The 115343-nt window shown below is 61.6% G+C and carries 106 protein-coding genes, 3 tRNA genes and 1 pseudogene (1 of these 110 running past the window's edge); 59 read left to right on the top strand and 51 right to left on the bottom strand.

All coding sequences use genetic code 11. The features are described 5' to 3' along the window. Positions 1 to 406 carry the 5' portion of a pyridoxamine 5'-phosphate oxidase family protein gene (locus HG250_RS02840; RefSeq protein ID WP_170002617.1) on the bottom strand. 80 nt of this gene lie to the left of the window's left edge, so the window shows 406 of its 486 coding nt (coding positions 1-406); the start codon lies at positions 404 to 406; the stop codon falls past the left edge of the window. Between the two features lie 191 nt (positions 407 to 597). On the opposite strand from HG250_RS02840, the gene HG250_RS02835 reads away from it, so the two are divergent. The 6 genes from HG250_RS02835 (at position 598) to HG250_RS02810 (ending at position 10006) form a co-directional block, all read left to right on the top strand. Further along, a complete protein-coding gene (locus HG250_RS02835) occupies positions 598 to 1440 on the top strand; it encodes a hypothetical protein (RefSeq protein ID WP_170002615.1) in 843 nt (280 codons plus the stop codon). After that, a complete protein-coding gene (locus HG250_RS02830; RefSeq protein ID WP_240956872.1) occupies positions 1331 to 2956 on the top strand; it encodes a DNA polymerase Y family protein in 1626 nt (541 codons plus the stop codon). Before HG250_RS02835 ends, HG250_RS02830 begins: the two co-directional genes overlap by 110 nt. 71 nt (positions 2957 to 3027) lie before the next feature. Further along, the gene (locus HG250_RS02825) at positions 3028 to 4272 is read left to right on the top strand and encodes a putative DNA modification/repair radical SAM protein (RefSeq protein ID WP_170002613.1); all 1245 of its coding nucleotides are present in this window, start codon (positions 3028 to 3030) and stop codon (positions 4270 to 4272) included. Beyond that, entirely contained in the window at positions 4269 to 5717 is a 1449-nt protein-coding gene (locus HG250_RS02820) for a UdgX family uracil-DNA binding protein (RefSeq protein ID WP_170002612.1), read from the top strand. Before HG250_RS02825 ends, HG250_RS02820 begins: the two co-directional genes overlap by 4 nt. A gap of 15 nt (positions 5718 to 5732) precedes the next feature. Beyond that, entirely contained in the window at positions 5733 to 9269 is a 3537-nt protein-coding gene (locus HG250_RS02815) for an error-prone DNA polymerase (RefSeq protein ID WP_170002610.1), read from the top strand. After that, positions 9269 to 10006, top strand: a complete 738-nt coding sequence (locus tag HG250_RS02810; RefSeq protein ID WP_170002608.1) for an extensin-like domain-containing protein — start codon at positions 9269 to 9271, stop codon at positions 10004 to 10006. The genes HG250_RS02815 and HG250_RS02810 overlap by 1 nt, the downstream gene beginning before the upstream one ends. On the opposite strand, the gene phoB is transcribed toward HG250_RS02810, so the two are convergent. From phoB to recJ, 8 genes are all read right to left on the bottom strand, one after another. After that, positions 10003 to 10689 (bottom strand): phosphate regulon transcriptional regulator PhoB, encoded by a 687-nt coding sequence (phoB, locus tag HG250_RS02805; RefSeq protein WP_170002606.1) that lies wholly within the window; start codon positions 10687 to 10689, stop codon positions 10003 to 10005. The two genes, HG250_RS02810 and phoB, sit on opposite strands and share 4 nt — an antisense overlap. A 79-nt stretch (positions 10690 to 10768) precedes the next feature. Next, entirely contained in the window at positions 10769 to 11437 is a 669-nt protein-coding gene (phoU, locus tag HG250_RS02800) for a phosphate signaling complex protein PhoU (protein WP_170002604.1), read from the bottom strand. Next, entirely contained in the window at positions 11437 to 12183 is a 747-nt protein-coding gene (gene pstB, locus HG250_RS02795) for a phosphate ABC transporter ATP-binding protein PstB (RefSeq protein WP_205763517.1), read from the bottom strand. Before pstB ends, phoU begins: the two co-directional genes overlap by 1 nt. Before the next feature lie 38 nt (positions 12184 to 12221). After that, positions 12222 to 13484, bottom strand: coding sequence for a phosphate ABC transporter permease PstA (gene pstA, locus HG250_RS02790; RefSeq protein ID WP_170002600.1), 1263 nt, complete (start codon positions 13482 to 13484; stop codon positions 12222 to 12224). Then, a complete protein-coding gene (gene pstC / locus HG250_RS02785) occupies positions 13477 to 14862 on the bottom strand; it encodes a phosphate ABC transporter permease subunit PstC (protein WP_170002598.1) in 1386 nt (461 codons plus the stop codon). The genes pstA and pstC overlap by 8 nt, the downstream gene beginning before the upstream one ends. An 86-nt stretch (positions 14863 to 14948) precedes the next feature. Next, a complete protein-coding gene (locus HG250_RS02780; RefSeq protein WP_170002596.1) occupies positions 14949 to 16163 on the bottom strand; it encodes a sensor histidine kinase in 1215 nt (404 codons plus the stop codon). A gap of 142 nt (positions 16164 to 16305) precedes the next feature. Next, positions 16306 to 16380, bottom strand: a tRNA-Glu gene (locus tag HG250_RS02775). 138 nt (positions 16381 to 16518) lie between these two features. After that, on the bottom strand, positions 16519 to 18303 hold the full coding sequence (recJ, locus tag HG250_RS02770) for a single-stranded-DNA-specific exonuclease RecJ (RefSeq protein WP_170002594.1): 1785 nt from the start codon (positions 18301 to 18303) through the stop codon (positions 16519 to 16521). A gap of 77 nt (positions 18304 to 18380) precedes the next feature. Here recJ and HG250_RS02765 point away from each other — a divergent pair, with 77 nt between their 5' ends. Beyond that, the gene (locus tag HG250_RS02765; protein WP_240956871.1) at positions 18381 to 18902 is read left to right on the top strand and encodes a flavodoxin family protein; all 522 of its coding nucleotides are present in this window, start codon (positions 18381 to 18383) and stop codon (positions 18900 to 18902) included. Between the two features lie 630 nt (positions 18903 to 19532). On the opposite strand, the gene HG250_RS02760 is transcribed toward HG250_RS02765, so the two are convergent. From HG250_RS02760 to HG250_RS02750, 3 genes are all read right to left on the bottom strand, one after another. Then, entirely contained in the window at positions 19533 to 20504 is a 972-nt protein-coding gene (locus HG250_RS02760; protein ID WP_170002592.1) for an NAD(P)H-dependent flavin oxidoreductase, read from the bottom strand. Positions 20505 to 20605: 101 nt separating this feature from the next. Beyond that, a complete protein-coding gene (locus tag HG250_RS02755) occupies positions 20606 to 21667 on the bottom strand; it encodes an amidohydrolase family protein (protein ID WP_170002590.1) in 1062 nt (353 codons plus the stop codon). Between the two features lie 258 nt (positions 21668 to 21925). Continuing rightward, positions 21926 to 22936, bottom strand: a complete 1011-nt coding sequence (locus HG250_RS02750; protein ID WP_170002588.1) for a 2-hydroxyacid dehydrogenase — start codon at positions 22934 to 22936, stop codon at positions 21926 to 21928. A 177-nt stretch (positions 22937 to 23113) separates the two neighbouring features. Here HG250_RS02750 and HG250_RS02745 point away from each other — a divergent pair, with 177 nt between their 5' ends. Then, positions 23114 to 23554, top strand: coding sequence for an SH3 domain-containing protein (locus HG250_RS02745; RefSeq protein ID WP_170002586.1), 441 nt, complete (start codon positions 23114 to 23116; stop codon positions 23552 to 23554). 50 nt (positions 23555 to 23604) lie between these two features. Here the strand turns inward: HG250_RS02745 and HG250_RS02740 are convergent, their stop codons facing one another. Further along, complete coding sequence (locus HG250_RS02740) at positions 23605 to 24801, bottom strand: thiolase family protein (RefSeq protein ID WP_170002584.1); 1197 nt, start codon at positions 24799 to 24801, stop codon at positions 23605 to 23607. A 102-nt stretch (positions 24802 to 24903) separates the two neighbouring features. Here HG250_RS02740 and HG250_RS02735 point away from each other — a divergent pair, with 102 nt between their 5' ends. From HG250_RS02735 to HG250_RS02635, 21 genes are all read left to right on the top strand, one after another. Next, positions 24904 to 26313 carry a coniferyl aldehyde dehydrogenase gene (locus HG250_RS02735; RefSeq protein WP_170002582.1) on the top strand — a complete coding sequence of 470 codons (1410 nt, stop codon included), beginning with the start codon at positions 24904 to 24906 and terminating at the stop codon, positions 26311 to 26313. Positions 26314 to 26491: 178 nt separating this feature from the next. Then, positions 26492 to 26866, top strand: coding sequence for an NADH-quinone oxidoreductase subunit A (locus tag HG250_RS02730; RefSeq protein ID WP_170002580.1), 375 nt, complete (start codon positions 26492 to 26494; stop codon positions 26864 to 26866). Positions 26867 to 26928: 62 nt separating this feature from the next. Then, positions 26929 to 27471, top strand: coding sequence for a NuoB/complex I 20 kDa subunit family protein (locus HG250_RS02725; protein ID WP_170002994.1), 543 nt, complete (start codon positions 26929 to 26931; stop codon positions 27469 to 27471). A gap of 15 nt (positions 27472 to 27486) precedes the next feature. Next, on the top strand, positions 27487 to 28356 hold the full coding sequence (locus HG250_RS02720; RefSeq protein WP_170002578.1) for an NADH-quinone oxidoreductase subunit C: 870 nt from the start codon (positions 27487 to 27489) through the stop codon (positions 28354 to 28356). Next, the gene (locus tag HG250_RS02715; RefSeq protein WP_170002576.1) at positions 28353 to 29567 is read left to right on the top strand and encodes an NADH-quinone oxidoreductase subunit D; all 1215 of its coding nucleotides are present in this window, start codon (positions 28353 to 28355) and stop codon (positions 29565 to 29567) included. Before HG250_RS02720 ends, HG250_RS02715 begins: the two co-directional genes overlap by 4 nt. After that, positions 29567 to 30238 (top strand): complex I 24 kDa subunit family protein, encoded by a 672-nt coding sequence (locus tag HG250_RS02710; protein ID WP_170002574.1) that lies wholly within the window; start codon positions 29567 to 29569, stop codon positions 30236 to 30238. The genes HG250_RS02715 and HG250_RS02710 overlap by 1 nt, the downstream gene beginning before the upstream one ends. Further along, positions 30235 to 30378, top strand: a complete 144-nt coding sequence (locus tag HG250_RS02705; RefSeq protein WP_170002572.1) for a hypothetical protein — start codon at positions 30235 to 30237, stop codon at positions 30376 to 30378. Before HG250_RS02710 ends, HG250_RS02705 begins: the two co-directional genes overlap by 4 nt. Then, on the top strand, positions 30378 to 31670 hold the full coding sequence (gene nuoF, locus HG250_RS02700; RefSeq protein WP_170002570.1) for an NADH-quinone oxidoreductase subunit NuoF: 1293 nt from the start codon (positions 30378 to 30380) through the stop codon (positions 31668 to 31670). Before HG250_RS02705 ends, nuoF begins: the two co-directional genes overlap by 1 nt. A 323-nt stretch (positions 31671 to 31993) precedes the next feature. Then, positions 31994 to 32383: a hypothetical protein gene (locus tag HG250_RS02695; RefSeq protein ID WP_170002568.1), complete on the top strand. Its 390-nt coding sequence runs from the start codon at positions 31994 to 31996 to the stop codon at positions 32381 to 32383. Positions 32384 to 32434: 51 nt separating this feature from the next. Continuing rightward, positions 32435 to 34441 carry an NADH-quinone oxidoreductase subunit NuoG gene (nuoG, locus tag HG250_RS02690; protein WP_170002566.1) on the top strand — a complete coding sequence of 669 codons (2007 nt, stop codon included), beginning with the start codon at positions 32435 to 32437 and terminating at the stop codon, positions 34439 to 34441. Continuing rightward, positions 34438 to 35625: an NADH-quinone oxidoreductase subunit NuoH gene (gene nuoH / locus HG250_RS02685; protein WP_170002564.1), complete on the top strand. Its 1188-nt coding sequence runs from the start codon at positions 34438 to 34440 to the stop codon at positions 35623 to 35625. The genes nuoG and nuoH overlap by 4 nt, the downstream gene beginning before the upstream one ends. Beyond that, the gene (gene nuoI, locus HG250_RS02680) at positions 35619 to 36107 is read left to right on the top strand and encodes an NADH-quinone oxidoreductase subunit NuoI (protein ID WP_170002992.1); all 489 of its coding nucleotides are present in this window, start codon (positions 35619 to 35621) and stop codon (positions 36105 to 36107) included. The genes nuoH and nuoI overlap by 7 nt, the downstream gene beginning before the upstream one ends. Positions 36108 to 36146: 39 nt before the next feature. After that, positions 36147 to 36773 carry an NADH-quinone oxidoreductase subunit J gene (locus HG250_RS02675; RefSeq protein WP_170002562.1) on the top strand — a complete coding sequence of 209 codons (627 nt, stop codon included), beginning with the start codon at positions 36147 to 36149 and terminating at the stop codon, positions 36771 to 36773. Beyond that, entirely contained in the window at positions 36770 to 37075 is a 306-nt protein-coding gene (gene nuoK, locus HG250_RS02670) for an NADH-quinone oxidoreductase subunit NuoK (RefSeq protein ID WP_170002560.1), read from the top strand. The genes HG250_RS02675 and nuoK overlap by 4 nt, the downstream gene beginning before the upstream one ends. Positions 37076 to 37079: 4 nt before the next feature. Beyond that, the gene (gene nuoL, locus HG250_RS02665; protein ID WP_170002558.1) at positions 37080 to 39143 is read left to right on the top strand and encodes an NADH-quinone oxidoreductase subunit L; all 2064 of its coding nucleotides are present in this window, start codon (positions 37080 to 37082) and stop codon (positions 39141 to 39143) included. After that, positions 39143 to 40747, top strand: a complete 1605-nt coding sequence (locus HG250_RS02660; RefSeq protein ID WP_170002556.1) for an NADH-quinone oxidoreductase subunit M — start codon at positions 39143 to 39145, stop codon at positions 40745 to 40747. Before nuoL ends, HG250_RS02660 begins: the two co-directional genes overlap by 1 nt. Further along, the gene (gene nuoN, locus HG250_RS02655) at positions 40747 to 42210 is read left to right on the top strand and encodes an NADH-quinone oxidoreductase subunit NuoN (RefSeq protein ID WP_170002554.1); all 1464 of its coding nucleotides are present in this window, start codon (positions 40747 to 40749) and stop codon (positions 42208 to 42210) included. Before HG250_RS02660 ends, nuoN begins: the two co-directional genes overlap by 1 nt. 22 nt (positions 42211 to 42232) lie before the next feature. Further along, positions 42233 to 42946, top strand: coding sequence for a biotin--[acetyl-CoA-carboxylase] ligase (locus HG250_RS02650; RefSeq protein WP_170002552.1), 714 nt, complete (start codon positions 42233 to 42235; stop codon positions 42944 to 42946). An 8-nt stretch (positions 42947 to 42954) separates the two neighbouring features. Beyond that, positions 42955 to 43731 carry a type III pantothenate kinase gene (locus HG250_RS02645; RefSeq protein ID WP_170002550.1) on the top strand — a complete coding sequence of 259 codons (777 nt, stop codon included), beginning with the start codon at positions 42955 to 42957 and terminating at the stop codon, positions 43729 to 43731. Beyond that, positions 43728 to 45374, top strand: a complete 1647-nt coding sequence (locus HG250_RS02640; protein ID WP_338103842.1) for a ribonuclease J — start codon at positions 43728 to 43730, stop codon at positions 45372 to 45374. The genes HG250_RS02645 and HG250_RS02640 overlap by 4 nt, the downstream gene beginning before the upstream one ends. 9 nt (positions 45375 to 45383) lie before the next feature. Next, entirely contained in the window at positions 45384 to 45680 is a 297-nt protein-coding gene (locus tag HG250_RS02635; RefSeq protein WP_170002548.1) for a DUF1467 family protein, read from the top strand. On the opposite strand, the gene HG250_RS02630 is transcribed toward HG250_RS02635, so the two are convergent. Continuing rightward, positions 45677 to 48289 carry a coiled-coil domain-containing protein gene (locus tag HG250_RS02630; RefSeq protein WP_170002546.1) on the bottom strand — a complete coding sequence of 871 codons (2613 nt, stop codon included), beginning with the start codon at positions 48287 to 48289 and terminating at the stop codon, positions 45677 to 45679. The genes HG250_RS02635 and HG250_RS02630 overlap by 4 nt on opposite strands. 71 nt (positions 48290 to 48360) lie before the next feature. Here HG250_RS02630 and HG250_RS02625 point away from each other — a divergent pair, with 71 nt between their 5' ends. The 4 genes from HG250_RS02625 to HG250_RS02610 all read left to right on the top strand — a co-directional run bounded on the left by HG250_RS02625 (position 48361) and on the right by HG250_RS02610 (position 52355). Continuing rightward, positions 48361 to 48663 (top strand): Hpt domain-containing protein, encoded by a 303-nt coding sequence (locus HG250_RS02625; protein ID WP_170002545.1) that lies wholly within the window; start codon positions 48361 to 48363, stop codon positions 48661 to 48663. An 80-nt stretch (positions 48664 to 48743) separates the two neighbouring features. Then, positions 48744 to 49979 (top strand): hypothetical protein, encoded by a 1236-nt coding sequence (locus HG250_RS02620; RefSeq protein WP_170002544.1) that lies wholly within the window; start codon positions 48744 to 48746, stop codon positions 49977 to 49979. 12 nt (positions 49980 to 49991) lie between these two features. Further along, complete coding sequence (locus tag HG250_RS02615; RefSeq protein WP_170002543.1) at positions 49992 to 50954, top strand: hypothetical protein; 963 nt, start codon at positions 49992 to 49994, stop codon at positions 50952 to 50954. Positions 50955 to 50957: 3 nt separating this feature from the next. Further along, positions 50958 to 52355 carry a sensor histidine kinase gene (locus HG250_RS02610; protein WP_170002542.1) on the top strand — a complete coding sequence of 466 codons (1398 nt, stop codon included), beginning with the start codon at positions 50958 to 50960 and terminating at the stop codon, positions 52353 to 52355. A 40-nt stretch (positions 52356 to 52395) separates the two neighbouring features. On the opposite strand, the gene HG250_RS02605 is transcribed toward HG250_RS02610, so the two are convergent. The 3 genes from HG250_RS02605 to gltX are packed head-to-tail and all read right to left on the bottom strand — an operon-like array spanning position 52396 to position 55344. Beyond that, on the bottom strand, positions 52396 to 52596 hold the full coding sequence (locus tag HG250_RS02605; protein WP_170002541.1) for a hypothetical protein: 201 nt from the start codon (positions 52594 to 52596) through the stop codon (positions 52396 to 52398). Positions 52597 to 52608: 12 nt separating this feature from the next. Then, positions 52609 to 53895 (bottom strand): citrate synthase, encoded by a 1287-nt coding sequence (locus tag HG250_RS02600; RefSeq protein WP_170002540.1) that lies wholly within the window; start codon positions 53893 to 53895, stop codon positions 52609 to 52611. A 21-nt stretch (positions 53896 to 53916) separates the two neighbouring features. Further along, positions 53917 to 55344, bottom strand: a complete 1428-nt coding sequence (gene gltX / locus HG250_RS02595) for a glutamate--tRNA ligase (protein ID WP_170002539.1) — start codon at positions 55342 to 55344, stop codon at positions 53917 to 53919. 45 nt (positions 55345 to 55389) lie between these two features. Between gltX and HG250_RS02590 the strand changes: the two genes are divergently transcribed. Continuing rightward, positions 55390 to 57555 carry a ComEC/Rec2 family competence protein gene (locus HG250_RS02590; RefSeq protein ID WP_338103841.1) on the top strand — a complete coding sequence of 722 codons (2166 nt, stop codon included), beginning with the start codon at positions 55390 to 55392 and terminating at the stop codon, positions 57553 to 57555. Between the two features lie 19 nt (positions 57556 to 57574). Here HG250_RS02590 and lexA read toward each other — a convergent pair whose 3' ends face one another. The 9 genes from lexA to HG250_RS02545 form a co-directional block, all read right to left on the bottom strand. Next, a complete protein-coding gene (gene lexA / locus HG250_RS02585; protein WP_170002538.1) occupies positions 57575 to 58261 on the bottom strand; it encodes a transcriptional repressor LexA in 687 nt (228 codons plus the stop codon). Between the two features lie 86 nt (positions 58262 to 58347). Continuing rightward, positions 58348 to 59535: a molybdopterin molybdotransferase MoeA gene (locus tag HG250_RS02580; protein WP_338103840.1), complete on the bottom strand. Its 1188-nt coding sequence runs from the start codon at positions 59533 to 59535 to the stop codon at positions 58348 to 58350. Then, complete coding sequence (gene moaC / locus HG250_RS02575; protein WP_170002537.1) at positions 59532 to 60002, bottom strand: cyclic pyranopterin monophosphate synthase MoaC; 471 nt, start codon at positions 60000 to 60002, stop codon at positions 59532 to 59534. The genes HG250_RS02580 and moaC overlap by 4 nt, the downstream gene beginning before the upstream one ends. Beyond that, positions 59999 to 60787: an indole-3-glycerol phosphate synthase TrpC gene (gene trpC, locus HG250_RS02570; RefSeq protein WP_170002536.1), complete on the bottom strand. Its 789-nt coding sequence runs from the start codon at positions 60785 to 60787 to the stop codon at positions 59999 to 60001. The genes moaC and trpC overlap by 4 nt, the downstream gene beginning before the upstream one ends. Next, the gene (gene trpD / locus HG250_RS02565) at positions 60784 to 61776 is read right to left on the bottom strand and encodes an anthranilate phosphoribosyltransferase (RefSeq protein ID WP_170002535.1); all 993 of its coding nucleotides are present in this window, start codon (positions 61774 to 61776) and stop codon (positions 60784 to 60786) included. The genes trpC and trpD overlap by 4 nt, the downstream gene beginning before the upstream one ends. Continuing rightward, complete coding sequence (locus HG250_RS02560) at positions 61773 to 62357, bottom strand: glutamine amidotransferase-related protein (RefSeq protein ID WP_170002534.1); 585 nt, start codon at positions 62355 to 62357, stop codon at positions 61773 to 61775. The genes trpD and HG250_RS02560 overlap by 4 nt, the downstream gene beginning before the upstream one ends. Then, the gene (locus HG250_RS02555; RefSeq protein ID WP_170002533.1) at positions 62354 to 63205 is read right to left on the bottom strand and encodes a phosphodiester glycosidase family protein; all 852 of its coding nucleotides are present in this window, start codon (positions 63203 to 63205) and stop codon (positions 62354 to 62356) included. The genes HG250_RS02560 and HG250_RS02555 overlap by 4 nt, the downstream gene beginning before the upstream one ends. Beyond that, positions 63202 to 64710, bottom strand: a complete 1509-nt coding sequence (gene trpE / locus HG250_RS02550) for an anthranilate synthase component I (protein WP_170002532.1) — start codon at positions 64708 to 64710, stop codon at positions 63202 to 63204. The genes HG250_RS02555 and trpE overlap by 4 nt, the downstream gene beginning before the upstream one ends. Positions 64711 to 64713: 3 nt before the next feature. After that, a complete protein-coding gene (locus tag HG250_RS02545) occupies positions 64714 to 66651 on the bottom strand; it encodes a peptidyl-prolyl cis-trans isomerase (protein WP_170002531.1) in 1938 nt (645 codons plus the stop codon). Between the two features lie 227 nt (positions 66652 to 66878). On the opposite strand from HG250_RS02545, the gene tpiA reads away from it, so the two are divergent. From tpiA to HG250_RS02510, 7 genes are all read left to right on the top strand, one after another. Then, on the top strand, positions 66879 to 67643 hold the full coding sequence (gene tpiA / locus HG250_RS02540; protein ID WP_170002530.1) for a triose-phosphate isomerase: 765 nt from the start codon (positions 66879 to 66881) through the stop codon (positions 67641 to 67643). Between the two features lie 102 nt (positions 67644 to 67745). Continuing rightward, positions 67746 to 68126 carry a preprotein translocase subunit SecG gene (secG, locus tag HG250_RS02535; protein WP_420821304.1) on the top strand — a complete coding sequence of 127 codons (381 nt, stop codon included), beginning with the start codon at positions 67746 to 67748 and terminating at the stop codon, positions 68124 to 68126. Positions 68127 to 68271: 145 nt separating this feature from the next. Beyond that, complete coding sequence (locus tag HG250_RS02530; protein WP_170002527.1) at positions 68272 to 69903, top strand: CTP synthase; 1632 nt, start codon at positions 68272 to 68274, stop codon at positions 69901 to 69903. A 441-nt stretch (positions 69904 to 70344) separates the two neighbouring features. Next, positions 70345 to 70608: a glutaredoxin 3 gene (gene grxC / locus HG250_RS02525; RefSeq protein WP_170002526.1), complete on the top strand. Its 264-nt coding sequence runs from the start codon at positions 70345 to 70347 to the stop codon at positions 70606 to 70608. Positions 70609 to 70616: 8 nt separating this feature from the next. Continuing rightward, positions 70617 to 71432 carry a carbon-nitrogen hydrolase family protein gene (locus tag HG250_RS02520; RefSeq protein ID WP_170002524.1) on the top strand — a complete coding sequence of 272 codons (816 nt, stop codon included), beginning with the start codon at positions 70617 to 70619 and terminating at the stop codon, positions 71430 to 71432. A 6-nt stretch (positions 71433 to 71438) separates the two neighbouring features. Continuing rightward, on the top strand, positions 71439 to 71930 hold the full coding sequence (locus HG250_RS02515) for a DUF1178 family protein (protein WP_170002522.1): 492 nt from the start codon (positions 71439 to 71441) through the stop codon (positions 71928 to 71930). Between the two features lie 39 nt (positions 71931 to 71969). Further along, a tRNA-Arg gene (locus HG250_RS02510) sits at positions 71970 to 72046 on the top strand. A gap of 386 nt (positions 72047 to 72432) precedes the next feature. On the opposite strand, the gene HG250_RS02505 is transcribed toward HG250_RS02510, so the two are convergent. After that, a complete protein-coding gene (locus HG250_RS02505) occupies positions 72433 to 74031 on the bottom strand; it encodes an isocitrate lyase (protein WP_170002520.1) in 1599 nt (532 codons plus the stop codon). Positions 74032 to 74183: 152 nt separating this feature from the next. On the opposite strand from HG250_RS02505, the gene HG250_RS02500 reads away from it, so the two are divergent. Beyond that, entirely contained in the window at positions 74184 to 75581 is a 1398-nt protein-coding gene (locus tag HG250_RS02500) for a helix-turn-helix domain-containing protein (RefSeq protein WP_170002518.1), read from the top strand. On the opposite strand, the gene HG250_RS02495 is transcribed toward HG250_RS02500, so the two are convergent. The 3 genes from HG250_RS02495 to hppD all read right to left on the bottom strand — a co-directional run bounded on the left by HG250_RS02495 (position 75582) and on the right by hppD (position 78301). Continuing rightward, complete coding sequence (locus tag HG250_RS02495) at positions 75582 to 76445, bottom strand: mechanosensitive ion channel family protein (protein ID WP_170002516.1); 864 nt, start codon at positions 76443 to 76445, stop codon at positions 75582 to 75584. A 174-nt stretch (positions 76446 to 76619) separates the two neighbouring features. Continuing rightward, positions 76620 to 77162, bottom strand: a complete 543-nt coding sequence (locus HG250_RS02490; RefSeq protein WP_170002984.1) for a VOC family protein — start codon at positions 77160 to 77162, stop codon at positions 76620 to 76622. 8 nt (positions 77163 to 77170) lie between these two features. Then, positions 77171 to 78301: a 4-hydroxyphenylpyruvate dioxygenase gene (gene hppD / locus HG250_RS02485; RefSeq protein WP_170002514.1), complete on the bottom strand. Its 1131-nt coding sequence runs from the start codon at positions 78299 to 78301 to the stop codon at positions 77171 to 77173. A 186-nt stretch (positions 78302 to 78487) separates the two neighbouring features. Here hppD and HG250_RS02480 point away from each other — a divergent pair, with 186 nt between their 5' ends. The 3 genes from HG250_RS02480 (at position 78488) to HG250_RS02470 (ending at position 81592) form a co-directional block, all read left to right on the top strand. After that, positions 78488 to 78811, top strand: a complete 324-nt coding sequence (locus tag HG250_RS02480; protein WP_338103838.1) for an FtsB family cell division protein — start codon at positions 78488 to 78490, stop codon at positions 78809 to 78811. A gap of 203 nt (positions 78812 to 79014) precedes the next feature. Next, a complete protein-coding gene (pdhA, locus tag HG250_RS02475) occupies positions 79015 to 80079 on the top strand; it encodes a pyruvate dehydrogenase (acetyl-transferring) E1 component subunit alpha (protein WP_170002512.1) in 1065 nt (354 codons plus the stop codon). Between the two features lie 109 nt (positions 80080 to 80188). After that, positions 80189 to 81592, top strand: coding sequence for a pyruvate dehydrogenase complex E1 component subunit beta (locus HG250_RS02470; RefSeq protein ID WP_170002510.1), 1404 nt, complete (start codon positions 80189 to 80191; stop codon positions 81590 to 81592). Positions 81593 to 81714: 122 nt separating this feature from the next. Here HG250_RS02470 and HG250_RS02465 read toward each other — a convergent pair whose 3' ends face one another. Genes HG250_RS02465 through HG250_RS02455 form a run of 3 tightly spaced genes read right to left on the bottom strand, consistent with a single transcriptional unit; the run spans position 81715 to position 82816 of the window. Further along, entirely contained in the window at positions 81715 to 82155 is a 441-nt protein-coding gene (locus HG250_RS02465; RefSeq protein WP_170002508.1) for a TadE/TadG family type IV pilus assembly protein, read from the bottom strand. After that, positions 82152 to 82613 (bottom strand): TadE/TadG family type IV pilus assembly protein, encoded by a 462-nt coding sequence (locus tag HG250_RS02460; RefSeq protein WP_170002506.1) that lies wholly within the window; start codon positions 82611 to 82613, stop codon positions 82152 to 82154. The genes HG250_RS02465 and HG250_RS02460 overlap by 4 nt, the downstream gene beginning before the upstream one ends. Positions 82614 to 82618: 5 nt before the next feature. Next, on the bottom strand, positions 82619 to 82816 hold the full coding sequence (locus HG250_RS02455) for a hypothetical protein (RefSeq protein ID WP_170002504.1): 198 nt from the start codon (positions 82814 to 82816) through the stop codon (positions 82619 to 82621). A gap of 373 nt (positions 82817 to 83189) precedes the next feature. Here HG250_RS02455 and HG250_RS02450 point away from each other — a divergent pair, with 373 nt between their 5' ends. Continuing rightward, entirely contained in the window at positions 83190 to 83843 is a 654-nt protein-coding gene (locus HG250_RS02450) for a hypothetical protein (protein WP_170002502.1), read from the top strand. Between the two features lie 26 nt (positions 83844 to 83869). Beyond that, positions 83870 to 84328, top strand: a complete 459-nt coding sequence (locus HG250_RS02445; protein WP_170002500.1) for an EF-hand domain-containing protein — start codon at positions 83870 to 83872, stop codon at positions 84326 to 84328. A gap of 30 nt (positions 84329 to 84358) precedes the next feature. Here the strand turns inward: HG250_RS02445 and trmFO are convergent, their stop codons facing one another. Continuing rightward, the gene (trmFO, locus tag HG250_RS02440; protein WP_170002498.1) at positions 84359 to 85717 is read right to left on the bottom strand and encodes a methylenetetrahydrofolate--tRNA-(uracil(54)-C(5))-methyltransferase (FADH(2)-oxidizing) TrmFO; all 1359 of its coding nucleotides are present in this window, start codon (positions 85715 to 85717) and stop codon (positions 84359 to 84361) included. A gap of 46 nt (positions 85718 to 85763) precedes the next feature. On the opposite strand from trmFO, the gene HG250_RS02435 reads away from it, so the two are divergent. Beyond that, positions 85764 to 86450, top strand: coding sequence for a lysoplasmalogenase family protein (locus HG250_RS02435; RefSeq protein WP_240956870.1), 687 nt, complete (start codon positions 85764 to 85766; stop codon positions 86448 to 86450). Between the two features lie 60 nt (positions 86451 to 86510). Here HG250_RS02435 and gyrA read toward each other — a convergent pair whose 3' ends face one another. Continuing rightward, positions 86511 to 89309 carry a DNA gyrase subunit A gene (gene gyrA, locus HG250_RS02430; RefSeq protein WP_170002496.1) on the bottom strand — a complete coding sequence of 933 codons (2799 nt, stop codon included), beginning with the start codon at positions 89307 to 89309 and terminating at the stop codon, positions 86511 to 86513. Between the two features lie 322 nt (positions 89310 to 89631). Between gyrA and HG250_RS02425 the strand changes: the two genes are divergently transcribed. After that, positions 89632 to 90933 carry a hypothetical protein gene (locus tag HG250_RS02425; RefSeq protein WP_170002494.1) on the top strand — a complete coding sequence of 434 codons (1302 nt, stop codon included), beginning with the start codon at positions 89632 to 89634 and terminating at the stop codon, positions 90931 to 90933. A 60-nt stretch (positions 90934 to 90993) separates the two neighbouring features. Here the strand turns inward: HG250_RS02425 and HG250_RS02420 are convergent, their stop codons facing one another. Together HG250_RS02420 and HG250_RS02415 are read right to left on the bottom strand one after the other, a co-directional pair. Beyond that, positions 90994 to 91737 carry an NYN domain-containing protein gene (locus HG250_RS02420; RefSeq protein ID WP_170002492.1) on the bottom strand — a complete coding sequence of 248 codons (744 nt, stop codon included), beginning with the start codon at positions 91735 to 91737 and terminating at the stop codon, positions 90994 to 90996. Between the two features lie 44 nt (positions 91738 to 91781). Beyond that, the gene (locus HG250_RS02415) at positions 91782 to 92447 is read right to left on the bottom strand and encodes a carbonic anhydrase (RefSeq protein ID WP_240956869.1); all 666 of its coding nucleotides are present in this window, start codon (positions 92445 to 92447) and stop codon (positions 91782 to 91784) included. Positions 92448 to 92503: 56 nt separating this feature from the next. Between HG250_RS02415 and lipA the strand changes: the two genes are divergently transcribed. Continuing rightward, entirely contained in the window at positions 92504 to 93490 is a 987-nt protein-coding gene (gene lipA, locus HG250_RS02410) for a lipoyl synthase (protein ID WP_170002488.1), read from the top strand. Next, positions 93490 to 93951, top strand: coding sequence for a type II toxin-antitoxin system RatA family toxin (locus tag HG250_RS02405; RefSeq protein ID WP_170002486.1), 462 nt, complete (start codon positions 93490 to 93492; stop codon positions 93949 to 93951). Before lipA ends, HG250_RS02405 begins: the two co-directional genes overlap by 1 nt. Here HG250_RS02405 and HG250_RS02400 read toward each other — a convergent pair. Beyond that, positions 93912 to 94415, bottom strand: a complete 504-nt coding sequence (locus HG250_RS02400) for a CinA family protein (protein ID WP_170002484.1) — start codon at positions 94413 to 94415, stop codon at positions 93912 to 93914. The two genes, HG250_RS02405 and HG250_RS02400, sit on opposite strands and share 40 nt — an antisense overlap. Positions 94416 to 94443: 28 nt before the next feature. Continuing rightward, the gene (locus HG250_RS02395) at positions 94444 to 95604 is read right to left on the bottom strand and encodes a bifunctional 2-C-methyl-D-erythritol 4-phosphate cytidylyltransferase/2-C-methyl-D-erythritol 2,4-cyclodiphosphate synthase (protein WP_170002482.1); all 1161 of its coding nucleotides are present in this window, start codon (positions 95602 to 95604) and stop codon (positions 94444 to 94446) included. 75 nt (positions 95605 to 95679) lie between these two features. On the opposite strand from HG250_RS02395, the gene dusB reads away from it, so the two are divergent. The 7 genes from dusB to hflX all read left to right on the top strand — a co-directional run bounded on the left by dusB (position 95680) and on the right by hflX (position 105029). Further along, positions 95680 to 96696: a tRNA dihydrouridine synthase DusB gene (gene dusB / locus HG250_RS02390; RefSeq protein ID WP_170002480.1), complete on the top strand. Its 1017-nt coding sequence runs from the start codon at positions 95680 to 95682 to the stop codon at positions 96694 to 96696. A 29-nt stretch (positions 96697 to 96725) separates the two neighbouring features. Next, positions 96726 to 97817 carry a two-component system sensor histidine kinase NtrB gene (locus HG250_RS02385; protein WP_338103835.1) on the top strand — a complete coding sequence of 364 codons (1092 nt, stop codon included), beginning with the start codon at positions 96726 to 96728 and terminating at the stop codon, positions 97815 to 97817. Next, positions 97814 to 99238 (top strand): sigma-54-dependent transcriptional regulator, encoded by a 1425-nt coding sequence (locus HG250_RS02380; protein WP_170002478.1) that lies wholly within the window; start codon positions 97814 to 97816, stop codon positions 99236 to 99238. The genes HG250_RS02385 and HG250_RS02380 overlap by 4 nt, the downstream gene beginning before the upstream one ends. A 77-nt stretch (positions 99239 to 99315) precedes the next feature. After that, a complete protein-coding gene (locus tag HG250_RS02375) occupies positions 99316 to 101571 on the top strand; it encodes a sensor histidine kinase (protein ID WP_170002476.1) in 2256 nt (751 codons plus the stop codon). A 19-nt stretch (positions 101572 to 101590) separates the two neighbouring features. Next, positions 101591 to 102967 (top strand): nitrogen assimilation response regulator NtrX, encoded by a 1377-nt coding sequence (gene ntrX / locus HG250_RS02370; RefSeq protein ID WP_170002474.1) that lies wholly within the window; start codon positions 101591 to 101593, stop codon positions 102965 to 102967. 179 nt (positions 102968 to 103146) lie between these two features. Next, positions 103147 to 103713, top strand: a complete 567-nt coding sequence (hfq, locus tag HG250_RS02365) for an RNA chaperone Hfq (RefSeq protein ID WP_170002472.1) — start codon at positions 103147 to 103149, stop codon at positions 103711 to 103713. Positions 103714 to 103730: 17 nt separating this feature from the next. Next, complete coding sequence (gene hflX / locus HG250_RS02360; RefSeq protein WP_170002470.1) at positions 103731 to 105029, top strand: GTPase HflX; 1299 nt, start codon at positions 103731 to 103733, stop codon at positions 105027 to 105029. 7 nt (positions 105030 to 105036) lie between these two features. On the opposite strand, the gene mazG is transcribed toward hflX, so the two are convergent. From mazG to HG250_RS02315, 9 genes are all read right to left on the bottom strand, one after another. Next, positions 105037 to 105801 carry a nucleoside triphosphate pyrophosphohydrolase gene (gene mazG, locus HG250_RS02355; protein ID WP_338103834.1) on the bottom strand — a complete coding sequence of 255 codons (765 nt, stop codon included), beginning with the start codon at positions 105799 to 105801 and terminating at the stop codon, positions 105037 to 105039. 58 nt (positions 105802 to 105859) lie between these two features. Further along, positions 105860 to 106027: a hypothetical protein gene (locus tag HG250_RS02350; protein WP_170002468.1), complete on the bottom strand. Its 168-nt coding sequence runs from the start codon at positions 106025 to 106027 to the stop codon at positions 105860 to 105862. Then, positions 106024 to 106791, bottom strand: a complete 768-nt coding sequence (locus tag HG250_RS02345; RefSeq protein WP_170002466.1) for an MBL fold metallo-hydrolase — start codon at positions 106789 to 106791, stop codon at positions 106024 to 106026. Before HG250_RS02345 ends, HG250_RS02350 begins: the two co-directional genes overlap by 4 nt. Further along, a complete protein-coding gene (locus HG250_RS02340; protein WP_170002464.1) occupies positions 106788 to 107564 on the bottom strand; it encodes a TatD family hydrolase in 777 nt (258 codons plus the stop codon). The genes HG250_RS02345 and HG250_RS02340 overlap by 4 nt, the downstream gene beginning before the upstream one ends. Beyond that, positions 107564 to 109123, bottom strand: coding sequence for a methionine--tRNA ligase (gene metG / locus HG250_RS02335; RefSeq protein ID WP_170002462.1), 1560 nt, complete (start codon positions 109121 to 109123; stop codon positions 107564 to 107566). Before metG ends, HG250_RS02340 begins: the two co-directional genes overlap by 1 nt. After that, positions 109116 to 110087: a DNA polymerase III subunit delta' gene (locus tag HG250_RS02330; RefSeq protein WP_170002460.1), complete on the bottom strand. Its 972-nt coding sequence runs from the start codon at positions 110085 to 110087 to the stop codon at positions 109116 to 109118. The genes metG and HG250_RS02330 overlap by 8 nt, the downstream gene beginning before the upstream one ends. After that, positions 110081 to 110731, bottom strand: a complete 651-nt coding sequence (tmk, locus tag HG250_RS02325) for a dTMP kinase (protein WP_170002458.1) — start codon at positions 110729 to 110731, stop codon at positions 110081 to 110083. Before tmk ends, HG250_RS02330 begins: the two co-directional genes overlap by 7 nt. Further along, complete coding sequence (locus HG250_RS02320) at positions 110728 to 111876, bottom strand: D-alanyl-D-alanine carboxypeptidase family protein (protein WP_338103832.1); 1149 nt, start codon at positions 111874 to 111876, stop codon at positions 110728 to 110730. The genes tmk and HG250_RS02320 overlap by 4 nt, the downstream gene beginning before the upstream one ends. Before the next feature lie 205 nt (positions 111877 to 112081). After that, positions 112082 to 113104, bottom strand: a complete 1023-nt coding sequence (locus tag HG250_RS02315; RefSeq protein WP_170002456.1) for a lytic murein transglycosylase — start codon at positions 113102 to 113104, stop codon at positions 112082 to 112084. A 316-nt stretch (positions 113105 to 113420) separates the two neighbouring features. Here HG250_RS02315 and HG250_RS02310 point away from each other — a divergent pair. Further along, positions 113421 to 113510 (top strand) — tRNA-Ser (locus HG250_RS02310). Position 113511: 1 nt separating this feature from the next. Here HG250_RS02310 and HG250_RS02305 read toward each other — a convergent pair. The 3 genes and pseudogenes from HG250_RS02305 to HG250_RS02295 form a co-directional block, all read right to left on the bottom strand. Next, positions 113512 to 113796: a hypothetical protein gene (locus HG250_RS02305; protein WP_170002454.1), complete on the bottom strand. Its 285-nt coding sequence runs from the start codon at positions 113794 to 113796 to the stop codon at positions 113512 to 113514. 517 nt (positions 113797 to 114313) lie between these two features. Further along, complete coding sequence (locus tag HG250_RS02300) at positions 114314 to 114778, bottom strand: DUF4402 domain-containing protein (RefSeq protein WP_170002452.1); 465 nt, start codon at positions 114776 to 114778, stop codon at positions 114314 to 114316. Between the two features lie 341 nt (positions 114779 to 115119). Continuing rightward, positions 115120 to 115343: pseudogene (locus HG250_RS02295) on the bottom strand (IS5 family transposase); the annotation flags it as partial.

Genomic DNA, 115343 nt, shown 5'->3' with positions numbered 1-115343 from the left:
GCGCGCCCAGCTTGGTGCTCCAGATTTCCGCTTCGCCCAGATCCATGCGCAGCATGAGCAGGTTGGGATCGTCCTTGCCGCCCTTGTACCAGGCCTCGACGAAATTGCTCCAGTGCTGCTCCAGCCTGTCGCGGCTGAGTTCCTGGGTCAGGGTGCCTTCAATGCGGGCGAAGATTTCGTGACCCTTGCCCGCGAAAGTCGCGACGGCACGGCCCATTTTGGCAAGGTCGCTGTCCTTGTGCGAGAAGAACCAGATGGAATGATCGGCATTCTTGTCCAGCTGGGCGGTCATCACCACGGCGGCGTCCGGTGCGTCATTGCGTTCCAGGAACACGAAGGGCGAATCCGCGATCGCATGCCAGAACTTGTTCTTCAGTTCCTCGGGGTCGCCTTGTCCATACTGCATTCGATTACTCCTTTTGTGTCCGTCCATGAACGGGCGGACGGGGCGGATGTTCCGAAGATCGGCGAAGCTCAGGAGCAGGCCTGCTGCGTCATTTCCGGGGGATTTGATCGCCAAACTGCAAAACTGTGGAAAGGCAGATTGCCTATTAAGCATGGCGGGAACATAATAGGAACAAACGAGTCGATTCCTTTATGAAAAATGCTGCCGAAACCCCATCGAACCATCATGCGCTTGCCCGGCTGTGCTCCAGCCTGCCGGGCAATTTCACGCAACTGTCGGCCTTGTCGCCGGATCATGACACAGATTCGGACCGGGCCGCCAGGCAATGGCGCCCGGGCTCTACCGGTGCCCTCCATAGCGAGATATTCGCCTGCGGGAACGAGGCGGCGGGTGCCGGCATGGCGCTGTCGCTGGCGCTGGATGCCATGCGCGCGGCTGCCCGTGATGGAAACGGGCCTGCCGCTGCCGCTCCTTCCGACGATCAGCGCGCGATATTGTGGGTGCAGGAACGCGCTGCGGCAAAGCGCGGCGGCTATCCCTATCGCCCGGGAATGCCGCCGGATCTGCAACGCCGGGTGATCCATGTTCTGGCCGAAAAGCCAAAGGATGCCCTGTTCGCGCTGGAGGAAGGGGTGCGGTGCCGCGACCTCGCCTTCGTCATCGGCGAGATCGTGGGCAACCCGCAAGTGCTGGACTTCACCGCTTCGCGCCGTCTCAGCCTTGCGGCGGAACATCATGGGGTTCCGCTGTGGCTGGTGCGGATCGATGCAAGGCGCGATCTCAGTTCCGCGCGGATGCGCTGGGATGCACGGTCCGCCCCTTCGCCGCGCCCTCGCTGGAACAGGGATGCTCCCGGCACACCGGGGTGGCATGCCAGTCTGTTCCGCTCCCGCATTCACCCCCCTGCAGAATGGATAATGCGCGATGACGGATATCGCCTCGACGTCGAGCCACCGGCACGGCAGCACACCGGAGCAGGGCAGGGCAGCGGGCAGGCGAATCCTGTCGATCTGGTGCGCGCGGCTGGCGATTGATCGCTGGCGTCATGGTCAGGGCTGCGCGGAAGGGGAAGGTGCGGATGCAGGCCCGCTGGTACTGATTACCGAAACCGCGCATGGCCCGCGTATCGATGCCGCCAATGGCGCAGGCCGTGCTGCCGGTGCGGTTCGCGGCATGATGCTGGCCGATGCCCGCACGCTCTGCCCGCATCTGAAAGTGGCGATCAGCGACCCTGCCGGCGATCTCGATTTTCTCGAGCGTCTGGCCATCTGGGCTCAGCGCTGGGGCCCGTGGAGCGCGCTCGATCCGCCGGACGGATTGCTGGTGGATATCAGCGCGGCCAGCCATCTGTTCGGCGGGGAACGGGCCTTGCTGGCCGATCTGCAGCAGCGTTTCGCCGCCCGCGGCCTTGCCGTACGCAGCGCCATTGCGCCGACCGCCGGTGCCGCCTGGGCGCTGGCGCATCACGGCCCGTGCGACGGGCGGGGCGGTGCCATTCTCGCCGCTCAGGACGATGCGCGGGCCCTGCTGGCCGACCTCCCCATGGCGGCCCTGCGGCTGGATGACGATGTGCTGACCGTTCTGCGCAGGCTGGGGCTGAAACGGCTCGGCGACATGGATGGGATCGGGCGCGATGCGATCATGCGCCGGTTCCGCAACCGCCGTTCGCCCGCCGCCAATCCGCTGATCCGCATGGACCAGTTGCTGGGCGGCGTGCCCGAACCGCTGCTGCCCGTGGTGCCGACCGACATGCCCATGGTGCAGCGCCGCCTCGTCGAACCGATCCGCCACCGCGACCTGCTGGACCAGGTGCTGCGCGACCTGTCGCAGGACATGGCCCGCACCCTTGAAGGCCGGGGCGAGGGGGCACGGCGCCTTGAACTCGGCCTGTGGCGGGTCGATGGGGAGGTGGTGGTCCGCCGCCTCGAAATGGCTGCCGCCACGCGTGAGGCCGATCATATCTGCCGCCTGTTCGCGGCACGGCTCGACGATGTGGATGCAGGCTTCGGCATCGAAACCGTGCGCCTACGCGCCAGCTGGACAGAAGGCCTCTCGCTGGAACAGGGAGATCTGGACAAGGCGGCGGAGGAACACGGCACATCGCTTGCGGCCTGCATCGACCGGCTGACCGTTCGCCTGGGAACGGATGCGGTGCGGCGCCCGGTGCCTCATGCCAGCCATATTCCCGAGAGGGCGCAGCGCTGGCAGCCGCCCCTTGCCCCCGAACCCCCGAGTCAGGGGCAGCTTGCTTTTCATGCCCGCCCGCTGAAAATGCTCGACCGGGCCGAAGCCATTGCCGTGCTCTATGCCACGCCCGACGGATTTCCCCGGCAGTTCCGCTGGCGCGGGCAGGTGCACGAGGTCTGCCGGGTAGAAGGACCGGAGCGGATCGCGCCGGAATGGTGGCGCGAAAGGTCAACGGTGCGCCTGCGCGATTACTACCGTATCGAGGACCGGCAGGGGCGCCGTTACTGGATCTATCGCCACGGCATTATCGGCGACGGGCGCGGGGGTGTGCCCGACTGGTATCTGCAGGGGCTATGTGCCTGACGGGCAGATTGCGACGTGATGTTTTCACGAAACAATTTGGAGAATCGCAGAATAGAACATATATGGAACACATGGCCCAGCTTTCCGTCATTGAACGTCTCGAAATCCTTGCCGATGCCGCGAAATACGATGCGTCCTGCGCTTCGTCGGGTACGGCGAAGAAGAACAGCATTGGCGGCAAGGGCATCGGTTCGACCGAAGGCATGGGCATCTGCCATGCCTATGCGCCGGATGGGCGATGCATTTCGCTGCTGAAAATCCTGCTGACCAATCACTGCATCTTCGATTGCCACTACTGCATCAACCGCAAGAGCTCGAACGTACGGCGGGCGAAGTTTACTCCGCAGGAAGTGGCGGATCTCACGATCAGCTTCTATCGCCGCAATTATATTGAGGGGCTGTTCCTTTCCTCGGGCATCGTCAAGAGTTCCGATCACACCATGGAACAGATGATAGAAACGGCCCGTATCCTGCGGGAAGAGTATGATTTTCGCGGCTACATCCACCTCAAGACCATCCCCGAAGCGGATCCGCAACTGACCTATCGCGCGGGGCTTTATGCCGACCGCGTATCCATCAATGTGGAACTGCCGACCGATGCCGGGCTGACCCGCCTCGCGCCCGACAAGAACTCCCGTCAGATCGAAGGCGCGATGGGCGGGGTAAAGGACAGCATCGCCGAGGCGAAGGACGCGCGGAAGCGTTTCCGCCATGCGCCACGCTTTGCCCCGGCCGGGCAATCCACCCAGATGATCGTGGGGGCGGACGCCGCCAGCGACGCCGATATCGTTGGCAAGGCAAGCCGGCTTTACGACAGTTTCGGTCTGCGCCGGGTGTATTATTCCGCCTTCAGCCCCATTCCCGATGCCAGTGCGGTCCTGCCATTGAAGCGTCCGCCGCTGATCCGCGAACACCGGCTCTATCAATCCGACTGGCTGATGCGTTTCTATGGTTACAATCCCGGTGAAGTCATGCAGGCGACGGGCGATGACGGCAATCTGCCGCTCGATATCGATCCGAAGCTCGCCTGGGCGCTGAAATTCCGGGAAAGCTTCCCGCTCGACGTCAATCGCGCACCCCGTGAAATGCTGCTGCGCGTACCCGGGCTGGGCGTGCGCGCGGTAAACCAGATCATTGCCGCCCGCCGTCACCGGACCTTGCGTTTGGACGATGTTGGCAAGCTGACAGTTTCTGTCACCAAGGTCCGGCCCTTCATCATCGCGGCGGACTGGCGGCCCACCACATTGACGGATCGCGCCGATCTTCGCAGCCTGCTCGCACCGAAGCAGGAGCAGCTGGAGCTGTTCGCGGCATGATACCGGCGCAGCGCATCAGGGCGGATACACGCTATGTCATACAATTGCCGGAACCTGACGATTTCGGCTTCTGGCGCGAACGTGCCCGCGCGCTGGTGCAATGCGACGTGCCGCCCGACCGCATTGCCTGGGTCGAACCCGGCGGATCGGGCGACCTGTTCGGTCGTAGCGATTTGCGCGTTCCGTCCCCTCCGGCAGATGCGCCGCAGATCCGCGTCAGCCGCCGCTTCCTGCAACTGGCGAAGAATGCGGCCTTGCATTCAGACCCCGAACGGTTTGCGCTGCTCTATCGGCTGCTGTGGCGTCACCAGACCAATGGCCGGGTCATGGAGGACAAGGCCGATAATGACGTCCGGCGATTGGAAGATCTCGACCGCAGCGTGCGCCGCGACAGCCACAAGATGCATGCCTTCGTCCGCTTCCGCGTGGTGGAGGATGAAGGCGTCGAAGGATCGGGCGATGAACATTACGTCGCCTGGTTCGAACCCGATCATCATATAGTTCGGGCCAATGCCGGCTTTTTCGTCAGGCGCTTCGCCAATATGAAATGGTCGATTCTGACGCCGCGCCTCAGTCTGCATTGGGATGGCGAAATCATGCGCGAAGGGCCGGCGGCAGAACGGGGCGATGCGCCAGCGGGCGACCCTGCCGAGGATCTGTGGCGCAAATATTATGCCTCCATCTTCAACCCGGCGCGTTTGAAGGTCGGGGCGATGCTGAAGGAAATGCCCCGTAAATATTGGAAGAACATGCCCGAAGCCGCCCTGATACCGGAACTGGTGGCAGGGGCACAGCAACGGGAAAGCACGATGGTGGATGCAGGAACGCTGGAATTCGAGGAACGGCCCGAGACGCTGGCCGCGATAGACAAGGCGATACATGCCTGCCGGAAATGTCCGATCGGCGAACTCGACAATCATGCCGTCATGGGGGAAGGGCCGCTCGGTGCTGCCCTGATGATCGTCGGCGAACAGCCGGGCGATCAGGAAGACCAGAGCGGGCGCCCCTTCGTCGGGCCAGCCGGGCAATTGCTCGACGTGCATCTCGAACGTGCGGGGCTGGACCGCGACAAGGCCTATGTTACCAACACCGTCAAACATTTCAAATATGTTCAGCGCGGCAAGCGTCGGTTGCATCAGTCGCCCAATGCCAAGGAAATCGACACCTGCCGCTGGTGGGTGGAAAGCGAACGCGCCATCGTGCAGCCGAAGCTGGTGCTTGCCATGGGGGCCAGTGCTGCGCGCGGCATGCTGGGCAAGACCGTCAGCATCACCAAGGCACGCGGAACGCCGCAGATGCTGGAAGATGGCAGCGAACTCTGGATCACGGCGCATCCTTCCTATCTCCTGCGCCTCGATGGAGAAGCGCGGGAGAAGCAGGAACGCCTGTTCGATGCCGATCTGGCGGCAGTGGCGCAGCGGCTCGCCGAAATGGCTGACAGCTGATCCTGTGAAGCAGCCATGCCCGACGCTCCGCTCACACCTGCAAAGCGCCGGATCGATTGCGATCCTTGCCGCGTGGATTCACCCGCCCGTGCGCCATTCGTCGAATTGGGGCTGCTGAGCTGTTTCAGTTTCCTGCGCGGGGCATCGGATGCTGTCGATCTCGTCCTGACCGCCCGGTCGCTCGGGTATGATGCGATCGGGATTGCAGATGCGAACTCCATGGCAGGCGTGGTTCGCATTCACACAGAGGCAAAAACCCTTAAGCTGAAGCCGCTTATCGGCAGCAGGATAGAAACTGTCGAAGGTTTAGCGTTCTTGGCCTATCCCAGTGACCGGGCGGCCTATGGCAGACTGTGCACCCTGATTTCAGCAGGCCGGATGCAAACTCTGGATGGGAATTGGCAGGCGAAGGGCGAATGCGCCATTTCTCTCGCCATGCTGGCGGAGCATTCCCAAGGCGTGCAGCTCATCGCCCTGCCGCCGCCAGATCTGGAACAGCATTTCACAATACCGGCATGGGCGGGCAATGTCGTGGCGCTGAATGGCAAGGTGATGGAGCATGCTGTCAGCGGCCGCTTCGTCGATCTCCTGCCGCATCTGGCCGCCGGCCTGCCGAATTTGCGCCACCTTGCCGCCAGCTTCCTCTACCGCGTGGACGATATTGCGCGCATCGACCGCCTCGATGCGCTGGCGCGGGCGAACGGCCTGGGACTGCTGGCCACGAACGATGTACATTACCACGCCCCCGACCGCCGGCCGCTGCAGGATGTGATGACGGCGATCCGCCACAAGACCACCGTCGCCCGGGCCGGTCACCTGCTGCACGCCAATGCCGAACGGCACCTGAAAAGTCCGCAGGACATGGCTGCGATGTTCGCCCGCTGGCCTCATGCAATCACGGCATCGCGGGTGATTGCCGATGCCTGCACCTTCAGCCTCGATGAATTGCGCTACGAATATCCGGAGGCGGTCTATCCCGACGACATGACGCCCCAGCAATATCTGGTCGATCAGTCCTGGGAGGGGGCAAAATGGCGTTATCCCAATGGTTTGCCGGACAATGTTCGGCAGACGATCGAAAGGGAACTCGCCCTGATCGGGAAGCTCGACCTCGCTTGCTATTTCCTCACCATCAAGGACATCGTCGATTTCGCCCGCGGCGTCGATCCGCCGATCCTGTGTCAGGGGCGGGGTAGCGCCGCGAATTCGGCGGTATGCTATTGCCTCGGCATCACCTCGGTCGATCCGGCGAAGCACGCCCTGCTGTTCGATCGCTTCATATCGGAGGAGCGCAAGGAACCGCCCGATATCGATGTCGATTTCGAACATGAGCGCCGCGAGGAGGTGATCCAGCATATCTATGCGAAATACGGCCGGCACCGGGCGGGGCTGTGCGCCACCGTCATCCATTACCGTCCGCGCATGGCCATTCGCGAAGTGGGCAAGGCCATGGGTCTTTCCGATGACGTCACGGCGGCACTGGCACGGACCGTGTGGGGTGGCCACGGGCGAGAGATCGGTGAAAAACACGTGGAGGAAACCGGACTCGACATCACGGACCCGCACTTAAGACGTGTTCTCGCGCTGACCGAGCAAATGATTGGAATGCCGCGTCATTTATCCCAGCATGTCGGCGGTTTCATCCTGACGGAAAGCCGCCTTACCGAAACGGTGCCGATCGGCAATGGCGCGATGCCTGATCGCAGTTTCATCGAATGGGACAAGGACGATATCGAGGCACTGGGCATCCTGAAGGTCGATGTGCTGGCGCTGGGTATGCTGACCTGTATCCGCAAATGCCTCGATCTGCTGGAGGATCATCACGACCGGCACCTGGAACTCGCCACTGTCCCGAGGGAAGATCCGGAAGTCTATGCCATGCTGCGCAAGGGCGATTCCCTCGGTGTGTTCCAGGTGGAAAGCCGGGCGCAGATGAACATGCTGCCGCGCCTGCGTCCGCGTGAATTCTACGATCTCGTGGTGCAGGTGGCCATCGTGCGGCCCGGTCCGATCCAGGGGGACATGGTCCACCCTTATCTGAAACGCCGCCGGGGGGAGGAAAACGTCGTCATTCCGGCGCCTGGCCCCGAACACGGCCCCCCGGATGAACTGTCCTCGATCCTGGAGCGTACCCTCGGCGTGCCCATCTTCCAGGAACAGGCGATGAAGATCGCGCTGGATGCGGCGAAATTCAGCAGTCTTGAAGCCAACCGGCTGCGCAAGGCGATGGCCACTTTCCGCAGCCGCGGCATGGTCGATGAATTGCAGGACATGATGGTGGAGCGCATGGTGCAGCGCGGCTACGACCGCGAATTCGCACAGCGCTGCTTCAACCAGATCCGCGGTTTCGGCGAATATGGCTTTCCGGAAAGCCATGCCGCCAGTTTCGCCCATCTCGTCTATGTCTCCAGCTGGCTGAAATGCCATTTCCCCGCCGCCTTCTGCTGCGCCTTGTTGAATTCGCAGCCCATGGGGTTCTACGCCCCGGCGCAGATCGTGCGCGATGCGGTGGAGCATGACGTCGCGGTCCTGCCGGTGGATGTGAATCGATCCGAATGGGATTGTACCCTGGAACGCCGCAGCGCCACGTCGCGTTCTGGTGGTCAGGAAAAGGGGAAACGGGATGTCGCCGTGCGATTGGGGCTGAGGCAGATCGATGGATTGCCTGAAAACGTGGCCGCGCAGCTGGTGGCGGTCCGCGCGGAAACCGGTGACTATCGTGACGTTGCCGCCCTGCGCGACCGGGCAAGGATCAGCCCTGCCCATATCGAGCGCCTGGCATCTGCCGATTGCTTCGGTTCGTTGGGCCTGCCGCGGCGTCAGGCGCTGTGGGATGCGCGTAGCCTGCATGGCGGAGTCGATCTGCCCTTGTTCAAATTCGCGGAATCACGGGACGAGGGGGCGGAGGCATCGCGCACCGCGCTGCCCCATATGCCCCTGTCCGAAGAAGTCGTGGCCGATTACCAGACCCAGCGCCTCAGTTTGAAGGCGCATCCCATGGCGTTCCTGCGGGCCGGACTGGCCGAGCGCGGCTTCGTGCGCGCGTGCGATTTGCGGGACCGGAAATTCCGCTCCATGGTGCAGGTGGCGGGCGTCGTGCTGATCCGCCAGCGCCCCGGTTCGGCCAAGGGCGTCTGCTTCATTACGCTGGAGGACGAAACGGGAGTCATTAACCTCGTGGTCTGGCCCGATCTGAAGGAAAAACAGCGCAAGGTCGTCATGGGGTCGCGGCTGATGGAAGTGCGCGGACGGGTCGAATATGACGACGAGGTCATTCACGTCATTGCCCAGCACATGACCGATGCGACAGGACGCCTGCACGAATTGTCAGACGATCTGCTGAACGCACCCGTTGCAAGGGCCGACCATTGCAACAGCCCGTTACCGGCAAAGCTCAACCCGCGAGACGATCTGCGCTCCGGCAGCGACGATCCTTATCCGGCGCCCGACCCGGAACCTTTCCAGCTACCGGCGAACAATCGCGAATGCGGTTTCCACGGCGGACATCCTCGCGATGCCCGCATCATTCCCAAGTCCCGTGACTTTCATTGATGCGCTATCGCTCCTTCTCACGGCGGGTCGGACAATTCGCAGCGGACCGCCGGATCGTGGCCCTGCTGATCGCCCTTGCCATAGTGCTCGCAGGCATGGCGTGGCTGCGCGACAATCCGCAGCATAACCCCGCCGCACCACTCGACCTTCGTGATCCAGATGGCTGGGCGACTGCTGCAAAATGGCAGGAATTGCGAAAGGATACACGAATCTGCCGGAAGGTTCTGGAGAGAAGCGGAGTAAAATTCGAATTGCTCGGTTCCGAAGGGGAGGGGGCTTGCTCACGGCCGGACCGGAGTACCCTTGCGGAATCTCCGCTGTCGCCTTCAGCCCCCGTCGCAACCTGCGCGGTCAATGCGGCCATGGCATCGTGGCTGCAGCGAACGGTCGAGCCGGCGGCACGGGACCTTCTAAGCTCGCCGCTTGCCTCAGTGAGCCATCTGGGAACCTATAGCTGCCGAAGGCTGTACGGCCGCAGCAACGGACGGTGGAGCCAGCACGCCACCGGAAACGCCATCGACATCGCAGCCTTTACTCTCGAAGATGGAACCGAGATCAGCATCGTTTCGGATTGGGCGGAAGAGGGATCGGCAAATCGCAAGGCGCGCTTCCTGCGCCATATCCGCAGCGGTGCCTGCCAGGTCTTCACCACGGTGCTCTCGCCCGATTACAACGCGGCCCATCGCGACCATTTCCACCTCGACCAGTCGCCGCGCAACCGGTATTTCTGCCGCTAGGGTTCGAGGGAATAGCCGGCAGAGCGCACGGTCCGTACCGGATCGGGAGCACCCTCGACCTCGATCGCCTTACGCAGCCGTCGGATATGCACGTCTACCGTTCGCAGCTCTATGTCGCTGCCCGTGCCCCATACGCCGTCCAGCAACTGGCCGCGACTGAATACCCTGCCGGGGCTTTCCATCAGGAATTTCAGCAAGCGATATTCGGTGGGGCCGAGCTGAATCATCTTGCCTTTCCGCTCCACCCTGTGCGCCACCGGGTCCAGCCTGATGTCACCCACGGTGATGGCTTCACCCGCCAGAACGGGCCTGATCCGGCGCATGACGGCAGCGACCCGCGCCAGCAATTCGCGAGGCGAGAACGGCTTCGTCAGGTAGTCGTCGGCGCCAGTGTCCAGCCCGCGGATCCGGTCGTCCTCCGCCTCGCGCGCGGTCAGCATGATGATCGGAACATGGGCCGTCGCTGCATCGCGGCGGAGGCGCCGGCAAACCTCTATGCCGCTGGTCCCCTCGATCATCCAGTCCAGGATGACGAGATCGGGCACGTCTTCCACCGCCAGGATGAGCGCCTCGTCCCCGTCTCCGGTCGAGCGAACAGCGTAGCCTTCGGTGCGAAAGCGGAATTCCAGCAGTTCGCAGAGCGAAGGATCGTCCTCGACCAGGAGCAGCTTGGCAATCGGCAAGTGTCGGTCCCTCATGTCTGGCGCAGACGACGCCACCGCCATAAGGCCCGATTGCGACAGCTATGTGTCAGAACGCGCCTCAGCTATCCTCGTCCGGGGGATATTCGCCGGTGGCTGCGAAATGCACCATTTCTGCAACATTGGTGGCATGATCGCCGATGCGCTCGATATTCTTGGCCACGAAGAGCAATTGCGCCGCGCTGCTGATGGTGGCCGGGTTTTCCACCATGTGACTGACCAGATTGCGGAAGATGGAATTGTAGAAGGCATCGACCTTGGCGTCGGCCCTGATGACCTCCAGCGCCAGTTCGGGATCGCGCGAGGCATAGGCGGTCAATACGTCATGCACCATTTCGGCGGCGAGATCGCCCATTGCCGGAAGCAGCGTCAGCGGTTCAAACCTTTTGCGGCCTTCGATCTCTCCGACACGGCGAGCGATATTCTTCGCGTAATCGCCGATGCGTTCGACGACGCCAGCAATCTTGAGAGCGGCAATCACTTCGCGCAGATCGTCCGCCATTGGCGCACGCAAGGCGATGATCCGCACCGCCAGCTTGTCCACGTCGGTCTCGATCGCGTCGATCTTGCGGTCGCGCTTGATGACCTTCTCGGCAAGGCCCTCATTGCCCTGAACCATGGCGTCCAGCGATTCCTGGATCGAAACCTCGGCCAGACCGCCCATCTCGGCGATCAGGCCGCGCAGACGGGTGATATCGTCATCGAAAGCCTTGACTGTATGTTCGGACATTAGCCGTACCGTCCTGTAATATAATCCTGGGTCCGCTTTTCCAGCGGGTTGGTGAAGATGTCGGACGTGCGCCCGTATTCCACCATCTTGCCGAGGTGAAAAAATGCCGTGCGCTGGGAAACGCGCGCGGCCTGCTGCATGGAATGGGTAACGATCACGATCGCATAGCGGCCGTTCAGATCGCCGATCAGTTCCTCGATCTTGGCCGTGGCGATAGGGTCGAGCGCGGAGCAGGGTTCGTCCATGAGGATCACTTCGGGATCGACTGCGATCGCGCGGGCGATGCAGAGCCGCTGTTGCTGGCCGCCGGACAAGGCGGTGCCACTGTCGTTCAGGCGATCCTTCACCTCGTTCCAGAGGCCCGCCCGCTTCAGGGATTTCTCGACGATGGCGTCCAGCTCGTCCTTGCCGTCCGCCGTGCCGTGGATCTTGGGGCCATAGGCGATGTTGTCGTAGATCGATTTCGGGAACGGATTGGGTTTCTGGAACACCATGCCGACTCGGGCGCGCAATTGCACCACATCCATTCGCGAGCGGTAGATGTCCTCGCCATCGAGTTCGATCTTGCCTTCCACCCGGGCCGAGGGGATCGTGTCGTTCATGCGGTTCAGCGTGCGGAGGAAGGTGGATTTGCCGCAGCCGGACGGGCCGATGAAGGCCGTCACATATTCGGTCGGGATATCGATCGAAACGTCGTCGAGGGCTTTCTTGTCGCCATAGAAGACGCTGACGTTCCGCGCACTCATCTTCGCCTCGGTCGTCTGCAGATTTTGATGGATTACGGTCACCAGCTTTTCTCGAATCGATTGCGCAGATAAATGGCCAGGCCGTTCATCAGCAGGAGGAACAGCAGTAGCACGATAATCGCCGCGCTCGTCCGTTCGACGAAGCTACGGTCGATTTCGTCGGACCACAAAAAGATCTGCACCGGCAGCACCGTCGCGGGCGAAGTGAAACCATCGGGCGGGGTCGCGACGAAGGCCCGCATCCCGATCATCAGCAGCGGTGCGGTTTCGCCCAATGCGCGGGCCATGCCGATGATGGTTCCGGTAAGGATGCCAGGCAGGGCGAGAGGCAGGACATGGTGGAACACCACCTGCACCGGACTGGCCCCGATCGCCAGCGCACCGTCGCGAATGGACGGCGGCACGGCCTTGATCGCGTTTCGGCCCGAGATGACGATGACGGGCATCGTCATCAGCGCAAGGGTCATGCCCCCGATGAGCGGCGCGGAACGCAGGTTGGGAAATATCCACAGGAAAACGGCGAGGCCCAGCAGGCCGAAGATGATCGACGGAACGGCGGCAAGATTGTTGATCGATACCTCGATGATATCGGTCCAGCGGTTACGCGGGGCATATTCCTCGAGATAGAGCGCGGCAAGCACACCGATGGGAAAGGCGAGTGCCAGCGTGACGATCATCGTCAGGATAGATCCCTTGAGCGCGCCCCAGATGCCGACCGTCTGGGGGTTGGTCGCATCGGCGCGTGAGAGAAAGCCGAGGTCCAGACGATTGTCGAGAAGACCCCGATCCTCGAGCCGGTCTGCAAGCGCGCGTGCTCCAGGCGAACCTTCGCCGGAAAGGCCGCTGGCCAGTTCGGCGCTCGCCGGGAGCCAGATCGCCTCGCTCGTCTGCAGGATGGCCGGGTTGTCGACGATCTCCTGACCCACGACGCGCCAGGCTTCCGGGCTCAGCGCCTCGTTCGCGGCGTCCCCCAGCGCCTGTTCCGCGCTGAACGCAACGAGTTCGGGCAGACCCTGTATCTCGAGCGACTGAATCGCATCAGGCTGCGCCATGGCCACGGGGTCGGCGCTGATACCGGCCTGCGTGAAGTCGATCGGCACGCGCAGTTCAGCACGCTGGAATCCGCCGATGCCGTTGATCGTCATGGTGACCAGAAGGAAGGCCAGGACGAGAATGGAAAAGACCACGGCGACAAGCCCGGCACGTCGGAACCATTTTTCCGTCGCGTAACGCTTCTTCAGCCGCGCTTCGAAGGCGGAGGAACGGGTGGGGTTGGTGGTCCTGCTCATGATCTCACTCATAGGCTTCGCGAAAGCGTTTCACGACGCGCAGCGCAAAGAAATTGAGCGCCAGCGTCACGAGGAACAGCACGAAGCCCAGGGCAAAGGCGCTCAAGGTCGCGGGATGGTCGAAGCTGCCTTCACCGGTCAGCATGGCGACGATCTGGAAGGTGACCGTCGTCATCGCCTCCAGCGGATTGGCGGTGAGGTTCGCCGCCGCGCCCGCCGCCATTACCACGATCATCGTTTCACCGATCGCGCGGCTGATCGCCAGCATCACACCGGCGACGATGCCAGGGAGGGCGGCGGGCACCAGGACCTTGCGGATCGTTTCGGAAGTGGTCGCACCCATCGCCAGACTGCCATCGCGCATTGCGCTGGGCACGGCGGCAATCGAATCATCCGCCATGGAAGACACGAAGGGGATGATCATCACGCCCATCACCAGCCCGGCGGCAAGCGCGCTCTCGCTCGACGCGTTGCTGATACCGGCCGAAAGGGCGACGTCGCGGATGGCAGGGGCAACGGTGAGCGCCGCGAAATATCCATACACCACCGTCGGCACGCCAGCGAGAATTTCCAGCATGGGTTTCAACCATCGGCGCCAGCTCGGGCGCGCATATTGCGTCAGGTAGATCGCGCTCATCAGGCCGAGCGGGATTGCGACGATCATAGCGATGATCGCGCCGATATAGATGGTGCCCCAGAACAGCGGAATCGCGCCGTAGCGCGACGGATCCGGCGAATCGGGGCTGCTCATGGGGTCAGGCCCCCATTGCGTTCCGAACAGGAAATCGATCGGGTTGACCATGCCGAAAAACCGCACGGTCTCGAACACCAGACTGACGATGATGCCCAGCGTGGTCAGAATGGCGACCAGCGATGCCAGCAACAGCACGGCCATCACGATCTTCTCCACCCGGTTCCGGGCGGCGAAATCGGGCTTGAGGCGGAGAAAGGCAAATGCGCCGGCCAGGAAGGCGATCACGAGCGTGACGACAAGGCCGATGGTGCCATAATAGGATATCGCATCCCGGTACGGTCCGATGAAGGCGCGAGCCTCGGGGTTGAATACACCCTGCGCGGCTCCGGTTGCCACGGCGCGCGCATCGCTGAGGATCGCCTGCCGCTTGAAGCCGAAAGCCGGCAATTCGCTGGCGGCAGGTGTCGCCAGAACCGATTGTGTCACCAGCTGCGGCGACAGGATGCCCCAGACCGTGATGAACAGGGTCACGGGGATCACGATCCAGAGCGCGACATACCAGGCATGATAGGTCGGGCGGGATGCAATCCTGCCGTTGGCGCTGCTGCGCTGGAAGCTCCAGGCCCGGGCACGCGCGGCCAGCCATCCGGCAAGGCCGAGAGCAAGGGCAAGCAGGAGGAGAATGATCGGGGACATGGATTAGCGCATGATGCCTGGATGAGAAGCGATTCCGGTCGGTGCGTCGACCATGGCCGGGGCGTTGCTGGGTATTGATGACAGTATCATGACAGTTTGGCGATATCCCGCACCGCCGCCTGCGACGGAGCCTTGCATGGTATCCGCACCGTCACCGTCGTTCCTTCACCTTGCACGCTGTCGATGTCGAGCCTACCGCGGTGGCGTTCGACGATATGCTTGACGATCGCAAGGCCGAGGCCGGTGCCGCCCGATGCCCGGCTGCGGCCGGGATCCGTGCGATAGAAGCGGCGCGTCAGATGGGGCAGATGCTCCGCTGCGATCCCTTCGCCGCGATCCTCGACGGTCAGCGTCGCTTCACCCTTGTCGGACATGTCCACTGCCACGCTGACCATCTTGTCGTCGTCGCCATACTTTAGCGCATTATCGACAAGATTGCGCACGAGTTGTTCCAGCTGCTGGCTGTCGCCGGCGATGAGGACCGGCGAATTGCAGTGCATTTCCAGACGATGCGCCCGTTCGCTGCCGGCAGCATCACGGGCGGCACGTTCCACCAGGCTGGCGAAGCCGATCTCCTCCTCGGGCTGATCGTGTTTCTCGGCTTCGACGCGAGAAAGCGACATCAGATCCTCCACCAGATGCTGCAGACGCCGGGCTTCGCGCGCGATGGTGCCGAGGAACTTGTCAGACGTTTCTTCATCGAGAGAGCCGGGGGTGTCCAGCAAGGTTTCGACATAGCCGATGATCGAGGCCAGCGGCGTACGCAATTCATGGCTGGCGTTCGCGACGAAATCCGTGTGGGCGCGGCTGATATCGGCTTCGGATGTGCGGTTCACCAGTTCGATGACTGCGAAACCGTCGCCGATGGGCTGCCGGTTCATGCTCCAGATATCCCGCCGCCGTTCCAGACCGCGGATGATCGCACTGCCCGCAGCGTCGCGCGCCAGCAGGGCGATCGCTTCGGGATGCCTGAATGCGACCCGGGCATCCTGATCGACCAGATGACTGCCCAGCAGCCTGCGCGCCGACAGATTGGCCGTCGTCACCCGGCTGCCCTGCGTCAGCAGCATCGGTGTAGCCGAATGTTCGATCAGATCGCCGACACTCGCACGAGTAAACGCGCCGTCGCCGCCGCTGCGGTCGGGTTGCGGCGGCCGGGGTGCGCTGAGCCAGAGGGTACCCAGCCATATGGCGAGGATGATAAGCGCGATATGGAAACCGACTCCCGCCAGCACCATGCCGATCGCACTTACCAGGGCAAGCGCCAGACCGGGCCGGGACAAGGTAGGGCGCTGCTCCATGCTGGATAGCAGCCTTAGCCATCAAATCTGTGATGTGCCAGTGGAGCGCCGCGCCATGTGAATAAGTCGATCAGGAGCGCACGCGCCATGAAGATGGCGGCCTATCCGATGGATCGCGAAATGAGGAGATATGCGCCACCGGTGGTGACCCCTACGGGAATCGAACCCGTGTTTCAGCCGTGAAAGGGCCGCGTCCTAACCGCTAGACGAAGGGGCCATGCCAGTGTTTGAACCGGTGGCGTGGCGGCGCAATTAGGTCGGTGTGGCTTTGCGGTCAAGCCCGTGCGAGCAGGAAAAGGCAATTGACGGGAAAAAAGATTGCGCCTCCGCCGCTGACCCTGCCGGTTCTGCTGCGTCAGTCTGCCCAGGCGGCATCCTCCAGATGCAGTTCCGCCTGGGTGCGTTTCCCCCAATCGTCGATCTTCGCACGGCCAGCCAGCCACAATCTGCGGCCGCGAGAGGCATGGAGCAGGGCCTGCCCCATGTCGGTTTCAGCGGCACGGAAGGCGATCGCCTTGAACGAGGCCCCGTCATTGCCGCTTGCGACCAGGCGCACGTGATCGTTCCCCACCATGTCGGCCTTGACGAGATGGACCGGGCCGACCGCGATGCGGGGGCCGGGCCAGCCCACGCCGTAGGGTCCGGCGCTTTCCAGCGTTTCGACGAGTTGCGGCGTCAGTCCGGAAGGGGCGATGGACAGGTCCAGCTTCAGGATCGCCGCGGCGCTGGCGCGGGCGACCGCTGGAGACAATCTTTCGTCCAGCCAATCGGCCAGAGCATCGATTCCATCGCTCGCCACCGTCAGTCCCGCCGCCATGGCGTGGCCGCCGCCTGCGATCAGCAGCCCGTGTTCGCGTGCGGCGATGATGGCCGCGCCAAGATCCACACCGGGAATCGAACGGCCGGACCCCTTGCCTTCGCCCGATGCCGGATCGCTGGCGATGACGACCACCGGCTTGCCCGTCTTTTCCTTGAGCCGTCCGGCAACGATCCCGATGACACCGGGGTGCCATCCAGCTCCGCTCACCACGATCACGGAGCGGTTGTGCTGCTTCTCCGCCGAAACCTCCGCAGCCTGCTGCACTTCCGCCTCGATCATGCGACGATCCTCGTTCAGGGCGGAAAGCTGGGCTGCGATAGCGCGGGCCTCGTCGGGATCACCGGTCACCAGCAGCCGCACGCCAAGCGTCGATTCGCCGACCCGCCCGCCGGCGTTGATGCGCGGCCCGAGCGCGAAGCCGAGATCGCTGCATGCCGGTGCGCGCTTCAGGCGGCTGGCATCGATCAGCGCGGCCATGCCGATGTTCTCGCGGTGCGCCATGACTTTCAGCCCTTGCGCCACGAGCGCGCGGTTCAGCCCGTGGAGCGCAGCCACGTCGGCTACGGTGCCAAGTGCCACCAGGTCGAGCAGCGCCATCAGATTGGGTTCTGCCTTGCCGGCGAAGAAACCGCGCTGCCGCAAGGTGCGGCAGACCGCGACAGCCAGCAGGAATGCGACACCTACTGCGGCAAGGTGGCCGTGGCTGGCTCCGATCTCGCTTTCGTCCAGCCGGTTGGGGTTCACCATCGCCACCGCGCGCGGCAGTTCGGCGGAACATTTATGATGATCGACCACGATCACGTCGACGCCGGCATCATGCGCCATCTGCAGCGCAGAATGAGCCATGGCCCCGCAATCCACCGTGACGATCAGGCTCGACCCCTGTTCCGCCAGCCTGACGAGCGCCGCGCCGCTGGGGCCGTACCCTTCCAGCAGACGGTCGGGAATGTAATAGCCCGCATCATGGCCGAGCATCCTGAACAAGCGGATAAGCAATGCCGAACTGGTGGCCCCGTCCACGTCGTAATCGCCGTAGATCGTAACGGTTTCCCTCGTCAGCACAGCCTGCGCGATCCGATCCGCCGCGCATTGCATGTCCTGAAACTGCGAGGGATCGGGCAGGAAATTACGCAAGGTCGGATTGCGATGCGTCTCTATGTCCTCGCGCGCCACACCGCGAGAGGAGAGCAGCTGCGTGACGATATCGCCACCTGCCCCGTCGCCGCCCGACAGGGCCATGTTCCCGCCCCGCCACTGCCATGCGCGGCCGGAGAGGGAACTGTCGACGCCGAAGACGGAAGAATAAGCGCTGGAAGCCATGGCGCGTCCCTACAGGAACAGTTCGCTAACCGAAAGCGTGCCATTGACTCAGGGCCGAGATGATCGAAGGTGGAAGCATGGATCGTGCATCCGACCCGCTTGGCGAACCTCACGTGCTGATCGCCTGGCACAGCCGCACCGGCGCGAGCGACGCGATGGCGCGTGCCGCGATGGAAGGTGCCGGTCAGGCGGAGGGGCGGGAGCGGGCGCGAATGCTTCCGGCCTCCCGGGTCGAGCCTGCCGATATTCTGGCGGCAGCGGCCTATATCTTCGTCTGTCCTGAAAATCTGGCCACCATGAGCGGCATGATGAAGGAGATGTTCGATCGCTGCTATTACGAGGTGCTGGGCAGGATCGAGGGCCGGGCGTTCTGCACCATCATCGCGGCAGGGTCCGACGGGCAGGGAGCGCAGGCGCAGATCGACAGGATCGCGCAGGGCTGGCGCCTGAAGCGCGTGGCCGAACCCCTCATCATCAACATGGCGGCGCAGACGAAAGAGGAGATCCTCGCCTCCAAAACCGTGCCGGAAGCGGAACTGGCGCTATGCCGCGATCTTGGGCAGGCGATGGCGGAAGGTCTGGCGCTCGGGATGTTCTGAAACGATCGGCCGCGGTCGCCCGGCGGCGCAGCGAGATGTCGGCAGCGCAGGATCGATGCGGATGAGAATAATGGAGTACGGGTCCATTCCTATTCAAATGCCTTCTGACGAATGCGCTTGTTATTGATTGTTCGCAAGAGACTGTCCCCGGCGCTGAAATCCTTCGCGAGCAACTGGCCGGTAGGGGCAAAGCCGTGCTCCTTGAGGGTGCCGTGATCCGCAGCCTCGCATCCTTGACGCGCGGATTGCATAAGACTGCGGCAATGCGCTTGCGATTGGCTGGCCGCCTGCCGCGCTCATGATGGTGCGCGAGGAAACCGTGGCGGCCATGGAACGCTGGCAAGCTGCGGAACCCTTCCGGCGCGGTGCTCATCAGCTGCGAAGCCACTGGGGACAGTCACGTGGACAGCCGAGGTCTGACCCATTTCGCGGGACAGGAGTTCAGACCGGCCACTGAAGTTTCTGTCAGCTTCGAGGAAAACGCAAATCCGGCAGAACGCATTGCCGGGTGGCTGGTGCGCCATGGAACGTTGACGGTGCCTCAAAATCTGATGCCGAAAGTGAGGACGACGACCTTCACCTCTAACCTCAAGGAGGCAGGGTTCTGGTTTGCTCTGCCTGACCCGCCCTTCAGGTTCCGATCCGGGCCATCAATTCGGTTCGCGCCGTATTATATTCCCGCTCGAGCCTTGCGACACGGTCCGCCACGCTTTCCACGGCATCGACCATGCCCACGCCCTGACCGGATCCCCAGATATCCTTCCAGGCCTTGGCCTTGCTGTTGCCGCCCGAACCGAAATTCATCGCACTCGGGTCGCTCTGCGGCAGATTGTCAGGGTCGAGGCCCGCACCTTCGATGGAGGACCGCAGGTAATTGCCGTGTACGCCGGTAAACAGATTGGTGTAGACGATGTCGCCTGCCTTGCTGTCGACGACGGACTGCTTGTAGGCCTCGTCGGCATTGGCTTCCTTGGTCGCGATCCACGGGCTGCCGATATAGGCGAAATCCGCGCCCATCGCCTGGGCCGCCAGCACCGACCGGCCATGCGCGATGGAGCCGGAGAGAGCCACGGGACCATCGAACCAGCTGCGGATTTCCTGCATCAGGGCGAAGGGCGACTGCGTTCCGGCATGGCCGCCCGCGCCCGCTGCAACGGGGATCAGGCCGGTCGCACCTTTCTCGATCGCCTTGCGTGAAAACTTGTCGTTGATCACGTCATGCATGGTGATGCCGCCCCAGTTCCTGACGGCGGAGAACACTTCCTCGCGCGCGCCAAGCGAACTGATGACCATCGGCACCTGCCATTTTTCGCAGACCTGCATGTCCTCTTCCAGCCGGTTGTTGCTCTTGTGCACGATCTGGTTGACGGCATAAGGGGCGGCCGGACGTTCGGGATTATCGCGGTTGTGCGCCGCAAGCTCCTCGGTGATCCGGTGGAGCCATTCGTCCAGCATTCCCGATGGGCGTGCATTCAGCGCCGGGAAGGCACCGATGATCCCGGCCTTGCATTGCGCGATGACCAGTTCCGGCACCGAAACGATGAACAGCGGTGAACCGATGATCGGGAGGCGCAAATTGTCGAAAGGGGCGGGAAGGGCCATGTAAAGCTCCGTTGCGGGATGAAACCTGTCGGCGTGTCTATGCGGGGAATTCGCGGTTGTCGAGGGAGGTGCGCCGCTGCCGGGTATTGCTGCCGCCGTGATCAGTTGGGCAGCAGCACCTGCTCAATTCCGTATGCCTTTGCCGCCGTAGCGGCAAACAGCGAATGTTTCTCGGCCCCGGAAGCGCCTTGAGCCAATCGCTTGAAGGCGTTCCAGAGCGTGTCGTAATCCGCACCCCAGCGATCGACCGGGTAATTGCTTTCGAACATTGCCCGCCCGGCACCGAATGCCTCGATGCAGGTCTCGATATATGGTTTCCAGAGGGCAGCGAGGGTTTCGGACCCGCAGCCCACTGCCGGCCCCTGTTCGGGCATTCCGCAGAACGCCATGGCGAGGCCGCCCAGTTTGACACTGACATTCTCGCAGGTGGCGAGTTCTTCGATGTTGGCTTTCCAGCGGCCGAAATGTTCAGGCAGGGTGCCGCGATAGGACGCGATATTGAGCGGCGTTCCGCAATGGTCGAGAATAATCGGCTGATCGGGGAAGGCTTGGGCCAGGGCGATGACATCCGGCAATTGCGGCTCCAGCACCCAGGCATCGAAGGTCAGCTCCATCTGCACCAGATGCCGGAAGCCTTCGCGGAATGCGTCGCTCCCATACAGGCCTTCGGGCGCATGGAAGGGCGGGCCGAGGACGTCCGCATCCGCGTCCCACGCAGCGGCATGCCGGACACCCTTGAAGCGTTCCGGTGCTGCCTGTCGCAGCCGTTCCAGGATGGGGCGCGCCGCATCTCCGCGACTCAGGTCGGCATGGCCGACGATGGCGGCGCAGGGCCGATAGCCGCCGTACAATCCGCTGGCCCCCTGCGCCGCGACGCCATTGACGTATTCTACCTCGCCGACGACCTTGTCGGCATCGCCATAAGCGGGATTGTAGAAGGCACCGCATTCCATGAACACGGTAGCGACAATGTTGTGGCCGGCGGCAGACCCGCCTTTCGTGTCGGCCTGCAGCGCATCGAAATTGTAAGAGGCTGCGCCGGCAATCGCCTCTAGAAACTCGTGCCGGGGTTCTGGAAAGGCGGGGATGATCGGCCGCAGATCCCAGAGATGATGATGCGGATCGATGATCGGCAGTTCGGGATCGATGATTTCTTCGGCCATTGCTGCGGTCCCCTCGCTCTTGCTTGTTCTACCCTTCGCCTGTGTGACACGGTTTTGCCCTGCGGCACAATCGGCGGCGAGGCGGGTTCAATCCATGTCCGGGTAAATAGGGAAGCCGGGCAGTTCAGCCATGCCCGGAACCCATCCGACGATGCTGGGGCGAAGCGAGGGCCGAATAGCTGATGGCGCCGCAATGGCACCTGCCCGATATCGCCGTCATCCTTCTATCCTCCGGTGCATCATGGTTCCCGCGGGCGGTCAGACAAGTCCCTCCAGCACCTGGTCCGGCGGACGATGCCCGTCCATCCAGAAGCGGATATTGGCGATGATCTTGTCGCCCGATGCCTCACGTCCCTCCATCGTGGCGCTGCCGATGTGGGGCAGGGTCATGACATTGGGATGGGCGATCAGGCGCGCATCCACCAGCGGTTCGTGGGGGTAGACATCCAGACCCGCGCCGATCAGCGCCCCGCTTTCGAGCGCCGCGATCAGCGCCTCCTGATCGAGCAGGTCGCCTCGCGCGGTGTTGATGAGTGCGGCGCCCGGCTTCATCAATCCGATGCGCCGCGCATCCAGCAATCCCGCAGTGTCAGGGGTGGAGGGGCAATGCAGGGTCACGATATCGGACCGGCCCAGCAGATCGTCGAGATTTTCCACGAACTCGGCTGCAAAGACGTTCTCGATGGCCGGCGGCAGGCGGTGGCGATTGTGATAGGCGATCCGCAGGCCGAAGGCGCGGGCGCGGTGCGCCACCGCCTGCCCGATCCGCCCCATGCCGACGATGCCGAGCACCTTGCCGCCTAACTGCCGTCCCAGCAGCGCCGAGGGCGCCCAGCCGCTCCATTCGCCGCGCCGCACCAGCGCGATGCCTTCGCGCACGCGGCGCGGAACGCCGATGATCATTTCCATGGCGAGATCGGCCGTATCGTCGGTGAATACGCCGGGCGTGTTGGTGACGATGATCTTGCGGCTGCGTGCTGCGGCAAGATCGATATGGTCGGTCCCCGCGCCGAAACTGGCGATGAGGCCGAGTTGCGGACCAGCCTGCAGAATCAGTTCTGCGTCGATAAAATCGGTTACCGTCGGCACCAGCACGTCGGCCTCCTGCATCGCGGCGGCGATTTCCTCGCGCTTCATGGGGGTGTCGTGAGGATTGAGGCTCGTGTCGAAAAGCTCGCACAGCCGCTGTTCGATCTCCGGCAGCAGATGGCGGGTGACGACGACACGCGGAGGTTCGGTGCGGCGGGGCGAGGGATTGTGTTCGGCCATGCTGCTTCGCTAGGCCCGCCGGCGCGCGCCGGTCAAGGGCGCCATCCCCGAACTGGCGCGCGCCTCCATGCGGTCTTGATGCGAAGGGTTCCAGGGATGTAAGGGTGTATTACGATGCGTAATCCTGCCGAAAAGCCCTCGCTGGCTTCCCCGTTAGCTGTTGCAGCGGCCGTTTGCATGGCCGCCCTCTTCTCGCCCGCGCCTGCCTCGGGCCAGGACCGCGAGGTTCCCTATTGGGCGACCATCCGCAGCGACAGGCTGAACATGCGCGTCGGCCCAAGCCGGGAATATCCCGTCGAATGGGTCTACAGCCGCCCTGGCCTGCCGATCAAGGTCGTGCGGGTCGTCGAAGGCTGGCGCATGATCGAGGATCCCGATGGCGAACAGGGCTGGGTGGTCGCCCGCCTGCTCGATCCGGCACGCGGCGCGATCGTGACCGACGACGGTGTGGCCCCTATGCGCAACGCGCCGTCGGATGCGGCGGCATTGAAATGGAACCTCGAACCGGGCGTCGTCGGAACCCTGGGTGCGTGCGAGGATGGATGGTGCCTCCTGGATGTGGAGGGGCATCGCGGTTATGTGCGACAGACCCGGCTATGGGGTGCCGGCGAACCTTGAGGAATCGGCGGGGAGAAGATCCTCGGCCCGCCGCCCCAGCGCTCCAAGGGTCAGAGCATTTCCACGGCAATTGCCGTCGCTTCGCCGCCGCCGATGCACAGGCTGGCGATACCCCTGGTCTTGCCCTGCTGCTTCAGCGCATTGAGCAGGGTGACGATGATGCGCGTGCCGCTTGCGCCGATGGGGTGACCCAGCGCCGTGCCGCCGCCATTGACGTTGATCTTTTCATGCGGAATGCCGATGTCGCGCATGGCGAACATGGCGACGCAGGCGAAGGCTTCGTTCACTTCCCACAGATCGACCTCATCCGCTTTCCAGCCGGCCTTTTCCAGCACCTTGTCGATGGCACCGATCGGCGCGACGGTGAACTGCGCCGGCTCCTGCGCGTGCGCGGCCATGGCGACGATCCTCGCAACCGGCGTCCTGCCAGCGTTCTTCGCCAGGCTTTCCCGCGACAGCACCACGGCGGCGGCACCGTCGGAGATCGAACTTGAGGTTGCAGCGGTGATGGTGCCGTCCTTCGCAAAGGCAGGGCGCAGCGTCGGGATCTTGTCGGGTTTGCCGCGGCCGGGCTGCTCGTCATGCTCGACCGTCTGTTCGCCTTTGCGGGTCGTGAAGGTGACAGGCACCACCTCATCGGCGAAGGCACCGTTTTCGATCGCGGCATTGGCGCGGCGCAGGCTCTCGATCGAATATTCGTCCATCGCTTCGCGCGTAAGCTGGTATTCGTTCGCCGTGTCCTGCGCGAAGGTGCCCATGGCGCGGCCCTCCTCATAGGCATCTTCAAGTCCATCCAGGAACATGTGGTCATAGGCCGTGTCATGGCCCAGCCGCGCGCCCGAGCGATGTTTTTTCAGCAGATAGGGCGCGTTGGTCATGCTCTCCATTCCGCCGGCGACCACGGTGTCCACCGTGCCCGAAGCCAGCGCCTCCGCGCCCATGATGACGGTCTGCATCCCGCTGCCGCAGACCTTGTTTACCGTGGTCGCCTGCACCGATTTCGGCAGCCCCGCCTTGATGGCCGCCTGACGCGCCGGTGCCTGGCCCAGCCCGGCGGGAAGGACGCAGCCCATGTAGATGCGATCGACGTCGCTGCCGTCCACTCCGGCACGTTCGACGGCCGCCTTTACCGCTGCCGCGCCGAGTTCGGTGGCCGATACATCGGCCAGCGCGCCCTGCATTCCGCCCATCGGCGTGCGCGCATAGGACATGATGACGACGGGATCGGATGAATTGAACTGGGCCATGTGAGGTGCCTTTATATCGCGTGAATTGGTGTTATGCTGCACGCCACATAAGGATGCGGTTCGAACATGCAAAGCCGCCAACCAGAAGACGGAGAGCGAACAATGGCCGACAATCGACAGGACGACCTCAGGCACATCCTGAAGGGCCAGCGCGCTGCCTTCACCTCGGCCCGGCCGGAACGGATGGAGATGCGCCGCGACCGGGTGGAGCGGGCCATGCAGCTCCTGAAGGAAAACGCCGACGATCTGTGCGCCGCGATGAGCGCCGATTTCGGCAATCGCAGCAAATATCAGTCGATGTTGACGGACATCATGGGAACCGTGAACTTCGGCAAGTATTGCCTGAAGCACCTCGACGAATGGGCTCGGCCGCAGAAGCGCAAGGTGCAGTTCCCGCTGGGCCTGCTGGGGGCACGGGCCGAGGTCCGCTACGAACCCAAGGGTGTCGTAGGCATCATGAGCCCGTGGAACTTCCCCGTGAACCTTTCCTTCGGCCCGCTGATGCAGGTGCTGGCCGCCGGCAATCGTGCCATGCTGAAGCCAAGCGAGTTCACCGAAAAGACCAGTGCCCTCACAGCGGAACTGGTGGAGAAATATTTCCGGCCAGAAGAAGTCGCGGTCATCAATGGCGGACCTGAGGTGGCGCATGCCTTTTCGGAATTGCCATTCGACCACCTGGTTTTCACAGGCTCGACGGAAACGGGGCGCAAGGTCATGCAGGCCGCTGCCGCCAACCTGGTGCCGGTCACCCTGGAACTGGGCGGCAAGTCGCCCGTCGTTCTTGGCCAGGGCGCGGATGTCGCCCGAGCGGGAGAGCGCATTGCCTTGGGCAAGATGATGAATGCCGGGCAGATCTGCCTCGCGCCCGATTATCTGATGGTGCCCGAGGACAAGGAGATCGACATGATCGCCGCCATCGAATCGGCGGCATCCTCGATGTATCCGACCGTCCTGCATAATGACGATTATGCCTCGATCGTGACTGACAGGCATTTCCAGCGCCTGCAGGACATGGTGGAAGATGCCCGCGATAAGGGTGCGGACGTGATCGAGATCAATCCTGCGGAAGAAGATTTCTCCGGCACCAACAGCCGGAAGATGCCGCTGACGCTGCTGCGTAATGTCACCGAGGACATGCAGGCGATGAAGGAGGAAATCTTCGGCCCGGTGCTGCCGATCCGCACCTATTCGCGCATCGATGACGCCATCGGCTACATCAACGATCACGACCGCCCGCTCGGCCTCTATTATTTCGGTGAAGACGCCTCGGAGCGGGAGCATGTGCTGGGTCGCACGATCTCGGGCGGGGTGACGGTGAATGACGTCGTCTTCCATGTCTCTATGGAAGATCTGCCTTTTGGCGGCGTCGGTCCGTCCGGCATCGGTTCCTATCATGGTCCGGAAGGTTTCCGTGAATTCAGCCATGCGAGGTCGGTCTATCGCCAGCCGCGCACCGATGTTGCCAGGCTGGCGAAGATGAAGCCGCCTTACGCCAGCAGCAACGCCGGCTGATACCTCGTGGGGGGCGGCTTGTCGTCCGAATACGCCAGAATGCCTGCTCCGCGGCACCGATTGGTCGCGGAGCAGGGCGAAGTCTGGAATTAGCCCGAGTCCCGCCCTTGCGCGATAGCGGGCGGGCCTCTAGATGCGGGGGCGGCAATTCCGCCAACCAGCCGGATATGCGAACCTCGTGGTCGATCTCAGTCAATATCTACCTATTCTCATCTTTCTGGGGATCGCGCTGGCGCTGTCGTGCCTGTTCGTATTCCTGCCGATGGGCGTGTCGCGCCTGACGGGCAGCCACAATCCCACGGCGGAAAAGCTCAGCGAATATGAATGCGGTTTCCCCGCATTCGAGGATCCGCGCAGCCAGTTCGATGTGAACTTCTACCTGATTGCGATCCTCTTCATCATCTTCGATCTGGAGGCGGCTTTCCTGTTTCCCTGGGCCGTCAGCCTCGATCTCACCGGCTGGCCCGGCTGGATCACCATGATGATCTTCCTGTTCGAACTGATCGTCGGTTTCGCCTACGCCTGGAAGAAAGGGGCACTGGAATGGGAATGACGGATAACAAGGCTGCGCCCTATCCGCCCGCCGGCGGTGTTATCGCGCCCGATCACAACCGGATGCTGCATGATGCGCCCACCGCGAAGGGCGGCGATGTGCTCAACCCCGACGCGGATTATTTCCGCGCCATGCAGACCGAGGTGGGTGACAAGGGCTTTCTCGTCACCACGACGGAAGATCTGTTCCAGTGGGCGCGCACCGGCAGCCTTTGGTGGATGACTTTCGGCCTTGCCTGTTGCGCTGTCGAGATGATCCATGTGAACATGCCGCGCTATGACATGGAACGCTTCGGCGTGGCCCCGCGTGCATCGCCGCGCCAGTCGGACGTGATGATCGTCGCCGGCACGCTCTGCAACAAGATGGCGCCGGCGCTTCGCCGCGTTTACGACCAGATGTCCGATCCGAAATATGTGATCAGCATGGGCAGCTGCGCCAATGGCGGCGGCTATTATCATTACAGCTATTCCGTGGTGCGTGGGTGCGACCGGATCGTGCCCGTCGACATCTATGTACCCGGCTGCCCGCCCACGGCCGAGGCGCTGCTGTATGGTGTCATGCAGTTGCAGCGCAAGATCCGCCGCAGCGGCACGATCGAACGCTAAGGGATTACGCCACCAATGGCCGTCATTCACTCCGCTCCCCGCTATGCCAGCAATGCCGGCATGCTGGACAATCTGTCCGCCGCGATCGGCGGGAATCTCATTGCCGCGCATGAAGAACATGGGGAGCTGATGTTCACCGTGCAGCGCGCCGGGATCGAGGATGTCCTGCGCCTGCTTCGCGACGAACATGAATATCAGCAATTGATGGAAATTGCGGGTGTCGATTTCCCGGGCCGTGCCGAACGGTTCGAATGCGTCTACATGCTGCTCAGTCTTACGAAGAACCACCGGATCATGGTGAAGCTGTCTGCCGCTGAAGATACGCCGGTGCCGACCGTCACGACGCTCTGGCCGAATGCGGGCTGGCTCGAGCGTGAGGTTTTCGACATGTTCGGCGTATTGTTCGATGGCAATACGGACCTTCGGCGCATCCTGACCGATTACGGGTTCGAAGGGCATCCTTTCCGCAAGGATTTCCCGCTCACCGGCTATAATGAACTGCGCTATTCGGAAGAGGAGCGGCGCGTCGTCTACGAGCCGGTAGAACTGGCCCAGGAATTGCGGCAATTCGATTTTCTCAGCCCGTGGGAAGGTGCGGATTACGTGCTGCCCGGCGATGAGAAGGCCGATATGCCACCGGTCGACGAGCCCAAGGTGACGGACTCGGTCAAGGACACCGGCGCGGGCGCAAAGGCAGATGCCAAGGCCGGCGAAACTGTCAGCGCCGGTTCCCCGGCGGAAGAAGATAGCGGCCGAGACAGGCCGGAATCTCCGGAACCGACGGAAGACCGCGCCGACCGGCCTGCCCGTGAAGGCAAGGCGGTCGACACGGCGGCATCCACCCGGATAGATGATGACGACTCCGCGAAGGATGATGGAGCATGAGCGGTCTGGTAAGCGAAACCTCGCCCACCACGCAGGGCGACGAAATCAGCAATTACACGATCAATTTCGGCCCGCAGCACCCGGCGGCACATGGCGTCCTGCGCATGGTGATGGAGCTTGACGGCGAGGTTATCGAACGGATCGACCCGCATGTAGGGCTGCTGCACCGCGGCACCGAGAAGCTGATCGAGCACAAGACCTATCTGCAGGCGCTGCCCTATTTCGACCGGCTCGATTACTGCTCGCCCATGTGCATGGAGCACAGCTACGTGCTTGCGGTGGAGAAGCTTCTGAACGTCGAGGTGCCGATCCGCGCACAATATCTGCGGGTGCTGTTCGCGGAACTGACGCGGATCAAGAACCACCTGCTGAACATCGGCGCGCATGTCATGGATGTGGGCGCGATGACGCCCAACCTCTGGGTGTTCGAACTGCGCGAAGATTGCATGAATTTTTACGAGCGCGCTTCGGGTGCGCGGATGCATGCCGCCTGGTTCCGCCCCGGCGGGGTTCACCAGGACGTGCCGCTGAAGCTGCTCACCGACATCGGCGACTGGGTCGACACGCGGCTGCCGGAATTGTTCGGCGATGCCATGAGCCTCGTCACCGACAATCGCATCTTCAAGCAGCGCAATGTGGATATTGCCATCGTCAGCAAGGAAGACGCGATCGCGTGGGGGTTCTCCGGACCCATGATCCGGGCGGCGGGGCTGCCTTGGGATCTGCGCAAGTCGCAGCCCTATGACGTCTATGACCGCATGGATTTCGAAATTCCGGTGGGGACCAATTCCGATTGCTACGACCGTTTCATGGTCAGGGTCGAAGAGGTCTACCAGTCCGCTCGCATTATCAAGCAATGTCTTGCGGAGATGCCGGACGGTCCGATCGCATCCGATGACCGGAAGGTTGTTCCGCCGAAGCGGGGCGAGATGAAGCAGTCGATGGAAGCGCTGATCCATCATTTCAAGCTTTATACCGAAGGCTTCCATGTGCCCGCGGGCGAGGTCTATGTGGCGACCGAAAGCCCCAAGGGTGAATTCGGCGTCTATCTGGTCAGCGATGGCAGCAACAAGCCCTATCGCTGCAAGATTCGCCCCACCGCTTTCAGCCATCTTCAGGCGATGGATTTCATGTCCAAAGGTCACATGCTGCCCGATGCGACCGCGATCCTGGGCGCTATCGACGTGGTGTTCGGAGAGTGTGACAGATAATGGCCGAACGTAACATCGCCCCCGATACGCCGGAACTGCGCGCCCGCTGGGGTGACTTCGCCTGGACGCAGGAAAACGCGCAGCTGGCGAAAAGCATTGTCGCCCGGTACCCGGAAGGGCGGCAGAAATCCGCCGTCATGCCGTTCCTCGATCTTGCCCAGCGGCAGGTCGGGGCGGAAACGCAGACCCAAGGCTGGCTGCCGCTGCCGGTGATCGAATTCGTTGCGCGCGAACTCGATCTGCCGGTCATCCGTGTGCTGGAAGTCGCAACTTTCTACACCATGTACAATCTGGTGCCGGTCGGCCGTTTCCATGTGCAGGTCTGCGGAACGACGCCCTGCATGCTGCGCGGGTCCGACGCCATTCTCGAACGCTGCTACGAACGGGGAATGCGCAAGGGGCACACGACGGATGACGGTATGTGGACCCTGACGGAAGTCGAATGCATGGGCAATTGCGCCACTGCGCCGATGGTGCAGATCAACGATGGCAATTACGAGGATTTGACCCCTGAACGTCTCGACGCCGTGCTCGATGCGCTGGCAAGGGGAGAGCATCCGAAGGAGGGTACGCAGATGCCGGGTCGCCACACCAGCGAACCTGCCGATGGCCCGACCACCCTGATCGCGATGAAGAACGAAAACCACGATTACCGGGGTGAATGGGCATGAACATCTCGATCGTGACCATCATCGTGGCGCTGCTGGCGATTGTCCTGGCGTGGAAGCTGCTTAAAGGCTTGGTAAAGACCGTGGCTCTGCTCGGCATCCTTGTCATTGCCGCATTGTTCATCTTCGGAGGGGGTCTCTGATGCTCGCTGATCGGGACCGGATCTTCACCAACCTTTACGGATTTCAGCCGTGGAATCTGAATGCTGCGCAGAAGCGCGGCGATTGGGACGATACGAAGGCGCTGATCGGGCGCGGCCATGACGCGATCATCGACGAGATGAAGGTAAGCGGGTTGCGCGGGCGGGGCGGGGCCGGCTTCCCCACCGGACTGAAATGGTCCTTTATGCCGAAGGGATCCAAGGACGGCCGGCCAAGTTTCCTGGTCATCAATGCCGATGAATCGGAACCCGGATCGTGCAAGGACCGCGAGATCATCCGCCACGATCCGCACAAGCTGATCGAAGGCGCGCTGGTGGCGGGTTACGCCATGCGGGCGCGTGCGGCCTATATCTACATTCGCGGGGAATATATCCGCGAGGCGGAAACGCTGTTTGCCGCGGTTGCGGAAGCGTATGAAGCAGGCCTCATCGGCAAGAATGCCGCCGGATCGGGCTATGATTTCGACGTTTTCGTCCACCGGGGCGCGGGCGCTTATATTTGCGGTGAGGAAACCGCGATGATCGAAAGCCTGGAAGGCAAGAAGGGGCAGCCGCGCCTCAAGCCGCCATTTCCGGCAGGCGCGGGGCTTTACGGCTGCCCGACCACGGTGAACAATGTGGAAAGCATCGCCGTGGTGCCGACCATCCTGCGGCGCGGTGCCAGCTGGTTCAGCAGCCTGGGGCGTGAAGGCAATGCCGGCACCAAGCTGTTCCAGATCAGCGGGCATGTCGAAAAGCCCTGCGTGGTCGAAGAAGAGATGGGTATTCCCTTCCGCGACCTGATCGAGACTCATTGCGGCGGGATCATCGGCGGGTGGGACAATCTTCTCGCCGTCATCCCGGGTGGTTCCTCGGTTCCACTGGTCCCAGCCGCGGAGATCATGGACGCGCCGATGGATTTCGACGGTCTGAAGGCGCTCGGCAGCGGGCTGGGTACGGCGGCGGTGATCGTCATGGACAAGAGCACCGACATCGTGCGCGCGATCAGCCGGATCAGCTATTTCTACAAACATGAAAGCTGCGGGCAATGCACTCCCTGCCGCGAGGGTACGGGCTGGATGTGGCGCGTGATGGAACGGCTGCGCACGGGCGATGCAGAACCTGCAGAGATCGACATGCTGCTGCAGGTGACGAAGCAGGTGGAAGGCCACACGATCTGCGCGCTGGGCGATGCTGCGGCATGGCCGATCCAGGGCTTGATCCGTCATTTCCGTCCGGAACTGGAGCGGCGGATCGTAGAGCGTGAGGGTACGATGATGGAGGCGGCGGAATGAAACGGTATGTCTGCACGATGTTGGCGCTCGCTTCGGCTGCCCTGTTCGCGGCTCCGGCTGCCGCTGCCCCGCCTACGGGCACACGGGTCGACCTCTCGGTTCCTGGCCTGTCGGGGGTGCATGCGCCAATGCGTAACGAGTCCGCAAGGCAGGGCATTAATGCCTTTCTGCGCTGTTCCGCATCGATAGATCGCCCTCGGGCAGTCAAGGTTCTGAAACTGGCATATCGAAGCCCCGAGCAAATCGAAGCGGCCAACAAATTCATCCCCAGGTATCAATATTCGGAAAGCGGGCGGGCCGATTGCTTTTCGCGTCTGGGTAATGTGGAGCTTGGGTATGACCCGGTCGTGGCGGTCGGCACCATTTCCGAATTCTTCATTCTGAACGGTTTCGATGCCAACGATGTGGACAGGATTACGCAGATCACTGCGGATCAGTGGCAGGAACCGGAACTGACACCGTCGAACAGCAGCGAAGCCTTCGGCATGTGCGTGGCGCAGGCGCAACCGCAGATGATCTACGATCTCGTTCGATCCGTGCCGGACAGTCAGGATGAAAATACTGCTGTGCGGCAGTTGGTGCCGATGTTGGGGCAATGTCTTACCGATGGGTTCGAAGCGAATTTCGATGTCCCCGGTTTGCGTTCGGTCCTTGCTTTCGGCCTTTATCGTACTCTCGAAGGTGCATCTTCTGTTCGGCGTGCGGCGGGATAATTTCACCATGCGAAGCGCACTCCCAATCATTTCTCGCACGAGGCCCTGATCATGCCTAAAGTCACCGTGGATGGCCACGAGATAGAAGTACCGGAAGGCGCAACCGTGCTGCAGGCGTGTGAGCTTGCGGGCAAGGAAATCCCGCGTTTCTGCTATCATGAACGGCTGAGCATTGCCGGAAATTGCCGGATGTGCCTGGTCGAAGTGAAGCCCGGCCCGCCCAAGCCGCAGGCAAGCTGCGCCTTGCCGGCGACCGACGGGCAGGAAATCCGCACCGACAGCGAAATGGTGAAGACCGCCCGTGAAGGCGTGATGGAGTTCCTGCTCATCAATCACCCGCTCGACTGCCCCATCTGCGACCAGGGCGGCGAATGCGACCTGCAGGACCAGGCCATGGCCTATGGCCGGGGCGGATCGCGTTACGATCTGAACAAGCGTGCGGTGACCGACAAATACATGGGTCCGCTTATCAAGACGCAGATGACGCGGTGCATCCATTGCACCCGCTGCGTCCGCTTCAGCGAGGAAGTGGCCGGGGTGGACGAGATCGGTGCGCTGTATCGCGGCGAGAACATGCAGATCACCACCTATCTTGAACGGGCGGCGACGCACGAACTGTCCGCGAATGTGATCGATCTTTGCCCGGTCGGTGCGCTGACCAGCAGGCCCTATGCCTTCGAGGCGCGTCCATGGGAATTGAAGAAGACCCTGAGCATCGACGTGTCCGATGCCGTGGGGGCCAATATCCGTCTCGACAGCCGGGGACGCGAGATATTGCGGGCGCTGCCGCGAGTAAATGACGAGGTGAATGAGGAGTGGCTTTCCGACAAGGGGCGCTACCAGGTCGACGGGCTGGTGCGCCGCCGTTTGGACAAGGTCTGGATCCGCAGGGGCGGTAAATTGCAGGCAGCGGACTGGAACGAGGCCTTCCAGGCGATTGCCGATGCGGAACCGAGAGGGAGCATCGCAGCCATCGCCGGCGATCTGGTCGATTGCGAAACGATGTTCGCGGCGAAAACCTTGCTGGCGTCTCTTGGCTCCGATCTGCTCGAAGGGCGGCAGACCGGCATGAGCTATGATGTGTCGAACCTTTCGGCAGTCAATTTTAATTCCGGCTTCGCCAAGATCGAGAATGCCGACGCCATCCTGATCGTTGGCAGTCACATCCGCAGCGAAGCGGCTCTGGTGCATGTCCGACTTCGCAAGGCGGTGAAGCGCGGAGCCCGTGTCTTCGTCGTCGGGCCCGAATGGGACACGACCTTCCCCACCACCTTCCTCGGCACCGATGCCGGCGTTCTCCACGATCTGCCCGATGCGGTCGGCGAAGCCTTCGGCAAGGCGGAACGTCCGGCCATCATCCTCGGTGCGGCCGGTCTCGCCGCCGGGGCACTGGAGCCTGCACTGGGCCTTGCCCGGCAATGGAAGCTGGTGCGCGAGGGCTGGAACGGGTTCAACGTGCTGCACATGGCAGCGAGCCGCATGGGCGGTTTGATGCTCGGCTATGGGCGTAAGGGCGGGATCCGCGATCTGGTCACCGCTGCGCCCAATGTGCTGCTTTCGTTGGGAGCGGACGAAGTCGATTACTCGGCCTTTCCGAACAGTCTCAAAGTCTACATCGGACATCACGGCGACCGGGGTGCCCATGCGGCAGACATCATCCTGCCCGCAGCATCCTATGCCGAAAAGGACGGCACCTACGTCAATACCGAGGGCCGGGTGCAATATGCCGAAAAGGCGGTGTTCGCTCCCGGCGATGCGCGCGAAGACTGGACCATCCTGCGAGCCATGGCCGATGTTCTGGGCGTATCCGTCGGTTTCGACAGCCTGTCGGAATTGCAGGCGGCGATGATTGCAGCCGTTCCGGCGCTGGGTGTGGAAGGGCTTGCGGATTTCGGGGCCTTGCCCGCATCTTCGGGCAATGGCAGGGCGTCCGGCGAGTTGAAGTATCCGATCGAGGATTTCTACATGACCAATGCCATTGCCCGCGCCAGCGTCGTGATGCAGCGCTGTTCGGCTGAATTGCTGCACGGGGCAGGCATGGCGGAGGCCGCCGAATGACCGAGACGTTCCAGGACTGGGGCATGTCCTACGAATGGGCGTGGGGCTTGGCGACATTCGCCGGCGTGCTGCTGATCGCCTTGCCGCTGATGCTGGCGGTCGCCATGATCATCTACATGGACCGCAAGGTATGGGCGGCTATCGCCCTGCGGCGCGGCCCCAATGTGGTCGGCCCCTTCGGCCTGGCCCAGAGCTTCGCCGACGGCCTGAAGGTATTCCTGCAGGAAACAATCATTCCCAGCGCGGCCAACAAGGGTCTTTTCCTTCTGGCGCCGATCCTCACCTTTACCGTGGCGCTGACTGCATGGGCGGTCATTCCGTTCAATTCGGGTGCGGTTCTGGCGGACATCAATGTCGGGCTGCTCTACATTTTCGCGATCAGTTCGCTCGGCGTCTATGGCGTCGTGATCTCGGGCTGGGCATCGAATTCCAAATATCCGTTCTTTTCGGCGATGCGGGCCGCAGCGCAGATGATTTCCTACGAAGTCTCGATCGGCTTCGTCATCATCTGCGTCGTGCTTTACGCCGGCACCTTCAACATGAACGGGATCATCGTCGGCCAGATCGGCCATGGGCTCGGTATCTTCAACGGCTACGCCTTTAACCTGCTGCTGTTCCCGATGTGGGTCGTGTTCCTGATTTCCAGCCTTGCCGAAACCGCTCGCGCACCGTTTGACTTGACGGAAGCCGAAAGCGAGCTCGTCGCCGGGTACCAGACGGAATACAGTTCAATGAGCTTCGCGCTCTTCTGGCTGGGCGAATATGCCAACGTGCTGCTGATGTGTGCGCTCAACGCAATCCTGTTTTTCGGCGGCTGGTTGCCCCCGGTCAATTGGGAACCGCTCTATGCGGTTCCAGGTTTCATCTGGCTGTTTGCCAAGATCTTCCTGTTTTTCTTCATCTTCAGCTGGATCAAGGCGACGGTTCCCCGTTTCCGTTATGACCAGTTGATGCGGCTGGGGTGGAAGGTGTTCCTGCCGATGAGCCTGCTGTTCGTTGTGCTGGTCAGCGGTTGGTTGATGCTGACGCGCTATGATTGCGGAGACGCAGGCCGTGTCTATGCGTCGACCGTGCCGGTCACCGAAGCGGGCGTATTGTACCGCGAGGGGCAATCCGCCGCCAATCTGTGGGACGGCCGCTGTGCCGACGATCTGCCGGCGCTTGAAAGAGAATTCGCATCATGAATGTAGGCCATCTGATCAAATCCTTTACCCTGTGGGAATTCCTGAAGGCTCATGCGCTGACGCTGAGATATTTCTTCAAGCCCAAGGTTACGATCAACTATCCCTTCGAAAAGAACCCGGTGTCCCCGCGCTTTCGCGGCGAACACGCGCTGCGCCGCTATCCCAATGGCGAGGAACGCTGCATCGCCTGCAAATTGTGCGAGGCTGTCTGTCCGGCGTGGGCCATCACCATCGATGCCGAACCGCGCGACGATGGCAGCCGCCGCACCACGCGCTACGATATCGACATGACCAAATGCATCTATTGCGGTTTCTGCCAGGAAGCCTGCCCGGTCGATGCGATCGTCGAAGGCCCGAACCTCGAATATGCGACCGAGACGCGCGAGGAATTGCTGTATGACAAGGCGAAACTACTCGCCAACGGGGACAAGTGGGAGCGCGCACTTGCCGCGAACCTTGAAGCCGACGCGCCCTACCGCTAACGCGCGCCCAATTCACCCGATGGGACCGATTCAAACCCTATGCTTCTGACCATAGCCTTCTACCTGTTCGCAACGGTCGTCATCGCCAGCGCGGTGATGGTGATCATGTCGCGAAATCCGGTCCATTCGGTGCTGTGGCTGATCCTGTCGTTCTTCAATGCCGCCGGCCTCATGGTGCTGGTCGGCGCCGAATTCATCGCGATGCTGCTGGTGATCGTCTATGTCGGTGCAGTCGCCGTCCTGTTCCTGTTCGTCGTGATGATGCTGGACATCGATTTCGCATCGATGCGGGCAGGCTTCGTCCGCAACGCTCCGCTCGGCATCATCATCGCGCTGATCCTGCTGGCCGAACTGGTGCTCGGCATTGGCGCATACAGAGCAGGGGCGCTGGTTCTCGGCACGCCGGACGGCACTGCGGCTCCGCTAATGTTCGAAAGCAATATCGAGAGCATCGGCGCGCTGCTATACAGCCGTTACCTGTTCCTGTTCGAGAGCGCGGGCATCATCTTGCTGGTCGCGATGATCGGGGCCATCGTCCTGACGCATCGCGAGCGTCCGGCCGCTCATCGCCGCGCTCATCAGGATATCGGGAAGCAGGTGCGTCGCAAGCCCGAAGACGCGACCGTCAACGCGTCGCCCGCAATCGGCAAGGGGATCGACCTGTGATCGGGATCGAACATTTCATCGTGGTCGGGGCGATCCTGTTCGTGCTGGGCGTGCTCGGTATTTTTCTCAACCGCAAGAACATCATCGTCATTCTGATGTCGATCGAACTCATCCTGCTGGCGGTCAATATCAACCTCGTGGCATTCAGTGCATTCCTGGGCGATCTGACCGGCCAGATCTTCGCGATGTTCGTGCTGACCGTGGCAGCGGGCGAGGCGGCCATCGGGCTCGCCATCCTGGTCATCTATTTCCGCAGTCGCGGCACCATCGCGGTGCAAGACGCCAACCAGATGAAGGGTTGAGATCTTGTCCACCAGCATCCTGATCGTCGTTTTCCTGCCGCTGCTGGCAGCCATTATCGGCGGGCTTGGCAACCGATCGCTCGGCAATGTCGCGGTGAAGGCCATTACCACCGGTGCGCTGTTCATCTCCTGCGGCCTCAGTTGGCCCATATTCCTTGGCTTTCTGTCTGGTGAGACGATCGCAGCGGTGGTGCCGGTTCTGGACTGGGTGCGCTCGGGCGACATGGAATTCGGCTGGGCACTGCGGGTGGATACATTGACGGCAGTGATGCTGGTCGTGATCACGACTGTTTCCGCGCTCGTCCACCTCTACAGCTGGGGCTATATGGACGAGGATCCCGATCAGCCGCGTTTCTTCGCCTATCTCAGCCTGTTCACCTTCGCCATGCTCATGCTGGTGACTGCGGATAATCTGGTGCAGATGTTCTTCGGCTGGGAAGGGGTGGGCCTTGCCTCTTATCTGCTGATCGGATTCTGGTTCCGCAAACCCAGCGCGAATTCAGCCGCGATGAAGGCGTTCATCGTCAATCGGGTGGGCGATCTCGGCTTCATGCTTGGCATCTTCGGAACCTTTCTGGTTTTCGGAACCACCTCGATCCCAGTCATTCTCGAAGCTGCGCCTGCCATGTCGGGTGCCAGCGTCGGGTTCTTAGGCAGCAGGGTCATGGTCATGGATGTGCTGTGCATCCTGCTATTCATCGGGGCGATGGGCAAATCGGCCCAGCTCGGCCTGCACACCTGGTTGCCGGATGCGATGGAGGGGCCGACACCTGTATCCGCGCTGATCCACGCCGCCACCATGGTTACGGCAGGCGTGTTCATGGTATGCCGCCTGTCGCCGATGTTCGAAACCGCTCCAGTGGCGCTGGCTTTCGTCACCTTCATCGGTGCCGCGACCTGCCTGTTTGCGGCAACGGTGGGAACGGTGCAGTGGGACATCAAGAGGGTGATTGCCTATTCTACCTGCTCGCAGCTAGGCTACATGTTCTTTGCCGCAGGCGTGGGCGCTTATGGCGCGGCGATGTTCCATCTGTTCACCCATGCCTTCTTCAAGGCGCTCTTGTTCCTGGGCGCAGGGTCGGTGATCCACGCCATGCATCACGAACAGGACATGCGATATTATGGCGCGCTGCGGAAGAAGATCCCGCTGACCTTCTGGGCCATGATGGCCGGGACTCTCGCGATAACAGGTGTGGGTATTTACTGGCTGCATGCAGGTTTCGCCGGGTTCCATTCCAAGGATGCAATTCTCGAAGCGGCGTTCGGTCGCGGCACCGAACTGGGGCAGTTCGCATTCTGGCTCGGCGCGTTTTCGGCCCTGCTGACGAGCTTCTACAGCTGGCGCCTGATGTTCCTGACCTTCTGGGGCAAACCGCGCTGGGCGCAGAGCGAGCATATCCAGCATGCCGTTCACCACGGCCATGACGAACCCGACGAGGCCAATCCTGCACGGCAGGAGAATGCCGGCCATGTTGCGATGCACGATGTGCCGTCGCCGGAGCAGGCCGAGGGAACTGCGGGTTATCATCCGCATGAGAGCCCCGTCTCGATGCTGATCCCGCTGGCGGTGCTATCGCTAGGTGCCATCTTTGCCGGGTGGCTGTTCAGCGAGGCCTTTCTCGACAGCGCCGAATTCTGGAACGGGTCGATCTACTACAACGATGGGCTGATCCACGCGATGCACGCCACGCCGCTGTGGGTGAAGCTGACTGCTACGATCGTGATGCTTGCCGGACTCCTGATCGCCTGGTTCGCCTACATCCGTGACACGTCGATCCCCGGCAAGTTCGTGGAACAGTTCGGCCTGCTGCACAATTTTCTGTTCAACAAATGGTATTTCGATGAACTGTACGATCGCATCTTCGTGCGTCCGGCGTTCTGGTTCGGTCGCAAGTTCTGGAAATTGGGCGACGAAGGCGGCATCGACCGGTTCGGACCGGACGGCGCAGCCTGGCTCGTCGCCCAAGGCAGCGCCGGTGCCCGCAGGTTCCAATCCGGTTATCTTTACAGCTATGCACTCATCATGCTGCTCGGCGTCGTCGCGGCGATCACATGGGTTCTGATGTGATGGGGGGCTTACCCATACTTTCGCTAATGTTGTTCGTGCCGCTGGTGGGCGCGATCGTCTGCCTGTTTCTGGGGGCACACGCCGCGCGCGTTACCGCTCTGGTCACTACAATTATAAACCTCGCGCTCGGCATCTTGCTTTGGGCATCATACGATATCGGCGGGGCGCAGTGGCAATTCGTCGAGAGCCAGCCGCTGTTTGCCGGCTTCAGCTATGCGCTGGGGATCGACGGCATCGCCCTCATGTTGATCGTATTATCGGTATTCCTGATGCCGGTCTGTATCTTGGCAAGCTGGGACGGCATTCGCGATCGTGTCGGTATCTACATGTCGGCTTTCCTGTTCATGGAATTGCTGATCATCGGTGTCTTCGCTGCGCAGGATCTGTTCCTGTTCTACATCTTCTTCGAAGCCGGCCTGATTCCGATGTATCTGATCATCGGCATCTGGGGCGGCGACAACCGCATCTACGCCAGTTACAAGTTCTTTCTCTACACCCTGCTCGGCTCGGTTCTCATGCTCATCGCGATGCTGTGGATGGTGAACGATGCCGGGACATCCTACATTCCGATTCTGATGCAGTATGATTTTGCACCCGGCGTGCAGAACTGGCTGTGGTTTGCCTTCTTCGCCAGTTTCGCGGTCAAGATGCCGATGTGGCCCGTGCATACCTGGTTGCCCGATGCCCATGTCCAGGCACCGACCGCCGGTTCGGTCATTCTGGCGGGTGTCCTGCTGAAGCTGGGCGGTTACGGCTTCATCCGCTTCTCGCTGCCGATGTTTCCTGATGCCTCGGCGCAATTCGCCTGGCTGATCTTCACGCTGTCGATGATCGCGGTCATCTACACGTCGCTGGTTGCGCTGGTGCAGTCAGACATGAAGAAATTGATCGCCTACAGTTCGGTTGCGCATATGGCGATCGTGACCGTGGGCCTGTTCGCCTTCAACATACAGGGGCTGGAAGGCGCGATGATCGTCATGCTGAGCCACGGCCTTGTATCAGGTGCATTGTTCCTTTGCGTCGGCGTCATCTATGACCGGCTGCACACGCGGGAGATTGCGCGGTACGGCGGCCTCGCCATCAACATGCCGAAATATGCGATCTTCTTCCTGTTGTTCACCATGGCGAGCATCGGCCTTCCGGGCACGAGCGGCTTCGTGGGCGAATTCCTGTCGCTCGCCGGCATCTACCAGGTGTCCAGCTTCGTGACGATCATTTGCACCACGGGCATCATTCTCGGCGCGGCCTACATGCTCTATCTTTACAGGCGCGTCGTCTTCGGTCTGCAGAGGAACGAAGACGCTGCTGCGATGCCCGATCTGAACGGCCGGGAATGGCTGATGCTGGCGCCGATCGCCGCCGCGACCTTGTGGATGGGGATCTATCCGGAAAGCTTTCTCGCGCCGATGCGTCAGGATATCGCGGTGCTCGACGCAAGGCTTGCCAGGGTAGCCCCGGAATATGACAGCGCCATCAGGATCGGAACGCCGCGGCCTTCTGCAGCCAATCAGGTCACGGATGAACATGGTGCGGCCGGGGCCGGGGACGCTCACGGAGCGGCAGCTGTCGCCAATGGCGGCATCGCGGGCGAAGGGGCCCATTAATGGACTTTGGAAATTACCTTGCGCTGATCGCGCCCGAACTGCTGATCAGCATATCGGGCCTTGTGCTGCTGCTCATTACCGCATGGGTGGGTGACAGCGCGGCCCGGCCGGTCAGCATTCTCGCAGCCTTGGTGCTCGGCGTCGCCTGCTTCATGGTCGGGCCTGCATTGCTTGAGGGTGCTGCGGGGCCGGACACCAGTGCTTTTGCCGGGCAGTTCCGCGCGGACGGTTTCGCCGCTTTCGCAAAAATGCTGATTTATGTCTCGGGCATCGCGTGCCTGATGATCGCGCCGCCCTTTTTCGAAAGGCTGGGCGCCATGCGCGCCGAATATCCGGTCCTGATATTGTTCGCCGTTCTCGGCACGGGCATCATGGTTTCGTCCGGAAATCTCATCACGCTCTACATCGGTCTGGAGTTGAGTTCGCTCGCCGCCTATGTGCTGGCGTCCTTCCTTCCCGGCAGCGGACGTTCCGCCGAAGCGGGCCTGAAGTACTTCATTCTCGGCGCGCTGGCGAGCGGCATTCTGCTCTACGGCATGAGCCTGGTCTACGGTTTCACAGGCACGACCGATTTCACGCTTATCCGCGCCGCCATGGCGCTCGAATTGTCGACCGGCGCCCTGTTCGGCCTGATCTTCGTCCTCGCGGGGCTGGCCTTCAAGATCGCGGCGGTTCCGTTCCACATGTGGACCCCGGATGTTTACGAGGGCGCGCCAACCCCGGTCACTACCTTCTTCGCTTCCGCTCCCAAAGTTGCCGCCGTTGCCCTCACCGTCAGGGTGTCGCTGGATGCCTTCGGGCTGCAGGCGGATGCGTGGCGGCAAATCGTCATCTTCGCTGCGCTTGCCTCCATCGTCCTCGGTGCGTTGGGAGCGATCGGGCAGGACAATCTGAAGCGGCTGCTGGCCTATTCCTCGATCAACAATGTGGGTTTCATTCTCATCGGCCTTGCGGCGGGCACTCCGCAAGGGGCCAGCGCCGTGCTGGTCTACCTCGCGATCTATGTCGTCATGACGATAGGCAGCTTCGTCGCCATCCTGATGCTGCGCGATGCCGAAGGCAGTTATGTGGAGAATATCCGCGACATTGCCGGACTGTCTCGCGCAAAGCCGGTAATTGCCCTGATCCTTGCCGGAATGATGCTGAGCCTCGCCGGTCTGCCGCCGATGTTCGGCTTCTGGGGCAAGTTCGTCGTATTTCAGGCTGCGGTGCAGGCGGATCTGATCCTGCTGGCCGCGCTCGGTATCGCAGCCAGCGTGATCGGTGCGTTCTATTACCTCAAAGTCGTCAAGGTCATGTTCTTCGACGAACCTGCCGGAGTGGTTCAGGGGCGCAGCGAGACAGGCCACTGGGTACTGCTCATCGCAATGGCGATCATCGTTTCGCCGTTGGGTTATCTTCTCACGATCCCGCTCGGATTACTTGCGGACCGTGCGGCAGTCTCGCTGTTCCTGCTGCCATGATCATCCGCCGCCCGGCACCGTCTTGCTAGAGTTTGTCGCCGAAACAGGTTCGACCAATGCAGATCTTCTCCAGCGCCTGGGGCAGGGTGAGAGGATCGCGGAAGGCCACTGGCTGATCGCCGACCGGCAGAGCGGCGGACGCGGCAGGCACGGGCGAAAATGGGCGGACGGAAGCGGCAACTTCATGGGGTCGACCATCGTTCACGCGGATCGACATTCGCCTCCGGCGGCCTCTCTCGCTCTTGTTGCGGGTCTGGCGGTGAGGACAACCGTCGAACCCTTCATTTCGCAGGGCAGCAACCTCGCCCTGAAATGGCCAAACGATCTGCTGGTGGATGGGGCAAAACTGGCCGGTATCCTGCTCGAGCGAACAGGCGACAGCGTCGTCGTCGGGATAGGCGTGAACCTCGTCACGGCACCGAGGCTCGTCGACCGGCTCGTGTGCAGCATCGCGGATGCAGGTACTGCACCCGACAGGAACAGTTTCGCCGCTGCGCTTGCGTCGGATTTCGCGAAGGAACTGGGGCGTTGGCGACGTTACGGCCTGAATGTGCTGCTACGCCGCTGGCAAGGTGCCGCCTACCCGATGGGCACAAAGCTCGCCGTTCACGAACCCGGCGGAAACCGGATTAGTGGCGAGTTCGCCGGGCTCGACCCCGCAGGATCGCTGCTGCTGCGTTTGGCGGATGGGACAATGCGTGTCATTCATGCCGGCGACATAAATCTGACGCGTTAGGAATTTCGATGCTGCTCGTCGCCGATGTCGGCAATACCAATGTGGTTTTCGCCTTGTATGACAATGGCGCTTTTCGCGCACGATGGCGGATCGCTTCGGATGCGCGGCGCACCGGTGACGAATATGCCGTGTGGCTGCTGCAACTGATGCAGATCGAAGGCGTGCCGCGTGAGGAGATATCGCGCATCATCGTCGGCTCCGTCGTCCCGCGCGCGATTCACAATCTGCAGGTGCTGTCGGAGAAATATTTCGGGATCGCGCCGATGATCGCGGGTGAGGGCGAAGCGGTCTGGCCGATGACCCTCGATGTGGACGAGCCCCGCTCGCTCGGCGCGGATCGGGCCTTGAATGCGATCGCGGCGCACACCAGATATGATGGCGACCTGATCATCATTGATTTTGGCACCGCCACCACTTTCGACGTTGTCGATTTCGCCGGAACCTACAAGGGCGGGATCATCGCACCCGGCATAAACCTGTCGCTGGATGCGCTGGTGAATGCGACGGCTAAATTACCGCGCGTGGCGATTGCCGCGCCGCGCAGCACCAGCGTCATTGGGCGCAATACCGAGGATCAGATGGTGATCGGCGTCTTCTGGGGCTATGTGGCCATGATGGAAGGGTTGATCGCGCGGATGCGTGACGAGATCGGGCGGCCCACTCGTGTAATCGCAACGGGCGGGCTCGCCATCCTGTTCGACGAGCACACGAATATTTTCGATGCGGTCGATGACGACCTCACTCTGGAGGGTCTGGCCCTCCTTGCAGAAAAGGCTTTGAAGTGAAAAAGGACTACACACCCGAACAGGAACTGCTGTTCCTGGCTCTGGGCGGTTCGGGCGAAATTGGCATGAATGTCAACCTTTACGGGTGTGACGGCAAATGGCTGATGGTCGATCTCGGCATGACATTCTCGGGCAATGAATATCCCGGCGTCGACCTCGTGTTTGCCGATCTCGAATTCATCGAGGATCGGGCGGAAGATCTGGTCGGCATCGTGCTCACCCATGCGCATGAGGATCATATCGGCGCAATTCCCTATTTCGCGCAGGAGCTTGGCGTACCGCTTTATGCGACGCCGTTCACGGCGGAACTGGTCCGGCGCAAGCTGCAGGAAGCCGGCCTTACAGGCGAAGTCGAGCTCAATATCATCGAGGGGGCCGACGATTTCGCATTGGGTCCGTTCGATATCTCCTATGTGCCGCTCGCCCATTCGATTGCCGAAGGCCACGCGCTGCTGATCGATACACCCTATGGCCGGATCTTCCACACGGGCGACTGGAAGCTGGACGAGGAACCCATCATCGGCGAGCCTGCCACTGAGGAGGAACTGACCTCCCTTGGAGACGAAGGCATTCTCGCGATGGTTTGCGACAGCACCAATGTCTTCAACCCTGAACCAAGCGGATCCGAAGGCGCGGTCTACAAGGGATTGCTTGAAGAGGTGCGCAAGCACGAAGGCCGGCGTGTCATGGTCACCACCTTTGCATCGAACATCGCCCGGCTGCATACCCTGGGCGAAGTGGCGAAGGCGACCGGCCGCAGGCTGTGCGTGGCAGGACGATCGCTCGACCGAATGATCGAAGTGTCGCAGGATAATGATTACCTTCAGGACCTGCCGGACGTCGTCGATTTCGATACTGCAATGAAACTGCCGCGCGGTGAATTGCTGATCATCGCCACCGGCGGCCAGGGGGAACCGCGCGCGGCGCTGTCCCGGATCGCGGAAGGCAATCACCCGATCAGCCTGGTCGAAGGCGATGTGGTCCTGTTTTCCAGTCGCCAGATTCCCGGTAACGAGATCTCCATCGGCAAGGTGCAGAACCGCCTTTCAGAGCGCGGTATCGTGATGGTCACCGACCGGCAGAGCATGATCCATGTTTCCGGCCACCCGGGGCGCCCCGAACTGGAGGCGCTGTACGGTTGGCTCCGTCCGGAGATCCTCGTGCCGGTGCATGGCGAAATCCGTCACATGCAGGAACAGGCCCGGCTGGGGCTCGATAGCGGCATACCTCATGCCGTTTTTCAGAAAAATGGCGATATCGTCCGGCTCGCGCCGGGCAAGCCCCAGCGTCTGGCGCAGGTCCGGTCCGGGCGCCTTATCCTCGATGGCGACATCATCGCTCCGGCAGACGGCGAATCGATGACGATGCGCCGCCGCCTCTCACGCGAGGGCGTGGTCGTCACCGTTCTCGATGCGAAGAATCGCCCGACCGTCGAGGGCATAGGTCTGCCGCTTGACGAGGATTACGAGGCTTTTGTGGAAGAATGCCAAGGGGACGTGGCGCAGGCCATCGGGCGCTTGAAGGGGCACGACCGTAAAGACGATCGTGCAATCCAGGAGGCGGCGAGGCTGGCGACGAGACGAGCGGCGACTCGCTGGAGCGGCAAGCGTCCGCAAGTCAAAGTCATACAATTGGCAAGCTGAGGTCGAGGGGTGGCCTGGACGTCCGTCATCGCAATCTACGCCCTGTTCTGGGTCGTCATCGCCTTCGTCCTGCTGCCTTTCGGCATCAAGACCCATGATGAAGCGGGGGTGGAAAAAATCGCCGGGCAGGCGGATAGCGCGCCTGCCAATTTCCGCCCGCTTCGCCTTGCCGTTCGGGCAACGATCCTCGCTGCGGTCGTCACCGCTCTGTACGTCGCTAATTTCGTCAATGGCTGGATCGGGGTGGAGGATATCGACTTCTTCCCCAGACCTCCTGAAATGACCTACGCCGAAGAACGTAGCTAGTTTCGCAATCGCTCGATCGATTGGGCAAGCGCCACGTAAAGCTTGCCCATGTCGGAACTGAGCAGCGTCACTCCCAGCGCATGGCCATCGCGCGTCGACAGCATCGTTCGCAGCATGGCTTCGAAATCGTGGATATAACGGCTGACGTGTTCGCGGAAATCGGGATCGTCTTCGAAGATTTCCGCCACTTCACGCGATTGACCATTATCAAGCAAGCGAACGGCCCGTCGTGTGAATATGCCCCGGTCACCGCGCAGATAGGAATTCCAGGCGGTGTCGGTGATCTCGGTCGACAGTGCCTTGGCAATGTCGATGGCATTGGAATTCAGACTTTCGGTAATCAGGGCCACCCTGCGCGAGAAATCATTGTCGACCTGTTCTTCGGCAAGCTCGCGGGCGCGATGGACCCGCGTTTCCAGATTGGCGGCGAGTTCGTTCACCTTACCTAGCTGATCGCGCATCTGAATGGCCGAATCCCGGCCTGCCGCGGCCGCCTTGCTCGCCATCTGTTCCAGTGCTGCGATCGATTCCACGGCATGCCCGGACAGCGAAGTGTCGATGATCCGGGCGGCATCTTCTGCGATGCGTTCGGCGAAGGCATTGACCTTGTTCGCATTATCCGCCTCAAGACCGCGCAGCGCGTCCTTCGAAGCGCTTTCCATCGCCAGGATTGCCGACCGCAATTCTCCGCGAGCCTTTTCGGCAATGACATCGCCCTGCCGTTCGATGTCGCCAAGTCTGTGCTGCAGCTCGTCGATCAGACGCACGTTTTCTTGCTGCTTCGTCTGGATATCATCCTGCAGGGTTTCGATGCCGGCGATCGTCCGCTTACCTGTCCTCCCGGCCTCACCAAGCTGGTCCACCGTCAGTTCCACCGACACTCCTGCGGATTCGAGCATGTCCTTCAGGTTGCGGGAATCCTTCAGAACATCGTGGATACGAGTTTCCACCTCCCTCAGCGATGCGGGCAGATCGTTGCGGCTCCGTTCGGAAGCGGCCTGCAGCAGTTCCAGCAGTCGAATGCTGGATTCGGTGAGCTGCGCGACCGCGCTGTCGGTGCCATCAAGCGCAGTTTGCGAAGCTTCGAGAGTTCCTGTCAGTTCGGCGACACTTCGCGTCACGCGTTCCTGCGTCTCGTGCCCATGTTCGCCGATGCGCGTCAGGCTGGCTTCAAGCGCGTCGATCCTGTCTGCCAATCCTTCGGCATTTTCGGCCAGCATCCGTGTCTGCGCGATCTGATCCTGCCTGCGCTCGACCAGATCGGCGTCGAAAGCAGCAAGGCTGGCCGTCAGAGCCTCGACCGCATCGGCTTCCTGTTCCGCCAGAGCGTTGCGCCGGCTCTTTATCAAGGCGACGAAATTGCCGTGGCTGGCATCCAGTTTTCCGTTCAGTTCCTCCGCATGTGTCGTGATTTCCCGCAGCAGTTCTGCCGCGCTGCTGCGTGCGTCGCCATCCAGCGCGCCGATCCTTTCGGCAAGTTCCGCCGATCGCGCCTGAACCATTTCGATACGCTCGTTCCAGCTTGCCACTGCCCGCGATTCCGTTTCGCCTAGCGCGCGGTTGACCGTGCCGGCGCCATCGCGGATGGTGTTGACGCGGGCCTGCAAGGAGACGAGTGCCTCCGCCTCATGTTCTTCCAGGGCTTCGCCCGCCTCGACGATCTCGGCGCGCAGGCGATCGGCGCGGTGGCGCATTGCGGCGAGCGCATCGACTTCATGGCTGTCGAGATCGGCCCGGTGCGCCTCGCTCCTCTCGGCAAGAGTGGCAAACCGGCGGTTCATGATGTCGTCCAGCTGTATCGCCTGCGCTTCGAACGCCGCGATCGCCGCGTCGACACGGCTGCGCAAGGTCCCCACCTGCCGCTCGCTTGCCGCGCCGAATTCGTTGAGCCGTTCGAAGCCGGCAATCATCTCGCTCAATTGATCACTTGCAGTGCGGCCCGCATTGCCGATCTGGTTGGAAACATCACGGGCCGAATTCGCGATAACCGGAAGATCGTTGCGCAGGCGCCCCATGTTTTCCATGGCGCTTGCGCTGACGGTTGCGATGGCGTCGACCTGGGCGCCATTATGATGAATGAGATCCTGCAAGGCATCGGCATGTTCCGATATCCGCTCGGATGCGACTCTGCCCAGAGCATCGAGTTCGCGCGATTCTGCCGCCAGGAATTCGCGGGCGACGCTGAGTTCGCGATTGATCACGGTCAGCCGTTCCTCCAGCCGCTGCGCCTCTGCCGACAGTACGGATGCCGCATTGCCGAACCGCGTGGCCTCGCGAGTGCTGCTGCGCATGGCCAGGAGCCAACAGGCGACGATCAGCAACACGGGGATGCACCACTGCGTTAACAGTTCTGCCGCCCGGGATAATGTGACGCCCTGGCTGATCGCCGACCCGTTCGACGTCAGGAAAACTAAGGTCCAGGAAAGAATGGCGACGAGGGCAATGGCCCGGGCCACCCATTCCCGCGGCTTCGGACTGGTGGGTTCATCGAGCAATTCCGGCTCCTCGTAACCGACCTGCTCGGCTTCGGGTGCCGGTCCGATGCCGGCATGCCTCGTCGAGTCTCCGCCGTCCTGTCCGACAGCCCTGATGTGTGATCCCGCGCTCATAAACTGAAAGCTACCACTTTTGCGGGAAGGTGAAACCCTGTCTTAACCTAGTTCCACATATGCAGTGCCCGGTGATGTATGAAAATTCCTCTTTCGAAGCGACACTTGCTGCAGCGGCAGAGGAAGATGCAGGTCTGCTCGGCGAGCTTAAAGGTGCTTTCGGGCAGAGCCTGCGCTATCAAGTCGATTTGCTTTCCCGCGCGCGATGCGATGGCAACTGGCTTGTGGCAGCACAGCGCATCCGGGGGCTGGCCGCTTCATTTCATGCCACCGAACTCTTGCATCTGGCCGATACGGCGCTGCAATCGGCACCCGGCGATCCCGTGATCATCCGCGAGCTGCAGGACTTCCTGGCGCAATCCGGTTTCGCCTGATCGCGAGAATCCCCGGCGACCTTGGAAAGCGCCGTATTACCGCGTAGGAAGCAGCCTTTCAGAGAAGGAGGGCTCAGGAATTGCTCGTTGCGCTCGTCTCGACCGTCGATGCACGGGACATGCAGGGCCGGCTCCTGACCGTCGCCGGCCGGACTGTCGTCGGACATCAGATTGCAGCCGCGCTGGCGCTGGGATGCGAGAGCGTCCTCTGTCTGGTCGAGGGACGTGAGATCGGCGCAGACGGCGAGGATGTGGGCAGGCTGCGCCGCCAGGCAGCCGGTGGCGGCGCGGCGTTTCGCCTCGTGTCCGATATTTTCGGCATTTCGTCTGCAGTCACGGCGCACGATACGCTGATCGTCTTCGCCGGGGGCATGCTGCCGCAGCGGTCAATTTGCGACCTTATAGCTGCCGAGCGGCCCGGCATTGCGGCATATGGATCACGCGGAGGCGAGATGAACGCTTTCGAGAGGATCGATGCCGATCATGTCTGGGGCGGCATCTTCCGCGCGCCCGGTGACATAGTGGAACGCTTCGCCGCCGTGGCACCCGAGGGCGATCCCGTCTCGGGCTTGCTGCGCACCGCCTTGCAGAGCGGTGTGCGGCTGTTCGAACTGGCGGATGGAGAGGTGCCGGTCGTGATCCGGACGTCGGAACAGGCGGTCGCCGAGGGCGAGCGATGGCGGCGGCAGCGGCTCGGCAAACCCGACTGGCGCCTACCCGGCGAGGCGATCGCGATCCATCTGGCTTTTCGGCACGCCCGGGCACCCGGCGTGCATGACCGATCATCAACGCCGGCAACCAGGCCGTTTCTGCCCCTTGCTCCGTTTCTGGTGGTCAGTCTGGCCATCCTGATGGCCTGGGCAGGGTGGCCCGTCCTCGCCTTTCTCGCGCTTGGCGCAGCCTTCGTCCTGCGCCTGCTCAGCTTGCAGCATGAAGGGGAACCGTTCGGGGCAGGAACAGAAGCGACCACGACCAGCACGCCCACCTCTATCTTCTCCATCCTTTCTTTCGATCTCGCGGTTCTGACGGTGAGTTATCTCACCTTGCAAGCTGCAGATCCCGGTACTGGCATTTTTCCTGACGGACTGGCGATCGTCATGGCAATCCTCGCTTTGCCGTGGCTGGCAATTCGTTACACCATTCCGCTATGGCAAACAGCGGCGCGTGACCGCTTCGCCCTGTGCATCGGACTTGGCATCTGCGCGCTGTCGGGATCCTTCGCCCTTGCCGCCGGCATCCTGCTGATCGTCATCCTGGCAGCAATGCTGACATCTCCGAAGAACCCCACGGCTAACCCGTCCTTAACCAAGGGATGATAACGGCAGGACATGTTCGAGGCAGCCATGACCCCCACACCGCAATTACCGATCGAGGAGGTTCTTCGGAACGAACTCGTGAGCGGGGACACAGTGCTGGGCACGCTGGGACCGATCATGAGCCATCTGCTGGCAAATCACGACAATTCGCTTTTCAGCGACGAGATCGTCGCCCGCGTTCGCGGGATGATAGGCCATCTAGCAAACCAGATGCTGGACGAGCTTGGCAGGACGCTGGAACTCGCCGATCCCGGGATTTTGGCAGAAGGGCAGGGCCGCGAACTGGCTTCCGAACTCGCGACCTCCCAGGCTTTGCTAACCCACTGCCATGCGCTGGCGCTGGAATGGCAGCTTGCCGAAAGGCTGGAGAAGCGATGCGCCATAGACCCGGTGCTGACTCCGCTCCTGCAGGCGCTGATCGCCTCCACCCGTGAGGAGACGGCGGAAATGGCCATGGCCCTTCTCGCCAGCCAGGTACGGTTCGTGCAGGCGCAGCGAAGGATGGAACTGCCGCTGACGGAATTGCCGGGCGATCTGTTTCACCACGCCGTGCTGACCTGGCAGACCTTTTCCGGCAACAGCGACGAAGCGGCATTGCAGATGGCGAACCGGGCGATGCGCGACAGGTTCGACGAAGGCGCAAGCCGGCTGGGACTTCTCGACCGTCTTGTCGGGGCGATGGGCAATGGGGTGCGCGCCGCCCTGTCCATTTCCCATGCAGGGGTGGCCATCTTCTGCACGGCACTGGCCAGCCAGTCCAATCAGGACCGGGATGTTGCCGTCGTTTCGACCAATGATCGCCAGCTCGCCCGGTTGGCACTGGCCTTGCGGAGCGCAGGCTTGCGTCCGAAGGACATCGAGAAGGAGTTCCTCACCATCCATCCCGATACGGTTCTGCCCGAAGGTTTTGAATCGCTGCGCGCCGACCGCGCAGGCGAGATGCTTCAGGCTTCGGGCGGCTGGTCGCCGGGCTGAACGATGTTGTCCGAAGGTCCGATCACCGCAAGCGCATTAAGCGATGCCGAAGACCGGCTGGTGGAGGCGCAGGAGCCGCTCGCCGGCCTGCAAAAAGCCTGCGGGGGGGTTCTGCCTGGCCGCATAGCCATTCCCGAACTGCTCCTGCTGGTGCGCCGTTCGCGTGACTACAGGCTGCGCCTTGCCCGTACCGTCCAGGCATTCGACGGGGAAGAGATCGTCAGGTTCTGGGCCGCAGTGGAGCCGCTGGGGGAAGCGGGTGGTTGCCGGCTGGAGATGAGCAACTGGCAGGCGGTCCCTGTTGCGGTCGAGCGGGCAAGCGATGTTCAGGACCGCAGGGATGCGCTGACCCGGCAGATGGCCGTGCTGTCGGCAAGGCTGGACCAGCAACAGCATGTTCTGTCTGTAGAGGCACATTCCGCGCGGTTGCGGGACCTTGCGCGTGAAATGCGCGCGCATGTGGGCCAGCACTGGACGGAGCTGGTCGACCTGCCTGAATTGCCGAATGCGGGGGACACGCACTGGCGCCTGCTCGACGGGGCGAGGATCGAGGCGGGGATCGGTGCCTGCGGTACTCACATGAACATGCGGGCACGGGTGATACCGGCCGGCGACAGGAATTCCGGAAGCGCAGGTTTCGAATTGTATTTTCTGGCTGACGAGAAACCGGAGGGCACTCTTCGTCGGCAATCCCCGCAGGCGAGGCCAGCCTCTTTGGGCAAGGCGTTGGGACAGGATCTGGCGCCGGTTCTGCGAAGGCCGGTCGCCCGCATCATCGCGAACGCCGAAACGATCAGGTCACAGCTCGCCGGGCCGCTGGCCGGGGAATATTCCAGCTATGCCGCCGACATCGCCACTGCCGGGCAGCATCTGTTGTCACTGATCGACGATCTGGCCGATCTGGAAGTGGTGGAGGATGCTGAATTCAAGGTATCGCCCGACCGGATCGATCTTGCCGAGGTCGCCCGGCAGGCGGCTGGTATTCTGGGCGTCCGGGCGCGAGAGAAGAATATCAGCATCGCTGCGCCAACCGAGAGTACGAAATACCCTGCTGTCGGAGAATTCCGGCGTGTGCTGCAGATCATTCTGAATCTGCTTGGAAATGCCATTCATTACGCGCCCGAAGGTTCTGCCATCGTCCTGCGTGCGGGCGAATCGGGTGGCATGGCTTCGCTGCAGGTCGCCGATCAGGGGCAGGGCCTCACGCCCGACCAGCAGAAACTGGTGTTCAAAAAATTCGAACGACTGGGTCGCAGCGGCGATGGCGGTTCAGGGCTGGGCCTGTATATCTCACGCCGCCTGGCACGCGCCATGCAAGGCGATCTGACGGTGGTGAGCGAACCCGGGCAGGGTGCGCGATTTACGCTCATGCTACCTGCCGATCCAGAGGCGGCTGCCTGACAGGTCAACCGGCTGATCGGACCTGCGTGTCGCCGCACCCTCAGTCCCGCAATCGGCGCCTTGCGAAAAACAGCAGCAACAATCCGACAACGAGAGCAACGGCACCGCTCACTGCCCAGTTCGACTGCCCTATCATGAAGCTGTCTTTCGGCCACATCAGCAGGCCCAGTCCCTGGAACACCCACAGAAGGCCGGTCAGCACGAGAGCGATACCGGCGATCTGCAGGATGATCCGGAACATGCCTGCAGGTCCCTAGCGTTTTTCGACCGGCACGTAATCGCGTTGCACCGGTCCGGTGTAAAGCTGGCGCGGACGGCCGATCTTCTGATTGGGATCGGAGATCATCTCGTTCCATTGCGCGACCCAGCCCACCGTGCGGGCAAGGGCGAACAATGCGGTGAACATCGTCGTCGGGAACCCGATCGCCGAAAGAATGACACCCGAATAGAAATCGACATTCGGAAAAAGCTTCTTCTCGATGAAATAATCGTCGTTCAGTGCCATTTCCTCGAGGCGCAGGGCCGTTTCGAAGACGGGGTCTGTCACGTTCAGCGCTTCGAACACCTCGCGAACCGTTTTCTGCATGACCGTCGCACGAGGGTCGTAATTCTTGTAGACGCGGTGGCCGAAGCCCATCAGGCGGAACGGATCGTTCTTGTCCTTCGCACGCTCGATATAATGCGGGATCTTGTCTGGCGTGCCGATTTCGCGGAGCATGTTGAGGGCAGCCTCATTCGCACCGCCATGAGCCGGACCCCAGAGACAAGCGATGCCTGCCGCGATGCAGGCGAACGGATTGGCACCCGAAGACCCGGCAAGGCGGACGGTGGAGGTGGAGGCATTCTGTTCATGGTCGGCATGCAGGATGAAGATGCGGTCCATCGCTCGTTCCACGGCGGGGATAACTTCATATTCCTCCGCCGGAACACCGAAGGTCATCCGCAGAAAATTGCCGGTGTAGCTCAACGAATTATCGGGCTGCAGAAAAGGCTGACCGGTTGAATATTTATACGCCCAGGCCGCAATCGTCGGCATCTTGGCAATCAGCCGGTGGCTGCTGATCTTGCGGTGTTCGGGGTCGGAAATATCGGTGCTGTCATGGTAAAAGGCCGACAGCGCACCGACGACACCGCACATGATCGCCATCGGATGCGCATCGCGGCGGAAGCCCTGGTAGAACTGCCTCAGCTGATCGTGCAGCATCGTGTGCCGCGTGATCGTGTAGGTGAAATCGTCCAGCTCCTCCCTGGTCGGCAATTCGCCATTCAGCAGCAGATGCGACACTTCCATGAAGCTGGAATGTTCGGCCAGTTGACCGATGGGATAGCCACGGTGCAGCAGGACGCCTTCCTCGCCATCGATGAAGGTCAAGGCGCTTTCGCAGCTGGCCGTGGATGTGAAGCCCGGATCGAAGGTGAAATTCCCGGTCTGTGCGTATAGTTTGCGAATGTCGAAAACATCCGGTCCGCAGCTGCCCTGCAGAACGGGGAAGTCGTAGGACTCACCGCCGGTTGTCAATGTCGCTTGCTTGTCAGCCAAGTTTCGTCTCCTTGATTTTGTTTACGCCGGTGAGCCGGGAGCGAGCCGGGCGTGAATACGCGCCAGGCTTTCGTCGCGCCCCAGCAGGATCAGCACATCGAATATTCCGGGCGAGGTCGTCGTGCCCGTCAATGCCGCGCGCAGGGGTTGCGCCAGCTTGCCGAGGCCCAGCTCCAGTTCCTCTGCCATCTCCTTCAGACTGGCTTCGAGGGCAGGAATTGTCCAGTCCGTTTCATCTTTCAGCCGGTCATACACGGCAGCAAGCCGCTGCAGTCCTGCATCGTCCAGCAGTTTTTCGGCCTTGTCCGTCAATTCGAATGGAAGCGTCTTGAAAAGGAACTCCGCCCCTTCGGCCAGTTCGTCGAGATCCTTTGCCCGCATCTTCAGTTCCGGCATCGCGCGCTGCAGCAAATCCCTGTCTGCCGGCAGGCCGATCCGCGGGGCGACGAGGCTTGCGAGGCGGGCGTTGTCGGCTTCGCGAATATAATGCCCATTGAGGTTCATCAGTTTCTTCAGATCGAATCTGGACGGGCTTTTACCGACACCATCGAGGCTGAACAGCGCGATGGCCTCCTCGCGGCCGATCTCTTCGCGGTCGCCATGCGCCCAGCCGAGGCGAAGCAGATAGTTCACCAGCGCCTCGGGCAGGATGCCAAGTTCGTCGCGATAGGTATCCACGCCGACGGCGCCGTGCCTTTTCGACAGCTTGGCACCGTCGGAGCCATGGATCAGCGGGACATGAGCGTAGACCGGATCGGGCCAGCCACCCTCGATACGGTCCATCGCGCGAATGATCGGAAGTTGGCGAAATGCGTTGTTAAGATGATCGTCACCGCGAATGATGTGCGTGCAGCCCATGTCGTGATCGTCGACGACGACAGCGAGCATGTAGGTCGGCGTCCCGTCGGCGCGCAGCAGGATGTAATCGTCGATCTCCGCATTGGCGACCGTCACGCGGCCCTGCACCGCATCATCGATGACAGTCTCACCTGCGTCCGCCGTCTTCAGACGCACGGTATAGGGCTTTCCTTCTTCTGCGGCCCCGGCCTGGCGGTCGCGCCAGCGGCCGTCATAGCGCAGCGGCTGCTTGTTCGCCTTCTGGCCGGCGCGCATCGCGTCGAGCTCTTCCGGCGTCGCATAGCACTTGTAGGCATCGCCAGCCTCGAGCAGCTTGCGCGCCACATCGGCGTGGCGGTCGGCACGTTCCGTCTGATAGACCGGTTCTTCGTCGAAGGTAATGCCGAGCCAATCCAGCCCGTCCAGAATGGCGTCGATCGCCTCCTGCGTCGAACGCCTGATGTCGGTATCCTCGATCCGCAATAGCACCTTGCCGCCATGATGGCGCGCGAACAGCCAGTTGAACAGCGCCGTGCGCGCGCCGCCCAGATGCAGGAAACCCGTGGGGGAGGGGGCGAAGCGCGTGACCACCGTTCCGCTATCGCTTGCCATAAGAACCCGTTCCCCTATCCAGTCTGCGCATGAGGGCCTTCTTCCGTGTCTGACATACCGCTCGGCGACAGGACCGGCGAAGGCGATGTTGCATTGCAGCGTCAATGGCCGAACCCTCGCCCGTTGTCCAGCATGGCAGATGCGGCCGACAGCTTTCTCGGCAAGGCCGGGTTCGACCGCGCCCCCTGGCTGGCCGTCAGTCTGGCAGCGGGTATCTCGGCATGGTTTGCGCTGCCGTCCTCTACCTATTGGGTCGGCGCAATCGTGGTCGCCATCACGTCGGCAGCGTTCGCGCTGAAAAGGCTGCAGCGCCAGGAAAACCGGCAGCACATCCTCCTGGCGACGGCGGCGGTATCCATCATGTTCGCGGCGGGTATCGGCGTGATCTGGAGCCGTTCAGAAATTGTGGGAACGCCCGCCATCGCCTATCCGGTGGTGCAACCCGTCACCGCAAGAGTGCTGACCCGCGAGGAGCAACCGGCGAGAGGCCGTATCCGGCTGACCGTGGCACTGCGGGACGGGCTGGGCATCGCCCGCAAGATACGGCTCAACATCACGCCGGAACAGGACGCAGCCGGCATCGACAAGGGTGCGGTCATTACCATGCGGGCGCGATTGTTGCCGCCGGCATCACCAATGTTGCCAGGTTCCTACGATTTTGCGCGGGATGCCTGGTTTTCGGGTCTGGCGGCGACCGGTTCGGTCATCGGACCGATCCGCTTGAAAAAGCCTGCCGATGGCGGAGCCTCGTCACTGGCAGATTTGCGTGGCGATCTGTCCGACCATGTTCGCAGCAGGGTCGCAGGAGCCGCAGGGTCGATCGCCGCGGCATTCGCCAGCGGAGATCGCGGGGCGATTGCCGATGCCGATGCCGATGCCATGCGGGACAGCGGCCTCACGCATCTCCTCTCCATCAGCGGATTGCACGTGAGCGCCGTCGTGGCGGCAACCTACATCCTTGCCATGCGGATAATGGCCCTGTGGCAAAATCTGGCTCTCCGCATCAGGCTGCCTGTTGCCGCAGCCCTGCTCGCCGCGATGGCGGGGGTGTTCTACACCATGCTGACGGGTGCGGAGGTGCCGACGATCCGCAGCTGCATCGGAGCGATCCTCGTGCTGGGTGCGCTGATGCTGGGGCGGCAAGCCCTGTCGATGCGGATGGTGGCCGTCGCAGCGATAGCCATCCTGTTGCTCTGGCCCGAAAGCGTCGTGGGGCCGAGTTTCCAGATGAGCTTTGCCGCAGTGATCGCCATAGTCGCATTGCACAACAGCAAGCCGGTAAGGGAATTCACAAGACAAGGACGGAAGAGACTGTCTACACGCATCGGTCGAAATCTGCTGCTGCTATTCGTTACCGGCCTGGTCATTGAACTGGCGCTGATGCCCATTGTCCTGCATCATTTCCACCGCGCGGGTGTTTACGGTGCCATGGCCAACCTGATCGCCATTCCGCTGGTGACGATAATCGCGATGCCGGCAATAGCGCTGGCTCTTTTCCTCGACCTTGCCGGACTTGGCGCCCCGGCATGGTGGTTGGTCGAAACTTCGCTGAATGCCTTGCTGGCGATCGCTCGTTTGACCGCCAGCCAGGCAGGTTCCGTAACTTTTGTCCCCGTCACCGGGTCGGGCACGGCCATCCTGTTTATCGCAGGATTGTTGTGGCTGGCGCTGTGGCAAGGGCGTATGCGCTTGTGGGGGCTGGTACCCGCCGCATTGGCAGGATTTTGGCTGTTGTCAGCCGCCAGCCCTGATCTTCTCGTATCGGGCGACGGGCGCCAGGTGGCTATCGTCGACACAGGAACACGCATCTATTCGCTGCGAGGTTCCGCCGGCAGCTATGCAGGAGAAAATTTGCAGCAGATTGCCGGAACATCGGCCGATCTACTGCCGCTGCAGGATCGCGACGCGACTATCTGCAACGCCGATTTCTGTTCGACCGTAATCGCGCATGGCAAAGATAGCTACGGCCTGCTTGTCGCGAGAAATGCCAACCCGGTCGCAGCCGATATTCTCAGGCAGTCCTGCGCCACGGCAGATATCGTGATTTCCGAAAGGGTACTTGGGCCGTCCTGCAATCCTCGCTGGCTGAAACTCGACCGCTATATGCTCGATGCGACCGGTGGACTCGCCATTTATCTGCAAGACAAAAAGATCGTTTCCGTCGCGCAAGGGCAGGGCGACCACGGCTGGTGGCGGGAGGCACCTGAATGATGCGCTGCCCCGCCGCGCATCAGTGATAACGCCGTAGCAGCCCCGCAAGTTTACCCTGGACCTGGACCTGAGCCGAACTGTAGGTCTGCGGCTCGTAAGCGGCATTGGCCGGATCAAGGCAGATCATGCCCCCATCGCGGCGCAGATATTTGAGCGTCGCTTCCTCATCATTGACGAGCGCGACGACAATCTCGCCATCGCGCGCCGTATCGGTCCGGCGCACAAGCGCGAAATCGCCATCGAAAATACCGGCTTCGATCATCGAATCGCCGGACACTTCAAGCGCGTAATGCTCACCGGGACCGAGAAGAGCCGCAGGAACGGGAAGCGAGGTCTGCCCTTCTAAAGCCTCGATCGGAGCGCCGGCAGCGATACGCCCGTGCAGCGGAATGTTCACGACATCATTCGCCGCCTGCGGAATCACGATGGGCTTCGAACTGCGGGACGAGGCATCGTTCGCAGCGAGGCGAGGCCGACCAGGAGTGGCAACATCGTCAGGCTGGCGGATAATCTCAAGCGCGCGCGCACGATTGGGCAGGCGGCGGATGAAGCCGCGTTCCTCCAAAGCGGATATGAGGCGGTGAACACCTGACTTGCTCTTGAGATCGAGCGCATCCTTCATTTCCTCGAATGATGGAGAAATGCCCGTATCCTCGAGCCGGGCCTGGATGAACTGGATCAACTCGTGCTGTTTAGCAGTCAGCATGGTGCTTGCTCCTTATCCGCCATTAGACAAATGACAGACGATAGCGTGAACGAATAAGGAACAATCTAGCAACTAATCCAGTCAAGTCAAGCAATGGCGCCATTCTGGACCGGATAGAACGGCACATGCGCGCCTGACTTCACTCCTGCACAATTTTCCGGTCGCTCGATCAGCCCGTCGGCGCGTGTCAGGTTCAGCAATGCACTGCTGTCCTGTTCTGCCAGCGGCATGGCACCAAGGTCAGTCAATCGCGCCCTGATGAACTCGCGACGGCTGCCGGTTGCCGGCAGATCGACCGTCGTCTGCAACAACAACGGCCGGGGCAGGGGTGATGCCGAACCGAGCAATGCGCGCATGGCGGGCAAGACGAAGAGATAAGCGGTCACGAAGCTGGATACCGGGTTGCCCGGCAAGCCGATGATCACGCAGCCTTCCTTGCGCGCGGCCATGAGCGGCTTGCCCGGCTTGATCGCCACCCGCCAGAATTTCGTGGCGGCGCCCCAGGCCTCAAGCGCCGGTCCGACCAGATCGTGATCGCCTACGGATGCTCCCCCGCTCGTCACCAGAAGATCGCAATCCTGCACCTCGTCCAACGCTGCGGCGAGGCTTTCATGGTCATCGCGAACGGGTCCGATCCGGCGAATTTCGCATGGGAGGTGCGACAGCAGCGCGGCCAGCATCAGCCCGTTGCTCGAAGGTATCTGATATGCGCTGCAGCTTTCGGGATCGGAGGACAGTTCATCGCCGGACTCAAGGATGGCGACGATGGGGCGGCGGCGAACGGGTAATTGCGAATGCCCCGCCATGGCCGCCAGAGCGATCGCGGCCGGCGTGACCGCTGCGCCGGAACGAAGTACCGTATCGCCGGCTGCAAAATCGAAACCGGCGCGCCGTATATGGCGTCCCGCGGCAGGTGCGTCACGCAGGATAGACAGGGCGGTGCCCTCCTGCGCCGCGCTTTCCTTGATCAGGATCCGGTCGGCACCATCAGGGACCGCCGCGCCGGTGGAAATCCGAACAGCTTCGCCCGAAGCGAGAGCGCCGGCATAAGGTGCGCCTGCCCTGCTGCTGCCGACGATCCTCCAGGGCCCGCCGCCCTCGACTGCGAAACCATCCATCGCCGAAAGATCGCTCGCCGGCTGAGAGCGCCGCGCGCGGAGATCGGCCGCGAGAAAGTGGCCGAGGCATTCTGAAAGGGGCATGGCCCGGCACGGCAGGGGTGTGACCAGATCCAGCAGCCGCGATTGCGCGTCCTGAAGCGGGAGCAGCGTCACGCCGCTTCCCAGTCGCCCGACTTGCCGCCCGATTTCTCCAGCAGCCGTACGTTCTGGATCACCATGCCCTTGTCAAGCGCTTTACCCATGTCATAAATTGTCAACAACGCCACGGAAGCCGCTGTAATCGCCTCCATTTCCACGCCGGTCTTGCCGGTCAGGGTCACCGTTGCGACTACCGATATGGATGATGTCTGCTGGTAAAATTCCACTTCAACGGAGGACAATGCCAAGGGATGACAAAGCGGAATGAGCTCGGATGTTTTCTTCGCCGCCATGATGCCGGCAATGCGCGCCGTGCCCAGAACGTCACCTTTGGGTGCGTTGCCCTGCCTGATGGCCAGGGATGCTTCGGCGCTCATGTGTATCTCACCGCCTGCGCGCGCGGTGCGAAGCGTGTCGGATTTACCCGCCACATCGACCATCCGTGCTTCGCCGGCCTCGTTCAGATGGGTGAGGCCGGTCACTTCCAATCCAGCAGATTACGGGTGGCGTCCTCGACGTCGTCGCGGCGCATCAGTGTTTCGCCGACAAGGAAATTGCGGATCCCGGCGTCGGCGAGCCTCGCGACATCGCCGCTGCCGGCAATGCCGCTTTCAGCGATAATCAGCCGATCGCCAGGCACGAGAGGAGCGATCCTCAAGGTAGTCGCAAGGTCCGTCTGGAAGCTTTTGAGATCACGATTATTTATGCCAATCAGACGGCTCTGCAACCGGAGCGCACGTTCCAGTTCAGCTTCATCGTGAATCTCGATAAGGACATCCATGCCGAGATCCGATGCAGCCTGTTCCATGTCGCCCAACTGGCTATTGTCCAGCGCAGCGACAATCAGCAATATGGCATCTGCTCCCATCGCTCGTGCTTCCGCAACCTGCCAGGGATCGACCATGAAATCCTTTCGCAGGACCGGAAGGGTGCAGGCATTGCGGGCTGCGACCAGATAGTCGCGATGTCCCTGGAAATAATCCCGATCCGTCAGAACCGAGAGGCACGCCGCTCCTCCGGCCTGATAGGCGCGAGCGTGATCGGCGGGTGCAAAATCCTTCCGGATCAAACCCTTGGAAGGAGAAGCTTTCTTGATCTCTGCGATCAGGCCAAGGCCGGCCCGGCTGGCAACCTGCAACGCCTTCGCAAAACCGCGAGGGGCGGTCTGCATGGCGATCTGCCGTCGCGATTCGCTTTCCGAGACCTTCAGCCTGGCTTCGCGAACCTCGTTCCGCTTGGTGGCGCAGATTTCTTCCAGTCTGTTCATCGGGCCAAGGCAATCCATTGGGTGAGTTTCGTCAGCGCCGCACCGCTGTCCAGCGCCTCGGCAGCGATGGCCGCGCCTTCGGCATAGGTATCGCTTCGGCCCGCGACCATCAGGGCAGCCGAGGCATTCAGCAGCACAGCGTCGCGATAGGCGCCGCCGGCCCCGTCGAGCAAGGCCTTGAGCGCACGTGCGTTATAGGCGGCATCTTCGCCCCGGATCGCCTCCATCGGCGCAGTCTGCAAACCCGCCTCGCCCGGATGCACGCGCTGCATCACGAAGCTGTTACCGCGAATTTCGGCAGTTTCGCTGCCTCCGGCGAGCGACAGCTCGTCCAGCCCCTCGTCACCGGAAACGATCTTGGAATAACCCGTGCCGAGCCTCGCCATCGCGCCCGCGAAGATCGGCACATAGGCAGGGCGTGCGATGCCGATTAGCTGGTTACGGACTCGCGCCGGATTGGATAGCGGGCCCATGAGATTGAAAATGGTCCGCCGGCCCAGGCGCTGCCTGATAGGCTGTATTCGCCGCATGGCAGGGTGGTGATTGGCCGCGAAAAGGAAGCAGATGCCGATCTCGTTCAGCGTCCGCTCCGCCGTGCGCCCGGCAGCATCCATGTCGAGGCCGACCTGCTCCAGCGTGTCGGCCGCGCCTGCCTTGGATGAAGCAGCGCGATTGCCGTGTTTCGCCACCGGCACGCCGCACGCTGCCACGACCAGGCTGACCGCCGTGGACACGTTCAGCGTATGATGACCGTCGCCGCCGGTTCCGCACACGTCGATCGCATCGGCCGGTGCCTCGATCGGCAGGAGCCTTGCCCGCAGGGCACGCGCAGCACCCGCAATTTCGTCCGCTGTCTCTCCGCGATCGGAAAGGTCGGTGAGGAAGCTGGCGATTGACTCGTCCGCAACTTGCCCGTCCAGGATGGCGCCGAAGACCCCCTCGGCTTCTGCTTCGCCGAGCGGCAAGGCGGCGGACGGCAATCGCTTCATGGCAATTCTTCCGGCTCGATACCGCACATTTGCAGAAAGTTGGCGAGGAGGGCATGCCCGTGTTCGGTCGCTATGCTTTCCGGGTGGAACTGCACGCCGTGGATCGGCAGGGACACGTGGCGCAGCCCCATGACGAGCGCATCGTCGGCCGTGGCGTTGACCCTGAGGCTCTCCGGCAGATCGCGCACGACGAGGCTGTGATAACGGGTGGCGGTGAACGGCGCGGGGATCCCGGCGAATATTCCGCTCCCGTCATGTTCGACCGCGGATGTCTTGCCATGCATCAGCCCGCCGCGCTCGACCTTGCCGCCGAAATGTTGGCCGATCGCCTGATGGCCCAGGCAGACGCCCAGCAGCGGACGTTCGGCATCGGCGCAGGCTGCCACCAGATCGAGGCTGATGCCTGCATCATCGGGAGTGCAGGGACCGGGGGAGATGAGGATGCCCCTTGCACTGCTGGCGATGGCTTCGGATGCGGTGATCGCGTCATTACGCTCCACGCGCACATCCGCGCCGAGTTCCATCAGATAATGGACCAGGTTGAAGGTAAAGCTGTCGTAATTGTCGATGACGAGTATCACGGCGCGGCTCTTGCCCGTTTTCTCACCACGATCAAGGGGCCGAGCGGTGCGAGCCCGTCCATTCGCCCGGCAGCAGGATCCCACAGCGCGGAAACGCTGCCGTCGAGATACAGCGCGTTCTGGACTTTCAGCTCGTCCCGATAATAGCGGGCGAGCTTGCCGAAACTGAGCGGGGCGCGCGACATGACGAAATGTGCGCGCCCTTCCGAATCCACGCCCACGGCATTGCGGACATAGCGCGAGGGGCCGTCCTGCGTGATCTCGGGATGCAATTCGCCCCCGATCACCAGCATGGGGCCGGACTGGGTGCCGAATTCCGGCCGATCGGCCACGTTGCTATAGAAATCATCTGCGGTACGGACGTTCCATTTGCCATTGCTGCCGTAGAAGACGCCGTTTGGCAGGAGGTGGAAATTCCCACCCCCCTGCGCGCGGTTAAGCTCGACGAGCCGGTCGGAATCCTCGACGTAATAGCCGATGGGCTGGCCTTCCTCATCGAACATCCCGCCATTGACGGCGAATGCTACGCTCTCTGTATCCCCGAGTGCTTTTTCCAGCGCGGCGAAACTGCGGTAGGGCCTGATCCCGCCATCGCCCTTCGCGCCGAGCACCATCTCGACGCTATGTTCGGCAGGATCGGCGACGCAGTGGATGAGCGCGATATCCTCGAACACCGCATCCCTGCAGGCCGAACTCTCGCCCGTATTCTCCGCCGCCGCCACAGCGGGTTCGGGTTGCTCGGCTATGCCGCTGCCGATCTCGGTCCGCAACACGGGTTGCCCTTCGGGAGCAGCGTCGCAAGCGGTCAGTGCGAACAGGCAGGCGAGGATGAGGCAGGGCGATCTCATCGCCTGCTTCCGGCCAGGCGGGCCGCTTCGCGCGCGGCGGCGAATAATGCCCCGGCCTTTGCCTCGCATTCGCGCTGTTCGTAAGCGGCGTCGCTGTCGGCCACGATACCGGCGCCGGCCTGCACATGCATGGTCCCGTCCTTCACCACGGCGGTACGCAGAACGATGCAGCTGTCCACCGACCCGTCCGGCGCGAAATAGCCGACACCGCCGGCATAGGCACCGCGCGCTTCGGGTTCGAGTTCCGCGATGATCTGGCACGCGCGCACCTTTGGCGCACCGCTGACGGTGCCGGCAGGGAATCCGGCAAACAGGGCATCTATGGCATCGTGGTCTTCGGCAAGCCGTCCGACGACATTGCTGACGATGTGCATGACGTGGCTGTAACGTTCTACGCCGAAACTGCTGGTCACACGCACGCTGCCCCGTTCCGTGACCCGGCCCACATCGTTGCGCCCCAGATCCAGCAGCATCAGATGTTCCGCCCGTTCCTTGGCATCGGCGAGCAAATCCCGTTCCGCCGCCTGATCGAGCGCATCGTCCGCCCCGCGCGGACGGGTGCCGGCAATCGGCCTGATCGTCACCTCCCCATCGCGGACCCTGACGAGGATTTCCGGGCTCGACCCCACGACCGCGAAGCCGGGCAGGTCGAGGAAATACAGGAATGGCGAGGGATTGATCCGGCGCAGTGCCCGATACAGATCGATCGGCGGCAGAGGGAAGGGGCAGGTGAAACGCTGCGCCAGAACCACCTGAAAAATGTCGCCCGCCTCGATATAGTCCTTCGCCCTTGCGACCATGGCGGCGTAATCCGCTTCGGCCATCGTGCGCTGCGCCGCCATATCAGGCACATCCGCCCGCACGGTACCGGGCGGCATGGCCTGGGCGAGTTTCTCCAGCGCTGCATCGATGCGCGCGGCGGCATCGTGCAAACGCGCATCGGTCGGCGCAGCACCGGGCCAGAGCGGCGCGATGCAGAACAATTCATCGGAAAGGCCGTCGAATATCAGGATGAGCGTGGGCCTGACGAACAGCATGTCGGGCAGGTCCAGCGGCCCGGCCGGTGCGCGCTCCAGCTTCTCGACCAACCCGATGGTCTCATAACCGAAATAGCCGACGAGGCAGGCGAGGGCGGGCGGCAGTCCCTTCGGCACGTCGATGCGGCATGCGGCGGCAAGCGCACGCAGGCTGGTCAGCGAATCGCTTTCGGCCGCCTGGAATGCGTCACGATCGCTGCGCCAGGCGCGGTTTATCTCCGCCTGCTCGCCACCTGCGCGAAACACCAGATCGGGATCGAGGCCGAGCAGGCTGTAGCGACCGCGAACTTCCCCGCCTTCAACCGATTCCAGCAGGAAATCGCCGCGCCCTTCCTCGATCAGCTTGCATGCAGCGCCCACAGGGGTCTGCGTGTCACATATGACCCGGCGCCAGACCAGCGCGGGCGAGCCGCGGGCAAGTGCGTCATGTGCGGCGGTTGCGCCCTCGATCTCCGGTTCGCTCTCCATCGATCAATTCGTAGTGCCGACCAGTTGCCGGCGGACGGCCTCGATCGCTTCGGCATTGCGTCCGACGCCGAGTTCGGCGCGCATCGATGCGACCAGCTGCCGGGCGTATTCCTCACCAGCGCGCTGGCCAAGCTGCTGACGCGCGCTGGCAATGAAGGGATCATTGGCGTCGATTTCACCAGGAACGATGTCGGCAAGATCGACTACGAACCAGCCGACATTGCCGGGGCCTTCCAGTTTCTTGGTCGTGCCTTCCGCCATGCTGAACATCAGGGCCAGGGGCGCCGGGACCTGCTGCTGGCGGGCCGCGAGTTCCTGCCGCGAAAGATCGACCGTTTCAGGTGCGGGCAGGCTGACATCCTCGGCCCGCATCGCGGCGGCAAGCGTCTCGCCGGCGCGCACGCGTGCCAGGATACGGTCCGCAGCCTTGCGCGCCGCAGCAAGGCCCCGCGCCAACCGCCACTCCGCGACGACCTGCTCGCGAATTTCGCCGAGCGGTGCCGCGGCGGAACCGGTGATCCTTGCCACATCGAACAACACGAAAGCTTCGCCCGGAACGACTTCGGCCACCTGCGGCTCGCCCTCCTCCATCTGGAAAGCGGTGGGCAGGACAGGACCGAGAATTTCCGGAGCGGTTTCACCCTGCTGTCCATATACCTGTCCGGCTGCGGTCAGCGCGCGGGTGGTCCGGATCTGCAGGCCGAGCTCACGCGCGACATCGGCCAGCGCCTCGCCATCGTCGAGGCTGTCCTGGGCATCCACCGCCAGATCCGCCAGAGCGTTCCGGCGCTTCGCAAGGCGCAGTTCCTCGGCAATCTCGCCGCGCACCTGGGCCAGGCTGCGCGCCGGAGTGCGGTTGACGCTGTCCACGCGCATGACATACCAGCCAAGCGAGCCGCGCTGCGGAACCGCGACGGAACCACGAGGGGCGGCAAAAAGCGCCTCGGCTACAGCGGCGCTCGTCGACGATGCCAGTTGCTGGCGGCTGCGCGGCTCGATTTCGGCGACGCTCAGGCCCGCCTCCTGTGCTGCCTGCTCCAGCGACCCGCCGGCCTGCACCCGCTGGCGGATGGCCTGTGCGGCCTGCTGCGTCGGCACGATCAACTGGCTGAAACCGCGCGTCTCGCTGGCGGTATATTGCGCCTGGTTCTCACGATAGCGGGCGGCGATCTCGGCATCGGTGGGTTCGGCCCGGCCGCCAAGGCTCGCCGCGTCCAGCGTAGCATAGCGGATCACGCGCCGTTCGGGGCGGATGTAATTGCCGCGATTGGCGATGTAATAGGACTGCAATTGCGCCGCGGTGGGTGTACCATCCGGCGCGAAGGCGGTGCTGGGGATAAAGCCGATGGTCCCCTCGCGGCTCTCCCGCTGCAGCGCGGCATAGCGGGCTACCATCTTGTTCGGCAGCCGCGCCCCAAATGTGGCAGGGATCAGGACCTGCTGGGCCAAGATGTCGGATGCAAGATCCCTCCGGACCGTGGCTTCGCTCAAACCGCGCTGCGCCAGAAAGCCGCGGAACGCATCTTCGCTGAAATTGCCATCCGGTCCGCGAAACGCGGCGATGCCCAGAATTTCGCTGTTCACGAGGTTTTCGCCCGCCCGCAGTCCGTAGTTGCGGCCATAGCCGGCGATGGCCGCACGGTCGATCATCTGCGACAGGATCCGGTCTAGGCCGCCCTGTTCGGCGAATGCCTGCATGGACAATGTGGGATCATCCTGCCGCAGGCTGTCCACCGCATTGTTGGCATCGCGCACCAGATCGGCCGTCCCGATCTTTTCATCGCCGACGACGGCGACCCGGTTGCCGCCCGAAACCCCGCCGAACGTGGCGCTCGACGATACGTCCATGCTGGCAAAGGCGACGGCGATCAGGGCCAGGAAGGCCATGGTCACCACGATGCCGATCTTCGACTGGAAGAACCTGCGGAATGTCGTAAGCATAGAAGAGAGTGACCCGTATCGGTTTTTTGCAGATGGTAAACGGCGGCGGAGCGACCCTGACGAGGCTGGCTCCAATTGTTGGCAGGTGGCGCTTTATCCCGCATGCGTCGCTGCCGCAACAGGTGGACAAGTCTTTTGACCCGAACCCGAAGGTGGGCTAGCGGAGCGTGCCAGACGGCCCATATGGGCCAGCAGAAGATACATCTTTAACAGCAGGAACAAGACACATGGCCGCACGGCCCTATATCGTTGGCAATTGGAAGATGAACGGGACGCGCGCCATGCTTTCCGAAGCGCGCGCGATTGACCGGGCCTCGCAGCGCCTGATGAAGGTGGAGGTCGCGATCGCGCCGCCTTACACCCTGATCCACGCGGTACACCGCGAAGCGACGCAGATCGGCGTCGGTGCGCAGGATTGTCATGCTGAAGAAGAGGGCGCGAATACCGGCGACATCTCTGCAGCGATGGTTGCGGATGCAGGTGCCAAATTCGTGATCCTAGGCCATAGCGAAAGGCGCAAGGACCATGGCGAGAGCGACGCGCTGATCAGGCGGAAGGCGGAAGCAGCGGTCGCAACCCAGCTCAAGATCATTCTCTGCTGCGGCGAAACCGAAGACGTGCGGAATGCCGGAAACGCCGTCGATCACGTGCTTGCCCAGCTTTCCGCGTCCCTGCCCGAAAATGTCGAGGAAGCCGGAGAGCGGCTGAATATCGCCTATGAACCGGTATGGGCCATCGGCACCGGACACACCCCGTCGACGGCGGATATCGCCGAGATGCATGGTGCCATTCGCCGGCTGATGATCGACCGCTTCGGACCGGAAGATGGCGCGGCAGTGCGTATCCTTTATGGCGGTTCGGTAAAGCCCGAGAATGCGCGCGAACTGCTGGCGGTGGACGAGGTTGGCGGCGCATTGGTCGGCGGTGCCAGTCTGACGGCGGAAACCTTCCTCGGCATCGTCATCGCCGCCAATGAAGTGCAGGAACAGTAAGTACCCCTTGATTCCGCCAACGGGGAGGGCGGCCTTGCCCTCTTCATGCCGGCGGACTAGACGCGGCCCGAAGCCAAGCGAGAGATTACCCGAACCATGTCGATCTTCCTTTTCCTCACCGTGGTGCAGGCCATCGTAGCAGCAGCGCTTGTCGGCGTGATCCTGATGCAGCGATCCGAAGGCGGTGGCCTGGGGATCGGCGGCAGCCCCAGCGGTATGATGAGCGCGCGCGGTGCGGCGGATTTCCTGACCAAGACGACGAAGATCCTGGCGATCCTGTTCGTCGTGCTCTCCATCGTGCTGGCAGCGGTGGCGGTGGAAACCAGCAGCACCGGCACCATCGAATCGACGATCGACCGAAGCGTGACACCGGCGCAGAACGATCCGCTCGCACCTTTGGCGGGTGACGGTCTCGACGGTGATCCGCCGGTCAGCCCGGTTCCGGATTCGAATGACGATCCGCTTTCTGGTGCAACCCGCTGACAGGCGTTTCAGATCGCAAGATGGTTTGCAGGCGCTGATCTGCCTGCATTTGCCGTGTCCACATTTGCGCCGCCCATTCCGGCCGGTGAAATCGGCAAGACTGTGCTTGCCCCGACTCCAATCAGACGCTTAAGGCCCAACTCCCATGGCGCGGTATATTTTCATCACCGGCGGCGTGGTTTCCTCGCTCGGCAAAGGTCTTATGGCAGCGAGCCTCGCGGCGCTGCTGCAGGCACGTGGTTTCAAGGTGCGGATTCGCAAGTTCGACCCGTATCTGAACGTCGATCCGGGTACGATGAGCCCCTATCAGCATGGCGAAGTCTATGTGACCGACGACGGGGCCGAAACCGATCTCGATCTCGGCCATTACGAACGTTTCACCGGCGTCTCGGCACGGCAGAGCGACAATATCACGTCCGGCCGCATCTATCAGGACATCATCGCCAAGGAACGCCGGGGCGACTACCTTGGTGCGACCGTGCAGGTGATTCCGCATGTCACCGACGAGATCAAGAATTTCGCGATCGACGATGATGAGGATCACGATTTCATCCTTTGTGAGATCGGCGGGACGGTCGGCGATATCGAAGGTCTGCCGTTCATCGAGGCCATTCGCCAGATCCGCAACGATCTCGGGCGCGACCGGACCGCGTTGATCCACGTTACGCTGGTGCCGTTCATTTCCGCTGCCGGCGAATTGAAGACCAAGCCGACGCAGCATTCGGTGCGCGAACTGACCAGCCTTGGCGTGCAGCCCGACATGCTGCTGTGCCGCTGCGAACAGCCGCTGCCGGAAACCGAACGTGCCAAGATCGCGCTGTTCTGCAATGTCCGGAAAGAGGCGGTGATCCCGGCGCTCGACGCGAAGAGCATCTATTCCGTTCCGCTGCAATATCATCGCGAAGGTCTCGACGCCGAGATCCTGCGCCACTTTGACATGAGTGCGCCCGCGCCCGATCTGTCCCGCTGGGAGGATATCGAGGATCGCCACGACAATCCCGAAGGCGAGGTGACCATCGGCGTCGTGGGCAAATATATCGGTTTGCAGGATGCCTATAAATCGCTGAACGAGGCGCTGATCCACGGCGGCATGGCGAACCGGGTGAAGGTTCGCATCCGCTGGCTGGACGCCGAATTGTTCGAGAAGAGCGACGATGAACTGGTCGCACGACTCGAACCCCTGCACGGTATTCTGGTGCCGGGCGGTTTTGGCGAGCGCGGCTCGGAAGGCAAGATCGCTTCGGTTCGCTTCGCCAGGGAACGGGGGGTGCCATTCTTCGGTATCTGCCTTGGCATGCAGATGGCCTGTGTGGAGGCTGCGCGCAGCGCGGGTCATGGTTCCGCTTCATCGTCGGAATTCGGCGGTGGCGGTGAACCGGTCGTCGGCATCATTACCGAATGGATGAGCGCCGAAGGCCTGCAAAAACGTGAAGAAGGAGGCGATCTCGGCGGCACGATGCGGCTCGGATCCTATGACGCCACTCTGGTCGAGGGCAGCAGGATTTCGGAGATTTACGGCGGATCGGCAGTCATTTCGGAACGGCACCGTCATCGTTACGAGGTGAATGCGAAATATGGCGATGCCATGGCGAGAGCCGGCTTGGTGTTTTCGGGGATGTCGCCCGACGGTCTTCTTCCGGAAATCGTCGAGAGACCGGATCATCCCTGGTTTGTCGGCGTGCAGTTTCACCCGGAATACAAGAGCAAACCATTCGAACCGCACCCGTTATTTGCAGGTTTCGTTGCCGCAGCGGTCCATCAGTCACGCCTGGTCTGAGCGGCCGGTTCCATCAGGGCTGCCGCAAATGGCTGAGCAACACCGCACCCGCATAAGGGGCCTGCTTTGAAATATTGCATCAGCTATCTTTATCTTTTGATAGATTCGCGATATCGCATCTGATGGAACGATGTTGAACGGTGACGATCAGAAAAGATCGATCGACCGGTCAATGTCGGCGGATGCGACAGTTTCGGATGTGATCGTCTCCTGCGACCCGGACGATCATATTCGGACAAGCGGCGCCTCGCGTCGCGGGGGTGGACCTGGTCTGCCCCCGAATTGTTTAAGCGTCGTTGATTTTCGCTGCATTTTTCCGGATTTCCCATGGTTTCGTCGCGCTTGCGTCAGTTCAGCTTTTCCATGACGCCGAAACGATTCACCCGCTCGGCTATTGATGAGGTAATGCAATCGCGCCGGTGCGGCGCATGAGAGGTACCAATGACGGCGAAGAAGATCGACATCTACACGAAGATGGGCTGCGGCTATTGCGCGCGGGCCAAGCGCCTGCTGGACGACAAGGGCGTGGAATATGATGAATTCGACATTACGATGGGCGGGCCGAAGCGGGACGAGATGACGAGCCGCGCGCCGAATGCCCGTACCGTGCCGCAGATCTTCATCGGCGATAATCATGTCGGTGGCTCCGACGATCTCATGGCGCTTGAACGGAACGGCAAGCTCGACACGCTGCTGCAGGGCTGACGAAGCGAATGCCCCGCATCGCGCTTCTGCAGATGACCAGCGGCATCGAGCCGCAGTCCAACGCCGATATGATCGTATCCGGCATCGTATCGGCGGCTGCAGGCGGCGCGAAGATGCTGTTCACTCCCGAGATGTCGGGGCTGCTCGATCAGGACAGGCAGCGTGCGGCACGGTCAATTTTCCTTCCGCAGGAGGATCCCGTGCTGCACGCGACGCGCCGGGCGGCGCGCCAGGCGGGCATATGGGTGGCGCTGGGGTCGCTTGCGGTCGCCAGCGCAGAAGGCAGGCGCGCCAACCGCACATTCGTCATCGACCCTGAAGGCGAGATCGTCTGCACCTATGACAAGATACACATGTTCGACGTCGCCCTTGGCCAGGGGGATGATTGGCGTGAATCGGCGGCCTATGCACCGGGCGACAGGGTCGTCACCCTCCGGACTCCGATCGGATTGCTGGGCCTGAGCATCTGCTATGACATCCGCTTCCCGGCACTTTACGATGCCCTTGGCCGCGCAGGCTGTGACGCGATCGCGATACCGGCCGCTTTTACCGTGCCCACGGGCCGCGATCACTGGCATGTCCTGCAACGCGCCCGCGCCATTGAAAACAGCGCGTTTGTAATTTCGGCGGCGCAGGTGGGTGAACATGAGGACGGGCGGCACACCTATGGCCATTCGCTGGTGATCGACCCTTGGGGGCGCGTGCTTCTGGACATGGGCGGCACCGATGCGGGGATCGGTTACGCAGAGATCGACCTGACGCTGGTGGAAGAGATCCGCCGCAAGCTGCCGAGCCTTGCAAACAGGCGCGATCTGGCGAATTGAGCGGCCATGATCGTATTCGACCTCATCTGCCCGGCAGGCCACGCATTCGAAGGCTGGTTTGCATCGTCGGCCAGCTTTTCGCAGCAACGCGAGCAGGGGCTGGTTGCCTGCCCGAATTGCGGAGATACCGGCATCGCCAAGGCACCGATGGCTCCTTTCGTCGGCGCGAAAGGTAACAGGAACCTGCCTCCTGCCAAGCAGCGTCGCGACACGCGAAGAGGCCTTCCGATGGCCGGTGGCAGGGAAGCTCCTGATCTCGCCAAGGCCATGCAGGCGGCGGCCCAGGCGCAGGCAAGGGCGCTGGAGGGCAGCACCTGGGTGGGCGACGCGTTCGCCGAAAAATCTCGTGCGATACATTATGGCGAATCATCCGAATCATCTTACAGCACACCGATTCACGGCCGTGCGACAGCAGAAGATGCACGAGCGCTGCTGGATGAAGGGATCGCCGTCGCGCCACTGCCGTTCCCGATTACCCCGCCTGACGAACTCAACTGATTGCCAGAAGGTTTGTAAATTCGTAAGCGGCTCTGCGGAGCGCCCGTAGCTCAGTCGGATAGAGCACCAGATTCCTAATCTGGGGGCCACAGGTTCAAATCCTGTCGGGCGCACCATTTCCTGATCGCCACGAATACCTGGATGGAGCGTTCGACGGCCTGAACAGCTTTTGGACGCACGAGGGTTACGCAAAGTTACCTACCGGTCATACAGCAGTCGGGAAGGAGAAGCGAGATACGGGACCACCGGCGCCTTCTGCCCCCCGCTGGCCGCCCGTGCAAACGATCTGCGTCGTTCTCCTGCGATTGCACAGCCGCTTGACTGGTTTGCCTCACCGCTAGCTGGATCAGTCAAGCGGCACCCTTGCTCCATCACCACTTTATCTACTTGCCAACTTATCCGGCCCGCCACGCTGTCGCGAGGCGGGCCGGTTCTCCTCCCCAGGAGATCTTGTGGTTGCGTGCCGGAAGCCTGCCCGGATCTCGTCCGGCTGCAAGCTGGCTTACTCGGCTGCGAACTGGTTCATGGTGTTGTCCTTGCCGCCTGCCTTCAGCGCCGCTTCGCCTGCGAAATATTCCTTGTGATCATCGCCGAGGTCCGATCCGGCCATGTTCTGATGCTTGACGCAGGCGATGCCCTGCCGGATTTCCTCACGCTGCACGTTCTTGACATAGCCGAGCATGGCCTGGTCGCCGAAATATTCCTTTGCCAGATTGTCGGTGCTCAGCGCCGCGGTGTGATAGGTCGGCAAGGTAATGAGGTGATGGAAAATGCCGGCGCGATTGGCGGCGTCGGCCTGGAAGGTCCGAATGCGCTCGTCGGCCTCCTTCGCCAGATCGCTGCCGTCGTAATCGACGCTCATCAGGCGGTCGCGATCGAAAGAGGACAGATCCTTTCCTTCCTTCTCCCACGCGTCGTAAACTTGCTGACGGAAGTTGAGCGTCCAGTTGAAGCTGGGCGAATTGTTGTAGACCAGCTTGGCACTCGGAACCGTTTCGCGGATGCGATCGACCATTTCGGCAATCTGTTCGACATGCGGCTTTTCGGTTTCGATCCAAAGAAGATCGGCGCCGTTCTGAAGGGCGACAATGCAATCGAGAACGCAGCGATCCTCGCCCGTGCCGGGGCGGAACTGGAACAGGTTGGAAGGCAGCCGCCTGGGCTTCATCAGCTTGCCATCTCGCGTGATGAGCACTTCGCCATGATCGATATCGGCGGGATCGACCTCCTCGCAATCGAGAAAGCTGTTGTACTGGTCGCCGATGTCGCCCTTCTCATGCGTGACGGCGATCTGCTTCGTCAATCCTGCACCGAGTGAATCCGTGCGGGCGACGATCACGCCATCATCGACGCCGAGTTCCATGAAGGCATAGCGAACGGCACGGATCTTCGCGAGGAAGTCCTCATGCGGCACCGTGACCTTGCCGTCCTGATGTCCGCACTGCTTCTCATCCGACACCTGGTTTTCGATCTGGATGCAGCAGGCGCCTGCCTCGATCATTTTCTTTGAAAGCAGGTAAGTTGCCTCGGCATTCCCGAAGCCGGCATCGATATCGGCAATGATCGGCACGACATGCGTCTGATGATTGTCGATGGCGTTGCGAATCTCCTGCGCCCTGACATCGTTGCCAGCTTCCATCGCATCGTCCAACTGGCGGAACAATCCGCCGAGTTCACGCGCATCGGCCTGGCGAAGAAAGGTGTAGAGTTCCTCGATCAGGCCGGGAACGGTGGTCTTCTCATGCATCGACTGATCGGGAAGCGGCCCGAAATCGCTGCGCAAGGCGGCGACCATCCAGCCCGAAAGGTAAAGATAGCGGCCCTTGGTGTCGCCAAAATGCTTCTTGATCGAGATCATCTTCTGCTGACCGATGAACCCGTGCCAGCAGCCGAGCGACTGCGTGTAATTTTTCGTATCGCCATCATAGGCTGCCATGTCGTCACGCATGATCTTCGCCGTATACCGCGCAATGTCGAGGCCGGTTCGAAAGCGGTTCTGCAGCCGCATGCGCGCAACATTCTCCGCTTCGATGCCCTTGAGTGTCAGATCGGATTGATCGAAGTCCTGCCGCGTCTGTTCGATAGTCTGCTGATAGCTCATGCGTCATTCCCGTTTGGTCCGCATCTGGCGGATGTGATCTGCTGGCTCCTGTATGCTGGCCGGGCATCCATCTGGCGAGTGCCGCCGAAGTGCATTTGTCCAATGTGACAAAAACCGCTTGTGCAATTGTCCATTTACGACAAGGTGCCGGAATGGCGCAGTCGAACCCGCTCTTTCTCGGACCGCGGATCCGCAGGCTCCGTCGCGAGCTCGGCCTTACACAGATGGAGATGGCGGCTGATCTCGGCGTCTCTGGCAGCTATGTCGCCTTGCTGGAACGCAACCAGCGCCCCGTCACGGCGGACATGTTGCTGAAGCTGGCCCGCACCTATCGTCTCGATGTCACGGAACTGGGAGCGGAGGACAGTGCCGCCTATTCGGCGCGTGTTTCGGAAGCGCTACGCGATCCTATCTTCGCGGATCTCGAGGTTCCGTCACTGGAAGTCGCCGATCTCGCCACCAGCTTCCCATCCGTGAGCGAGGCATTTCTGCGCCTCCATGGCGCCTATACGCGCGAACAGCGCAGCCTTGCGGAACAGCGCCTCGCGCCCGGCGGCACTACCGACGACGACCCGGTAGAAGCCACGAGGCGCTTCCTGGCGGGCCATGACAATCACTTTCCCATATTGGAGGCGAAGGCTTCGGCACTCGCTGAAACCATCAGGGAGAAGGGCGGGGCGGCGGAATGGCTGCGCGGTGAGGCAGGCGTGCGGGTCCGTTTTCTGCCTGCCGATGTGATGATGGCCACGGTCCGGCGCTATGACCGGCACAATGAGCAATTGCTGATCGAGGATACGCAGGATGCTGCCGGGCGCCAATTCCAGATTGCCCTGCACATCGCCTATACTTCGATGCGGCGCGAAATCGAAACCATCATGAGAGATGCCGAGGTCGAAAACCCGACGGCTCTGGATCTGATAAGGCGAGCGCTGGCTTCCTATGCCGCTGCGGCGCTGGTGATGCCTTACGAAGCCTTCGTCGGCGCGGTGGACAGGCGCGCCTATGACATATTGGCGCTGAGCCGCGAATTCGGAACCAGTTTCGAACAGGTCGCCCACCGGCTGACCACTTTGAACCGGTCCGAGCAATCGCATGTGCCCTTCTTCTTTGTCAGGCTGGACGAGGCGGGGAACATCTCCAAACGGCTGGACGGTGCCGGCTTTCCTTTCGCAACCTATGGCGGCGGATGCCCCTTATGGACAGTGCACACCGTGTTCCGCACGCCCCAGGCGATCGTCACGCAGTGGTTGCGAATGCCTGATGGGCAGGAATTCTTTTCTATCGCCCGAAGCGTACGATCGGGCGGCGGGCGCTTCGGGGATGTGCCGGTGTCGCGCGCGGTGGCTCTGGTGTGCTCGGCCGAAGATGCGGCGAAAACCGTCTATGGGCAGGCAGCGCTGGCCGGCAGGGCGGAGGCGACGCCCGTCGGGATCGCCTGCCGCCTCTGCAATCGCGAAGCCTGCCGGGCGCGGGCCGCGCCGCCACTTGGCCGCGAGATCATGGCCGACGATTACCGCCGGGGCGCTGCGCCGTTTACCTTTGCTGACTGATCAGTCCGTGACCGGGCTTTCGATCGGCAGCGCTTCCTTGAACGTGTGGGTCACATAGGGGAAGGGGATCTCGATGCCGGCATCGTCCAGCGCCCGCTTGATCGCCCTTACGACCGCATCGCGGCTTTCATGCATGTTGCGCGGGGTGGAACCCGCCCACCAGCGCACATTGAAATCGACGGAGCTGGAGTTGAACTCCATCGCGAAGACATCGACGCCCATTTGCGTGTCGACCTGGTCGACCCCTTCGACAGCCTTGCGGATGACGGCAGCCGCCTCGTCCAGATCGGTGTCGTAGGAAACGCCCGCGACGATTTCATGGCGGCGCTTCACATCATCCGTGAAGATTTCGACCGGATTCTTGAACAGGATGGAATTGGGTACGATGGTCAGTTCGCCCGACAGCTTGCGTACATGCGTTTCGCGAAGAGTGATATATTCGACCTTTCCCTTGATGCCTTCGCATTCGATCACGTCGCCGATCCGCATCTTTTCGCGCACCATGATAAGCACGCCCGCCAGGAAATTCTCGAAAATATCCTGAAAGGCGAAGCCGATGGCCACGGCACCGATGCCGAGCCCCGCGACGAGGCTGGCCGGGGTCAATCCCGGCATCAGGATGGTCAGCGCGATCATCAGGCCAAACAGCCAGATCGCCAGCTTCACCATGGTGTCGACCAGATTGCGAAGGCTGGGTCGCAGTTTCGTGCGGCCGATGATCAGATCGGCGATACGCAGCGCGAATTTCGCAACGAACCAGGTGATGAGCACCACGGTAAGTGCGATGGCCAGATTGGGCAGCAGGGCAACCGCGCCCCGGGCCATTTCCTGAACTTCGTTTCGCAACGTGCCGATGTAATTCATGCGTTATTCGTCCTGATGATCGCCGAATTCTGCATTCCTATGGACAGCGGGTGCGGTTTGCAATCGGGCAGGGGCGCCGGGTCGCGGCCTGGTCGCCGCTCGAGTTTGATCGCACGAACGGGGGCCGCTGATCCGATCTTGAAACAGCGGCCCGGCATCCAGCTTCAGAGGTGCTTACTGATTCGCCTTGTGCAGCCAATCGGCATGGCGCGGCGCCTTCTTGGTCTGGCTCCACTCCTCCAGCATCGGCATCGCGACGCGCTTCAGTTCGGCATATTGGTCTTCCGTTCCGATGTCGGCGGCCAGTTCCACCCGGTGGCCGTTGGGGTCGAAGAAGTAGATCGACTTGAAAATGCCGTGATACGTCGGCCCGAGCACTTCGATGCCTTCACCCTCGACATGAGCCTTGGCGGCGAGCAGTTCATCCTCCGACCCGACTTTGAACGCCAGATGCTGCACCCATTTCGGCGTATTCTCGTCCCGGCCCATTTCCTTCTGCGTCGGGAGTTCGAAAAATGCCAGGATGTTACCATTACCGGCGTCGAGGAACACATGCATGTACGGGTCGTGCTCTCCGGTCGAAGGCACCGTGTCTTCGGAAAATGCCGAAGTATATTCCATTCCCAGCACGCGCTGGTACCACTCGACCGTCTCCTTCGCATCCTTGCAGCGATAGGCCGCATGATGCACCCCGCCGAGCCTTATGGGATGTTTCATCTGCGGATTCATGCCGCATCTCCTTCCACGATTTCGGCCCGCTTGTCCCCGGCATCGGTTTTCAGCGCGCCGCGCTTCATCTGGTCTGCCTCGATCGACTTGAACAAAGCGGTGAAGTTGCCTTCGCCAAATCCTTCGTCCTTCTTGCGCTGGATGAATTCGAAGAACACCGGCCCGATCACCGTCTTACCGAAGATCTGCAGCAGCAGGCGCGGGTCGCCGTCCTCGGTCGAACCGTCGACCAGGATGCCGCGCGATTTCAGTTCCTCCACCGGCTCGCCATGCCCCGGCAGCCGATCGTCGAGCATTTCGTAATAGGTCGCCGGCGGGCTGGAAGCGAAGGGCGTGCCCGCTTCCTTCAGCCGGTCCCAGCTGCGATAGAGATCGTCGCTGGCAAGTGCGATGTGCTGAATGCCCTCGCCATTATATTCGCGTAAATATTCCTCGATCTGGCCGCCGCCGCCCGAACCTTCCTCGTTCAGCGGAATACGGATCTTGCCGTCGGGTGCCGTCATCGCCTTGCTTGTCAGGCCGGTATATTCGCCCTTGATGTCGAAATAGCGGATTTCGCGGAAATTGAAGATCCGCTCGTAGAAATCGGCCCAATGTGCCATGCGTCCGCCATAGACATTATGCGTCAGGTGATCGATCACCTTCATGCCTGCGCCGACCGGCCACCGCTCCACACCTTTTTCATATTCAAAATCGATGTCGTAGATGGACAGGCCATCGCCGCCTTCATCGGCATAGCGATCGATCAGATAGATGAGCGAATGGCCGATGCCGCGAATGGCGGGAATGTTCAGCTCCATGGGGCCGGTCTGCGTATGCACCGGTTCGGCACCGCGCTTCTGCGCCTCGGCATAAGCGGCGGCGGCATCCTTCACGCGGAAGCCCATGCCGCAGGCAGACGGGCCGTGTTCCGCAGCGAAATACGCTGCGGGGCTGCGGGGTTCGTAATTCGCAATCAGATTGATGCCGCCCTGACGCCACAATTGCACGTCCTTGGACCGGTGCCTGGCGACCATGGTGAAGCCCATTTTTTCAAAGACCGGCTCCAGCACGCCTTTCTCCGGCGCCGAAAATTCGACGAATTCGAATCCGTCGAGGCCCAAGGGATTTTCGAAGAGATCTGCCATGAACTGCCCACCTGTAACTGGTTACTGTTGCAACCAATATGCCTGAGGAACGCGGGAATTGCAAGGTGACCGGTCGCACCGCGCCAGCGTCTTATCGTCGTCCCGCACCTCGCTCGGGCGGCAACATGCGGGCGTGCATGATACAAAATGCTTGCCAGTATCGCCGCTTTGTAGTTCACCTGCAGCGTGAAGCCGCGCAACCACAAGATCAGTCTGCCGAAGGAGCATCTGACCCAGGGCCTCGCGCTCTGCGTTCTGCTGGCGCTTGGCGGATTGGCGATTGCCGGGCCGAGCGGACTGCTTGCGTGGAGCGAGCATCTGCAACTGCTCGACCAGAGGCAGGTTCAGATCGCGGACATGACCGAACGGCGTGATATTTTGCAAAACCGTGTCGCCCTGCTGAACCCCGACCGTGCCGATCCCGATCTCGTCGGAGAACTGCTGCGGGAAAAGCTGAACGTCGCACATCCCGATGAAGTGCTGATCACCCTGGACGACAGCGCACCCTGAAGGGTTTGGCCGCAATCCGGCCGCTGCGATCCTGCCTGCTGGCCATGTCGTCAAAATTTTTGCGCGAGATTCGGGTGCTTGGCCGTTGCGCGAACAGCCGGTTGCCTCCTATAGCCGTAGCGTAATCGCCGGGCGAAATGGCCTGGCCGATCAGCCGGTCCGACTCTCGGACAGGCACCGCGCAAGACAGGGATTGCCCAGCGATGACAGACGGCTCCAACGCGACCGAAAGCCGATCCGGTTCCGAAGACATGCCCCTCAGGTCCCTGCAGAACGCTCATGAGGAAAGCCCGCGCTACGATGCGAGCGACGACGAGTTGCTCGCATTCTACCGGCAGATGCTGCTTATCCGCCGGTTCGAGGAAAAGGCGGGGCAGCTTTACGGGCTCGGCCTGATCGGCGGCTTCTGCCACCTTTATATCGGGCAGGAAGCCGTCGCCATCGGCCTGCAAAGCGCTCTCGACAAGGACAAGGACAGCGTGATCACGGGCTATCGCGATCATGGCCATATGCTCGCCTATGGTATCGACCCGAATGTCATTATGGCGGAACTCACCGGTCGGCAGGCCGGCATTTCCAAGGGCAAGGGCGGGTCGATGCACATGTTCTCGACCGAGCATAAGTTCTATGGCGGTCATGGTATCGTGGGCGCTCAGGTCGCTCTGGGCGGCGGACTGGCACTTGCCCATCAATATCGCGAGGACGGCGGCATCTGCCTCGCCTATTTCGGCGATGGTGCGGCAAACCAGGGCCAGGTTTACGAAACCTTCAACATGGCGTCCCTGTGGAAGCTGCCGATCGTTTTCGTGGTCGAGAACAATCAATATGCGATGGGCACCAGCACTGCCCGCTCCAGCGCCGAAACGGAATTCTACAAGCGCGGCACCGCTTTCCGAATCCCCGGAATGGACGTGAACGGCATGGATGTGCTCGAAGTGCGGAATGCCGCCGAGATCGCGCTGGCCCATGTTCGTGGCGGAAACGGGCCGGTGCTGATGGAGTTGAACACCTATCGCTATCGCGGCCATTCCATGTCCGACCCGGCCAAATACCGCACCCGAGACGAGGTGCAGGACCAGCGCGAACATAACGATCCGATCGAGAAGGCGAAGAAGGAGCTTGTCGAGCGCGGCCGCAGCGAGGACGATCTGAAGGCGATCGACAAGGAAATCCGCGCCCGCGTCGCAGAGGCCGCCGATTTTGCCGAAAACTCGCCCGAACCCGATGCCGGTGAATTGTATACCGACGTCCTGGTCGGAAGCTATTGATGGCAACCGATCAGCCAAATGCCTTGGGTGATTGCACCCTGTTTCGCGCCGTTTCCGCAAGTAGCGCGGCCGCGCCTCTCCTACAACACCAGCAGACCAGGGCCTGACAATGGCGATCGAGATTAAAATGCCCGCACTTTCTCCGACCATGGAGGAAGGCACGCTCGCGAAATGGCTCGTGAAGAAAGGCGATACGATCGCTCCCGGCGACATCATTGCCGAGATCGAAACGGACAAGGCGACGATGGAGTTCGAAACCATCGACGAAGGGACGGTTGGCAACATCCTCGTCGAGGAAGGAACCAACAACGTAAAGGTCGGGACCGTGATCGCCATGCTGGCGGGAGAGGGCGAGGAGCTTCCGGATTCGGACTTGCTCGAAGATGGTCCGCAACCTGCGCAAGAGCCGAAAAAAGATGTTCCCGGCGAAGGCAAGGATGTGGGGCGCACAGAAGACAAGGCCGATATGACCGCGCCGCAAAAGCGCAGCCAGCCCGTCACCGACCCCGAAATTCCGCCGGGCACGAACATGGCCACCGTCAGCGTGCGCGAGGCGTTGCGCGATGCCATGGCCGAGGAGATGAGGCGCGACGGCCGCGTGTTCGTGATGGGTGAGGAGGTGGCGCAGTATCAGGGTGCCTACAAGGTGACGCAAGGGCTGCTGGACGAATTCGGTATGAAGCGGGTCATCGACACTCCCATTACCGAATATGGCTTTGCCGGCATCGGCTGCGGCGCTGCGATGGGCGGATTGCGTCCGATCGTCGAATTTATGACGTTCAATTTCGCCATGCAGGCGATCGATCATATCGTGAATAGTGCCGCCAAAACGAATTACATGTCGGGTGGGCAGATGCGCTGCCCGGTCGTCTTCCGCGGCCCCAATGGCGCGGCGAGCCGCGTGGGGGCGCAGCATAGCCAGAATTACGGCCCCTGGTACGCCAGCGTGCCGGGGCTGATCGTCATTGCCCCCTATGATTCGTCCGATGCCAAGGGTCTGATGAAGGCTGCCATTCGCTGCGAGGACCCCGTCGTCTTTCTGGAGAACGAACTGGTTTACGGACGCAATTTCGAATTGCCAGAACTTGACGACCACGTCCTGCCCATCGGCAAGGCACGCATCGTTCGCGAAGGCAGCGATGTCACCATAGTCACCTACTCCATCGGCGTCGGGCTTGCTCTCGAAGCTGCGGAAGCGCTTGCGGGTGATGGGATCGATGCGGAGATTATCGATCTTCGTACGCTGCGCCCCCTCGACGAGCAGGCAGTCCTCGACAGCCTGGCGAAAACCAACCGCGTGATCGTGGCCGAAGAAGGCTGGCCGACCTGCTCCATCGCTTCCGAAATCGTCACCATCTGCATGGAAAAAGGCTTCGACCATCTCGATGCGCCGGTGCTTCGCGTGTGCAATGAAGACGTGCCGCTGCCCTATGCAGCCAATCTGGAGAAGCTGGCCCTGCTCGACAGCAAGGCGATCATCGCGGCGGCGAAACGGGTCTGTTACAAGGATTGACGCGCGCCGAAGCGGATTAGGCGTGGCTCCCAATATCCGTGCAGATCACCGTGGATCCGCAAGGTTCCCGCGTCGGAATACCGAACCTTGTCCAGCCGCGATACGCGGCGAGGCGGGTTCTGCTAGCTGCTCAGTACGAAGATTGGCCGCGAATAGTTCATCGTGAAGCCGTCCAGCGCAATTCCGCCGGCAATTTCCGGAAGGGCATAGGATATGTCGAGATCGAATTCCCGCGCACCGGGAACACGGCTGGTAACTTCGCCAACCGCAACAGTAAGACGGTCGCTTTGCAGAAAATACGGCGCGGAAACGCCCATCGACTGGAAATTATTTTCCAGAGTGGTTTCCGAAACCGCATTGTTCTTCTGGTATTCGACCGCCGCAAATCTCGCGGCATCGCTGGCAAGCGAGCGAACCGCATTGTAATTCTGCATGTGAATACCGACGCTGACGACCCCGAACATCAGGGCGAGGAAGATCGGTGCCAGCAACGCAAATTCAACCGCCGAAGCGGCGCGCTCGCTGATCGCCAGATTGCGCCAGAAAGAAAGCGAGCGTTTCACGAGACCTGCACCAGACGCACTACATTATAGTTGATCGGCTCTCCCACACCGAAGCTGGTCCACATCGGGGTGTAGGTGTCCGTCAAGGTGAGCTGAACGTAAGTGTAAACGGGTTTCGTGGCGGCACAACCGGGAGGCGAGGGTGGGGCGTTCACCAGAGCCGCATTGACATCACACCGATAGCGTGCGGCAACCTGCAACTGGGAATCTGCCAGATTTAAAGAACTTTCCAGAATATCCTCGAGATCGCCTGAAGGGATCCCGGCGCCTCCGGCCGCCGCGAGAATGATTTCCGATGCCTCATTCGCTCCGCTCTGCAATTGGTGCTGCCGGGAAAGCATGTTGCTCACGTCGAAAGCGCCTAGCGCAAGAGTAGCGAGTATCGGCGCCACGAGCGCAGTCTCGATGGCCATTACGCCTTTCGAGCAGCGAACCATGCGCCCCAAGGGTCTGCTCATGGCCATCATGCAACCAGTCTCACGCCGCCCTTGGCCGAACCTGCCGCTTTCGTCTGGCTCTTCGTACATGTGGTGGAGATCGACGTGTTACCCGTGACCTTGAGGGTCGATGCCCATAATTGGAAGCACAGCGGCGTCGTGTTGGAATTGCCGTTTACCGTCAAATCGCCATTGGGAAGATAGAACGTGCCGCGGACCGACACACTCGCGTTACCGTTCAGTCTATGTGCAACAGGAGCAGTCTGTTCGCTGCCATCTTTGTATCAGGTAACTGGAAAACGGAAGTTCTTTCGAGACGGATAAATTAACGATGATGATGTTGCTTGCGCCGTTACCATAGTTTCCCAGCTGGATTGTCGGGTTGGTGTCGATCTGACCCGTATAGACCTGATTGGCGTTATACTCCTGTATCGCGCTATTCATACGTATTGGGGGACATGTCGTATGCCAGGGCCCAAGCGCCTGCCAGTGTTACCTGGTCGACCGAATGTTGGAAATCAGCGGTGCTTCGCCCGTGGCTGTGGCGAAATACGAAGCAGCAATTGACTCGACCGTGACCGGGTGGCGAATGGCGCCATGCGGTCAGAAGATCTCGAACCCTTGCCCCTCGCCTACCGCTTGGCGCTGTCCTATGCGCCGCGGGGCGCCAGGGATGCGACCCTGACGCTGATGCTTCTCGATCTGCGACTGGCGGATATCCTGCGCCGACATGGGGAACCATTGATCGCCCAGATGAAGCTGGCCTGGTGGCGTGATCGTCTCGGGGAGGATCCGGGTGGCTGGCCAAAGGGAGAACCACTGCTTGAACGGCTGCGAAACTGGCCTGGTGATGTGACCGGCCTCGCCGCGATGACGGATGGCTGGGAAAGGCTCGTATCCGAAGATCTGAACGCACCGGCGATCGTTGCCCATGCTGCGGGCAGGGCTGCGGGCTGGAAAACGCTCGCGACCGCGCTGGGCCATGATGACGCTGCGCAGGATGCGGCCAGCGCCGGGCGTGAATGGGTGCTGGGCGATCTTGCGAGGCATCTGGACGATGGCGAGGAGCGCCAGAGAGTTAAATCGATGGCGGGGGAGCCGAATGGCAGCGGCGCATTGCCGCGGGCCTTGCGCCCCCTTGCCGTGTTACGTGGCCTGAGCCGCAGGGCGCTGGGCCGCGGCGATCATGAACTGCTCTCGGGCGCAGGCGCGATGGCCCTGGCGCTGAGGATCGGAATGATTGGTCGCTGAAGGCCCTCGAAACGAAAGAATCAAGCATGAACCGAATGATCCTGGGCGCAGTCCTTGCCTTGATAATGGCCGGCATAGGCCTGTTCTGGTGGCAGGGCAGGGCGCAGGTCGAGGAAGGTGCGCCGCCGCCGGAACCGGCAATTGTTCAGCCCGCCGACGACGAATTGCCGGAGGCGGACGTGACCGGAATGCGTGGGCCCGCCTTGCCCGAAGTGACCGAGCTGTCGCGCGAGCAGAAGCGATTCTTCCGATACGATCGCAATCGCGACCTGAAGATCACGCGGGCTGAAATGCTGTCGAGCCGCACTGCCGCTTTTCGCAAGCTGGACAAGGACGGCAATAATTTGCTGACGTTCGAGGAATGGGCCGTGACGACAGTCGACAAATTCGATGGGGCTGACAGCGATGGGAACCGGGAATTGAGCGCGGAGGAATTTGCGACCACCGCGCCGAAGCGCCGGGCGAAACCTGCCTGCCGCTGCTGAACGCGGCAGGCGGGCTACGCCGAAGACGGGTCAGGCGGGCACCAGTTCACCTTCCTTCAGCCATTCTCCGAATTCGGCCTTCGCGCGCGAGGTGTAGGCTACCTTGCGCTGTTTCTTCTTAACATCATGCAGCGGCGGGAAGAGGCCGAAATTGACGTTCATCGGCTGATAGGTTTCCGCTTCTGCATCCCCGGTGATGTGGGACAGCAGCGCGCCCATGGCACTGGTGCGGGGCGGGGGCATCAATGTTTCGCCCGCAAGTTCCGCTGCGGCCATGAGGCCCGCCATCAGCCCTATCGCGCTGCTCTCGACATAACCTTCGCAGCCGGTAATCTGCCCGGCAAAGCGGATGTGACCGGCGTCCTTCAAACGCAACTGGCGATCGAGAACGACAGGAGCATTGAGGAACGTGTTGCGATGCAGGCCGCCCAGACGCGCGAATTCCGCGTCCTGCAAGCCGGGGATCGTGCGAAAAAGTTCTACTTGCGCGCCATGCTTCAACTTGGTCTGGAAGCCGACCATGTTCCATAGGGTGCCGAGCCGGTTGTCCTGCCGCAGCTGGACCACGGCATAAGGCCATCGTCCGGTGCGGGGGTCGTCCAGACCTACGGGCTTCATCGGGCCGAACCGCAATGTATCGAGTCCGCGCGACGCCATGACCTCGACCGGCATGCAGCCTTCGAAATAGGGTGTGCTGGCCTCCCATTCCTTGAACTCGGTCTTGTCGCCATCCAGCAGCCCCTGGTGGAAGGCGAGATATTCGTCCTTATTCATCGGGCAGTTGATGTAATCCTTGCCCGCTTCCTCCTGCTCGCCTGCAAAACTGGAATTCTTGTCCCAGCGCGACTGGAACCAGCAGATATCCATGTCGATGGAATCGCGGTGGACGATCGGTGCGATGGCATCGAAGAAGGCGAGGCTGTCCTGCCCGGTCGCCCGCCCGATGCTGCTGGCGAGCGCCGCTGCGGTCAGCGGCCCTGTGGCGACGATCGTCAGGCCGGCTTCGGGCAGGCTGTCGATACGCTCGCGCACGATGGTGATGTTTTCGTGGGCGGTTAGACGGTGTTCGACTTCGGCTGAGAAGACATCGCGATCGACCGCCATAGCGGACCCTGCCGGAACCCGCGCGACTTCCCCCGCCGCCATGACGAGCGAATCCAGTCGCCGCATTTCATGATGGAGCAGACCGACCGCGTTCTTTTCATCATCGTCTGAGCGGAAGGAATTGGAACAGACGAGTTCGGCAAGGCCGTCTGTCTGATGGGCAGGGGTGCCATCGCCCCCGCCGCGCATTTCGGACAGACGCACGCGAAAGCCCCGCCGCGCCAGCTGCCATGCCGCTTCGCTCCCGGCAAGTCCGCCGCCGATGATGTGAATGTCATGTGTCATGCCTCAGGCGTCTAGTCCTTGCGCCCCATGCTGTTCAAGGCCAAGCATGACGGGCGACTACATATTAAGGGTCTGGGGCAAGATGCGAAGAACTTTGGCGGACCACCGGCCCTGGCTGCTGCTGGGCATTATCGCCGCCATTGCCTTCTTCCTGCTGATGGGCGGACGGCTCGGCGGCCTGTTCCTCATCGCCATCAAGGGTATCGCGGTCGGATCGCTGGCTATCTATGCCGCCCGCAAGAGCCATTTGCCCGATGCGCGTCTGCTCGCGCTGGTGCTGGCGCTGTCGGCGGTGGCCGACATGATGCTGGAACTGTATTTCAGCGCAGGCGGCGCGATATTTTTCGCGGCGTGGGTCGCGGCTCTGGCGCTTTACCTTCGTAATTTGCGAGAGCGGCCCGCGTCCAGTCAGAAACTTGCAGCTGTCGGTCTGCTGATCTTCACGCCCGTGATCGCGTGGTTGGTGACCCTGTCCACGACTGTCGCTATCTATGCGCTGATGCTCGGCGCAATGGCCGGAGCAGCCTGGATGAGCAGGTTTCCGCGCTATCGAACCGGAACGGGCGCAGTCCTGGTGATCGCATCCAATCTCCTGGTGTTTGCGCGGGTCGGCGGCGATATCGACCTGAGCCTGACTGACTGGCTCACCTGGCCGCTCTATTTCAGCGGTCAGTTCCTGATCGCGACCGGCGTGATCCAGACGCTCCGCTACGAGGCGCCTGCCGTCCGCTGAAAGCTGCAGATGGGGGAGAGGGGCACATTATCCCCGCTCCCCGGCCGTTCTCACGCTAATCTATTCGGGCGCTTCGTCTTCATCGAGATTATCGTCGCGATCGACGGTCGTATGCGGCGCGGTGACATTCGTCTGCCGGCCGACGATTTCCTCGATAATCGCTTCTTCCGCCTCGTTCTCGGGCGTTTCGTCATCATCCAGGCGAACCGCGCTGACGATATGTTCGCCCCTGCCGACATTGAACAGCCGGACCCCGGAGCTGGCCCGACCGATGACGCGCAGGCTGTCCAGCCCGATGCGGATGAGCTTTGCCTGATCAGTCACCAGCATCAGCTGGTGATCCTTGGTCGCGGCAAAGCTGGCGACGACAGGTCCGTTGCGTTCGATATTGTCGATATTGGTGACGCCCTGGCCGCCGCGTCCGGAGCGGCGGTATTCATAGGCGGACGACAATTTGCCGTAACCATTCGCACAGACGGTCAGGATGAATTCCTCGTTCTCCGCCATCTCGCGGTGATCGTCGGACAGAGGAGCACCTTCTTCGTCCGATTTCCAGGGTGCCACACGCAAATAGGCGTCCCGTTCCTCCGGCGATGCGGAGCCGCCGTGCAGAATGGACAGGGACACGACCTCGTCATCGTCGCGCAGCCGCATGCCGCGCACGCCGGTGGAGGTCCGGCTGCGGAATTCACGAACGTCCTCCGCATCGAAGCGAATGGCCCGGCCAAGGCGGGTTGCCAGCAACACGTCGTCGCCCGTTTCCAGCAGTGCCACCCCGATCAGGCGGTCGTCGCTGTCGTCGTCGAAGCGCATCGCGAACTTGCCGTTGCTGGGAATGTTGGTGAAGGCATCCATGCCGTTGCGCCGTACGTTGCCGCGCGCGGTCGCGAACACCACGTTCAGGCTGCCCCAGCTTTCCTCATCCTCCGGCAGCGGCAGCACCGTGCGGATCGTCTCGCCTTCCTCGAGCGAGGGCAGAAGATTGACGATAGGCCGGCCGCGCGTGGTCGGCGTGCCTTCGGGCAGCTTCCAGACCTTCAGGCGGTAGACCTTGCCCTTGTTCGAGAAGAACAGCACGGGATTATGCGTGCTGGTCACGAACATCTCGCTGACCGCATCCTCTTCCTTCGTCGCCATGCCGGCGCGGCCCTTGCCGCCGCGGTTCTGCGCGCGGAAGGTCGAGAGCGGCGTTCGCTTGATGTAGCCGTCGAGGGTCACGGTCACGACCATCTCGTCACGCTCGATCAGATCTTCATCGTCGAGACCGTCCCAGGCGGGCGCAATTTCGGACAGGCGAGGGGTCGCATAGGTATCGCGCACCTCCTGCAGTTCGCCGCGCATCACCTCGTAAAGCTTGCGCCGGTCGGCCAGGATCTCGAGATAACCGGCGATCTGATCGGAAAGCTCCTTCAGTTCGCCACCGATCTCGTCACGGCCCAGCGCGGTCAGGCGGTGCAGGCGCAGATCGAGAATGGCTTTAACCTGCCGCTGCGAGAGGCGGTAGGTGCCGCCTTCCTGCTCCCTGTCAGGCTCGATCGCTTCGACCAGACGGATGTATTGCGCGATGTCGCCGATAGGCCAGTCCCGCGTCAGCAGCGCAGCCCGTGCCGCCGCCGGGTTGGACGCGCCGCGAATGATCGCGACCACTTCGTCGAGGTTTGACACCGCGACCACGAGGCCCAGCAAGATATGCGCCCGGTCGCGCGCCTTGTTCAACTCGAACTTGGTGCGGCGGGTGATGACCTGTTCGCGAAAGGCGATGAACGAGGCAATGATGTCGCGCAGCGACAGCGTTTCGGGCCGCCCGCCGCGAATGGCCAGCATGTTGGCGGGAAAGCTGGACTGTGCCGGCGTGTGCCGCCAGATCTGGTTCAGTACGACTTCGGGCGTGGCATCCCGCTTCAGATCGACGACGACGCGCACGCCCATGCGGCTTGATTCGTCGCGAATGTCGGCGACGCCCTCGATCCGCTTTTCCTTTGCAGCCTCGGCGATCTTTTCCACCAGGCTGTTCTTCCCGACCTGGAAGGGGATCGAGGTGAAAACGATGGCGCGCCGCCCTTCGCCCCGGCCGCCCTTGCCTTCCTCGATCTCGTGCCTGGCTCGCATCAGGATGGAGCCGCGACCGGTCATGTAAGCGGAGCGCGCACCGGCGGTGCCGAGGATCAGCGGAGCGGTCGGGAAATCCGGGCCTGGGATGATCGCGAAGAGTTCTTCCGAAGTGATTCCCGGATTGTCCATGAAGGCGAAGCATCCATCGATGACCTCACCCAGATTATGCGGCGGAACATTCGTCGCCATGCCGACCGCGATACCGCCCGCACCATTGACGAGCAGGTTGGGAAAACGTGCAGGCAGCACCGTCGGTTCGCGGCGGGAGCCATCGTAATTGTCGGCGAAATCGACCGTATCCTTGTCGAGATCTTCCAGCAGCATATTGGCGACCCGCGCCAGCCGCGCTTCGGTATAACGCATCGATGCCGGCGGATCGGGATCCATCGAACCGAAATTGCCCTGGCCATCGATCAGCGGCACGCGAAGCGACCAGTCCTGCGTCATCCGCGCCAGCGCGTCATAGATGGAGGAATCACCGTGCGGATGGTAATTGCCCATCGTGTCGCCCACGATCTTGGCGCTCTTGCGATAGGGCCGCCCGGCGACGAACCCGCCTTCCTGACTGGCGTACAGGATGCGGCGGTGAACCGGCTTCAACCCGTCGCGGATGTCAGGCAGGGCGCGGCTGACGATCACGCTCATCGCGTAATCGAGATAGCTCGCCTTCATTTCATCGACGATGTCGATACGGCCGTGGTCGCCCGGGGTTGCGGGCGGAACTATTGTCTGAATGTCGTCGCTCAAGGCGGGCCTGATCCGTTGGTGGCGTGGCGCGCAAGGCCACGGTGCAGCGTATGGTGATCCAGCTTAGGGCATGGTGCCGCCGTAGGCCACCGATAGCTGGGGTGGAGGCGGGGCAGACTGCGCCTTTTTCCACATAAGTTTGCCGCGCCGGCCTCGTCTCCGAAAGGTTCGGTCTGCAAATGCGGGCTGGCGCTATTCAAAAAGGGTTCAGATGCATTTGCTTACAAGCGATTGCAAATGGGTCAGGCGAACGGAACGTGAAACCGTCCGGGCCTCCGGACGTTAATTCCGGCAAATTCGAAATTCTATGGGAGAATACCAAATGTCCTTGATTATCGGCTCAAGTTCCCGGACCGGCAGGTCGGTTTCGCGCATCGCGCTCGCGATCGCGCTTGCGACTGGCGCAGCCGTGGGCGTGACTGCGCTGGAAGCCCCGGCCTACGCGCAGAAGAAGAAGAAAGCGGAAGCTGGCGAAGCCAAGAATTATTCTAAGGGCTTCATCGAGGCATATCAGCCCATTCAGCAGCAGATCGCTGCTGCGGGCAATGCGGCAGGCGCTGCTGCATCGGTTCCCGTGCTGAAAGCGGCGGCACAGACACCGGACGACCGGTTTGCCGCGGGTCAGATCATCTATTCGATAGGCCGCGACAGTGAAAATCGTGCCTTACAGCGCGAAGCCGTCGCCATGCTGATCGAAAGCGGCCAACTGCCGGCAGCCGATGCGGGCCGTTACAACTTCCTGGCCGGTCAGCTCGCTTATCAGGATAATGATTACCCGGCCGCGCGCTCCTACATGGAACAGGCTATCGCCGCCGGCTGGACCGAGGGCAATCCGCAGACTCTGATCGCGGAAAGCTATTTCGCGGAAGGCAACAACCAGGCCGGCCTGCAGTATCTTGACCGTGCCATCCAGGCGCGCGTGGATGCCGGGCAGGCAATCGACGAAGGCTGGCTCAAGCGTGGGCTTTCCATCGCCTATAATTCCGACATGGCGCCCGAAGCGGAAAAATACAGCCGGATGCTCGTGCAATATTATCCCTCGACCGACAATTGGGGCGATGCGGTGGGTATCCTGCGGAACAACAATGCTTACGGCGATGAGGAACTGCTCGACCTGCTTCGCCTGTCGCAGCGGACGAACTCGCTGCGGACATCGCGCGATTACATGGACTACATCGAAACGGCCGATCCGCGCCGTCTCCCCATCGAGGTGGGCCGGGTAATCGCTCAGGGTAAATCTGCAGGGCTGCTCAATGCCTCCGATCGCTACGTGACCGAGGCCGAGACCATGTCGCGCAGCGGCACGAAGCTGGTGCGCGAGGACTTCGCCAGCCTCGAGGCCGATGCCCGCTCCCCCAGCGGCAGCCCGCAGGTGGCCATTGCCGCAGGTGACGCCTATCTCAGCGACAATCAGGCCGCCAAGGCAGAGGAATTGTACCGCATCGCCCTTGCCAAGCCTGGCGTGGATACCGCGCGCGCCCTGACCCGCCTCGGCATCGCGCAGCTCGATCAGGGTAACAAGGCAGAAGCGAATGCGACATTCGCCAAGGTGGAAGGTGCGCGTCAGGCCATCGCCCGCCTGTGGAGTACCTATGCGATGCAGGAGGCGACCGCCGTTCAGTAAGGCTCGTTTGCATATCTGACTGCCAGGATGGCGCGGCCCCTAGGGGACCGCGCCATCCTGCTATCGCAGTCGCTTCACATACAGCTGATTGCCGTTGCGTCTTTCCAGCTTGAAATTGTCGCTGGCGGCGCGGACGAGTTCCGACAGCCGTTTGAAGCCATGGTTTCGCACGTCGAAACTGGACCTGTTGCCGGCGATCTGTCCAACCTCCTGTAGCTTGGCGAAACCATCCTCGTCGCGTTCTGCCGCCTTCCACGCAGCGCCCAGCAATTCGATCAGATCGGGGTCGAAACCGCTGGCATCCTCGATCCGCTTCGCCGGTTCGCCTGCCGCGGTCCGTTCCCGCTCGTCGCGGTTCACGGTGCCGATCAATTTATCGATATCGATGAAGCGGGTGCAGGCGCTGGTAAAGGCCTCGGGTGCCTTGGCGCTTCCAAAGCCGTAGACAAGCAACCCGTCCTGCCGCAGCCGGGTAACCAGCGGCGTGAAGTCGCTGTCGCTGCTCATGATGCCGAACCCGTCCACCTTACCCTTGTACAGCAGGTCGATGGCATCGATCGTCATGGCCATGTCGGTCGCGTTCTTGCCGCGCGTCATGTCGAACTGCTGCTGGGGCTGAATGCCGAACTTGTGTGTCAGACTACCCCATTTCGACAGGGCAGGCTTTGAAAAATTGCCATAGGCACGGCGAATGTTCACCTGCCCCAGCTCGGCCATGACGGTCAGCACCGGGTCGATACCATTGGGATTGATATTGTCGGCATCGATCAGCAGGGCGATGTTCTTCAAATTTTCTTCGGGCAATGCAGCGTCCTTTTTCGTCCGCTATGAAGCTGGTTCCAGCGGGTTCAGAGTGCGGGGGCGAAACTTCCGTCATCCTGCATCAGGTGCAGGATGCCATCGCTGATCGCAAAAAACGCTCCGCTCAGGCGAAGTTCACCGGCCTTTTCCTTTTGTTGCACATAAGGAAAACTGCGCAGATTGTTCAGGCTGACGCGGACGCCCGCCTGTTCCATGGCCCTTTCCGCATCGCGGCCCCGTGCGCCATGCACCTGCACGACCTCCTCTCTCGCATCCTCGAGAAGCGCGATCCAGTCGGCGATGAAGCCGCCTTCACCCTGGCCGCTTCCGCGCAATTCCTGCGTCAGCGCGGCGCGGCAGCCACCGCAAAGCCCGTGGCCGAGGACAACTATCTCCTTCACCTTCAGCACCTGTACGGCGAATTCCAGTGCCGCCGAGACACCGTGCCGACCGGGCGTGGTCTCGTACGGAGGGACAAGCGCCGCGACGTTGCGGACGACGAAGATTTCTCCGGGATCGACATCGAAAATCTGCGCCGGATCGACCCTGCTGTCGGAACAGGCGATCACCATCACCCGCGGTTCCTGCTTTTCCCCCAGCGCAGCCCAGCGTTCACGATGAGGCGTCCAGCCGACCTCACGGAAGCGGCGATATCCCTCGACCAGGCTGGTAATTTCAGGAGAGTGCGCTGTTGCCGTAGCTGGTTCTTTCATAAGCATCGTCATGGCGCTTCGACACAGGACTGGCAAGATCGCGTGCTGCACATTAGATGGGCGGCATGAACGATTTCTCTCCGACGACGCAGCCCGTGCCGCAGGAACGCGCGCCCCGCCAGCGCAAGCCCGACTGGATCCGGGTGAAAGCGCCCACCAGCAAGGGGTTTCAGGAAACGCGCAAGCTGATGCGCGACCTGAACCTCAACACGGTGTGCGAGGAGGCGGCGTGTCCGAATATCGGCGAGTGCTGGACGAAGAAGCACGCAACCGTAATGATCCTGGGGGATGTCTGCACGCGTGCCTGCGCCTTCTGCAATGTGAAGACCGGAATGCCCCGCATCGTCGATCCGCTGGAGCCGGAACACACGGCCGCCGCAGCAGCGAAGCTGGGCCTCGAACACATCGTTATCACGTCGGTCGACCGCGACGATCTGCCGGACGGCGGAGCGCAGCAATTCGTGAAGGTCATCAAGGCATTGCGCCGCGAGACGCCGGACACGACCATCGAGATCCTGACGCCCGATTTCCGGAACAAGATGCGTCCCGCGGTCGAGGCGATCTGCGAGGCCGGCCCCGATGTCTACAATCACAACCTAGAAACCGTGCCGCGCCTTTATCCCACGATCCGGCCGGGCGCGCGCTATTATGCCTCCCTGCGGCTGCTGGAAGAGGTAAAGGCACACGACCCGCTGATTTTCACCAAGTCCGGCATCATGCTGGGCCTCGGCGAACAGCGTCTGGAGGTGCACCAGGTGATGGACGACATGCGTAGCGCAGATATCGATTTCATGACGATGGGACAGTATCTGCAACCGACGCCCAGACATGCGAAAGTCGCGAATTTCGTGACCCCGAAGCAGTTCGACGCCTATGGCGCGATCGCACGGGCCAAGGGTTTCTTCCAGGTCGCCTCCAGCCCTCTGACCCGATCGAGTTACCATGCGGGTGAGGATTTCGCGCAGATGCGGAGCGCCCGTGAAGACAAGCTGGCCAAGGCTGCGGCCCGGGCTGCGGGGGCGGCGGAAAAGGTCGCGAACTGATGCCGGGAATCAAGGAAAAGCGTGTCCTGCCATATAGTTGCGAGCAGATGTTCGATCTGGTCGCGGATGTGGGGCGTTATGAGGATTTCCTCCCCTGGGTGATCGCGACTCGCGTCCGGTCGGACAGCGAGGCCGAGATGACCGCAGACATGCTGGTCGGGTTCAAGGCGATCCGTGAAAGGTTCACATCCAAGGTGACCAAGGATCGCCCGAGGCGTATCGACGTACATTACGTAGATGGGCCACTGCGCGACCTCGATAACAGCTGGGTGTTTACTCCCCGCGACAGTGGCGGCTGCGAAATCGACTTCAACGTGGATTTCGCGTTCAAGAACCGCGTTTTCGAAGCATTGGCCGGTCAATATTTCGATCGCGCTTTTCGCAAGATGGTCACGGCGTTCGAAGCACGGGCCGATGCGCTTTACGGCAACAGCAACTCCAGCGCGACCAGCGCCGCCTGACGCCGGATTTCCGCGCGATTCGCTCCGTCCATCTGGCGCAGGTCTCCTTCCGGTGCGGCGTCGGAGTTGCGGAACGCCCGGGCAAATACGACAGTGCCGACAGGCTTCAGAGCGGTTCCGCCACCGGGGCCGGCTATGCCGCTGACGGCGACCGCCACATCGGCATGGCTGTGCCGCAGCGCACCTTGCGCCATGGCCCAGACGCAGGCGATGGATACCGCGCCGAATGTCTCGATGATATCGGCGGAGACGCCGAGCATCTCCATCTTGGCTTGATTGGAATAGGTAACGAATCCGCGGTCCAGTACGGCGGACGACCCCGGTATCTCGGTCAGGGCGGAAGCGACGAGGCCGCCCGTGCAGCTTTCCGCCAGCACGACGGTTCGCCCTTCGGCGCGGTTCGCCTCGACGACCTTGGCGGCGAGTGCGGTGACCTCATGCGGCAGGATGGTTTCGGAAGTCATGCACTCCGTCATGGCAGATCGTCCGGCATCAGCCAAGAACGACGGTGGCGATGGCCTGAGCCGCCATGCCTTCCCCGCGCCCGGTAAAGCCCAGTCGTTCCGTGGTGGTTGCCTTCACGCTAATCCGGTCTTCAGGCACTGCCAGCAGGTCTGCCAGCCGGCTTGTCATTGCCGTGCGATGCGGGCCGATCTTCGGTGCTTCGCAAATGATGGTGAGGTCGATGTTTCCGACTGCGTAGCCAGCCTCCGCGACCAGCCTGACCGCATGTTGCAAGAACCTGTCGGACGATGCGCCTTTCCACTGCGGGTCGCTTGGCGGAAAGTGGCTGCCGATATCACCTGCGGCCACCGCGCCCAGCAATGCGTCGACGATCGCATGGATCGCGACATCGGCGTCGCTGTGGCCGGCAAGCCCGTGCGAATGGGGGATCCTAATTCCGCCAAGCCAGAGCTCTTCGCCCTCGACAAGGCGATGCACGTCAAAGCCCGAGCCTACCCGCACGGGCGGCAGATCGTCAGCAAAATCTTCGGCAAAGGTGACCTTCTTCAAGCATTCGTCTCCTGCAACCAGCGCGACCTTGCCACCGGCCGCCGCCAGTATCTGCGCGTCGTCGCCCGCATCGAGATCATCTGGGGCTGCATGGTGGGCGGCGACGATGGCAGCGTAGCGGAAGGCCTGCGGTGTCTGCACACGGCGCAATATTTCGCGATCGGCGATGCCCGACATCATGCCGTCACTTGCCACGGCAAGACTGTCGACGATCGGCAGGACGGGAATGGCACCGTCATGCTGGACAAGCGCGGCGAGCAGTCTGTCGATTACCCTGAACGGCAAATCTGGTCGGGCCGCATCGTGGATCAGGACCAATTCCGGTGCATCGTCAGTGAGAGCGTCCAGCCCGGCTGCAACCGATTGCTGCCGCAAGGTACCACCATGAATGAAGCGCAGTCCGGCAAGCCCGGCAAGAGCCTGCCGTGCTTGATCCTCTCCACCGGGCGGAACAACGACGATGATGGGCGCGGCGCCGCCGGCGACGAAACGTTCGATGGAATGACGCAACAGGGGTTTGCCCCGCCATCTGGCGAATTGCTTGGGAACGGCCTGACCTGCCCTCAGCCCTTGCCCAGCCGCCACGACGATTGCCGCAAAGGGGGTTCTGTCGGTCGGTGCTCGCTCGTTCCGGTCCATCGCTGTGCGACCTAACGGCTTGCTCCAGTTCCCGCAATCCACTATGCGGCTGCCCGGTAAACAGGCATTTTTCTCATGACCGACACTCCCGCCCTTTCGTCCCCTAAGCCCATCAGCATCGGATCGATAACCATCGACTGCCCGGTCGTTCTCGCGCCGATGACCGGTGTGACCGATATGCCGTTTCGCACTCTCGTGCGCCGCTACGGGTCGGGCCTGAACGTGACCGAGATGATCGCCAGTCCGGCAATGATCCGCGAAACGCGGCAATCGCTGCAGAAGGCAGCCTGGCATCCCGCCGAAGAGCCGGTCTCCGTCCAGCTTGCCGGATGTTCGCCGGCCGAGATGGCGGAAGCGGCCAGGCTGAACGAGGATCGCGGGGCGGCGATCATCGACATCAACATGGGCTGTCCGGTCAAGAAGGTGGTGAATGGCGATGCCGGCAGCGCCCTGATGCGCGATCTGCCACTGGCCGCCGAATTGATCAGGGCAACCGTCGAAGCTGTATCGGTTCCCGTCACGGTCAAGATGCGGATGGGGTGGGATCACAATTCGCTCAACGCGCCCGAACTTGCCCATATCGCGGAAGATCTCGGTGCGAAGCTGATCACGGTTCATGGCCGCACGCGCTGCCAGATGTACAAGGGGCAGGCGGACTGGTCGTTCATTCGCAAGGTGAAGGATGCCGTTTCCGTTCCGGTCATCGCCAATGGCGACATCTGCGGTGTGGCAGACAGTGCGGCGGCTCTCGCGCAGTCCGGGGCCGATGGCGTGATGATCGGCCGGGGTGCCTATGGCAAACCGTGGCTTCTGGGGCAGGTGATGCATTGGTGGCGAACGGGCGAGAATGTGCCGACACCGAGTTTCGACGAGCAATACCAGGTGCTTGTCGAACATTACGAAGCCATTCTCGAGCATTATGGCGAGGAGGTAGGGGTTAAGATTGCCCGGAAGCATCTCGGTTGGTATACCAAGGGGATGCATGGATCGGCAGAGTTCCGCAACCATGCCAATTTCATCGACGATCCCAGGCAGGTCCTGGGTGAGATCGAAAGGTTTTACGAACCGTTCCTGCGACGCCGGGCGGCGTGACGGGATCTGCATCTGCTGCGGCTGCGCCAGTGCGGCCGCAGTGCGGAGCGGACGAAAGACAGCAGCCGGACGCCGCCAGCCAGATCGCGGGGATGCGCTATGCGATCATATTGCTTTCTCCGGATCTTACTCTGGCTGAACTCAACCCTGCGGCGGAAGAATTGCTCGGGCAGGGCGCAGCACGCCTGCTGGGTCAGCCGCTGCACCGCGCCATCATCTTTGCTGACAATGCAGTAAGGCGGCGGATCGAGAACGGCGACTTCTCCCTCACCGCAAGAGATATCGCGGTGACGATCGGCTCAGCAACCCTGACCGTCAACCTTACGCTGTCGCCGCTGCCGGCGGCGAATGGCTGGAAGGTGCTCACCTTGTCGGAATCGGGCTCGCAGCATGGAAGCATTTCCCGAGAACTGCGCGATGCACATATCCCTTACCTGCAACGTGGCCCGTCGATCCTCGCCCATGAGATCAAGAATCCCCTGGCGGCAATACGGGGGGCGGGTCAGTTGCTGGCGCGCAGGCTCGCTGCCGAAGATCGCGCGCTTACCGACCTCATTTCCGACGAGGTCGCGCGCATTGCCCGGCTGGTGGACAGGATGCAGGCGCTCGGCAGCGACCGGCGCGAACCGGTGACCGGCTTCAACATGCACCTGCCCATCCGTTCGGCCCTGAATGCAATCCGCTCTACTGGTCCCGGCCATCTGCCGATCGTCGAGGAATTCGATCCATCGCTGCCGGATGTTTTCGCAAGCCGTGACGCGCTGCAGCAGATCATCATCAATCTGGTCACGAATGCGCTGCACGCCTGCGCCGACGCGAGGGAACCGCGTGTGACGGTACGAACCCGCTTTGCAAGCGGCATTTCCCGCCAGTCGCTCGGCTCCGGAAGTCCGGTCAGTCTGCCGCTGGAAATCATCATAGCCGACAATGGCCCCGGCGTCGCGGAAATGATATTCGATCAGATGTTCGACCCCTTCGTAACGACCAAGGCGGGAGGGCAGGGCCTTGGCCTGGCGCTTGTCCGCAAGCTGCTCAACGACATGGACGGCAGAATTGCCTATATCCGCGACACGCGGGCAGGCATCTCGACCTTCCGGGTAAATCTGCCAGTGGCGTCATGAGGGCGGCTGCGGGACGCATATTGCTGATCGAGGATGACCGGAGCATCGCTCTCATCATCGGTGAAGCCCTGAAGCAGGATGGTCATGCCGTCATCCATCGCACCGATATTGCCGGGAGAGACGAGGCGCTGAAAAGTGCCGATTTCGGAGTGATGCTTACCGATGTCATGCTCCCCGATGGCGATGGGATTACCAGCTTGAGGAGCGTGCGGGATCGTGCACCCGATCTGCCGATAATCATCCTCTCGGCTCAGAATTCTCTCGATACCGCTGTACGCGCCAGCGAAGCCGGGGCGTTCGAATATTTCCCCAAACCTTTCGATCTCGACGAAGTGCTGCTCGCGACAAATCAGGCGTTGGACCGAACCATGCGTTCGGCAGCCGCGCCGCCGCAATCGGCTGCGGGCGATCTGCCCCTGCATGGCCGCAGTCCCGCCATGCAGGGGGTTTTCCGCATGATCACGCGGGTCATGAACAACGATCTGACCGTGTTGATCCTGGGTGAAAGTGGCACCGGCAAGGAGCTCGTGGCAGAAGCCATCCACCAGCTCGGCGCGCGCAAGACCGGCCCGTTCGTTGCGGTAAACACAGCTGCCATCCCGTCGGAATTGATCGAGAGCGAGCTGTTCGGGCATGAGAGGGGCGCGTTCACCGGTGCGGTGACGCAGGCGATCGGCAAATTCGAACAGGCCAATGGGGGAACGCTGTTCCTGGACGAGATCGGAGACATGCCGCTCCGGGCGCAGACCCGTCTGCTGCGGGCGTTGCAATCGGGCCGGATCAGGCGCGTCGGGGGGCGTCACGACATTGCGGTCGATGTCCGCATCGTGGCAGCGACGAATCGCGATCTTTCCCCGCTGATTGCCGAAGGGCTGTTTCGCGAAGATCTCTTCTATCGCCTCAATGTCGTTCCGCTGATCCTGCCGCCCTTGCGGGACCGTATGGATGATGTGGAACCTCTGGCGCTGCACTTCCTGCGACAGGCGGAGGAAGAGGGTCTGTCGCGCAGGGTTTTCTCGTCCGAGGCACTGCGGGTGCTGCGCTCGGGTGAATGGCCGGGCAATGTTAGGGAGCTTCGCAACACTGTCTTTCGCCTGGCACTGCTCTCGCGCGATACTGTGATCGAAGCAGATCTGGCCCGGCAGGCGATAGGGCCACCTGACCGGAGGCAATCGCTGGAAGGCGACAATCTCTTCTCCGGCACGCTACAACGGTGGATCGATCGTCACCGGCCCGCCGCCGGCTCGCTCTATCAGGAAGCGATCAGCGCATTCGAACGGCCCTTGTTCGAGCACGCGCTGACGGTCACGCAAGGCAACCAGTTGCAGGCCGCACGGCTTCTTGGCATCAATCGCAACACGTTGAGAAAGCGGCTCGGCGAGCTGGACATTGCCGCCGACAGATACGCTCGGCGCATTTGACCTGTATTTCACCGATTAGCTCTTGCAAATATGCAACAGCTTAGTTGTAAGCGCGCAACTATGGTCAGCCAAACATCATGGTAGAGGCGCTCACGGCACTTGCTGCGCCAGACCTTCCGCCTGGGGGTCGCCGCAGTTCGCGGACGTGGCGGCGGTTCGCCGTCGCCTCGCGGCGAGCCAATCTGTATCTGCTGCTGGAACTGGTCGCCGTCGTCGCCTTCGTGCTGATGGTGGGAACGACCTATCTCACCTTTACCAATGCGCCGCCCGACCGGCAACTGCTTCCCGCAGGGCAGGTCGCGCTGCTGATGGTGGCCACTCTGCTTCCGGCTATGTCGTTGATGGTGCTGTTCGGCCGGCGCATGGCGATCCGCCGGGCAGGGGGCAGCACTGGCCGGTTGCACGTCAAGCTGGTGTTTTTCTTCTCGATCGTGGCGGCGGTTCCGACCCTGCTCGTTGCAGGATTTGCGGCAGTTCTCTTTCAATCGGGCGTGAATTTCTGGTTTTCCGACAATTCGCGGCAATTGATGCAGAATGCGAATGCGCTGGCGCAGGGCTATTACGAACAGAACCAGCGCCAAGTCGCCAATCAGACCATCACGATGGCAGCCGACATCCGGTATTATCTTGGCCGCGGATCGCTGACCGATCCTGATTTCCCGGATTTCTACGGGTTGCAGGTTCAGGGCCGTGAACTGAACGAATCCGCCATTCTCCAGCAATTGCCGAATGGCGAGGTGCGGACCGCCGCAATTGTGGACCTTGGCGATGAAGACGCACCGCAGCGCCTGCTTCGCGATCTGCTGGCGGAACCTGGCGTCGGCGAGCAGGTCGCCGTTCAGGCCGATCCGACCCGTATCGCGGCGCTTGTCCCTGTTGATCCTGCGAGCGGAATATACCTCTACAATGCACGGAACAGCGAGGCGCTGGCTTTCAGCCAATGGGAGCGCGCGCAGGCTGTCGTCGCCAATTACAGCCTCGTGACAGATCGCGCGCGCGCTCTCCAGCTGCGTTTCAATCTCGCGCTGTTCTTCGTCAGCCTGATGCTGCTGGCGCTGGCGGTATGGTTCGCATTGCGCTTCGCCGATCGGCAGGTGGAACCCTTGCGCGATCTCGTGGCGGCGGCACGTAAGGTCGGCGGCGGCAATTTCGCTCTTCGGCTGGAAGGACGAACCGGTGCGGACGAGATCGGCTTGTTGAACCGCGCATTCAATCGGATGACGGCACAGCTGGAAAAGCAGACCGACGCTCTGGTCGGCGCCAATCGGCAATTGGCGGAACGGCGGACCTTTATCGAAGCCGTGCTTCAATCGGTCACCGCCGGAGTCATTTCCATCGATCATGATGGGCAGATCCTGCTGATGAACGCGTCTGCGCGCAAACTTCTGCTGAATGACGCCGCTACGCCGCCGACACCGCTCCTGCTGGACGATGTCGCGCCTCAGATGATTGCTCTGACGACGGCCGGGCTGAATAGCGGCGTTGTCAGCTACAATCGCGCCGGGGAATTGCTGACCCTCGCCGTCAAGGTCGCACCCGCCACGAACGGGCACGTCATCACATTCGAGGACATCACCCGGCAATTGCTCGATCAGCGGCAGGCTGCATGGTCGGACGTGGCGCGCCGTATCGCGCATGAGATCAAGAACCCGCTGACCCCGATCCAATTGGCGACGGAGCGGCTGAAGCGCCGCTATCGCAAGCAGATCGTCGATGACGGTGATTTGTTCGAGGAGCTTACGGCGACGATCATCCGGCAGGTGGGCGATTTGCGCAAGATGGTGGATGAATTCTCCTCTTTCGCCAGATTGCCGAAACCGAGTTTCCGTAACGAGGATGCGCTCGATCTGATCCGGCAGGCCGTGTTCCTCCAGGAAGTCGCGCATCCTGCAGTCGATTACGTGCTGGATGCCGACGCGGGGCAGAGCCACGCCATCGCCTGCGACCGGCATCAGTTCGGCCAGGCGATGACCAACGTGTTGAAAAACGCAGTGGAGGCGATCGAGGCCCGGGAGGCTGCGGCAGGCGGCGACTACAGCGGACGGATCAGCATCGTGACCGAAATGGAAGAGGACCGCCTTTGCGTCTCGGTCGAGGACAACGGCATCGGTCTGCCGCAGGACCGGGAGCGTATCGTCGAACCCTATATAACGACGCGCGAGAAAGGCACCGGTCTCGGCCTCGCCATCGTGAACAAGATCGTCGAAGAACATGGCGGAGAAATGATCTTCGCCGCCAGCGAAGGCGGCGGAACCCGCGTGACGATGCGCTTTGCGCGCAATCCGGTGTCATCGGAAAGCCCGGCATCCAGCAACAGCGAAGCAGCGGAATAATGTACAGAGAGGAGCACCCATGGCGCTCGACATACTGATTGTAGACGACGAAAAGGACATTCGCGACCTGGTGGCCGGCGTGCTGAGCGATGAGGGTTACGATTGCCGCACCGCGGGCGACAGCAGTGCCGCACTGGCTGCCGTGGACGAACGACGGCCCAGTCTCGTTCTGCTCGACGTGTGGCTGCATGGCAGCGCCATGGACGGCCTGGAGGTGCTGGACGCGATCAAGATCCGCGAACCGGAACTGCCGGTCATCATCTTTTCCGGGCATGGAAATATCGACACGGCCGTCTCGGCAGTCAGCCGCGGGGCCATGGATTTCCTCGAAAAGCCTTTCGAGGCAGAGCGTCTGCTCCTGCTGGTCGAACGGGCAACCGAGACCGAACGGCTCCGGCGCGAGAACACGCGCCTGAAACAGGGCTTTTCCTGCGGAGAGGAGTTTACCGGCAATTCCGTCGTGATCAACCAGGTCAGGGCGACGCTGAAGCGGGTAGCAGCCACCGGCAGCCGCGTGATGATCACCGGTCCGGCAGGGGCGGGCAAGGAAGTCGCGGCCAGGCTGTTGCACAGCTGGAGTCCGCGCGCAGAAGCAGCCTTCGTCATTGTCAATTCGGCCCGCATAACGCCCGAACGGTTCGAACAGGAACTGTTCGGCGAAGAAGCGGATGGCAAGCTGATCCGCCCCGGTCTGCTTGAGATGGCGGATGGCGGAACCCTCTATCTCGACGAGGTTGCGGACATGCCGCTGTCGACACAGGCGCGGATATTACGAGTGCTGACGGAACAGAGCTTCGTCAGGGTCGGTGGTAATCGGCAGATCGGCGTCGATGTGCGGGTCGTCTCCTCCACCAGCAGGGATCTTCAGGAAGAAATGGAGGAAAAGACCTTCCGCGAGGATCTGTTCTACCGGCTGAACGTGGTGCCGGTCGCCATTCCCTCGCTTGCCGAACGGCGCGACGACATCTCGGCACTGGCGGAACATTTCTTCACCCGCTATTCGGCCGAACAGGGCATACCTGCGCCCGAGATCGGCGAAGAAGCCATGGCTGCCCTGCAGGCTTACGACTGGCCCGGTAACGTTCGTCAATTGCGGAACGTAGTCGAACGCACCATCATTCTTACACCGCGTGAGGATCTTGCCGAAGTCACCCCCGACATGCTGCCGGGCGAGGTGACCGGCGGCAGGCTGGGTGGGGGGCAGGGCATTTCGACCCTGATGAGCGTCCCTCTGCGCGAGGCGCGCGAAAACTTCGAGCGTGAGTATCTTTCCATTCAGATACGGCGATTTAGTGGAAATATCTCGAAAACTGCGAGCTTCATCGGCATGGAGCGATCTGCCCTGCACAGGAAATTGAAGCTGCTGGGAATGAGCGACCGGAAGGCGGACGATTGATCCGCCTCTCGAATGAGGCAGCTCTCGAATGAAGCAGGGGGAACGGCGCCGCATATCATGCATTGATCCCGAAAGGCTGCATTCCACATGCCGCCAAGGTTCGAAACTGTCGGCTATAGTGGTCAGCTTCAGATTGCCGCCACCCGATCGGTCGTGGCCAAAAATAAAAGAGGTGAGAAATGGCAACCGGTAAGACGTTGTCGGCACGGCCGAAGATCGATGCACCAGCAGAGGGTGAAAGTGCCGGCGTACCGAATGAGAAAGCGAAACAGACGAAGCAGGCCAATCTGCAGGACGCCTTCCTCAACCTTCTGCGCCGTACCAAGGCCCCCGTTACCATGTTCCTCGTCAAGGGCGTGAAGCTGCAGGGCATCGTGACCTGGTTCGACAATTTCTCGATCCTGCTCCGGCGCGACGGGCAGTCGCAGCTCATCTACAAGCACGCAATCTCGACCATCATGCCGAGCCAGCCCATCGATGCGGAACAGTTCGGCAGCCAGGACAGCAACCGCAAACAGCGCCTGTTGCAGGACGTGTTCCTGTCACGGGTCCGCGAAAGCGAGGTGCAGGTCACGATGTTCCTGGTGAACGGCGTCATGCTGCAGGGCCAGATCGCGGCCTATGACCTTTTCTGCATGCTGCTGGAGCGGGAAGGCTATGTCCAGCTCGCTTACAAACATGCAGTTTCCACTATTCAGCCCGCAGAATCCGTGGATCTGAGCGATGAAGAAGGCGATGACAACTGAGCTACGATGACGATCTCATGGGCGAGGTCACCCGCGGTGCCCGTGCCCTCGTAATCTGCCCGGACATCAGGGGGCAGCGTAGCGACCTGCCGCTCGAAGAGCGCCTCGAAGAGGCAAAAGGTCTGGCGCTTGCGATCGGGATCGAGATTGCCGACGCAATCATCATTCCGGTTCGCGAGGTGAAACCGAACACGCTTTTCGGGGCAGGGCAGGTGGACAATATCCATACGGCCTGCACGGTTGAGAACGCCGAACTGGTCATCGTCGACGGCGCGCTAAGCGCTATCCAGCAGCGCAATCTGGAGGAAAAGCTCGAGCGCAAGGTGATCGACCGAACTGGCCTGATCCTCGAAATATTCGGGGAGCGGGCCGCCACCGCGGAGGGGCGCTTGCAGGTCGAGCTGGCCCATCTGGATTACCAGCAAAGCCGACTGGTTCGCAGCTGGACCCATCTGGAACGCCAGCGTGGCGGCTTCGGTTTTCTGGGTGGACCCGGCGAGACGCAGATCGAAGCTGACCGTCGCATGATTCGCAACCGCATGGGACGATTGCGCCGAGAGCTCGAGCAGGTCCGCAAGACCCGCTCGCTTCACCGCGACAGGCGTGAACGTGCGCCTTGGCCAGTGATCGCGCTTGTCGGATATACGAATGCAGGAAAGTCCACACTCTTCAATCGATTGACAGGCTCTGACGTCATGGCGGAAGATCTTCTTTTCGCCACTCTCGACCCGACCATGCGGGCCATTCGACTGCCGGGTGTGGAAAAGGTCATTGTTTCCGATACTGTCGGTTTCATTTCGGATTTGCCGACCCAGCTCGTCGCCGCATTTCGTGCGACCCTGGAGGAAGTGACGGCGGCTGACATCATTCTGCATGTCCGTGACATCGCCAACCCTGCAAGCGATGCGCAGAAGCAGGAGGTACTGCAGATATTGGCGGATCTGGGAGTTCTGGACAACGATGGGCAATCAACCATACCGATCGTCGAGGTGTGGAACAAGATCGACCTCCTTTCCGAAGAAGCCGCTGCAGAACGGGTATCTATCGCTGACGATGCCGAGATGATCACCGCGATATCGGCGGCGACCGGGGCAGGGGTGGAGCAACTTCTGACACGATTGGGCACATTGCTGACAGGCTCTGCAATCACGCGCGAATATCTCCTGCCACTTTCGGCGGGGCGGCAGATTGCCTGGCTGCATGCCCATGGCGAGGTTCTGGCCGAAGATCGTGCAGGTGACGGACCGGAGGGGCCGCTCACTCGGCTGATCGTAAGGTTGAATCCGAAGGAAGCTGGCCAGTTCGCCTCTCTCTAGGAAGGTTTCACAACTCCTGCGCCTTCGCTGCACGCCATAATTCATCCAGTTCCGTTTCGTTGAGGCGGTTGAGACCTGATCCATCTTCAGCCCCCGACATCATCTCCATCGCTCGATATCGCCGTTCGAACTTGGCATTGGCACGGCGCATGGCAGCTTCCGGGTCGACGCCGTATTTCCGCACCAGATTGACGGCGGAAAACAGGAGGTCGCCGGCCTCCTCTTCCCGGTCGGCCACGCTGGACCGGCGCAACTCCTCCATCTCCTCCAGGATCTTGGCTTCGGCTTCCGAAGCATCGGCCCAGTCGAAACCGTCTCTCGCCGCGCGCTTCTGCAGTTTCTCGGCTCGGAGCAAGCCCGGAAGTGCAAGTGCCACACCATCCATGGCGCTGCGCGCTCCTTTGGCGTGTCGCTCACGTTCCTTCAGATGTTCCCATCTGCGTTCTGGATCGGCCGACCCGTCATCGGAGAAGACATGCGGGTGCCGTGCTTCCATCTTGTCAGAAATGGCGCAGGCTACATCTTGTATGTCGAACAGACCGGCTTCTTGTGCAATTTGGCTGTGGAACACCACCTGCAACAGCAGGTCCCCCAACTCCTCCTTCAGGTCACCGTGATTGTTCCGGTCGATCGCATCGCTGACTTCATAGGCTTCTTCGATAGTATAGGGCGCAATGGTGGCGAATGTCTGCGCCCGGTCCCATTCGCAACCGGAAAGAGGATCGCGCAGGCGCTGCATGATCTGCAGGAGGCGTGTGAAATGATCCGTCACCACTTTGCAACCCAAGACCGATAATAGGTATTATGTAAAATAGGGGTGGAATGCATGGTCAGGTTATGAGTCCGAACATCAGTACAGCCAGCGCGAATATCGATCCCCATATCAGCAGATATAGGACGCTGCGCCGCCAGCTAAGGCGATAAGCGGCAAGCGCGCTACCGACCAGAACCAGCCAGCCGAGCAGCGCGACAATCTGTATGGCGTTCAGTTCGCTCACAATTCGATCGTCAGCCCATCAAAGCCGACCTCAACCGTATCGGGCACCTCATTGGCAAGCGACCGATAATCCATGCTTTTGTCGAGATGCGAGAGGACGATGCGCCCGGCGCCTACCTTGCTGCCGAAGTCCAGAGCCATCCCGAGATGCGCGTGTGTCGGATGTGGATCGCGCCTGAGGCAGTCGCAAACCAGAAGATCCACATTCTCGAACAATTCAAGCATGGTTGCTGTAACTTCACTGAAATCCGTAGCATATCCAATTGACTTACCGTCACATTCGAATCGATAGGCCGTGCTTTGAGCGGGCCCGTGCGGCATCTGACAATGTTCTACTGAAAACCCCGCGAACATCCGCAGGCGATCCAGCGTCTCGAGATTGACGATGGTGTGATAGCCATGCTGCCCAGCGAAGACATATCCGAACCTCTGGCGCAGGCGGCGCACGGTCTCATCCGCGGCGAAACCGGGAATAGGACCGCTGCGACCATAACGCAGCGCCCGCATATCATCGATGCCATGACAATGATCCGCATGGTCGTGGGTCCAGAAAACCGCGTCGACATGATCGATGTCATTGGCCAGGAACTGCTGGCGCATGTCCGTCGAAGTATCGACGAGCAGGCGCTTGCCCGCGCTGCTTTCTACGATGATAGATACGCGGGATCTCCGGTTGCGAGGTTCCGACGGGTCGCAGTCACCCCAATCATTCCCGATCCGCGGCACACCGGTCGAAGTACCCGATCCGAGCATGATCAGCTTCATCGCGCAGCCTTGGTGAAAAGGGCATAGAAATTGTCGGAGGTTGCCGCCGCAAGATCGTCGAAGCTTTCATTCCGCAGAGTCGCCAGAAATTCAGCCGTGCTGCGAACGAACGCCGGTTCACACGGCTTCCCGCGATGGGGGACCGGCGCCAGGAATGGGCTGTCTGTCTCCACCAGCAGGCGGTTTCTGGGCAGGGTCGCAGCTATCTCCTGCAAGTCCCTGGCGTTCTTGAAAGTTACGATTCCCGAAAGCGAAATCGAGAGACCAAGCGCCAGAACCTTGCGAGCGAAATCGGCAGACGCGGTGAAGCAGTGGATCAGCGCGGGAAACATGCCCTTCTCCATTTCCTCCGCTAGAATTGCATATGTATCGTCTTCCGCATCCCGTGTATGGATGATCACCGGCAGCCGCGTTTCCCGTGCGACATCAATATGCATTCGAAACAGGCGCTGCTGTGTCTCATGTTCCGATCTGTTGTAATGATAGTCGAGACCCGTCTCGCCGATGCCGATCACCCGCGCGTCTTCGGCTGCGGCAAGCAAAGTGCCCTTCCCCAGACCGTCATGCGAATCGGCTTCGTGAGGATGAATGCCGACACTCGCCCAGACATCATCGTGACGACTGGCAGTGCCTACCACACGCTCCCATTCCGATCGGCGGGTAGAGATGTTCAGAAATGCACTGACGCCTACCTGCCGCGCACTCTGCAAGGCTTCCGATTGCCGCTCGGCCAAACCTTCATATTCGAGGTGGCAATGGCTATCGACCAGCATCAGGCCTCCTCCGCTTCGGGAAGCTCGAGGCGCGGAAAAACGCCTCGCGGTTGCGTCACCCGGAAATCACGCGCCAGCTCGCGAAACCAGTGCGGGTCATCCAGTGCAGCATATTCGCGCTCATCCGGTGCGATCCCCATCTGGTCGAGCAGCGCGTCGGCCGATCCGGGCACCACCGGTCGCACGCCAATGGCAAGGTGCCGGATACATCGGAACAATACCATCAGAACGGCAATCATGCGATCCGGATCTGTCTTCTTCAATGCCCAGGGTGCCATGTCGTCGACGAACTGGTTGCAAGCGAAAACGGCTTTCATCCATGATGCCAAGCCTTCGCTGAAGGCAAGATCGTGGAAAGCGGCTCGAAGCTCGCTGATCTGATCGAGAACCTCTTTCTCGAGTTTTTCGTCCTCTGCACTAGCAGCGATGTTCGCCTCGAGGCGACCATCGCAATTCTTGAAGATTATCGACAGGATACGCTGCGCCAGATTGCCAAAGCTGTTTGCCAGCTCGGCATTCGTCCGCAGAACAATGGCTTCTGCCGAATAGCTGCCATCCTGTCCAAAGCCGACATCGCGCATCAGGTAATAGCGCAGATTATCCACACCGAACCGTCCCGCGAGGGCAAGCGGGTCGGTCACATTCCCGAGCGACTTGGATTCCTTCTGGCCGCGATTGAGCAGAAAGCCATGACCGAAGATCTTCTTTGGCAGTTCCAGTCCGGCACTCATCAGGAAAGCCGGCCAGTACACCGCGTGAAAGCGAACGATATCCTTGCCGATCAGATGCAGACTGGCGGGCCAGTATTTCTTCCACTGCTCACCACCATCCGGATAGCCGACGCCGGTAAGATAATTCGTCAGCGCATCCACCCAGACATACATCACGTGGCCGTCACTGCCCGGAACCGGTACGCCCCAATCGAAACTCGTCCTTGAAATCGACAAGTCGCGAAGTCCGCCTGCCACGAAAGCGATCATCTCGTTCCGGCGACTTTCAGGTTGCAGAAAATCAGGATGATCTTCAAACAACTGCAGAAGCCGATCCTGATATCTGGAAAGTCGAAAGAACCAGCTTTCCTCTACCGTCCATTCTACGGGGGTGTGGTTCGGCGACAAATGCGTGCCGTCCTCGGAGGCGATCAGTTCGCCTTCGTCGTAGAAGGCTTCGTCCCTGACCGAATACCAGCCCTCGTAGCGATCAAGGTACAAATCGCCATTTGCGGCCATTGACGACCAGAGTGCTTGGCTGGCCCGGTGATGATCGGGATCAACGGTGCGGATGAATCGATCATAACTGATATCAAGACCATCGCACATTGCCTTGAAATGCCCTGACATTTCATCGGCCAACGCACGGGTTGTCTGACCGGTTTCCTGCGCCTTGCGAGCCATTTTGAGTCCGTGTTCGTCCGTTCCTGTCTGCAGACGGACATCCCGGCCTTCCATGCGCTGGAACCTGGCGATGACATCGGCGGCAATGGCTTCATAAGCGTGGCCGATATGGGGCCGACCGTTAGGGTAGCTGATGGCAGTCGTTATATAGAAAGGGTCAGGCATCGATGCGCTCTCTAAGCGGCGCTGCCGATGCGAGCAAGGTTCCGATCTCCATCACCAGCATGGCAGGATCGTAATTGAACGTGGGCGCTTCATTGCCGAGCCTCACCAGAGCGGAATGGGCCTCAATCATGCGGGTTACGTCAGCTGCATCAGCGACAGCGTCCTCATCCGACAGGCGCGCAGACAGGATCGCCCGCGCCAGATCAAGTGCCGCATGCAATCTTTCGCGGTCCGGTCGTGCGCCGATCGCTTCCGCAAGTGATCCTCGCAAAGCGAAGTCTCGATCTCCCGTCCCGACGATATTGCGCATCAGCATGGCCATAGGGGCGAGATCCCGCTTCACGAAGTCGAGAGCGGCGCCAGGCGATCCCGAAGCAGCCGTAATCGCCGCCTCGATGGTGCCCTCATCGGCATTCTCCACCCTTTCGGCCAGGAACCTTCGCATTTCGGCATTCGGGACCGAAGCGAACCGCAGGACCCGGCAGCGAGACCGGATCGTCGGCAGGAGTTTTGCCGGTCGGTGCGTCACCAGCAGGAATTTGGAGCCTTCGGGCGGCTCCTCAAGGCTCTTGAGCAGCGCATTGGCGGCGGATTTCTCCAGATCATCGGCGGCATCCACGATGATTGCGCGGCGATCACCCAAGGTCGGCCGGGTCGTCAGCCGCCGCTGCATCTGCCGTATCTGGTCTACCGAGATGCTTCGCCTGGATTCGTAGGGCTTGCCTTCCTCGCGTTTGCGAACTTCCTTCTCATCCTTGGGCAGGTTTCGCAGGATCAGAATATCGGGATGCGGATGATCGCCTGCAGGCGCGTTTCCGTCCGCGACAAGGTTCAGGGCGGCACGCATGGCGAAACGCATTTTGCCGATCCCCCGCGAACCGGTCAGCATCCACGCATGGTGCACCCGCTCCTGCTCCGTCGCCTTGATCCATTCGGACCATGGGCCGTCATGTCCGATCAACATCGGACCGGCTGCTCGATCATCGGCTGAATGATCTTTGCAATAGATGTGAAGACCTCATCCTCAGAAGCATCTCCGTCGATCATGCTGACACGGTGACGTGGATCGGCCGCCACCGATGCGAAGGTCGCCGCCACCCTGCGGTGGTAATGCGCCGGCCGAGCCGAAATAGCGTCCGAAAGACCTCCGTCACGTTTTGCCAGGCGTTCCTCCGCCAGGGCCGGCGGGACATTCATGATCAAGGTCAGGTCGGGCATCAGCCCGTTGCTTCCGAATCGATGAAGATCATCGATGGCTTGCATGTCCAGCCCCCCTGCCCCGCCCTGATAGGCGATGCTGGAAGCAACGAACCTGTCGCAGACGACCCAACGGCCCTCGGCAAGAGCGGGTTCGATCACTTTCTCGACATGGTCGGAGCGGGCCGCGGCAAAGAGCAGTGCTTCCGCCCTCATTCCCCACCCCTCATGCCCCACAGGCTGCTCCAGCAACAGCGCACGAATAGCCTCTGCTCCCGCCGTGCCGCCAGGTTCCCGTGTCAGTATCGCCGGGATATTCCGGCCATGCAGATATGCCACGAGGCGACGCGCCTGAGTGGATTTGCCTGCGCCTTCGCCCCCTTCTAATACGATGAACTTGCCTCGTTTCATGCGAACATGCCCGTGATGCCATTCGCAATTCGCTGGAAAAAGGACGCCTTTTCTGCAGCTTGCGCTGCGAACAGAGGCACGGAAAACGGCTCCATCCCCTCGATCGTGATTTCCAGCTCAGCAACCTTCTCGCCCGCCTCAACAGGCGCACGCAGGGGGCCTTCGTAGGAAAGCGCAAGAGTTACCTCCGGATTGCTGCCCTTCGGCACCGATATTCTCAACGGTCCGCCACTTCTCAGCGGCAGGCTACGTGCATTCGCATTTTGCAGGGATGCTGCGGCGATGATCTCACCGTTCTCAAACAGGCGCCGGCTCTCGAAAGCGTCGAACCCCCATTCCATGAAACTGACGGCGGCGCGATTGCGTATACTCGCCCGGTCAGCACCCGCCACCACCATGGCCAGCCTGCGGGGTCCCCTCTGGGCCGTCCCGAGGTAGGTGTAGCCGGCTTCATTCGTGAAACCCGTCTTTATGCCGTCCGCGCCTTCTACCCTGCCGATCAGCGGGTCATGATTGTATTGGGTAATACCATCGTATTCATACATCTCCTGCCCGATAAAATGCCGGAATTTTTCCGGATGGCGCTTTATCATGGCCGATGCGAGGCGCACCAGATCGTTGGCCGAGACGAAGGTGCGCCCCTCGTCCGGATAACCGTTCGGTGAATAGAAACGGCTGTCGCGCATGCCGATTTCTGCCGCCTTGGCATTCATCAGACTGGTCCAGGCATCAACGGAGCCCGCCGCCCCTTCGGCAAGGACGACGGACCCGTCATTTGCCGACACGGTCGTGACGCCATGGAGCAGTTGGTCGACCGTGATCCTGGCATCTTCGGACAGGAACATGGTCGACCCGACCCGGTGCCAATTGTCGAAAGCATTGCTGCTCATCGTGAATATCTGCGCCAGATCGATCTTGCCGGCATCGATCAGCTCGAATGCAAGGAAGGTCGTCATGACCTTCGTAACGGACGCGGGCATGAACCGCCTGTCGGGGTCGCGTGCGAAGAGCGTCTGTCCATTGGAGAGATCGACCATCAGCGCAACGGGGATCTCCTGCGGATCGGGAACTTCGAACTTGCTGCCCTGAGCCGGTGCAGGCGGTGCCGCGAACAGGAGGAGCGCCGTCATCAACACAGATTTCACGACGGGTTTCATCTTGGCTCCTACTGGCAAGCGAATGAGATCGCATCGATAGCCGACCGAAGCACCGCTGTAACCCGTCCCTCTGACAATTACGACCGCTGGAACTTGTTGGCAGGAAGCATTCGCCCGCGGCACCTTCCGGGCCGCAAGGGCGGTATAGATTGCCGCTTCAATCGAACCTATCTCAGCTGCTGCGCGCTGGCCCTTAGCCCGCAATCTCGTCAGCCAAAAGCCCCACGCTCATGGCGTAGTAATTGGAGCAATTATACTCGAGAATGACGCGGTAATTTGCAGTGAGGAGCCAAGCGGGCGATCCGGCACCGTCAGGCTGAAACAGCGATACCATGACGTCGTCAGCCAGATATTCCTGAGGCTGAACGCCAAGTGCGCGCCATTCGGCTACGGTTCGCCACTGGCTGTGGCGTTCGTGCACGCGGGGGCAGACCGGTGCGATGATTTCATTATCCAGAGTGCCGAAGTCGAACCCTGCCGGTATGGAGGCACGCACTCCCCACGGCTGCCCGGTACGCCACCCCGCGTCGCGAAAATAATTCGCTATCGAGTAGAGGGTGTCTGCGCGATTGTTGAAGATGTCGGCGCGGCCGTCACCGTCACCGTCGACGGCCAGTCGGAGATAGACGCTTGGCAGGAACTGTGGATTGCCAAACGCCCCGGCCCAGCTGCCGACAAGCTGCGACCGATCGAATCCACGATCGGCAATCTTTAACAGATCGACGAATTCCTGCTCGAACAGATCTCGGCGGCGCCCCTCCCAGGCTAGGGTGGCGAGCGATCGCGCGAGGTCGAAATTACCCTTGTAAGTTCCATAGTTCGTTTCATGGCCCCAGATCGCAACCAGGATCTCGGCAGGAACTCCGAACTGGTTCTCCGCACCCTCGGCATGAGAACGCACCGCTGAAAGGGTGCGGCGGCCACCGGAGATACGCGCATTGTCCACATGAGTCGCGATGTAGGGAGCGAGACGCGGGTAACCCGACCCCGAAGACGACCCCGGCTGACCTTCATCGAGTTCGATCACCCGCTGATTGGGCGTCAGATCATACGTCATGCGCTGAATGGTCCGGTCGCTCACTCCTTCTGCGCGGGCCCGCGCGATGAGCAATTGTTTATATGCGTCGAAAGCCATGTCCTGTGCGGCTGCCGGTGCAGGCGACATTGTTGCGACGCTGGCGGAAAGGGCGACAAGGATGGCAGGAAGTATTTTCATGAAGCCTTCGATTTTTCGGTTTGATTTGATCTTGGAACTGACGACGCCTGTAAAGGCTCCATACAAGCTGCAGCATGAACGCGGAATCGGGTGACAATAGGAGAAGAGGCGACTAGTCCTGCGTGTCCGCGGACAGGTGGCTGAGCGGTTGAAAGCACCGGTCTTGAAAACTGGTAGGGGTTGCGAAACCGTGCCGAGCAAGACTGAGAGAATGTTGTTGTGTTGCAATCGCTTAGTCACCAGTCCGCGATTAGAGTTGCAGCGAGGGTGGCGAGGCATCTAGCACCATTCTAGCCGTCGTCGCGGTGAATGGCATGGAAGAGTGGCCGAGTGGTTTAAGGCACTGGTCTTGAAAACCAGCGAGCGGGCAACCGTTCCGTGGGTTCGAATCCCACCTCTTCCGCCAGTCACGGGCGCGGCAGCACATTAGTCCCGGTGCCCGAAGCCCAGAGCCGCGCTGAGAAATTCGCTCTGTCGCCCGGCGCGTCGCCAAGGTCGTTCCGAATCTCCCAGACAAGCCGGGACCAAAGCTCGTCGTGCCGGTCGCGCTCCATGTTCGCCCTGTTGCTCTCCGCAATCTCGTCAGTGAACGCGTGCAGCGCAACGATGACGGAGGGCGAACCGATGAGGTGCAGGTTGTTCACGGCGGTGGCGAATCGCACCTTCGCGTCGGGCGGCGCGGTGTCGCCCACGATGCCGCTCGCCGCACCGAAGAACTCCTCGTAGTAATCGAGCTTCTTGGCGCGCCATGCGGCCTCCCGCTCCTTCTGCTTCGTAAGGATGATCGCGCCCGCCGAAGCAATTATCGCCGCAAGGGCTGATATGATGGCCGTCCAAATGGCGGCATTGTAGCGGGCGTGAATAGAGATGGCGAGCAGTCAGGAGCAGCGCCCCGCGTCTCGCGGCACGGGGCGCTGGCGTCGTTGAGGCGGCATGAACGCCCCCGCCGCTGCGGTCGTTGAATTTACGAGGGACGCACCGCTACGCCTCGGCGCGGTCCAGCCTGCCCGCGCACCACGCCACCTTCCCACGGCGAAGCGGTTTTCCCTTCACTACCTTCGCTTTGGCTGGCGCGCGATCGGTTCACCGCGACACCCGCCGTCCTGCCCGTCACAGAGCCTCCTGATCCGGCATCTGTGCAGTTCACGTGATCTGAACCTCAGCGGGAATAGAAATCGAAATAGGTGTCATAGAACAATTTCACAAAGCCTACGGCATGTCGATTGTTACCAGGAAGGTTCCTTGATAAACTCCCGGCTTCTGGTTCGCCGCGACATCCAATGTCCCTCCTACGTGGAAGGTCACCGTGCGGGTGAATAGGTACAGCCCGCTACGCAAGTCGGTCGTGAAATTGCGCAAGGTCATCCTAACGGTTGAGTCTTGCTTGTGCTTCAATTGAATCGTGTCACCCCCTGTAGGTCCCCGGAAGGTCACAAAGTCGATCAAGCGAGTCTGCAGTTTGAAAGTGGCGGCTCGTGGCGTTCCGCCCGATGCTACAGTTCCACCAGTGTAAGTCACGCTGCCGTTTGGCGCGATCCTGACGGTTCCGGCAGTTCCAGTTACAGCCAGCCGTCCGAAGTCGAGATCGCCCGCCTTTTGTAAGCGCCCTGGCGTTTCGATGATTACGGACGCATCTGATTGAGCTGCCTCCGCATGTGAAGGCGACTCGCTCAAGATAGTCGCAAGTGAGAATGCGACCAGCCACGCAATGGACAAGCCGGCCGAGCTTACGGCAATGCGTCGGGGCGATTCAATTTCGTTTCGAGAAACAAAGCACATAAAACCCGATTGACATTCATTCGGTTAACTTTGCGTTTGTCTCGAGAACCTTCGACCTCAAGCTTGTGAATGGCGTAGAACATTGGGACTCTTGCTGCCCCAGTCGCCCGACGTTCGCATCCCGACATGGTCTCGCTGGGCCGTTGGAAGACGCTCCTAAATGGAGCTCTGGGTTACTCCTACGGCATAGAGCGCAGCTACGACCAGCGCGCCGAGACTGATGGCTTTGTTTATGACTAGGTTTCGTGGACAAAGGGTATCCAGAGTTTGATTGAAGCGAGGGCGACGAAGCCAAGGTAGGATTCTTTGGTTTTGTCGTAGCGAGTGGCGACCCGGCGCCAGTTCTTCAGCTTGTTGAACAGCCGCTCGACCAGGTTGCGCCAGCGGTATTTCTCCCGGTCGTGCGGGGCTGGGTTGCGGCGGTTGCTCCTAGCCGGGATCACCGCCTCGACGCCGGCAG

Source organism: Pseudopontixanthobacter vadosimaris, assembly GCF_012979275.1.
Classification (GTDB): Bacteria; Pseudomonadota; Alphaproteobacteria; order Sphingomonadales; family Sphingomonadaceae; genus Pseudopontixanthobacter; species Pseudopontixanthobacter vadosimaris.
This window is presented reverse-complemented; position numbering and strand designations above follow the sequence as displayed.

Excerpts from the sequence above, each read along its gene's own strand:
- gltX (WP_170002539.1), bottom strand. The coding sequence starts at position 55,344 with ATGGCAAGCGATAGCGGAACGGTGGTCACGCGCTTCGCCCCCTCCCCC.
- HG250_RS02450 (WP_170002502.1), top strand. The coding sequence starts at position 83,190 with ATGCGGTCAGAAGATCTCGAACCCTTGCCCCTCGCCTACCGCTTGGCG.
- HG250_RS02405 (WP_170002486.1), top strand. The coding sequence starts at position 93,490 with ATGCCGGGAATCAAGGAAAAGCGTGTCCTGCCATATAGTTGCGAGCAG.
- metG (WP_170002462.1), bottom strand. The coding sequence starts at position 109,123 with ATGCCTGACCCTTTCTATATAACGACTGCCATCAGCTACCCTAACGGT.
- HG250_RS02605 (WP_170002541.1), bottom strand. The coding sequence starts at position 52,596 with ATGTTCCGGATCATCCTGCAGATCGCCGGTATCGCTCTCGTGCTGACC.
- hfq (WP_170002472.1), top strand. The coding sequence starts at position 103,147 with ATGGCAACCGGTAAGACGTTGTCGGCACGGCCGAAGATCGATGCACCA.
- HG250_RS02425 (WP_170002494.1), top strand. The coding sequence starts at position 89,632 with ATGTCCTTGATTATCGGCTCAAGTTCCCGGACCGGCAGGTCGGTTTCG.
- pstA (WP_170002600.1), bottom strand. The coding sequence starts at position 13,484 with ATGAGTGAGATCATGAGCAGGACCACCAACCCCACCCGTTCCTCCGCC.
- HG250_RS02400 (WP_170002484.1), bottom strand. The coding sequence starts at position 94,415 with ATGACTTCCGAAACCATCCTGCCGCATGAGGTCACCGCACTCGCCGCC.
- trpE (WP_170002532.1), bottom strand. The coding sequence starts at position 64,710 with ATGGAGAGCGAACCGGAGATCGAGGGCGCAACCGCCGCACATGACGCA.
- phoU (WP_170002604.1), bottom strand. The coding sequence starts at position 11,437 with ATGTCCGAACATACAGTCAAGGCTTTCGATGACGATATCACCCGTCTG.
- HG250_RS02720 (WP_170002578.1), top strand. The coding sequence starts at position 27,487 with ATGGCCGTCATTCACTCCGCTCCCCGCTATGCCAGCAATGCCGGCATG.
- HG250_RS02490 (WP_170002984.1), bottom strand. The coding sequence starts at position 77,162 with ATGAAACATCCCATAAGGCTCGGCGGGGTGCATCATGCGGCCTATCGC.
- hflX (WP_170002470.1), top strand. The coding sequence starts at position 103,731 with ATGGGCGAGGTCACCCGCGGTGCCCGTGCCCTCGTAATCTGCCCGGAC.
- HG250_RS02330 (WP_170002460.1), bottom strand. The coding sequence starts at position 110,087 with ATGTTGATCGGACATGACGGCCCATGGTCCGAATGGATCAAGGCGACG.
- HG250_RS02345 (WP_170002466.1), bottom strand. The coding sequence starts at position 106,791 with ATGAAGCTGATCATGCTCGGATCGGGTACTTCGACCGGTGTGCCGCGG.
- HG250_RS02380 (WP_170002478.1), top strand. The coding sequence starts at position 97,814 with ATGAGGGCGGCTGCGGGACGCATATTGCTGATCGAGGATGACCGGAGC.
- HG250_RS02750 (WP_170002588.1), bottom strand. The coding sequence starts at position 22,936 with ATGGCCGAACACAATCCCTCGCCCCGCCGCACCGAACCTCCGCGTGTC.
- HG250_RS02835 (WP_170002615.1), top strand. The coding sequence starts at position 598 with ATGAAAAATGCTGCCGAAACCCCATCGAACCATCATGCGCTTGCCCGG.
- pstC (WP_170002598.1), bottom strand. The coding sequence starts at position 14,862 with ATGTCCCCGATCATTCTCCTCCTGCTTGCCCTTGCTCTCGGCCTTGCC.
- nuoH (WP_170002564.1), top strand. The coding sequence starts at position 34,438 with ATGACCGAGACGTTCCAGGACTGGGGCATGTCCTACGAATGGGCGTGG.
- HG250_RS02780 (WP_170002596.1), bottom strand. The coding sequence starts at position 16,163 with ATGGAGCAGCGCCCTACCTTGTCCCGGCCCGGTCTGGCGCTTGCCCTG.
- HG250_RS02315 (WP_170002456.1), bottom strand. The coding sequence starts at position 113,104 with ATGAAAATACTTCCTGCCATCCTTGTCGCCCTTTCCGCCAGCGTCGCA.
- HG250_RS02520 (WP_170002524.1), top strand. The coding sequence starts at position 70,617 with ATGCCCCGCATCGCGCTTCTGCAGATGACCAGCGGCATCGAGCCGCAG.
- HG250_RS02460 (WP_170002506.1), bottom strand. The coding sequence starts at position 82,613 with ATGAGCAGACCCTTGGGGCGCATGGTTCGCTGCTCGAAAGGCGTAATG.
- tmk (WP_170002458.1), bottom strand. The coding sequence starts at position 110,731 with ATGAAACGAGGCAAGTTCATCGTATTAGAAGGGGGCGAAGGCGCAGGC.
- HG250_RS02340 (WP_170002464.1), bottom strand. The coding sequence starts at position 107,564 with ATGCTGGTCGATAGCCATTGCCACCTCGAATATGAAGGTTTGGCCGAG.
- HG250_RS02660 (WP_170002556.1), top strand. The coding sequence starts at position 39,143 with ATGGGGGGCTTACCCATACTTTCGCTAATGTTGTTCGTGCCGCTGGTG.
- HG250_RS02435 (WP_240956870.1), top strand. The coding sequence starts at position 85,764 with ATGACGGGCGACTACATATTAAGGGTCTGGGGCAAGATGCGAAGAACT.
- HG250_RS02610 (WP_170002542.1), top strand. The coding sequence starts at position 50,958 with ATGTTGTCCGAAGGTCCGATCACCGCAAGCGCATTAAGCGATGCCGAA.
- dusB (WP_170002480.1), top strand. The coding sequence starts at position 95,680 with ATGACCGACACTCCCGCCCTTTCGTCCCCTAAGCCCATCAGCATCGGA.
- trmFO (WP_170002498.1), bottom strand. The coding sequence starts at position 85,717 with ATGACACATGACATTCACATCATCGGCGGCGGACTTGCCGGGAGCGAA.
- recJ (WP_170002594.1), bottom strand. The coding sequence starts at position 18,303 with ATGGCTTCCAGCGCTTATTCTTCCGTCTTCGGCGTCGACAGTTCCCTC.
- HG250_RS02810 (WP_170002608.1), top strand. The coding sequence starts at position 9,269 with ATGCGCTATCGCTCCTTCTCACGGCGGGTCGGACAATTCGCAGCGGAC.
- HG250_RS02735 (WP_170002582.1), top strand. The coding sequence starts at position 24,904 with ATGGCCGACAATCGACAGGACGACCTCAGGCACATCCTGAAGGGCCAG.
- lipA (WP_170002488.1), top strand. The coding sequence starts at position 92,504 with ATGGGCGGCATGAACGATTTCTCTCCGACGACGCAGCCCGTGCCGCAG.
- hppD (WP_170002514.1), bottom strand. The coding sequence starts at position 78,301 with ATGGCAGATCTCTTCGAAAATCCCTTGGGCCTCGACGGATTCGAATTC.
- HG250_RS02555 (WP_170002533.1), bottom strand. The coding sequence starts at position 63,205 with ATGAGATCGCCCTGCCTCATCCTCGCCTGCCTGTTCGCACTGACCGCT.
- HG250_RS02445 (WP_170002500.1), top strand. The coding sequence starts at position 83,870 with ATGAACCGAATGATCCTGGGCGCAGTCCTTGCCTTGATAATGGCCGGC.
- tpiA (WP_170002530.1), top strand. The coding sequence starts at position 66,879 with ATGGCCGCACGGCCCTATATCGTTGGCAATTGGAAGATGAACGGGACG.
- HG250_RS02760 (WP_170002592.1), bottom strand. The coding sequence starts at position 20,504 with ATGGCCCTTCCCGCCCCTTTCGACAATTTGCGCCTCCCGATCATCGGT.
- nuoN (WP_170002554.1), top strand. The coding sequence starts at position 40,747 with ATGGACTTTGGAAATTACCTTGCGCTGATCGCGCCCGAACTGCTGATC.
- HG250_RS02705 (WP_170002572.1), top strand. The coding sequence starts at position 30,235 with ATGAACATCTCGATCGTGACCATCATCGTGGCGCTGCTGGCGATTGTC.
- trpD (WP_170002535.1), bottom strand. The coding sequence starts at position 61,776 with ATGAAGCGATTGCCGTCCGCCGCCTTGCCGCTCGGCGAAGCAGAAGCC.
- HG250_RS02820 (WP_170002612.1), top strand. The coding sequence starts at position 4,269 with ATGATACCGGCGCAGCGCATCAGGGCGGATACACGCTATGTCATACAA.
- HG250_RS02630 (WP_170002546.1), bottom strand. The coding sequence starts at position 48,289 with ATGAGCGCGGGATCACACATCAGGGCTGTCGGACAGGACGGCGGAGAC.
- HG250_RS02765 (WP_240956871.1), top strand. The coding sequence starts at position 18,381 with ATGGATCGTGCATCCGACCCGCTTGGCGAACCTCACGTGCTGATCGCC.
- HG250_RS02715 (WP_170002576.1), top strand. The coding sequence starts at position 28,353 with ATGAGCGGTCTGGTAAGCGAAACCTCGCCCACCACGCAGGGCGACGAA.
- nuoF (WP_170002570.1), top strand. The coding sequence starts at position 30,378 with ATGCTCGCTGATCGGGACCGGATCTTCACCAACCTTTACGGATTTCAG.
- lexA (WP_170002538.1), bottom strand. The coding sequence starts at position 58,261 with ATGCTGACTGCTAAACAGCACGAGTTGATCCAGTTCATCCAGGCCCGG.
- HG250_RS02645 (WP_170002550.1), top strand. The coding sequence starts at position 42,955 with ATGCTGCTCGTCGCCGATGTCGGCAATACCAATGTGGTTTTCGCCTTG.
- HG250_RS02375 (WP_170002476.1), top strand. The coding sequence starts at position 99,316 with ATGGTAGAGGCGCTCACGGCACTTGCTGCGCCAGACCTTCCGCCTGGG.
- HG250_RS02470 (WP_170002510.1), top strand. The coding sequence starts at position 80,189 with ATGGCGATCGAGATTAAAATGCCCGCACTTTCTCCGACCATGGAGGAA.
- ntrX (WP_170002474.1), top strand. The coding sequence starts at position 101,591 with ATGGCGCTCGACATACTGATTGTAGACGACGAAAAGGACATTCGCGAC.
- pdhA (WP_170002512.1), top strand. The coding sequence starts at position 79,015 with ATGACAGACGGCTCCAACGCGACCGAAAGCCGATCCGGTTCCGAAGAC.
- HG250_RS02500 (WP_170002518.1), top strand. The coding sequence starts at position 74,184 with ATGGCGCAGTCGAACCCGCTCTTTCTCGGACCGCGGATCCGCAGGCTC.
- HG250_RS02815 (WP_170002610.1), top strand. The coding sequence starts at position 5,733 with ATGCCCGACGCTCCGCTCACACCTGCAAAGCGCCGGATCGATTGCGAT.
- HG250_RS02830 (WP_240956872.1), top strand. The coding sequence starts at position 1,331 with ATGACGGATATCGCCTCGACGTCGAGCCACCGGCACGGCAGCACACCG.
- HG250_RS02495 (WP_170002516.1), bottom strand. The coding sequence starts at position 76,445 with ATGAATTACATCGGCACGTTGCGAAACGAAGTTCAGGAAATGGCCCGG.
- HG250_RS02740 (WP_170002584.1), bottom strand. The coding sequence starts at position 24,801 with ATGGCCCAGTTCAATTCATCCGATCCCGTCGTCATCATGTCCTATGCG.
- HG250_RS02545 (WP_170002531.1), bottom strand. The coding sequence starts at position 66,651 with ATGCTTACGACATTCCGCAGGTTCTTCCAGTCGAAGATCGGCATCGTG.
- HG250_RS02515 (WP_170002522.1), top strand. The coding sequence starts at position 71,439 with ATGATCGTATTCGACCTCATCTGCCCGGCAGGCCACGCATTCGAAGGC.
- pstB (WP_205763517.1), bottom strand. The coding sequence starts at position 12,183 with ATGAGTGCGCGGAACGTCAGCGTCTTCTATGGCGACAAGAAAGCCCTC.
- HG250_RS02415 (WP_240956869.1), bottom strand. The coding sequence starts at position 92,447 with ATGAAAGAACCAGCTACGGCAACAGCGCACTCTCCTGAAATTACCAGC.
- HG250_RS02530 (WP_170002527.1), top strand. The coding sequence starts at position 68,272 with ATGGCGCGGTATATTTTCATCACCGGCGGCGTGGTTTCCTCGCTCGGC.
- HG250_RS02615 (WP_170002543.1), top strand. The coding sequence starts at position 49,992 with ATGTTCGAGGCAGCCATGACCCCCACACCGCAATTACCGATCGAGGAG.
- HG250_RS02505 (WP_170002520.1), bottom strand. The coding sequence starts at position 74,031 with ATGAGCTATCAGCAGACTATCGAACAGACGCGGCAGGACTTCGATCAA.
- HG250_RS02745 (WP_170002586.1), top strand. The coding sequence starts at position 23,114 with ATGGCCGCCCTCTTCTCGCCCGCGCCTGCCTCGGGCCAGGACCGCGAG.
- grxC (WP_170002526.1), top strand. The coding sequence starts at position 70,345 with ATGACGGCGAAGAAGATCGACATCTACACGAAGATGGGCTGCGGCTAT.
- HG250_RS02755 (WP_170002590.1), bottom strand. The coding sequence starts at position 21,667 with ATGGCCGAAGAAATCATCGATCCCGAACTGCCGATCATCGATCCGCAT.
- HG250_RS02725 (WP_170002994.1), top strand. The coding sequence starts at position 26,929 with ATGCTGCATGATGCGCCCACCGCGAAGGGCGGCGATGTGCTCAACCCC.
- HG250_RS02825 (WP_170002613.1), top strand. The coding sequence starts at position 3,028 with ATGGCCCAGCTTTCCGTCATTGAACGTCTCGAAATCCTTGCCGATGCC.
- HG250_RS02675 (WP_170002562.1), top strand. The coding sequence starts at position 36,147 with ATGCTTCTGACCATAGCCTTCTACCTGTTCGCAACGGTCGTCATCGCC.
- HG250_RS02710 (WP_170002574.1), top strand. The coding sequence starts at position 29,567 with ATGGCCGAACGTAACATCGCCCCCGATACGCCGGAACTGCGCGCCCGC.
- trpC (WP_170002536.1), bottom strand. The coding sequence starts at position 60,787 with ATGAACAGACTGGAAGAAATCTGCGCCACCAAGCGGAACGAGGTTCGC.
- nuoG (WP_170002566.1), top strand. The coding sequence starts at position 32,435 with ATGCCTAAAGTCACCGTGGATGGCCACGAGATAGAAGTACCGGAAGGC.
- HG250_RS02395 (WP_170002482.1), bottom strand. The coding sequence starts at position 95,604 with ATGGACCGGAACGAGCGAGCACCGACCGACAGAACCCCCTTTGCGGCA.